The sequence below is a fragment of the Novosphingobium resinovorum genome (assembly GCF_001742225.1).
In the GTDB taxonomy this organism is placed as follows: domain Bacteria; phylum Pseudomonadota; class Alphaproteobacteria; order Sphingomonadales; family Sphingomonadaceae; genus Novosphingobium; species Novosphingobium resinovorum_A.
In genome coordinates this window covers 505,942-621,284 of the sequence record NZ_CP017075.1, presented here as the reverse complement: position 1 = coordinate 621,284, position 115,343 = coordinate 505,942, and the positions used below count along the sequence as shown (strand labels likewise).

The window sequence follows — 115,343 nt, the reverse complement described above, 5'->3', positions numbered from 1 at the left end:
CCCAGCCTTCGCTGGGATGACGGGCTTTGTCTTCAAACGCCTTGCTGTCTTACGATCCAATCACCTTCCTGCGCGCGATATTGCTCAGCTCTACTTTGGCGATCTCGCTCTTGGGGTCATACTGCAGCGACTGGTCGTAGAACTTCTCCGCCTCGTCATACTGCCCCATCGCCGCCTTGGTGAAACCCATCCCCCGCAGGGCGCGCGCCGCTATCCGTGCGTCCTTGCCGGTCGTGGACTTGTCGACCACGGCCCACGCCTTGGCGAACAGATCGTAGCTGCCCTGCCAGTCCCGGCGCGATTTGAAGAGTTCGGCATATTCGTTGGCGAAATGGGCATTGCCCGGCGCCATCTGCGAGGCCTGCCGCAATTCAGCCTCGGCAAGATCGCCGCGACCGAGATCGATGAGCGCGAAGCCCTTGCCGAAATGCGCCTCGCACAGCGCGGAATCGACTTCGACAGTGGCACCGGAAGCCGCTCCGCCATCACGGCAAAGGCGTGGGCGCAAATCGCCGGAAAGCCGCTGGTCGGCATCGGCGATGACCTTGTCGAACAGCTTGACCGCCTGCGCCTGCTTGCCCTGACGGATCAGATCGTAGCCCTGCTGGACATGCGCGGCCGCATCGAAGCGGGTATCCGTCACCCGCGCGGCGGGTGCGAAACTGGCCGCCACAAGATGCGGCTGTTGCTGCACGGGTTCGGCATGAGCCGTTCCCGCGATGAAAATCGAAACAAGAACGGAAGACGCAATTCGAGCGTTCATCGGTGTTTTTCCTCTCCCCAAAACACCGATACCGCGCCGGTCTGTGCCGAGCCCTTCTACGTGGGCCAATCGTCAGACAGTGTTCGTTGAACTGCGAAGAATATCCGACCGGCGCGGTTTGACAAGTCATCTTGCCGAAATCAAACCCTCGTCTCATCGCACATGGCCCGCTGGTGGGCCGACGACGGAGATTTTCGATGGCAAACAGCCCCTGGAGCCATACGCGCAGTTCATCGCTTTCCGACGACGTCGATTTCGAGATCAAGGGCCAGGAACTCCAGTTCGTCGAGATCGAACTCGATCCCGGCGAAAGCGCGGTGGCCGAAGCCGGGGCGATGGTCTGGAAGGACGCCTCCATCGACATGACCACCGTGTTCGGCGACGGCTCGGCGGATCAGGGCGGCGGCTTCATGGGCAAGCTGCTGGGCGCGGGCAAGCGCCTCGTCACCGGCGAGAGCCTGTTCACGACCGTCTTCACGCATCGCGGCTCAGGCAAGGCACGCGTATCCTTCGCGGCGCCGATCCCCGGCTCGATCCTGCCGATCAAGCTGGACGAAGTCGGCGGACGGTTGATCTGCCAGAAAGACGCCTTCCTGTGCGCCGCGCGCGGCGTGTCCATCGGCATCCACTTCCAGCAGCGCATCATGACCGGCCTGTTCGGCGGCGAAGGCTTCATCATGCAGAAGCTGGAAGGCGACGGCTGGGTCTTCGTCCAGATGGGCGGCACCGTGATCGAGCGCGAGCTTCGCGCCGGAGAAGAACTCCACGTCGATACCGGCTGCGTCGCCGCCTTCCAGCCCAGCGTGGAGTTCGACGTGGTGCGAGCAGGCTCCGTCAAGTCCATGATTTTCGGCGGGGAAGGCGTGTTCTTCGCCCGCCTGCGCGGCCCCGGCAAAGTCTGGATCCAGTCGCTGCCGTTCTCGCGGCTCGCCGGGCGGATGCTGGCGGCGGCAGGCTCGACCGGCGGTCAGAACCGCGGCGAGGGATCGCTGCTGGGCTCGCTGGGCAACCTCATCGACGGAGATTGATGACGCGAATGTAATGTGCAGGACAGCGCCCGGTCATCGGCGATCCGGCACTGTCCTGCCATGGCTCACGATACATCCGCCTTGCCGATGATATCACGATATGATATCGCGATATCATGACGCGTATTCTCGCAGACCTGCCCGACGAGGACATCCGCTGGCTCGACGCCCGCGCGGCCGAACTCGGCCAGTCGCGCGCTTCGGTCCTGCGCGAGGCGGTATCGACCTACAAGGCCCAGGCGCAGCCGGCGAGTGGCAAGGACTGGCTGGATCAGGCTTTCGGCATCTGGAAGAACCGCCAGGACATCGGCGATTCAATAGATTGGCAACGCCGCGAGCGCGCTTCGTGGACCCGGCCGTGGGATGACGACTACGAAGAGGTGAAGGCCGAATTTCCGGACCTTTTCGACGAGCAGGATGACCGCGAACGCGCGCATTATCTCGCCCAATCCGGCCGGAAGCCGTCTGCAAAATGAGCGGTTATTCGTTCGACAGCAATATCCTGATCGATGCGCTGAACGGTTTTCCGCCCGCCCACGCCGAGATCGCACGTGTTGATCGGCCCTGCATAAGCAGGCTGGTCTGGACTGAGGTACTTTCCAAGGAAGGCGGCGCGACTCTAAGAAACATAGAGATATTCCTGTCGGGCTTCCTGATCGAGGAAGTGGACGCGGAGATCGCCCGCCATGCCGCAGCGCTACGACGGGAGCGACCGAAACTGAAATTGCCCGACGCGATCATCCTGGCCTCCGCGCAAGTGCGCCAGCGCATTCTGGTTACACGAAATACCAAGGATTTTCCGGCAAGCATGCCGGGCATCCGCGTCCCCTACTCTCTCTAGACCAAGGCACTTAATCTCATGTGTGGCATCATCGGCATCGTCGGCAAGGAAGACGTGGCGGACCGGCTGGTCGACGGCCTGCGCCGGATGGAATATCGCGGCTACGACAGCGCTGGCGTCTGTACGCTGTTTGACGGCCAGCTCGTGCGCCGCCGCGCCGAGGGCAAGTTGATGAACCTCGTCAAGGAACTGGCGCGTGATCCGGCGCCGGGCCTGACCGGCATCGCCCATACCCGCTGGGCCACCCACGGCGCGCCGACTGCCGCCAACGCACACCCCCACGCGACGGCGGAACTCGCGCTCGTCCACAACGGCATCATCGAGAACTTCAAGCCTTTGCGCGAAGCCCTCGAATCGCGCGGGCGCACCTTCGAGAGCCAGACCGACACCGAAGTCGTCGCGCATCTGGTGTCCGAGCAGGTCGAAGCGGGCGCGTCGCCGGAAGACGCCGTCAAGGCGGTGCTGCCCCAACTGCGCGGTGCCTTCGCCCTCGCCATTGCCTTCCGCCGCTTCCCGGACATGCTGATCGGCGCCCGCCTCGGCTCGCCGCTGGTCGTCGGCTACGGGGATGGCGAGACCTACCTCGGATCGGACGCGCTGGCCCTCGCCCCGCTGACCCAGAAGATCACCTACCTCGAGGAAGGTGACTGGGTCGTCATCACCCGTGAGGGCGCGACGATCTACGACGCCGACAACAATCCGGTGACGCGCGAAGTCGTCACCTCCGGCGCGTCGGCCGTGGCGATCGAGAAGGGCAATTTCCGCCACTTCATGCAGAAGGAAATCTTCGAGCAGCCCACCGTGGTCGCCCAGACGCTGCGCAGCTATCTGCGCCAGGTCGACCAGTCGGTAGCGCTGCCGCAGATCGATTTCGACCTCGGTTCGGTCAAGCGCATCACCATCGTCGCCTGCGGCACCAGCTTCTACGCCGGCATGGTCGCAAAGTACTGGATCGAGACTTTCGCCCGAGTACCTGTCGATATCGACGTGGCCAGCGAGTTCCGTTACCGCGACCCGGTTCTGGAAGACGGCGGCCTCGCCCTCTTCATCTCGCAGTCGGGCGAGACGGCCGACACCCTCGCCGCGCTCAAGCACTGCAAGGCGGCCGGGCAGACCATTGCCGTCGTCGTCAACGTGCCCACCAGCACGATGGCGCGCGAGGCGGACCTGCTGCTGCCGACCCACGCCGGTCCGGAGATCGGCGTCGCCTCGACCAAGGCCTTCACCTGCCAGCTTGCCGTTCTCGCCGCCCTTGCCGCGCATCTGGCGGTCAAGCGCGGGCGGATGGACCGCGCTGAGGAAGCGGAAGTCGTCCAGCACCTGCTCGCCACACCCGCCAGCCTCAACGCCGCGCTCGATCATGACGAGGAAATCGCGGCCATGGCGCACCTCATCGCGCCGGCGCGCGATGTGCTTTACCTCGGGCGTGGCCCGGACTACCCGCTGGCTCTCGAAGGCGCGCTGAAACTCAAGGAAATCAGCTATATCCACGCCGAAGGTTATGCTTCGGGTGAAATGAAGCACGGCCCCATCGCGCTTATCGACGAAGCGGTGCCGGTGATCGTCCTCGCCCCTTCCGGCCCGCTGTTCGAGAAGACCGTCAGCAACATGCAGGAGGTGCGCGCACGCGGCGGCAAGGTCGTGCTGATCTCAGACGCGGAAGGCATTGCCGAGGCGGGCGAAGGCTGCATCGCGACCATCGAGATGCCGCGCGTGCACCCGCTGATCGCGCCGCTGGTCTACGCGGTGCCGGTGCAACTCCTCGCCTATCACGTCGCCTGCGTGAAGGGCACCGACGTCGACCAGCCGCGCAACCTCGCCAAGAGTGTCACGGTCGAGTGAACGCGAAGGCGCGCGGTTGACGAACCGCGCGCCCTTGCCTCACATCGAAGGCGCGTAACCGCCGTTGAGCGGATAGGTCTGCCCCGTGATCCACTCCGCCGCGTCGGAGCACAGGAACGTCACGAGCGCGGCGACATCGTCGGACTTGCCGTAGCGGCGGATCGTGTAGCGGGCCATCTGCGCCTTGGCGTGATCGCCCTGCATGACTTCGGCGAGCTTCTCCGCAGGCATGTCCGGCATCAGCGAGGACAGCGAGACGGCGTTGCTGGTCACGTTGTAGCGCCCGAGTTCCTTGGCGATCGAGCGCACGAAACCCTGCGCCCCCGCCTTGGCCGAGGCATAGACCGCGAGCTTGGGCTCACCCACGCGGCCTGAATCCGAAACTATGGTGACGATGCGGCCCTTCTTCGCCGCCACCATGTTCGGAATGAACGCAAAGCAGGCATTGTAGACGCCGTAGAGGTTGGTGCGCAGATAGCGGTCCCAGGCCGAGGGCTCCTCCTCCCAGAAGTTGAGGGTCGGACGCAGCGAGCCTCCCGGCCCGGCCATCCCGGCATTGTTGACCAGGATCGTCGCGGCGCCGAGCTTGTCCCTGATCGCGGCATCCGCGCCGCGGATCGCATCGAGATCGCCGACATCGAACGGCACCGCCAACGCAGGCACGCCCATCGCGCGGATTTCCTCGGCCACGGCTTCTGCGCGTTCGGGCACGAAATCGTTCACTGCGATGCCGCCCGCATTGTGGCGCGCCAGTTCCAGCGCGATCCCGCGTCCCGCGTTCTGCCCGGCGCCGGTGACCACCGCCACTTGTCCACCAAGGTCGAGTAGATCGTGTTCGCTCATTTCATCCCGCTCCCATGTTGCATGCGCATTAGATAGTATTTACTATCTTTATCTGCGAGTCCCTTGGCACTGCCCGTATCCGCCGATCATCCCGGCGATGCCCGCATGCCATCCGACCCGAGTGAATAAGGTGCGGCGGTGCTTGCCAAGAGCCGGAAGGCCGAAGCGTCCCGAATATCGCGGCGACGCTGGCGATACCGCCCGAGGGAGAGGAGAAGAGATGTTCGAGGAATTCGACCTGACCGGCCGCGTGGCGCTGGTGACCGGCGGCGGCACCGGCATCGGCCGGGCCATCGCGCTGCTGCTGGCCCGGCGCGGCGCGGACATTGCAGTGGCGGGTCGCAAGCGCGCGCCGCTCGACACGGTGGTGGCGGAGATCGAAGCGCTCGGCCGCAGGGGTCTGGCGGTAGAGGCCGACGTGCGCGAACTGGCGCCCGTACAGGCCATGGTCGAGACGGCAGCAGTGCATTTCGGGCGGCTCGACATCCTCGTCAACAATGCGGGCGGAGCCCATGGGCACGTCGGCATTGCGAAGATGGACCCGGCCAAATGGGACCGCGACATCGCGCTCAATCTCAATTCGGCGATGTATGCCTCGCAGGCGGCGTTTGCGCATTTGCGCAAGGTGAAGGGCTGCATCGTCAACGTGTCCTCAGTCGCCGGGATGCACGGAACGCAGGGCGTGGCGGCCTATTCGGCGGCCAAGGCGGGCGTCCAAATGTTCACCCGCGTCGCGGCTGCCGAGTGGGGGCCAACAGGTGTGCGCGTCAACGCCGTCGCCCCCGGCATGACCGCGACCGAGAAGGCCCGCGCCGGGTGGGAGAAGGCCGGCTTCGACGCGGACAGCGCCGCGCATGTATTTCCGCTGCGCCGCTACGGCCAGCCCGAGGACGTGGCGCAACTGGTCGGCTTCCTGGTCAGTGATGCGGCGAGCTACATCACCGGCGAAGCCATCGCCGTCGCGGGCGGACCGGTTCTGGGCGGAATGGTCAGGATCGACGATTGAGAAGTCCGGGCACTGACCATTAGCACCCGCTCATAATTCGTCATTGCGAGCGAAGCGAAGCAATCCAGAGCAGTCTGACACCGCCCTGGATTGCTTCGCTTCGCTCGCAATGACGAGATGAGAGTGGAATATTCCTACAGCTTCGCTTCCATCTCGGCGAGTTCGGAGCGCAGCCACATCGTTTCCGACAGATTGCGTCCGCCGCTCTCGGCCAGCAGGACTTCATGCGCGGCCTTGCGGACGGCGATGGCCTCGGCGTTGGTCGGTTCCGCGCCGAGGGCTATGTCGGTGAGGTGCACGGCCTCCAGCGCCGCGCCGCCGTCCAGCTTTTCCTGCGCGCGCCGGGCAAGGTTTCCCGCCCCGCCCGCCAGTTCGACAAGGTCCGCATCGATGCTGCTGCGCGGCACGCCGTAGAGCGCGGTGGTGCCGTCCTCATAGTGCAGCCAGCCCGAATACTCGCGCCAGATCGACTTGACCGCCCAGCTCGCCTTGCCGTGAAATTCGCCAATCTCCAGCCCCTCGGGCCAGGCGAATTCACGCATCAGAGTGTGGACGTCCTTGCCCGCCTTCATGCCCTCCAGCGTATAGTCGCGTACATAGGAAACCGCAGCGTGCAACTTGTCGAGGTCGGCGCGGATGCGATCCTTGCCGACGATCGCCTCGCCGTGGCCGGTGATCACGATTTCCGCGCCGAGATCGCGGATGGTTTCCAGCGACTTGAGGTAATTGCGCACCAGCCGCGGCTTGTCGCCGCGCAGGGTATTGAGGAACGGCATCGACAGCCACACCGGCCCGAAGACATTGCCGGTAAAGGCGATTTTCTCCTTCGGCAGCCAGACGGTGAGGCTGTCCACCGTCTCGCCCTCAGGCGTGGAGATCAGCTCGAAGGTGCGCCCGCCGAGTTCCAGCGTCAGGCGGCGATCGACGAGAATGTCCGGCACGACGTTCGGCGGCGGCTTCGGTGTCGAACCGCGCTTGAGCGTCGAGCCCCAGAGCTTGCGGCTTCTCGGCCCGAAGAAGGCCTGCAGGCCGTTCATGTCGGCCAAAGCCTCGTTGAAGCCGGGGCCGCCAATCACTTGCGTGCCGTCTTCGAGGAATTCCGGCAAGCCGCCGTAGTGGTCCGCATGGCTCTGCGTGAGGATCACGAAGGCGAGCGGCCCGGTCCGATGCGGCGCCAGCAGGCGCTTCGTGCGCTCGGCATTGTCCATGAAGCCGGTGTTGACCATCACGTCGCCCTCGGCGGTGGTGACGAGGTAGGCGTTTGAGATGTCGTTCGCCTGGAAGATGAAGTCGGTCACCCGGATCGCCTCGGCCTGCTCGTCGCCTGCGCGCACCAGTCCGGCCAGCTTGGGTCCTGCATCCTTTACGTCGCTCATTTCAGACCTCCTCGAAGCTGATCATGACTTTGGCGGACTGCGGGCTCGCGGCGATCTCAAGGCCCTTCATGACGTCGCGGAACGGCAGCTTGTGGCTGATCATCGCGGCGATCTTGTCCTTGAGGCGCGGCATGGCCGCGATCACCTCGGGCATTTCGGTGGGGTAGCCGACGGCGGTGGTAATGGTCATCTCGCTGGTCAGCATGCGACCGGCCGGGAACTCCAAAGGCTTCATGTAGGCGGCGGTGATGACGAGGCGCGCGTGGAACTTCGCCATCATGATCACTTGCGTCAGGATGTTCGGCGCCCCTGCCGCGTCTATGTACGCATCGGTGCCGACGCCCACGCGCCCATAGCTCGGTACTTCGCCATGAAGGCGCGCCAGTTCCGCGCGCAAGTCCACCTCGGCCGGGTTGAGCGCGGCCCGCACGCCGAGCGCCCGGGCGCGTTCCAGGCGCTCCTCGGAAAGGTCGAGCGCCACCACGTCGGTCACCCCGCGATCGATCAGCCACAGCAGCATGCCGAGCCCTATCGGCCCGCAGCCGAACACCACGACCTTGTCGCCGGGCTTCACCTCGGCCCGATTGACCCCGTGCATGGCAACCGCAAGCGGCTCGCACATGGCGGCGACGTCGTAGTCGATGCCGTCGGGGATCGGCAGGATCGATTCTCCCAGCCGCGCCTCGCGCACCAGCAATTCCTGTGTGAAGGCCCCTTCCGGGCCGCCGGAGCCGATGTTGCCCGGCGTCATCATCGGATTGACGACCACCGGATCACCGACCGCGATGCCCTCGACCCCCGCGCCGACCTCGATCACCTCGCCCGCGCCTTCGTGGCCCAGCGCCGTCAGCGTGCCCGGCGTCGGAATGCCGCCGATCTTGATGTACGAAAGGTCGGAGCCGCAGATGCCCACCGACTTCATCTTCACCACCACGTCGAGCGGCCCCGTCGCGGGACGTTCATAGGGGTCGAGCCTGACATCGCCCGTGCCGTGGATCCTGAGCAGTTCCATACGCCTCTCTCCTTGCCGATCCGCCGCGTTTACGGCCGGACCATGTATCCGCCGTCGATGGTGATCGTCTCACCGGTCATGAAGCTGCTGGCGTCCGAGCACAGGTAGGCACCGATGCCCTCGAAGTCGGCTGGAAAGCCGGTGCGCTTCATCGGTATCGTCGGGGCGAAGTGCTGTGCCACCGCGTCGGCGCGGGCGCCCTCACCCATCATCGGCGTGATGACGAGGCCCGGCGCGACCACGTTGGCGCGAATGCCGAGCGGGGCCAGTTCGATGGCAAGGCAGCGGATCGCCGCCGCCACCGCCGCCTTGGAAGACGCATACTCCATCTTCCCCGCAAGGCCCTGGAACAGCGAGAGCGAGCCGCAGGCGACAAGGCTGCCGCCCGATTCGTCCCCCGCCTCGACCCGCTCCTTCATCAGCCTCGCGCCTTCGCGCAGAGTGAAGAAGGCGCCGTGCAGCGCGGTCTTCTGGAAGTCGTACCAGTGATCGGTCGGCATCTCGAAGACCGAGTTGTAGCGCGGCGAAGCCCCGGAATTCGCGAAGACGCAGTCCACGCGCCCGAAGTCGGCCATGACCGCCTCATAACCCTGGGCGATGTTCGCCTCTTCCGAAACATCGACCTGATAGGCGACGACTTTCCCCGCACCGGCCGCTTCGAGTTCGGCCTTGGCCTTCGCGCTCTTCTCGGCGTTGCGCGCCCAGATCGCGAGGTCGCCACCCATCTTCGCTACGCCCATCGCGAAGCCGAAGCCGATGCCGCCGTTGCCGCCGGTCACCACCGTCACCTTGCCCGCGCAGTCGAACAGGCTTTTCGCCATCCTTGTCTTCCTCTGTCCCAAACCGTGCCGTCATCGCGGCGTGTTCACCGGCGCGATGTTCCTCGCGAGAGGATTGCCCGGCAAGCGCGGCAGGCATAGAATTCCGGCCCTAACGTGGCGTCCGGGACACATTGCGGCCGACCTGTCGAAGATGACGCTGATGGAGATGAGCATGCCCGAGGCGCATCGTTCGAAGATGAGCATCGACGCGCAACTGGAAACGCGCGGCGTGACCGCGCAGATCGTGCGCTTCGACATTCCCGACCCGACCGACACCGTCCATGCGGTCGGCCGGGACTACCACGTCAACATGTGCCTCACCCCCCGTCCGCTGCAATCGCGCGGCGGCTATCGCAAGCGATGGGGACCGCACCGACTGGAACGGCTGGGCGACATCTTCGTGCTGCCGCCGGGCGAGGAACTCCACATCAAGGGCGGCACGGGGCGGCAGGCATCGCTGACCTGCACCATCGACTCGGGACTGGTGCACGACCTCGTCGGCCATCGCCTGACCTGGGACGATCCGCACCTTGCCGCCGCGCTGGACATCGGCAGTGCGCAGATCCGCGCGCTGCTGTTCCGCATCACCGCCGAAGTGCGGCACCCCGGCCTCGCTGCGCAGCGGATGCTGGGCTTCCTCGGTAGCGAACTGGCGATCGAACTGGGACGCCATTGCCTTGAGGTGACCGAGCGGCCCGTCACCGGCGGTCTCTCCGGCTGGCGGCTGCGGCTGATCGACGAGCGCCTTGCCGACGACCTTGCCGCGCCGTCGCTGGAGGACCTGGCGAAGCTGTGTGTGCTGTCGGTGCGCCAACTCACGCGGGGGTTTCGTGTCAGCCGCGCCTGCTCGATCGGCGACTACATCGAGCAGCGCCGCATGGAGGCCGCCAAGCGCCTGCTGATGGAGGGCGAGAGCGTGAAGACCATCGCTTTCACCATGGGGTTCTCCTCTCCCTCCAGCTTCACCTTCGCCTTCCGCCGCGCCGTGGGAGCCAGCCCCAGCACCTTCCGCCAGAGGCAGGGGCGCGTCCTCACCGAGCCTGTCGGGTCTTGACCCGAATTCGACAGAAGGTCTGGTTTTGACGGGTCATCCGCGTTGCCACGGCGGGGCATCGACAGGTTATCTCGTGCCCATGAAAGGCCGACCGATCGGCCGCCGGGAAGAGGACAACCACACCATGGCCACCACCGCCACCACCACTGAGCACCATCTGGGCTATGCCCTCGTCGAGCAGGCGATGAAGGAAACCGGGATCGACAGCTTCGACAACGACAGCTGGCGCGAGGGCTTCGACGTCTTCACCCGGTCGTTCAACGAAGGCATCGCCAAGGGCTGGATGAGCGAAGGCGGCATCGCCCGCGCCCGGAACGACACGCTGCATTACCTACGCGGCCGCCTCAAGGTCTCGCAATACCTGCGCGAGAATCCGGAACTGCTGCAGCGCCCTGTAGAGCGCCCGGTCTTCGTCATGGGCGTGCCGCGCACCGGCACCACGCTGATGTCGAACCTGCTGGCCGCCGACCCGGCGCGCCGTTCGCCGCTGACCTGGGAGATCGACGATCCGGTGCCGCCGGTCACCTCGAACGCCCTGCTGACGACCGACCCGCGCGCGACCACCCGGCTCGCGCAGGAGAAGGCCGCGCTCGAAGCCAACCCCGCCATGGGCAAGTACTATCGCGGCTCGGCGGTCTACCCCAACGAATGCGTGTTCTTCATGGCGCACGATTTCAAGACGCTGATGATCGAGTCCAAGGGCAAGCTGCCGCTCTACAAGGACTTCATCTTCTCGTGCAACATGACCAGCGCCTACGAGTACCACAAGAAGTTCCTGCAGGTGCTCCAGCAGCACACCACCGGCGTCTGGAACGTCAAGAAGCCCAGCCACTCGCTGTGGCTGGAGACGATCTTCAAGGTCTATCCCGACGCCCGCGTGATCTGGACCCACCGCGATCCCTTCACCGCGACGGGGTCGCTGTGCTCGGTGATCTCGCTCAGCCATCAGGCGCACATGGGCCGGATCGATGCGGAGTGGCTGGCCGAGGACTACCCCTGGCAGGCGGCCGAACACGCCAACCGCATCATGGATTTCCGCGACAAGTACGGCGAGGACAGGATCATCGACGTCCACTACGCCGACATCGTCGAGGACCCGGTCGCCGCAACGAAGAAGGTCTACGCGGCGCTGGGCGACGAATGGACCGCCGAGGCCGAGGCCGGAGTCCAGAAGTGGGTGGACGACAACCCACAGGACAAGTTCGGCCGCCACGAATACAAGCTGGCGCAATACGGGCTGAGCAAGGAGGCGCTCGAGCCGCTGTTCGAGCGCTACCTCTCCCGCTACGACGTCGCGCGGGAGGGCTGATCGTGCTGGAAGGACTGCACTACCAGAACGCCTATGTCTGTGACGACATCGAAGCAGGGATCGACCTTTTCAGGGGCCGCGGGATGGCGAAGGAACCGACTATCATCCCGGTCGACCAGATCGTGCTGACGCCATCGGGGCCGAAGCGCCAGAAAAGCCGCATCTGCTTCATCTGGATCGGCGACCTGCAATATGAACTGATCGAGAGCGAGATCGACGAGGTCGGCATCTTTGCCAACTGCCTGTCGAATGGCGGCCCCTTGCGCTTCCATCACATCTGCTTCCGGGTGCCCGACTGGGCCGACTTCCGCTCCCGGGTGGACGCGCAGGAATTCCCGATCGCGATGGAGCGCGACTTGTCGGGCGAGCCGGAGGGAGGACTGAAATTCCTGTACCTTGATGCGCGCAAGGTCTTCGGGCACTACATCGAATATACCTGGATGCCCGAGCCGATGTGGCAGCATATCCGGGCGATGTGAGAACCGGGCTGGCGTTGTAACGCCGGGGCTTCGACAAGCTCAGCCTGAGCGGGATCGGAGTTCATGATCGCCTTCACCTCTCTCGTCGTCATTCCCGCGAAGGCGGGAACCCATCTCCTGACGGTGCCTGCTGCATGAACATCAGATGGGTCCCCGCCTTCGCGGGGATGACGAACGATGGTTCGGTCAAACACGATCCCGCTATGAACCCCGCTCACCCTGAGCTTGTCGAAGGGTCAGGCCATCACTCCCACATCTCCATAAAGCGTCGACCTCTGCCGCAGCTTGCGTCCGACGCTCTCCGCCGCCGCGCGCATGTCGGAAACCTCAGCCAGTTGCCCGTGCGAGGCTCCGGCCGCGCGGCTGATACTCTCGTCCATCAGCACGCCGCCAAGGTCGTTGGCGCCTGCCGCCAGCACCGCCGCCGCCCCGTCCATGCCCAGCTTGACCCATGAGACCTGTATCGAATCGATCGCCCCGTGCAGCGCCAACCGGGCGACCGCATGCATCATCACCGCCTCACGCCAGGTCGGCCCCTTGCGGCATTGGCCCTTGCGGTAGAACGGCGCCTCCATGTGGACGAGCGGCAGCGGCACGAACTCGGTGATACCGCCGGTGTCGAGTTGCAGCTCGCGCAAGGCCAGCAAATGACGCGCCCAGTGCAGCGGACTTTCGAGGTGTCCGAACATTATCGTCGAAGTCGTCGGCAGCCCCACCCTATGCGCCGAACCGACCACATCGAGCCATTCGGCGGTCGTCAGCTTGTCCGGGCAGATCTTCTCGCGAATATCGTCGCACAGGATTTCCGCCGCCGTACCGGGGAGCGAACCCAGCCCCGCATCGCGCAGCATGGACAGGTAATCCGAGACCGGCATCCCCAGCGTCCGGGCACCCTGGCTCACCTCCAGCGGCGAGAAGGCATGGACGTGCAGGTCCGGGCACGCATCCTTCACCGCGCGCAGGATCGAGAGGTAGGTCTCGCCAGTGTAGCGCGGGTGGATGCCGCCCTGCAGGCAAACTTCGGTCGCCCCGCGCGCCACCGCCTCACGGGCGCGGCCGGCGATCTCCTCGAGGTCGAGGTCGTAGGGCTTGTCACGATAGCCCGCCTTGCTGCTGGTCTTCGAAAAGGCGCAGAACGAACAGGCATGCGTGCAGATGTTGGTGTAGTTGATGTTGCGGTTGACGACGTACGTGACGACGTCGCCGCGCACCTCGGCCCGCAAGGCGTCCGCCGCCTCCACCACCGCCTGCGCAGCACTGCCCCGAGCCGCGAACAGCGCGGCGATCTCTTCCTCGCCGAGCGCAAAGCCGCCTGCCGCGCGATCGAGTATCCGGTGCAGCCGCGCCGCCACCGGGCCGTCGTACCGCATGCCAAGCGGCGCGTGCACCGTCCCCGGCGCGCGGTCCGTAATGCCGGGACTCCAGCGACTGTCGCGCCCCAGTCCATCGGCATCGGCAAGCCGCAGCACGGCGGGCCGGATCGCCGGATCGAGCCAGCCCTCCGCCTCGACGAAGCGCGGATAGATCGTCAACCGCTCTACCAGCGGCAGCCCGGCCCGGGCGCAGACCGCCTCAAGCCGCGCGATTTCGGGCCAGGGCGCCTCGGGGTTCACGTGATCGAGCGTCACCGGGGAGATGCCCCCCCAGTCGTCGATGCCTGCGTCGATCAGTTCGACGAGGCGCTCATCATTGAGGTTCGGCGGTGCCTGCACCGAGACTTCGTCCGGCAGCACGATCCGCGCGGCGGCGATGGTGCGCAGGAAGTCCGCCTCGCTCGCCTCGATAGCGCCGGACATCTTCGTGCCGGGCTTCGGGCAGAAATTCTGGACGATGACTTCCTGCAGGTGCCCATGCGCTTCGTGCAGGTCGCGCAGGGCGATCAGCGCCTCGATCCGCTCGCGCGGGGTCTCGCCGATGCCGATGAGGACGCCGCTCGTGGTCGGCACCCGCGCCCGCCCTGCCGCCGCCAGCGACGCGAGACGAACCGCGGGGACCTTGTCCGGCGATCCATGATGGCACATGCCCTTGTCGAGCAGGCGCTCGGACGTACTCTCCAGCATCAGCCCGACCGATGCCGCGACCGGGCGCAACATCCGCCAGTCGGCTTCCTCCAGAACCCCGGCATTGATATGCGGAAGCAGGCCCGTCTCTTCCAGAACCCGCTGCGCACAGTGGCGCACGTAGTCGATGGTGCGCGTGAAGCCGCGCTCCTCCAGCCACTCGCGCGCGGCTGCATAACGCCGCTCCGGCGCATCGCCGAGCGTGAACAGCGCTTCCTTGCAGCCCGCCGCGAGCCCAGCCCGCGCGATCTCCAGCACCTCTTCCTCGGTCAGATAAGGGGCATGCAGCCGGGAGGGCGTCGTCGCGAAGGTGCAGTAGTGGCATACGTCGGCGCAAAGCCGGGTCAGCGGGATGAAGACCTTGCGCGAATAGGTCATCCGTGCCGGTGTCAGCGCTCCGAAGCGGGTGTCGCGCCGCATCCGTGCCTCGGCGAGAACATCGTCCAGCGGCGCGGTGAGGAGTCGGGTTATCAGTGCGTCGTCGTCGCGTGCCATGGTCATCCTGTTTCGATACCGGCTGCGATCAGTGCTTCGCGCGCAAGCCTCTCCCGGTCACCGGCGTGGCACATGACTGTTGGGCAAACGGTGACCGAAAGGCCCCTCTCCCGCAAGCCCCCTGCATCGGCGGCATCGGCCTCGTCGATCACCAGATGGTCGAGAAGATCGCCCCGGTGATTGGAGTAGTGATCGGCGATCGAGGCGTTGGAAACGGGCCTGCCCAGTTCTCCCAACAACTTGCCGAGCGGTCCCTTGATCGACGCGCCGCCGACCAGCGGCGATACCGCCACCACAGGAACTCGCCGCCGCACTAGTGCCTCGCGCACACCGTCGAGACTGAGGATCGGATCGACGCTGAGGTACGGATTCGAGGGGCAAATGACGATGGCGGCAAGGTCGTCGCGGGCCAGTGCCTCGGCGAATGCGGGCGATGGCGCAGCACCGGGAACGCCGTCGAACCGCACCCCGGTGGCCACCGGCCGGCACTGCTCGGCGACGAAATAGCGCTGGAAGTCCAGCCACCCCTGCGCGGTGCCGACCTGGGTGCGCACGGGGGCATCGCTCATGGGAACTATCGCGTGCGCGATACCGAGTTCGCGCGTCAGCCGCGTGGTCACCTGCGACAAGGTATCGCCCGCGCGCAGCCGCCAGGACCGGGCAATGTGCATCCCCATGTCGCGATCGCCGAGGTTGAACCAGTCCGCCTCGCCCAGCGCGCGCAGCATGGCCATGGCCTGCCATGTCTCGTCCTTCACGCCCCAGCCGCGCACCGTGTCGTTGAGCCCCGCGAGTGCGTAAGTCACCGAATCGATGTCCGGGCAGATCGTCAGGCCAAGGTGCTCGAAGTCGTCCCCGGTATTGACCACGATGGTGAGGTCTTCCGGCGCGAGCACTGCCGCCAGCCCCGCCGCCAGCTTAGCCCCGCCGACACCGCCGCTGAGAGCGAGTACGTGCTTGCCCGTCATCGAAACATGTCCTGTTCCACTGGACGCAGGCCGCTCACCGCACCCGGTCCGTCATCCTCGCAGGTCCAGCGGCCTGCGCCCCGCACGACGGCGACCGGCGTGCCTTCGTCCCCCTCGCCCATGACCAACGTCGCCATAGCTGCGATCGAGTCCGCCACCGCAATCACCGTCGCCTGCAGCGTGCGGCCGTAGAGATCGACGCCGCGCCCTCGGCGGTCCTCCAGCACGGCAAGCCCCGCGCAGCCGATCGCGGTGCCCACCGTGCCGATGCGCCATGCGCGGCCCATGGAGTCGGCGATCACCACCGCCACCCGCACGCCGCTGGCCTCGGCCAGTTCCGCGCGCAAGCGCCGCGCAGACGCATCGGGCTCGCACGGCCAGAGCAGCACCGTGCCCGCATCTCCGCCGGAGACATTGCTGGCGTCGATCCCGGCATTGGCAAGCACATGGCCGGTGCGATGCCGGGCGATGATCGCGGCGGGGTGCGGGCGCATGATCTCGGCGCTCTCGTCCAGGATCGCCTGCGCCATGGCAGGATCGCGCCCGGTCCGCTCCGCTAGAGCCCGCGCCTCCTCTCCCGGCGTCAGCGCCGCAAGGTCGATTGAACGCCCTTCGATCTTGGAGACGATCTTCTGCGCAACCACGCAGATATCGCCATCGCGTAAGCCGTCACCCTCGGCCGCGAGCGCGGTGCAAATCGCTTGCGCAATAGACTGCCCCGCGGCGAACATGGGCAATCCGGCAAGCGGTCGTACTGTAAGTTCTCGAAGAGCGTTCATCCTGTTCTCCCGAACGACACCTTAGGTCCGCCCCCGACAACGACAATCCAAAGACGCGAAACTTCGCGGGAGAGATAACAGGCATGGCAAGTATCGCGATCATCGGCGGCACCGGGGCACTCGGAAAAGGCATCGCACGCAGGCTCGTCGCGGCGGGGCACGCGGTGACGATCGGCTCGCGCTCCGCCGAGAAGGCCCAGGCGACCGCCGGGGAACTCGGCGCTGCGGGCTATGCCGCCAACGCCGATGCGGCGGAAGGCAAGGACGTGGTGATCGTAACCGTGCCCCACGCCTCGCAGGGCGATACGCTGGCGCAGATCCGCGACCGGATCGGCGATGCGGTGGTCGTGGATACGACCGTACCCCTCGTCCCGCCCAAGGTCATGCGCGTCCAGCTTCCCGTCGAAGGCAGCGCCGCCGCGCAGGCGCGCGCGCATCTCGGCCCCGAGGCACGGCTGGTCACCGCCTTCCACAACGTCTCGGCCCATCACCTCGATTCCGACCATGCGATCGACTGCGACGTGCTGGTCTTCTCTGACGATGTCGCGGCCCGACAGACGGTGGTGGACTTGTGCCCCGGCATGGGCCTGCGCGGTCTGTCGGGTGGAGCGCTCGCCAACTCGGCGGCGGCGGAAGCGCTGACCTCGATCCTCATCTACATGAACAAGACCTACAAGGCCGACGGCGCGGGTATCCGCTTCACCAATCTGGCCGAAGCGCCCGCGATCCCATGACCGTCTGGGCGCTCATCCCGGTCAAGGCACGAGGACGCGGCAAGACCCGCCTCGCCCCCGCGCTGCCCCCTCATGAGCGTGACAGGCTGGTCGAAGCGATGCTGTCGCGCGTGATCGAGGCGGCAGCGGGCGCGGTGGACCGTACGATCCTCCTGGGACCACCACGCGGCGCGTTGCCCTTCATCTTCGACGATGGTGACGGACTCAACGCGGCGCTGGAAAACGCGCTGGCAATCCTGTCGCGAGGTGCTCCGCCCGATCGACTGATCGTCGTCGCGGGAGACCTGCCGCGCCTTGATGCACAGGACCTGCGCCAGCTTGCCGCCCTGCCCGCCTGCACCCTCGGCATCGCCACCGATCGCCACGGCACCGGCACCAATGCGCTCTCGCTGCCCTTGCCCAAAGCGGCAGGCTTTCGCTTCCAGTACGGCACCGGCAGTGCCGAACTTCACCGCGCGGCTGCGGAAACGCTGGGCCTGAACGCCGTGACGATCACGACGTCGGGTCTCGCGAAAGATATAGACGAGCCCGCCGACCTGGCCGATGCTGAACACCTGTTCGCTTTGGCGAACTGACCAGAGGCCGCACACGGCCCCGTAAAGCGGAGAGGCGAGTGCAGGCAAGCGACATCGACCTGACCGGGCAAGTGGCCTTCGTGACTGGCGGCGGCGGCGGCATCGGCCGCTCCATCGCGCTGTGCATGGCCGACATGGGCGCCGACGTGGCGATCATAGAGGCGATCCCGGAACGCTGCGCGCAAGTCACCGCGATGATCGAGGCGCGTGGCCGCAAGGCGCTGTGCATCCCCGGCAACGTCATGGACGTCGAGGCCCTGCAAGGCGCGATCGCGCGCACGGCGGACACTTTCGGACGGCTCGACGTGCTGGTGAACAACGCGGGCGGCGTGACCCGGCGCGGATTCCTCGACCTCACTGAGAAGAACTGGCGGCGGCACATCGACCTCAACCTGGTCAGCAATCTCGCCGCGACACAGGCGGCAGTGCCGGTGATGATCGCAGGCGGGCGCGGCGGCGCGATCGTCAACGTCACCAGTATCGAAGCTAGCCGCGCAGCACCGGGCTATGCCGTCTATGCCGCGTGCAAGGCTGGGATCAACAACCTCACCCGCACCCTCGCGCTCGAATTCGCCGAGCACGGCATCCGCGTGAACACCATCGCGCCCGACTACACGGTGACGCCCGGCACGCGCGGCCAGTTCACCGGCCCGGTGGACGAGGCGGCGTGGTTCCAGCCCAGCCCCGCGCAAGTCGAAAGCGCCCGCAAGCGCATTCCTGCGGGCCGCCCCGGGATCGACGAGGAATGCGGCCGCGTGGCGGTGTTCCTCGCCTCCCCGATGGCCAGCTACGTGACCGGCACCGTGATCCCGGTAGACGGAGGCTCGTGGGCCTCGGGCGGATGGGCGCGCGACCGTAACGAGGTCTGGATCCTGCCGCCTGAAGTCACCGAATAGCCAGAAACGAGAGAGCGATGACCTTCACCCTCAGCACCAGCCTGCCCTTCGACCACATCGACAAGCCGCAGGAATGGGGCACCATGGAAGCGCTGCACCAGATCGCGAAGGCGGTCGAGGCTGCGGGCTTTTACGCGGGCACCGTCACTGACCATCCGGTGCCCTCTTCGCGCTGGCTCGACAATGGCGGGCATTATGCGCAGGACCCCTTCGTCATGCTTTCGATGCTGGGCGCCGCCACGACCACGCTGCGGCTGCAGACCAACATCCTGGTCCTGCCCTATCGCAACCCGTTCATCACCGCGCGCGCCGTATCGAGCCTAGACCATTTCACCGGCGGGCGCGTGATCTTCGGCCTGGGCGCGGGGTACATGAAGGCGGAGTACAAGGCACTCGGCGTCGATTTCGACAGCCGCAACGACATCATGGACGAATATATGAAGGCTATGAAGCTCGCCTGGACCGGCGAGGACTTCACCTTCGAGGGCAATGGCTTCACCGCGCTCGGCAACCGTGTGCTGCCGACCCCGGCGCAAACCCCGCATCCGCCGCTGCTGGTCGGCGGCAACTCGAAGCGCGCCCTTCGCCGCGCAGTGGAGCTGGGCGATGCCTGGCACCCGTTCTTCGTACCCAAGGCGATCACCGATACCGCCCGCACCGCCAATCTCGAAGGCGACGAGGACATCCTGGAAGCCATCGCCTACATGGCGGCGCATTGCGAGAAAGTCGGCCGCGAGACTCCGCCCAAGGTCATCGCATCCTCGACTTATTCGGTGAAAGCGGGCTGGAACGCGCAGGAGGCGCTGGACCATTTCGCCAACCTCAAGTCGCTCGGCGTCGATGGTTCCGGCGCGACGATCTACACTGAGACCCGCGCGGAATATCTCGAACAGGCGCAGAAGTTCGGGGAAGAGGTGATCGCGAAGATCGATTTCTGACGCTCTGGCCGCACCAAGGCCCACCCCGCTGCGACTAGCTTCGCCTAAGGCTCAGCAAGTCTCGCTCCCCTCCCGCTTGCGGGAGGGGTTGGGGGTGGGTTCATGCGCTCAGCCCTGCACCGCCGCCAGTGCTTCGTGAAACGCGCGGACCGCCGCTTCCTCGTCGCCGTTCCAGACTGCGCCCGAAAACGCAAGAAAGTCCGCGCCCGCCCGCACGAGGTCACCGCAGTTTTCCGGAGTAATCCCACCGATGGCGACGCACGGAATCTCGAAGATCGACTGCCACCATTCCAACACGTCGAGACCAGCGATATGCTTGGTCACCTTCGTCGTGGTGGGGAAGAACGCACCGAACGCCACGTAGTCGGCGCCGTTCTCGCCCGCTTCCATGGCGAGGTGACGGCTGGCATTACAGGTCACGCCAATCTGCGCATCGCGGCCGAGCGCCTGACGTGCCTCCTCGACGCTGCCGTCCTCCTGCCCGAGATGCACGCCGTCCGCGCCGAGGCGCTTGGCGAGGCCGATCGAATCGTTGACGATGAACGCCACGTCGCGATCCCCGCAAATCTTCTGCAGCGGCTCGGCCAGACGCGCGGCCTCATGCTGGTCCACGTCCTTGACGCGGAACTGGAAGGCCGCGACTTCGCCTGCGTCCAGAGCGCGGGCCAGACGGTCGGGGAAGGCCCCGCCGACGTCGAGCGGCGAGATCAGATAGAGCTGCGTGGGTGCGCGCGGAATGTCGGCTTCGTCTTTCATGCGGGTGCTCTAGCCGCGCCGCGCCTCAACGCCAAGCGTTCCGAACACGCGGCGTTCGGGAACCGTTCAGGCGCCCGGGTGTTGCATGGCGCGCCATGAGGATACCGATAGCGCTCGCCCTGACCGGAGCCGCCCTTGCCGGCTGCACCGTCATACCCCCGGCCGATCCGGCCCGGATGCAACCATATCCACCGGCCTATCCGCAGGCGAGCGCTCCTCCGCCTCCCGCAGCGCCGCCGCCGTCAGCCCCTCCGGCCGCGAGCTATCCCGGCCCGGCAGTTACGCCGCCCTATACTCCCGCCCAGAGCTATCCCCCGCCGTCGGAACTGCCGGTCGCGACTCCCGAGCCCTCGCTGACTTACGCCGCGCTCGGCCAGACGGTAACCGTAGGCGGCCCGCGCATCACCCCGCTGGCGGTGCTGGAGGACAGCCGGTGCCCGATGAATGCGCGCTGCGTCTGGGGCGGGCAGGTCCGCCTGCGCGTACGCATCGACAGCGGGCGCGGTGGCGAAGTCGAGGTGACCTCGGGCAAGCCGGTGACGGTCGCCGACGGCACGCTCGAACTGGTCGAGGTCCAGCCCGACAAGGTCGCGGGCGGTGACAACCACGGCACCGTCGCACAGTCGGCGTATCGCTTCGGCTTCCGCTTCATGGGCGGCTACTGAGCCCACGAAAAAGGCGGCGCCCTTTCGAGCGCCGCCTCTTCCTGTCCGGTCCCGAAGGATCAGGCCGCCGCGGCAGCCTCGGCCTTCTGCGTCGAACCGAGGTAGATCGCGTCGATCGCCTCGCCCAGCGCCGCGTCGAATTCCGCGTCGCTCATCTGCGAACGCAGGTCCGAAAGCAGCGCGCGGCTGAAGCTGGCGATGATGCCCTTGTTCTTCGCCAGTTCGACGCAGGCGTCGGCGCGCGAGTAACCGCCCGACAGGGCCACCACGCGCAGCACCTTGGGGTGATCGATCAGCGGATCAAACGTGCCCGGCACGATCGGCAGCGAGAGCTTGAGCATGACCTGCTGGCCCTCGGGCAGCGCGTCGAGATTCTTGAGGATTTCGGCGAGCAGGATCGCATCACACTCGGCGCGGGTCTCGCTCTTGATGTTCACTTCGGGCTCGATGATCGGCATCATGCCGTGCGAGAGCACCTGTGCACCGATCTCGAACTGCTGCTTGACGACGGCGGCGATGCCCTCGGCATTGGCCGAGTTGATGACCGAGCGCTCCTTGGTGCCGTAGACGCCCAGCGCCTTCGAGCGCGCAAGCAGTTCGTCCAGCGTCGGCATCGGCTTCATCAGCTGGACGCCGTTGGCTTCATCCTCAAGGCCCTTGTCGATCTTGATGAAGGGGACCACGCCCTTGGCGATCAGCGCCTGCGCGGTGGGCACGCCATCGACGGTGCCGTCCATGGTGCGTTCGAACAGGATCGCGCCGATGACCTTCTCCCCCGAGAACACCGACGACGAAATGATGCGCGCGCGCATCTCGTGGATGAGACCGAACATCTCCTCCTCGGTCGACCAGGCATCCTCCTCGATACCGTAGCCCTTGAGAGCCTTGGGCGTCGAACCGCCGCTCTGGTCGAGTGCGGCGATAAAGCCGTCACCGTCGGCCATCTTGGCCGTCATTTCCGAATACTGCATGGTTTCTCCTCCTGAGTTGTTCGGCAACTTGAAATAAAGCCTACGCTGCGCTCCCTCTGTTCGCAACTGCGGCATCTGTCATTAGGGGGTCAATTCGGTATAGCGCGCGGCGGCACGTGCCGCGCCCTCGCGTGCAGCATGACGTTCAGGCGCCGGCGCAGCGGAATGTCCACGAAGCGCACGCAAAGCCAGCCGAGCCCGACGCAGGCGGCAAGGTAGACCGCGCCCATCAGCACCTCGTTCCAGCCGAGATCGTCCTTGAAGTAGCGCAGCGGCTCCATCAGCGCCCAGTGCACGGCGTAGACCGCATAGGACACCTCACCGAGGAACCACGCCACGGGCATCAGCACGCGCGAAGGTTCGCCGCGCGAGCCCAGCCAGACCAGCAGCGGCGAGACGAGCACGGCGCAAGTGACGTCGTACCAGCCCTTGGGAATGAACGCCGGATCGGCGACCAACATCGCGAGAATGGCGATGAGGCAGAAAACGCCGAGCCAGCCGGGATGGCGGACCTCTTTCACGGGTAGCCCGGCGATCAGCACGCCTGCGGTGAACGACATCGTCGTGCGCAGCATCGTCGTGCCCATCTGGCTCCACAACGGGCCAAGATTGCCACCCTCGCGTGCCAGCACTGCGGGCACGAAGAAGCAGGCGGCGGCGATCGCCACGGCAAGCTGGCCGATGCGCGGCAGGCGGAACAGCACCAGCGCGAGGCCGAGGCTGGCGACGAGTTCGAAGAACAGCGACCACGCCGGCACGTTCATCGGGAACAGCGTGTTGGTGAAGGGCGACGGCAGCATCAGCAGGTTGGGCGGCAGCGACTTGGCGATCTTGGCGTAGCTGTAGAGGTCGCCTTTGCCCGTCCAGTGGTTCGAGATCGCCGAGAGCGTGGTCACGACGATCCCCGCCAGGAACAGCGGATAGAGCCGCACCACGCGCTGCTTCATGAACTGCCAGGTCGTCAGCCCGCTGCGCCAGCGCGGCAGGTAGGTGCGGCACAGCACGAAGCCCGACAGCGCGAAGAAGAAGTCCACCGCGACATAGCCGTGCGGGGCCTGCGAGATGTTGTAGTGGAACAGCGCCACGGCAAGCGCCGCGATGCCGCGCATGCCGTCGAGCGTGACGTACCGGCCGTGCCAGGGCGGTGCGGGTCGGTCACTGGCGGTCATGCGCAGGCCATCGTCTCGAAAAATCCCCCGTCGTCCCGGACTTGATCCGGGACCGCTGGCCGAGAACAGCCCACCTCGCGATGCGGCGTGCCCCGGCCAGCAATTACCTAAAGACAACCACCGGTCCCGGAGCGAGTCCGGGACGACGATGAACTCAGGCCTCCAGCGCCGCGACGCCGGGCAGCACCTTGCCTTCCATCCATTCGAGGAAAGCACCGCCCGCCGTCGAGATGTACGAGAAGTCCTTCGCCACGCCCGCATGGTTGAGCGCCGCCACGGTATCGCCGCCGCCCGCCACCGAGACCAGCGAGCCGTCCGCCGTCAGCGCGGCGGCGGTCTTCGCCAGCGCCACGGTGGCGGCGTCGAACGGCTCCATCTCGAACGCGCCGAGCGGGCCGTTCCACACCAGCGTGCGGCAGTTCTTGAGCACGTCGCCCAGCGTTTCCGCCGCGTTCGGACCGGCATCGAGGATCATCTCGTCGGCCGCGACTTCATGGACGTTGCAGATGCGCAGCGACGGCGGGTTGGCCGCGAATTCCTTCGACACGACCACGTCGTACGGCAGGTGGACGGTGCAGCCCGAGGCGTCCGCCGTGGCGAGGATTTCGTTCGCGGTATCGGTCAGGTCATGCTCGCAAAGCGACTTGCCCACGTCCACGCCCTTGGCGGCGAGGAAGGTGTTCGCCATGCCGCCACCGATGATGAGGTGATCGACTTGGCGGACGAGGTGCTTGAGCACGTCGAGCTTGGACGAAACCTTGGCCCCGCCGACGACCGCCGCGACCGGCTTCTCGGGCGTGCCGAGCGCCTTTTCAAGCGCTTCCAGTTCAGCCTGCATCGAGCGACCGGCGTAAGCGGGCAGCACCTTGGCGAGACCTTCGGTGGTGGCATGCGCGCGGTGCGCGGCGGAGAAGGCGTCGTTCACGTAGAAGTCCGCATTCGCGGCGATCGCGGCGGCGAGTTCGGGGTCGTTCTTTTCCTCGCCCTTCCAGAAGCGGGTGTTCTCGAGGATGGCGATGTCGCCGGCGCGCAGGATGCCGACGGCCTGCTTCACGATGTCGCCCGCGATCTCGGGCACGAACATCACTTCCTTGCCCAGCGTCTTCTCGACCGCGCCGACCACCATCGAGAGCGACTGGCTCGGCACGCGCTCGCCCTTGGGGCGACCGAAGTGGGCGAGGAGGAGGACCTTGGCGCCCTTCTCGGCGAGTTCCAGAACCGTCGGGGCGGCGGCGCGGATGCGGGTGTCGTCGGTAACGGCGCCGTCCTGCATCGGCAGGTTGAGGTCCACGCGCACCAGCGCGACCTTGCCGGTCACATCACCAAGGTCATCAAGGGTCTTGAATGCCGTCATCTCTCGATCCTTATCTCGTCGCCCAGGGCGATATCGCCGTCGTCAAGCACCGTGCCCAGCACACCGCCCCGCCAGTCCGGCAGGAGCGCGCCCTTGAGGCCCTGTGCCACTTCCTCCATGCGGCTGCACGGATCGCATTCCATCGTGACTGCTATGCGCAGGGTATTGCCGATCGCCAGGACATAGCCGGTTTCTCTCGGGAAACGCAGTCCTTCGACCAGCAGGTTCGCCCGCCGCGCATGCCATGGCGGCTCTTCGAAACCGAACAGGCCGCCGCAGATTTCAAGTTCGCCCAGCGCCGCCCGCCAGCTTTCGATCTCCATCAGGGAGACCTGCCGGTGCGGCCGCTTGCCCGGACGCACCGCGCCGCGAAAGTCCCCATGGACTCCCGCGGCGGCAGTTACGGCGACGGACCGCAGTTCCTCCATCGGCGCGCGAGGGCGTTGCCTTCGCGCGATACCGATAAGGCGGCCCGTCCGCATCAAGGTCTCAGAGCAGGCCGCCCATCACGCCGGCCGTGTCGACCATGCGGTTGGAGAAGCCCCACTCGTTGTCGTACCACGAAAGAACGCGCACCAGCTTGCCTTCGAGAACCGAGGTTTCGAGGCTGTCGATGGTGGACGAGTGCGAATCGTGGTTGAAGTCGATCGAGACCAGCGGCTCCTCGGTGTAGCCGAGCACGCCCTTGAGTTCGCCTTCCGCAGCGGCCTTGAGCAGCGCGTTGACTTCCTCGGTGGTGGTGTCGCGGCTCGGCACGAAGGTCAGGTCGACGACCGAGACGTTCGGGGTCGGCACGCGGATCGACGAACCGTCGAGCTTGCCCTTGAGGTCCGGGAGCACGAGGCCGACGGCAACGGCGGCGCCGGTGCTGGTCGGGATCATGTTCATCGCGGCGGCACGGGCGCGGCGCGGGTCGGAGTGGATCTGGTCGAGGATCTTCTGGTCGTTGGTGTACGAGTGGATCGTGGTCATCAGACCGCGCTCGATACCGATCTTCTCGTGCAGGACCTTGGCGAAGGGCGCCAGGCAGTTGGTGGTGCACGAAGCGTTCGACACGACGGTGTGCTCGGCGGTGAGCGCGTCATGGTTCACGCCGTAGACGACGGTGAGGTCGACGTTCTTGGCAGGCGCCGAGATCAGCACGCGCTTGGCGCCGGCTTCGATGTGCTTCGAGGCCGAGGCCTTGTCGGTGAAGAAGCCGGTGCATTCCAGCGCGATGTCGACGCCGTTGGCGGCATGCGGCAGGTTCGCGGGATCGCGCTCGGCGGTCACCTTGATGCGCTTGCCGTTGATGATGAGGTCGTCGCCGTCGACTTCGACGGTGCCCGCAAATGCGCCGTGGACGCTGTCGCGCTTGAAGAGGAGGGCATTGGCCTTGGCGCTGGCGAGGTCGTTGATCGACACCAGCTCGAGGTCATGGTCGGTACGCTCGAGAATGGCGCGGGCGACATTGCGCCCGATACGTCCGAAACCGTTGATCGCAACCTTGGTCGCCATAATCCTAATCTCCTCTTAGGTGGTATTCTTAGCTGCTGAGCTTTTCCAGAACCTGCGGCACGATCGCATCGACGGTGAAGCCGAAGCGCTCGAACAGGACCTTGGCCGGGGCCGAGGCGCCGAAGCGGTCGAGGCCGATGTTGAGGCCGCCATTGCGGCTGAATGCGGTGAAGCGCTCCCAGCCGTGTGTCACGCCCGCCTCGATCGAGACGCGCAGGATCGACGGGTCGTTCGGCAAGACTTCGTGCTTGTACGCCGCGTCCTGCGCCTCGAACAGTTCCATGCACGGCATCGAGACGACGTCTGCGCCGATGCCCTGGGCCTGCAGTGCGCCCTGCACCTTCACGGCCAGTTCGACTTCCGAACCGGTGGCGATCAGGATCACCTTGCGGTCACCCTCGGCGCGGCGCAGCGTGTAGGCGCCGCGGGCAGAGAGCATTTCGCCCGAAGTGCGCAGCTGCGGCAGGTTCTGGCGGGTCAGCGCGAGGACCGAAGGCGTCTCGGCGCTTTCCAGTGCGATCTGCCAGCACTCGGCGGTCTCGATCACGTCGGCCGGGCGGAACACGTAGAGGTTCGGGATCAGGCGGAGCGACATGACCGTCTCTACCGGCTGGTGAGTCGGGCCATCTTCGCCAAGGCCGATCGAATCGTGCGTCAGCACGTAGATCACGCGGGTCTGCTGCAGCGCCGACATGCGGATCGCGTTGCGCGCATAGTCGGAGAAGATCAGGAAGGTGCCGCCGTAGGGGATCACGCCGCCATGCAGCGCCATGCCGTTCATCGCCGCCGACATGCCGAATTCACGGATGCCGTAGTAAACGTAGCGGCCGGCGTAGTCCTTGGCCGAGAACGCCGACTGGCACTTCGCCTTGGTGTTGTTCGAACCGGTGAGGTCGGCGGAGCCCCCGACCATCTCGGGCACCAGCGGCGCGAGGACGTTGAGCACGTTCTCCGACGCCTTGCGGGTCGCGACGGTGGTTTCGCTCTCCAGCCAGCCTGCGAAAGTCTTCGCGGCTTCCTCGCCCGAGGGCAGTTCGCCGTTCATGCGGCGGGTCAGCTCGGCGCCCTTGTCCGAAGCGGCAAGGCGGGCGTCCCACTCGGCGCGCAGCTTCGCGCCCTTTTCGCCCAGCGACCGCCAGTCGGCGAGGATCTCGGCCGGGATCTCGAACGGAGCGTGGGCCCAGCCGATGTTCTCGCGGGTTGCGGCGATCTCGGCATCGCCCAGCGGCGAGCCGTGGACGTCGTGGCCGCCCTGCTTGTTGGGCGAACCCTTGCCGATCAGGGTGCGACAGGCGACCAGCGTGGGCTTGTCCGAAGCGGCAGCCTGGCCCAGCGCGCGCTCGATATCGGCGAAGTCGTGGCCGTCGCACTCGAACACGTCCCAGCCCGAAGCGCGGTAGCGTGCCGGAATGTCTTCCGAGGTCGAGAGCGAGGCGTCACCGTCGATGGTGATCTTGTTGTCGTCCCACAGCACCTTGAGACGGCCCAGCTTGAGCGTGCCGGCAAGGCCGATCGCCTCGTGGTTGACGCCTTCCATGAGGCAGCCGTCACCGGCAATGACCCAGGTGTTGTGATCGACGAGGTCGTCGCCGAACGTCGCGGCGAGGTGGCGCTCGGCCATCGCCATGCCCACGGCCATCGCAACGCCCTGGCCCAGCGGCCCGGTGGTGCATTCGATGCCTTCGATCAGAAAGTTCTCGGGGTGACCGGCGCAGACCGAACCGAGCTGGCGGAAGTTCTTGATGTCCTCCAGCGTCGGGCTGGCGTAGCCGGTCAGGTGCAGCAGCGAGTAGACCAGCATCGAGCCATGGCCCGCCGACAGCACGAAGCGGTCGCGGTCGGCCCACTTGGGCGCCGAGGGGTCGAACTTGAGGAACTTGGCGAAAAGCACCGTGGCGACGTCGGCCATGCCCATCGGCATGCCGGGGTGGCCGCTGTTCGCCGCCTGAACCGCATCCATCGAAAGCGCCCGGATGGCGTTGGCCATCGGCGCAAGACGGTCGGAAGCGAGGGTCATGGGATTACTCCGGGTACGCGCAAAAATGCGGGACGATTCGAATTTCGCGACCCCCTTTAGGCAGAGGTCGCCTCCCGTCAAGTTCACCGCCCGATTTCACCCTCTTCACGCGCAGATCGGATATTGTCCTGCAGCCCATCGTATCTTCCGCACTATTCAAGCGCAGACAAGTGACAAGATTGTGAACAACCCGCGCCAACTGCTTGCCCGGCCGCCACAACCGGCGCAGCGCTTGGCCATGGAAAACCCGCTCAAGGGCCGGGCGATCGGCGCGGCCACCGAGGAAAGCGCATCCACGCGCTCCATGTCCCTGCTTGCGCTCGACCGCATCGAGGCCGCATTAACGCGGATAGAGAACGCGGCCCCCACATGCATTGCCAAGGGCGCGGACTTGCGCCGTCGCCATGAGGACCTCAAGGCGAGCATCAGCCAGTCGCTGTCGGGGCTCGACGCACTTCTCGCCCAGCGCGTACAGGCGGAGGACGCCTGATGGGCAACGTGACGCTCGGGATCGGCGGGCGCGAATTCATGCTCGCCTGCGCGGACGGAGAGGAAGCGCATATCCTGCGCCTCGCCCGGCTGATCGATTCGAAGGCCACGGCATCGGGCGCGGTCGGGCAGACCGAGACGCGGATGCTCCTCTTCGCCGCACTGATGATGGCGGACGAATTGCACGAACTGCGCTCTCGTCCCGAACCGCAGGCGGTCCTGCCGATCGAAGTCCCGGCAATCCCCGCGCAATTCGCGGAAAGATTGGCGCGCATCGCCTCTCGCGTCGAAAATCTTGCCGACCTCCTTGAGACTGAAGCCGCAAGCGCCTAGATAGAGAGCGACGGGATCTGCCCGGCACGTGCCGTTCGAACATCCCTGAGGCTATAAGCAATCCATTGGGGGCTGTCCCTGCCCGGATCCTGGTCCGGAACACATGGTCCCCACCTGACGTCGAGGCGTCAGAGGATTTCTAGGAAACGACCCATGGTGGACCCGTCACCCCCCATACATTCTCAGGCCCTTCTTCTCGCGGATGAGAAGGCTGCCTTGCGCAAGCGCTTCCGGCAGGCGCGGGCCGAGCATGTCGAGGCCCTGCCGCAGGGGCTGCGCGCGCTGATTCTCAACCGGCCGCCTGCGCCGATCCTCGCGCTCATCCCTGAAGATGCGACCATCGGGCTCTATCATCCGGCAGGTTCCGAAGCGCCGTCGCTGGGCTGGGCGCGCTGGCTGTCGGAGAACGGCCGCCGGATCGCCCTGCCCTTTTTCCCGGCGCGTGAAGCCGCCATGGAGTTTCGCGTCTGGGACAACCCGTGGGACGACCAAAGCCTCGAAACGGGACCGTGGCGGGCCCTCCAGCCGCCGGCCGAGAGCGAAAACGCAGTGCCGAATGTCGTGATCGTGCCGCTGGTGGCGTTCACTGCCGAAGGGCATCGCCTCGGCCAGGGCGGCGGGCATTACGACCGCTGGCTGGCGGCCCATCCGCAGGCCACTGCGATCGGGCTTGCATGGGACTGCCAGTTGGCCGAGGAACTGCCCGTCGAAGCCCACGACCGGCCGCTCGCCGCCGTGGTCACGCCGACGCGGATATATAGCATATAAAGAGGACCTGACATGCGCGAAACACCGACCTGGCGAATCCCCTTCGGGGTGCTCCTGCTGGTCGTCGCGCTGGGGCTCTATGCCATGCTCATCGCCAGCTACGTGCCCGCGCTGATCGGTGAGTGGAATGCCCTCGCCCAGACGCCGGTGTACATTGTGTTGGGCGTAGTGTGGCTGCTGCCGCTCAAGCGTTTCCTGATCTGGATGGAAACCGGGCGCTGGAGCGCTCCGGTTACGACCAAAGCCAACTGATCCCGCCGCCGTCATTGCGAGCGTAGCGAAGCAATCCAGAGCCGCGCAAACCGCCCTGGATTGCTTCGCTACGCTCGCAATGACGAAGGGTGGGAACGGCCGGAATATATCCAGAAACGAAAAAGGCCGAGCGTGAGCCCGGCCTCTTCATTCGATCGCTGCTGGAACCACTTCATAAGAAGTGGCGCGAGTGACGGGGCTCGAACCCGCGACCTCCGGCGTGACAGGCCGGCACTCTAACCAACTGAGCTACACCCGCGCAGCAATGTATGTGAGGTTTTTAGACTACCTCAAGTCACTGGATTACCAGCATTTTTCCCAAGTGGCGCGAGTGACGGGGCTCGAACCCGCGACCTCCGGCGTGACAGGCCGGCACTCTAACCAACTGAGCTACACCCGCGTTCTTGCGGTTGCGTCCGCTTGGGAGCGCCGCCACTAGGCCAGCCTCGCAGGGCTGTCAACGGCTTTGCGGAAGGCTTTTTCATTTTTTCGGCGACAGTGGAAATTAACCTTATTTTCGCGAGTGGCGACGCAGTCTTGCACCGGGGCCGCGCTGGGCGGCCGGGGGAGAATCGCCCGTGATTACAGCCAAGCGCATCCTCTGCACGCTATCCCTGACGGCCGCCGCCTTCACCGGCAGCACTCTTTCCGCCGAGGCCCGCAGCACCAGCGCAGTCGCCACCGACAGCGCCGTCTTCGTGGAACGTGTCGATGCGCTCAACGGGCGCAGGCTGGAACCTGCCAGCATGCTCACACGCGGGGACCGGGTCGTGACCGTAGTGACGTGGCGGCGCATGCGCGGCACCGGCGGCTTCGTCCTGACCAACCCCCTGCCCGCCCGTCTCGCCTACCAGCGCAGCGCCAGCGACATGCAGGAAGTGTCGGTCGATGGCGGCCGCTCGTGGGGCCGTCTGGAGGCGATGCGCGTCGACGGACGCCAGGCGACGCCCGAGGACGTCACGCATGTGCGCTGGCGCATCCCCGCCAGCTACGCGGCGCTCGGTCAGGGACGCATCGCTTATGCGGGCGTGGTGCGGTAAAGGCGACGATCGAACCGTCGTCCCGGACTTGATCCGGGACGACGTCAGCACTTTTCGTATTTCCAGTTCCGCTTCTTACCCTCGGCGATCCACTCAACCGCCTGAGCCATGCGCTTCTCGCGCGTCGCGGCGGTCTTCGCCTCGGTGATCCATTCGAGATAGTCGCGCCGCGCCGCAGGCGAGAACGCATCGTAATGCGTCCTTGCCGCAGGAACCCCGTCCAGCGCCGCCGCGAAGTCATCCGGCATGGCGATTTCGGGCTTGGGCTTGCGGGCCTGATTTACCGCCGTGCCTTTAGCTTGCACCCGCCCACGCGCAGCCTGCAGCTTCCGTACAAGCTCGGCTTCGTCCGGCAGGTCGGCAATCGCGGTGATGCGCCCGAGTTGGCCCATCGCATCGCCCTGCCGACCATCCCCGTGAATGACGAAAGTACAGTGCGCCTTGAACGCCGCCATGCCGGCAACGTTCTTTGCGTTCACGAGGAAGTGCGGCATCCCCCACTTGATCGCCTCTTCGGCATCGTGGAGCGCGCGGTGAGCCAGTTCACGCAGATGTTCGAGGATCGGGCGGGCGAAATCCGCAGCTTTGGCGATATACTCGTCTACGCGCGGATCCCTGCCCATCTGCCCTCTCCTACCCTGCGAGGATCAGCGCCGGGGCCTCGATCAGTTTCCTGAGGTCCTGCGCGAAGCTCGCCGCATCCCAGCCATCTACCACACGGTGATCGCAGCTCATCGAGATATTCATGAGCTTGCGCTTCTCGATGCGCTCGATGCCGTCGGCGCCCTTCACGAACATCGGACGCTCGACGATGCGGTTGGGGCCGATGATGGCGACTTCGGGGCGGTTGATGACAGGCGTGGTCGCCACCCCGCCCATCGGACCAAGCGACGTCAGGGTGATCGTCGAGCCCGAAAGCTCCGACGACTTCGCCGAGCCATCGCGCGCCGCGTTGGCAAGGCGGGTGATCTCCGCCGCCAGCTGCCACAGATTGTGGTCCTGCGCATCGCGGATCACCGGGACCATCAGGCCGCCGGGCGTCTGCGCCGCCATGCCCAGATGCACCGAGCCGTAGCGCGTCACCACACCCGCCTCGTCGTCGTAGTGCGCATTGAGCATCGGGTACGTGGGCAGCAGCTTGCAGATCGCCGTGATCAGGAACGGCAGCATCGTCAGCTTTGGCCTGTCCCCGCGCCCGGCATTGAGCTGCGCGCGCGTCTCCTCCAGCGCGGTGACATCGTACTCCTCGACATAGGCGAAGTGCGGGATGTTGCGCTTGGAGGCGGCCATGTTCTCCGCGATGCGGCGGCGCAGGCCGATGACGCGGACCTGCTCGTCCTTGCCCTTCACGCCTGCGGGCTGGAAGCCGCCGCTGGCGTTGTAGGAGAGGAAGGCGTCGAGGTCGCTATGGCGCACGCGGCCATCTTCGGCGGGGCGCACTTCGCCAAGGTCGATGCCGAGATCACGGGCACGCTGGCGCACGGCGGGGCTGGCGAGAACCTTGGCGTGAGGGGCGGGCTTTGCGGCGGGCGTGGGCGCGCGGGCTTCGACAGGCTCAGCCTGAGCGGGGGTAGGGTTCGGAAGCGGTTCTGCAACCACCTCCGCTCGTGCTGAGCTTGTCGAAGCACCGGCCACTGCCCGCTCGACATCGCCCGCATCCGGCGTCTCGACCTCGATCCGCTCCTCGACCACCTCGGCTTTCGGAGCAGGCGCGCTCTGTTTACGATCGCCCTCCTCGTTCCCCGCGCCTTCGATCTCGATCACCACCAGCGGCGAGCCGATGGCGATCACGTCGCCCGCCTCGCCCGCCACTTCGACGACCTTGCCCGAAACCGGGCTTTCCATCTCGACGGTGGCCTTGTCGGTCATCATGTCGGCAAGGCGGCCGTCTTCCTCGACGGTGTCGCCGACCTTGACGTGCCAGGCGACGATCTCGGCCTCGGCGATGCCTTCCCCGATGTCGGGCAGGCGGAAAATATAGCGTCCCATCCCAGTTATTCCTTCATGAGCCGATCGACCGCCTCGCCGATGCGGACGGGACCGGGGAAATAGGCCCACTCGAGGCTGTGCGGATACGGCGTGTCGAAGCCGGTCACGCGCTCGACGGGGGCTTCGAGGTGATAGAAGCAGCGCTCCTGCACCAGCGTCACCAGTTCGGCGCCGAAGCCGGAGGTGCGGGTCGCCTCGTGTATCACCAGGCATTTCCCGGTCTTCTCCACCGACTTTTCCACAGTCGCCATGTCGAGCGGGACGAGCGTGCGCAAGTCGATGATCTCGGCATCGATGCCCTTCTCGGCCAGCACCGCCTCGGCGACGTGAACCATGGTGCCGTAGGACAACACCGTCAGCGCTGCCCCTTCGCGCACGATGCGCGCTTTGCCGAGCGGGATCTTGTAGTAGCCCTCCGGCACCAGACTGCCGGGATGGCCCTTCCACGTCCGCGATGGCTTGTCGTAATAGCCGTCGAACGGGCCGTTGTAGATGCGCTTGGGCTCGAAGAAGATGACCGGGTCATTGTCCTCGATCGCCGCGATCAGCAGGCCCTTGGCATCGTGCGGGGTCGCCGGGATCACCGTCTTGAGGCCCGCGACGTGCGTGAACATCGCCTCCGGGCTCTGGCTGTGCGTCTGGCCACCGAAAATACCACCACCGAAGGGCGAGCGGATGGTGATCGGCGAAGTGAACTCGCCCGCCGAACGATAGCGCATGCGCGCCGCCTCGGAGACCAACTGATCGAGGCCGGGATAGATGTAGTCCGCGAACTGGATTTCCGGCACCGGGCGCAGGCCGTAAGCTGCCATGCCGACCGCCGCGCCGACGATCCCGCATTCGTTGATCGGCGAATCGAACACGCGGTTGCGGCCGTACCTCTTCTGCAGACCGGCGGTAGCGCGGAACACGCCGCCGAAATAGCCGACGTCCTCGCCCAGAATGACGATGTCGGGATCGCGGGCCATCATGATGTCGAGCGCGTCGTTGATCGCCTCGATCATGTTCATCGAGCGGGTCGGCGCGTCGTGGAGGCTCAACGCATTCTCTTCGGTCATGCGCCTTCTCCCTTCCATTCGGGCCATTTGATCTCACGCTCGCGGATGGCCTGCGCGGCCTGCTCCTCGAGGTGCCAGGGCAGTTCCTCGAAGACGTCCTCGAACATGGTGTGGAACGGATGGTGCAGCCCGTGGCCGAGGACGCCGTTCTTCTCGGCCTCCTTGGTCGCCACCTTCACCTGCTCGACCAGTTCGCGATCCATCGCCTCCTGCTGCGCCTCCGACCACTCGCCAAGGGCGATGAGGTGCTTCTTGAGGCGCATGATCGGATCGCCGAGCGGCCATTCCTCGCGCTCCTGCGCGGAGCGATAGGCGCTGGGATCGTCGGAGGTGGAGTGCCCCTCGGCGCGGTACGTGAAGTGCTCGATCAGGGTCGGCCCCTGATTGGCGCGGGCACGGTCAGCGGCCCAGCGCGAGGCGGCATAGACCGCCAGCGCATCGTTGCCGTCCACCCGCAGCCCGGCAATGCCGTAGCCGGCCGCGCGCGCCGCGAAAGTCGTGCGCTCGGCCCCGGCAAACCCCGAGAAGCTGGAGATCGCCCACTGGTTGTTGACGACGTTCAACACCACCGGCGCGTTGTAGACCGCCGCGAACGTCATCGCCGCGTGGAAGTCGCCCTCGGCGCTCGATCCCTCGCCGACGAAGGCGGTGGCGATGCGGGTATCGCCCTTGATCGCGCTGGCCATCGCCCAGCCCACCGCCTGCGGGTACTGCGTGGCGAGGTTGCCCGAGATGGAGAAGAACCCGTAATCCTTGGCCGAGTACATGACCGGCAACTGGCGGCCCTTCAGCTTGTCCGCGCGGTTGGAGTAGATCTGGTTGACCATCTCCACCAGCGGATACCCGCGCGAGATCAGGATGCCCTGCTGGCGATAGGTCGGGAACACCATGTCGTCATGCGCGAGCGCATGGGCATGGGCGACCGAGATCGCCTCCTCGCCGGTGCACTTCATGTAGAAGCTGGTCTTGCCCTGCCGCTGCCCGCGATACATGCGGTCGTCGAAGGCGCGGGTCAGTGCCATCGTGCGCAGCATCCGCCGCAGCGTCTCGGCATCGAGGCCCGGGTTCCAGGGGCCGACCGCGCGATCCTCTTCATCGAGGACGCGAATCATGTCGGTGGTCATCGGCCAGGTTTCGCTGGCCGGGCAATTCTCGTCCGGGCGCCCCAGTTGTCCTGCAGGCGGCACCGGGAGGTGCGAATAGTCGACGACGTCGCCGGGCCGGTAGCGTGGCTCGGGTACGTAGAGTTCCAGCGGCGGGAGATTCCCGCGCACCCTTCCCGTATCTGGTGCCGTTTTTTCGGCCATTTCAATGCTCTCCCGCCAAGGTCGGGCCGTCGGAACCCGCCGCGCAACAGGCGAAGCAAAATTCCACGGTTAAGTCATATTATTTCAAACCTTGGTAATGTCAATTACACCGCAACCGGCGCGGCGATATGCGCCTGCGGGGCATATCCGGCGACTTCGAAGTCCTCGATCCGGTAGTCGAAGATCGAATCGGGACGCCGGAGAATCGCCATCGTCGCCTCGCCTTCCGGCTCGCGCGAGAGCTGTTCTTCGACCAGCGCCGCATGGTTGAGGTACAAGTGGACATCACCACCGGTCCAAACGGCCTCACCCGGTTCAAGGTTGCATTGCTGCGCCATCATCCGCGTCAGCAGTGCCAGCGACCACATGTTGAAGGCGAAGCCGAGGCCGAGGTCGCAGCTGCGCTGATAGAGCAGGCACGAGAGCCGCCCGTCCGCGACATGGAACTGATAGGTCTTGTGGCAAGGCGGCAGCGCCATCGAATCGAGTTCGGCGACGTTCCATCCCTCGATGATATGGCGGCGGCTGCCAGGGTTGCCCCGCAGGCTCTCGACCACCTGCGCCACCTGGTTGATGCCGGGACCGCGCCGGAACAGACCCTCGCCGACCGGCTCGTACGTGTCCCAGTCCACCCACTGCTTGCCATAGACCGGACCGAGATCGCCCCAGGCCTCGGCAAACACCTCGTCCGCCACGATTCGCGCGGAGAAGTCCTTGCGGCTGATCTCCTCGCCCGTTTCGCGGCGGTAGCGGTCGAGCGGCCAGTCGGTCCAGATTTCCACCCCCTGCGCGCAGAGCGGACGGATATTGGTGTTGCCCGTCAGGAACCACAGCATCTCGCGCGTGGCGGTCTTCCAGTAGACGCGCTTGGTGGTGAGCAGCGGCATCGCCCCGCCCGAAAGGTCGAACCGGATCGTCGCACCGAAAACCGAGCGCGTGCCCACTCCCGTGCGATCGAGCCGCTCGTCGCCCTGCTCCCAAATGCGGCGCATGAGGTCGAGGTATTGCCATTCCCAGTGCGGGGTTGCGGTGGCGGCGGTGCGGAGCGCGGTCGTGGTCATGGCATCAGACTATCCGCCCGCGCGCGCCGACGAAAGCACCCGCGCGCGATGCTCCCCAGCGCAATCAGCCACCATTTTCACAAGGTTGAAGTTTTTGCCGAAAAGCCCCTTGCCACCCCCGGAAGTGCCCTATATAGGCGCCCTCCTGCCCGGGGCGGTCTTCGGATTGCCCCTCCGGTCGGGGAATAGCTCAGCCTGGTAGAGCACTGTCTTCGGGAGGCAGGGGCCGGAGGTTCGAATCCTCTTTCCCCGACCACTTTATACGAGAACGGCGTGTCGCAAGACGCGCCGTTCGTCGTTTCAGGCCTTTTTTTGTTCAGCGCGAAAAGTATCGGGATCGCATTTCCGCTACCCGCGCCCGGGCTTCGGCGACAGCGCGCTCCTCGATCGCCATAAGCAGGTGTTCGATCGAGCCTTCCAGATGCATCCGCACCGCCGCCCGCGCCCGCACCGGGTCGCGCGCCTCGAGTGCGGCGGCAATCTCCACATGCTGCTCGAGGCTGTAGCGATAGTTGCGGGCGCGCGCCTCCTCCAGCATGCGTCGGCACTCGGGCGAGCGCGAGCGCATTTCCCACAAGTCGCGCACGCCGCGCTCGACCGCGACGTTGTGGGTTGCACGGGCCACGGTCATGTGAAAGTCCGTCAATGCCGCCTGCCAGTCCTCGAAGGAGCCATCGTGACGGCCCATCTCGACGATTGCGCGTCGAAGCACGGCAATGTCCTCGTCGGTAATGTTGGCCGCGGCGAGCGAAGCCGCCTCGCCCTCGAAGATGAGGCGCGCCTGCGCCAGTTCCATCGGCGTGACGTCGGCTGCAGGTGAGGATGGCGCTTCATCCGGCTGCCGCAGCACATAGGCGCCCGAGCCGATTCGCACTTCGACCACGCCCATGACTTCAAGCGCCAGCAAGGCCTCGCGCACGACCGGGCGACTGACACCCATGGTGACGGCCAGCTCACGTTCGGCGGGCATTCGCGCACCGACTGGATAGCGGCCTTCGCGTACCTCTTGCATCAGCCGCGCCGCGACCTTGCGATAGAGACGAGGTGGCTGCATCTCCACGTGTTCGACGTCTGCCTGTTGTCCCTTCAATTGCCCCTCCCCCGGTTTGACCGATTTTTCGGCTTTTCAGGGCTGGTCTTACCAGTCCAGTGACGCGGCGAACAGTCTGAGTTCCTGCAAGGTCAACCGCGTTTGCTGACGCAAATTCAGCCCGAGCGCAGCAGTTGCACGCCCCAGTCACGCTCGAACAGATAGAGCAGCAGCCGCGCCGCCTCGCCGCGCGGACCGGCAAGGCCGCCGTCGCGCTCGATCAGCAGCCGCGCGTCGTCGTGGGCGAGCGGCAGCAGCTTGGTGATCTGTCCGAGGCTGGCGATGCGGAACGGCGTGTCGCCAGACTGGCGCGTGCCGAGCAGTTCGCCGCCGCCGCGCAGTTGCAGATCCTCCTCGGCAAGCCGGAAGCCGTCCTGCGTCTCGCGCATCAGGGCGAGGCGCTGGCGGCCGGTTTCGGACAACTGGTTGCCGCGCAGCAGCAGGCAGGTGGACTTTCCCGAACCGCGCCCGACGCGCCCGCGCAGTTGGTGCAGCTGGGCAAGGCCGAAGCGCTCGGCCTGCTCGATCACCATCAGCGTGGAATTGGGCACGTCGACTCCGACCTCGATCACCGTGGTCGCGACCAGCAGCTTGGCCTCGCCCCGGGCGAAGCGCTCCATCGCCGCGTCCTTGACCTCGGGCCGCAGCTGGCCGTGGACCAGTGCCACGGTATCGCCGAAGCGCTCCTTGAGCGCTGCATAACGCGCCTCGGCGGCGGCAAGGTCGTCGGTCTCGCTCTCGTTGACCATCGGGCAGACCCAGTAGGCCTGCTGACCTGATTCGATGTGGCGCGTCAGGGCGCCGACGACGTCGTCCATGCGCTCCACCGCGACGACGCGGGTGTCGATCGCCTGACGGCCCGGCGGCAGTTCGTCGAGTTTGGAGACTTCCATCTCGCCGTACTGCGCCAGAGTCAGCGTGCGCGGGATCGGGGTCGCGGTCATCGCCAGGGTATGCGGCGCGCGGCGGCCCTTGCGCGCCAGCATCAGCCGCTGGCCGACGCCGAAGCGGTGCTGCTCGTCGATCACCACCAGCGCGAGGTTCTTGTACGCGACGCTGTCCTGGAAGATCGCGTGCGTGCCGACGACGATCTGGATCGCGCCGCCCAAAAGGCCCATCAAGATCGCCTCGCGGGCCTTGCCCTTGTCTCGCCCCGTCAGCAGCGCGATCTCGACGCCTGTGCCCTGCAGCATACGCGACAGCGTCTCGTAATGCTGGCGAGCGAGGATTTCGGTCGGCGCCAGTAGCGCGGCCTGCGCGCCTGCCTCCACCGCGATCAGCATCGAGGACAGCGCCACCACGGTCTTGCCCGATCCCACGTCGCCCTGCAGCAGCCGCAGCATCGGCGAAGGCTGCGCCAGATCGCCCTCGATCTCGCCGATCGAGCGGGCCTGTGCCCCGGTCAGCGCGAACGGCAACTTCAGCTTAGCCCGCAGCGAGCCATCGCCGACCAGCGGCGTGCCGCGCTGCGAGCGGTTGCTTTCGCGCACCAGCATCAGCGCCAGCGCGTTGGCGAAGAGTTCGTCGTAAGCCAGCCGGTCGCGCGCGGGGCCGTTGACGCCGCGATGCGCCTCGGTCAGCGCCTCGCGCCAGAGCGGCCAGCCGGTCTTGGCGGTGAGGCTGGGCTCGATCCATTCGGGAAGCTCGGGGAGCGCCTTCAGCGCCTGCGCCACCAGCGAGGCGGCGCGGCCCTGCGTCAGACCTTCGGACAGAGGATAGACCGCCTCGCACAATTGCCTGATCGGCGCGGACGAATCCTCCGACACATGCTCGGGATGCACGATCTGCAGCATCTGGCCGTACTGGTCGATCCGCCCGGCCACCCAGCGCGTCTCGCCGATGGGCAGCTGCTTCTTGCCCGTATAGGACGCGCGGCCGAAGTATGTGACGGTGCAAATGTTGCCCGCCGCGTCCTCGGCGATCACCCGGAACGGGCCGCGCCCGCTGGGCGAGCGGTATTCACGCACGGTGAGCGCGACGATGACGTTCTCGCCCACGCCCGCCTCGTCGAGGTTGGTGATCGCGCGCCGTTCCACGAAGCGGTCGGGCAAGTGATACGCAAGATCCCTGATCCGGGTAAGCCCCAGCTTTTCCAGCGGCTTGCGCAGCTTGGGACCGACGCCTTCGAGCGCCTCGACTTCGACGAACAGGGAATTGAGAGCTTCAGGCCGCATGACGAGCGCCTCTTAAGGCTTGCTTGGAAAATGCGCAAAAGCGCATTTTCACCGCGGCACCGGCCCACGCCCCCACCCGACCTCCCACGGAAGTATACTTAATGGGAGGTCGGGTGGGGGCGTGGGCCGGTGCCGCAAAATCCGCAATTCGCGGATTTTCATAAATCTCGACGCGAGTGGGGACCGTTTCGCCAGAGCGGGCGGAACCTTGTCCGTCATCGTGCGGTTGGCTCCCCTGTAACAATGAAGGAGAAGCCCATGCTCTTGCCGAACGGAACCGTGTTCGCGATCGTCGACGGAGAGAACTTCGAACTCTATCGCAACACGGGGGCGGAAGCCGAACCCCGACTGGCGGCGATGGACGTACCCGAACTCGAGGCCACCAACTTCAGCGCTGGCGCCCGCCGTCTCGACGGCCCCACACGTCATCAGGCCCGCACCGGCGACGGCAGCAACGACGCGCTCGATGAAAGCGCCCACGTCGCGGCGGTAACGGGATGGCTGAACAGCCAGGTGCTTTCGCGTGAAATCGACCAGCTGGTGGTCGTTGCCGACCCGCGCTCGCTGGGCGAGATGCGCAGGCATTATCACAAGCAGCTCAAGGACGTGCTGGTGGCCGAAGTGCCCAAGAACCTCGCCGGACGTCCCGCGCAGGAGATCACCCGCATCCTGCATGGCTGATCTTTGATCGAGGGGCTTCGACAGGCCGTGCCTGACCCTTCGACAAGCTCAGGGTGAGCGGAGGTGAGTATAAACTTCCCTATTCCGCTCAGGCTGAGCCTGTCGAAGCCCCCTCCGCTTCGCACTACAGGAGTTGCCGAGCCTGACACCGCATTGTAACGGCGCGGGCATGAGCGAACTTTCACCCCGCCTCGCCCGCCTCAAGTTCCGCGCCTGGCATCGCGGCACCCGCGAGGCCGACTACATGATCGGCTGCTTCTTCGACCGCTTCCATGCCGAATGGTCGGACGAGGACATCACCCTGTTCGAGACCATCATCGAAGAGGAAGATGTCGATATCATGGGCTGGGCGCTCGGCACGATGTCCGTGCCCGAGGAATATCGCGGGCCGATGATCGATAGGATGATGAAGCTCGATTACGTCGAGATTCCGAGAGACTGAACGGGCGCGACTAGAGACCGCCCAGCAGGTGCCCGCCATCGACCGGGATCACCACCCCGGTCATGTAGCGCGAGGCATCCGAGCACAGCAGCATGAGCGGCCCCTCGAGATCCTCGAAATTACCGAAGCGCCGCTGCGGAATGCGCTTGGACATCGCCTCGCCCAACTTGCTGGAGAGGAAATCTCGGTTCATGTCCGTGGCGAAATAGCCCGGCGCCAGTGCATTCACGCGGATACCATATCGCGCCAGTTCCAGCGCCATCTGTTTGGTCATCTGCACCACGCCTGCCTTGCTCATCGCATAGACCGCTAGTTGCCCGCCTTGCGCGAGCCCGAGGATCGAGGCGATGTTGACGATTGCCCCTCCTTCTCCCCGATCGCGCATGCGCCTCGCGACTTCGGTGGCGACGAGGAAGGCGCCGCGCAGGTTCGCGCTCATGATGTGGTCGTAGTCCTCCACCGTCGCATCGAGCACCGGCTGGGCGCTGGACACGCCCGCGTTATTGACCAGCACGTCGATGGGGCCAGCCTGAAGGACGGCTTCGCGGATGCTGGCTGGGTCGGTGACGTCGAGGGATACGCAGGTGGCATCGCCGATTTCGGCGGCCAGTTCCTCCAGCGCATCCATGCGCCGGGCCGCGAGCACGACATGCGCACCGGCGGCGCTCAGGACTTGCGCGAAGTGGCGGCCGAGGCCGCTCGAAGCGCCGGTTATCAGTACGCGCTTGCCTTGCATTGCTTTCTCCTCTCGTCGTCCCGGACTTGATCCGGGACCGCTGGCGGTGAACCGCCCACCTCATCGGCGCGCGCAGCAAGCTCCTACCTAAAGACCGCCGGCGGTCCCGGATCAAGTCCGGGACGACGCGGGAAGACGATTGTATTTCCGCGCGGCGCCGCATATCCCGCCAATCACCCCTGTCATGACTGATTTCTCCCGCATCATCACGGCCTCGGCGCCGTTGACCCTCGCCTCGGTCACTCGCGGTTCGCAGCCGCTGGTCATGGCCGACCTTGCCCGCGCCATTGCTCCGAAAGGCCGCGCCGTCTTCGTCGCGGACAACGACCAGGCGATGAGCGCCGTCGCCAGCGCCGCGCAGTTCTTCGCGCCCGAACTGGAGGTCATCGAGTTTCCCGCGTGGGACTGCCTGCCCTACGACCGCGCCAGCCCCGCGCTGTCGGTCAGCGCCCGCCGCCTCGCCGCGCTCCATGCGTTGCAGTTGAAGCGACAGGGGCCGCAGCTTCTTGTGACCACCACCAATGCCCTGCTCCAGCGCGTGCTCACCCCGTTCCGCATCCGCGAATCGGTGCGCTTGCTCAAGCCCGGCATGGAGATCGGCCACGAAAGCCTGATCGGCCTGCTGCGCCGCCAGGGCTACCAGCGCACCGACACCGCGATCGACGCGGGCGAGTTCGCGGTGCGCGGCTCGATCTTCGACATCGTGCCGAGCGGCCTCGAAGGCGGCCTGCGCCTCGACTTCTTCGGGGACGAGCTGGAAACGCTGCGCCTGTTCGACACCGGCACCCAGCGCTCCAGCGGCACCGTACCCGACCACCTGCTGCTGCCCGCCAGCGAAGCTCTGATGGACGAGGACACCGTCAAGCGCTTCCGCACCCGCTACCGCGAGATGTTCGGCACCAACGCCACGGCCGACCCGCTCTACCAGGCGGTCAGCGACGGGCGCCGCCTTGCCGGCATGGAGCACTGGCTACCGCTGTTCGAGGACCGGCTGGTCACCCTGTTCGACCACCTCGGCCCCGATGACCTGATCGTGATGGACACCGCCGCGATCGGCGCCGTGGACGAGCGCGTCACCGACATCGCGGACTACCACAAGGCCCGCCTCGAAACCTCGGGCCAGAAGGCCGGCTCCTACCGCCCGCTGGCGACCGATTCGCTCTATCTCGGCAAGGACGAGCTGGACGAACTGATCGCCGCCCACCCCGTCCACCGCGCCGATCCCTTCGCCCAGCCGGAAAGCGGCAAGGTGATCGACTTCGGCTTCGGCAACGCACGCGATTTCGCCCCCGAGCGCGCGCGAGGAGACAATGCCTACGAGGCCGCCGCCAAGCACCTCCACGCCATCGCCAAGTCGGGCCGCAAGGCGATCCTCGCCGCCTACTCGCCCGGCAGCCGCGCCCGCCTCGTCTCGATCCTCGGCGAAGCGAAAGGCCCGGAGCCGCGCGTCGCGGAGACCTGGCAGGAAGCGCTGGGCCTTGCCGTGCAGGGTCGCTCCGCCGCGCTGGTGCTGCCGCTGGAGACCGGTTTCTCCAACGATTCCGTCGAAGTCATCACCGAGCAGGACATCCTTGGCGACCGCCTCGTCCGCCGGAAGAAAAAGAAGAAGGATTCCGACGCCTTCCTCGCCGAACTCGCGGCGCTGACGCCGGGCGATCTCGTCGTCCACATGGATCATGGCATCGGCCGGTACGAAGGCCTGCAGTCGATCCCAGTCGGCAAGAGCCCGCACGACTGCGTAATGCTGACCTACTCCGGCGGCGACAAGCTCTATATCCCGGTCGAGAACCTCGACGTCCTCTCGCGCTACGGCAGCGAGGCGGAAGGCGCCCTGCTCGACAAGCTGGGCGGCGAGGCTTGGCAGAAGCGCCGCGCCCGCCTGAAGGAGCGCATCCGCGAGATCGCGGGTGAACTGATGAAGACCGCCGCCGAACGCGCACTGCGCGAGGCGCCCGCGCTCGTCGCCGAGGAATCGAGCTTCAACCAGTTCGTCGACCGCTTCCCCTGGCAGGAAACCGAGGACCAGGAAGCAGCGATCGCCGATACGCTGGAAGACCTCTCCAGCGGCCGCCCGATGGATCGCCTCGTCTGCGGCGACGTTGGCTTCGGCAAGACCGAAGTGGCCCTGCGCGCCGCCTTCGTCGCGGCGATGGCGGGCCAGCAAGTCGCCGTCGTCGCGCCCACCACGCTGCTGGCGCGCCAGCACTTCTCCGGCTTCGCGGACCGGTTCGCGGGCTTCCCGCTCAACGTCGGCCGCCTCTCGCGCCTCGTGCCCGAAAAGGAAGCCAAGGCCACCCGCGACGGGCTGGCGGACGGCACCATGGACGTGGTCTGCGGCACGCACGCGATCCTCTCCAAGACGGTCAGCTTCAAGCGCCTTGGCCTCGTCATCGTCGACGAGGAACAGCGCTTCGGCGTGAACCACAAGGAGAAGCTCAAGCAGCTTCGCGCCGACGTGCACGTCCTGACGCTCACCGCCACGCCGATCCCGCGCACGCTGCAGATGGCCATGTCGGGCCTGCGCGAACTCTCCACCATCCAGACCCCACCGGTCGACCGCCTCGCGGTGCGCACGTACGTGATGGAATGGGACGAGATGGTGATGCGCGAGGCCCTGCTGCGCGAACACCACCGCGGCGGCCAGAGCTTCATCGTCGTCCCCCGCATCTCCGACATGCCCGAGATCGAGGACTGGCTGCACAAGAACGTGCCCGAGGTGAAGTACATCTCCGCCCACGGCCAGATGAGCGCGGGCGACGTGGAAGAGCGCATGAGCGCCTTCTACGAGGGCAAGTACGAGGTGCTGCTCTCCACCACGATCGTGGAAAGCGGCATCGACATTCCGCGCGCCAACACGATCATCATCCACCGCGCCGACCGCTTCGGCCTCGCCCAGCTCTACCAGCTGCGCGGCCGCGTGGGCCGATCCAAGCTGCGCGCCTATGCCTATCTGACGACCCCGCCCGACCGCGCCTTGTCCGAAGTGGCCGAAAAGCGCCTCAAGGTGCTGGGCGATCTCGATTCGCTCGGCGCAGGCTTCCAGCTCGCCAGCCACGACCTCGACATTCGCGGCGCGGGCAATCTCCTTGGTGACGAGCAATCCGGCCACATTCGCGAAGTCGGCTTCGAACTCTACCAGTCGATGCTGGAGGACGCGATCCTCGCCGCGCGCGCGGGCGGCGTCGGGCTGGAGAAGGACACCTCGGGCCTGTCCCCGCAGATCACAGTCGAAGCGCCGATCATGATCCCGGAAGAGTACGTACCGGACCTCGCCGTCCGCATGGCGCTCTACCGCCGCCTGAACGATGCGGATTCGCGCGCGGAGATAGAATCGCTCTCCGCCGAGATGATCGACCGCTTCGGCCCCCTGCCCCAACCGACCGCGAACCTCGTGCAGCTGATCCAGATCAAGCGGCAGGCGATCGAGGCGCACATCGCCAAGATCGACGTGGGCCCGCGCGGGACTTTGGTGAGCTTCCACAACGACAGCTTCCCGAACCCGGTTGGGTTGATCGCCTATGCCGAGCGGCTGAACGGCGCGGTAAAGCTGCGGCCGGACAACAAGCTGGTCCTGCAACGGGCGTGGGGCGATCCGAAGAGCCGGCTCAACGGGTTGCTGCAGCTGACCAAGGGCTTGAGTGCAGTGGCGCGGAAGGGGTGATTATGCAGGAGTTTACCACCCCTGCACCCCGTGAAATGTCAAGGTAGCGCGCGCAGCTTCGGCGTTCTGAAATTGCAAAATCGGCATTACGGCCTGTGGCACTTTTTCCACTTCGTCATTGCGAGCGTAGCGAAGCAATCCAGGGCAGTTTCAAGCCGCTCTGGATTGCTTCGCTACGCTCGCAATGACGAGATAAGGCGCCGCAGGCTATGAATCAGCCCGCAATGCGCACCCCACGCCGCTGGACGCGCCACACCGACAGGTATCGGGGGTGCAGGGGGGCTATGCTCCCCTGCTCTTATCCTTCTTCCCTTCAGCCCGGGCCAGCTTCGCAAACATCGCCGCACTCATAGGCTGCGCCCGCAGGAACCCCTGAAAATACGCGCACCCCTCGCGCGCTGCGACCTCACGCTGGCCTTCTTCCTCGATCCCTTCGGCGATCACTTCGAGATCCAGCGCCTTCGCCATCGCCACGATCGCGCGCAGTACCGCCACGTCGCGGCGGTCGGTGGTCACGCCGTCGATCATCGAACGGTCGAGCTTCAGGTAGTGGATCGGCAGCACCTTCAGGTAGCGGAAGTTGCAGAACCCCGCCCCGAAGTCGTCCAACGCGATGCGGATGCCCTGCGCCGAAAATTCCGCCATCGTCTGCGCAACCATCTCGATGTCGGCGATGAGGGCCTGCTCGGTGATCTCCAGCGTCAGCTGCCGCAGCGGGAAGCCGGTCTCGCGGATCAGCTCGAACATCTGCCGGGTATAGCTGGCGAAGGCGAGGTCGGCGGGCGTCACGTTGATCGAGAGCCGCAGCTGGCCCGGCCATGCCCGGGCGGCGAACATCGCCTTGCGGGCGATGTGGCGGGACAATGGCCCGATGTGGTCGGCGCGCTCGGCGATGGCGAACAGCGCGCCGGCGCCGATACGGCCGAGTTCCGGGTGGTTCCAGCGGGCGAGCGCCTCGGCGCCGGTCAGGCGGTCGTCGGCAAGGTTGAACTGGGGCTGGAACAGTACTTCGATCTCGTCGCGGTCGATGGCGACGAGGAGATCGGCCTCCAGCTGCTGCGCCGAGCGGCCGGGCGGGGTCACCTCGCCATCGGCCCAGGCGAGGCGGGTGCCGGCCTGCTCGTAGGCCTCGCCCAGCGCGTGGCCGAGACGGTCGAGCATCGATTCGACGCTCTCGCCGGTCAGCGCGCGGATCAGCGCGACACGGGGGGAAAGGCGCAGCATGCCGGTGCTGACCGGGATCGGCCGCGCGATCATGTCGGCCAGCTGGTCCGCCACAAGCTGCCAGCGCTCGCGGCTGCAGGCCTCGTTAGCGACGAGAAGGAAGCTGCCGCCCCCTGCCCGCGCCAGCAACCAGGGGCCGTCGAGTTCCTGTTCCGCGAAGTGGCCGATGCGCGCGGCGACTTCCTCCAGCGCGCCGTCGCCCGCGGCCTCGCCATAAGCCATGTTGATCGCATCGAGGCGGCGCAGGCTGAGCAGCATGGCGTGGACATGCGCCATGTGCGGCATCAGCGCCGGGTCTTCGCGCCACGCAGCGATGCGATCGTGGACTGCGTCGAGCCCGGGAATGCCGGACAGACGATCCTCGATCCGCTTCGCAGGATTGCGGACCCGATCTTTCATGCCTGCATCGTTCAGTTTAACGCCCATCACGCCGCCATAACCCAAACCCCTTGCAAAACCCTTCAAAATTCGCGAGCCCCGGTCCCGGAATGGGACCTTCGGAAAACATGATGGGGAAAGACGTGAAGCTGGCGCTCATCGTCTCGGACAGCGCCAAGGCCCAGGCCGGGGCCATGCTCCTGCGCGATTCGCATCCATGGGTGTCCTCGCAGGAGGCCGACGTGCTGGTCGTGCTGGGCGGAGACGGCTTCCTGCTGCACGTGCTGCACGAATTGCTGGACCATGATTCGATCAAGCCGGTCTACGGGATGAACCTGGGCACGCTGGGATTCCTGATGAACGGCCCGCTCGAGGATGGCGAGACCATTGCCCGGCGCGTGGCCGAAGCGCATCCGGTCCCCGTGCGCCCTCTGTGCATGGATGCCGTGACGCAGAACGGCAGCAAGTTCAGCTACTATGCCTTCAACGAAGTCTCCCTGCTGCGCGAGACGCGCCAGACCGCGAAGATCGAAGTCCGCATCAACGGCCGGGTTCGCATGGAGGAACTGGCGGGCGATGGCATCCTGCTGGCGACGCCGGTGGGCTCCACCGCATACAACCTCTCGGCCCATGGCCCGATTCTCCCGCTGGGTTCGCGCATGGTGGCGATGACGCCGCTCAACCCGTTCCGGCCCCGCCGCTGGAAGGGCGCGATCCTGCCGGAAAGCGCGAGCGTGGAGCTGCGTATTCTCGAGCCCGGCAAGCGCCCCGTCGCCGCCGTCGCCGACCACAAGGAAGTGCGCGACGTCGCCATCGTGCGGATCAGCGCGACGGCGGAAAAGGAGCTGACCCTGCTGTTCGACCCCGGCTTCACGCTGGAGGAGCGGATCTTCGCCGAGCAGTTCCAGGTCTGAGGGAAGAAATTTCGAAAATAGATCAGATTTTCTGCATCACGGGGTTGCCAAGGCCGATGAAGCTGTTATTGGCGCACCCCTGCCCGGCGGTGGTAACACTGACAGGCTGCTCCCCGATAGCTCAGCGGTAGAGCATTCGACTGTTAATCGAATGGCCGTAGGTTCGAATCCTACTCGGGGAGCCACACTTTTCCAGCCCCAGAAATCTGATTGTTTTCAATTAGATGGGGTTCGAGAGTGATTTATAATCCGAATTCCGCACATTGCACATTTTTGCAACAGATTGGTATATCAGGGTTTTTTGTTCAAATCCTGCTTGGTGCCTCCTTCATTTCGGCGGACCGGATACCAAAAATCCAGCTCCATGAACTCGTGGGGAAAATGATCGCCTGCAAGGCCATCGCCCTTCATCCAAAGATTTGCAGGATCGCGCCTGGCCTTCAATGGCGAGGGCACTGAAGTGCCGAACCGACAGAAATGCGCCCCTGAACGCAGGAATTGGCCCAAAGCGGCATTTGCCAGCGCCGATTAGTGCAAATTGTCTGGGCTGCCCCTCATGCTCAGGCAGGACAGAATTTATGCGTAGTGTCTGTTCGCCCGCGCCACTGATCCACGGATGCAACCTCGGTTAGAGTTTTCAGTGTCCAAGAGACTGGCACCGACCCATTCCGGCCGCTCAGCGGCCAATTTTTCGCTACTAGGTTCGGAAAGTCCGGTTTCTTATCATGGTGCCCATGGCTCGCCGTAGATGGGGCCAAGTCGCGGGCAGCAAAGTGCATTAGCAATCTGCTTCCCCTTATCGGCGCTGGATATCTCAGTGATTGGAAATATGCTCTCCCAAATTACGTCCAGCGATGTAACCGAAGGTCATGCCTGGCCCTAATGTGCCGCCCGCTCCGCCGTAGACGTCGCCCAGCACCGCCGCCATCGCGTTGCCCGTAGCGTAAAACCGGGGATCGGGTTGCCGCTCCAGTCGATAACCTGAGCTTCGGCGTTGGTCTTGCGACCGCCTGCAGTGCCCAGCCCGCCAGCTTCCATCTTGACCGCGAAGTACGGCCCCTGATCGATCTTGCCCAAAGTGCGGAACGGCGCTTCGAATGCGGTATCGCCCCACATATAAAAGTTACTTCAGCTTGAACTCGAGTTTGCGAAGCGTCCCCGAGAACCGGCTGCTCGCGATCGTGTAGTCGCCGTTTACCGGGGTGATGGTGTCCATGCCGACGTCGAACCCCTCGGTATGAGACATCCAGCCCCGGATCGTGCGCCCGATCCGCCCGCTGCTAACCGGCTTACCATCGATGCTGATCGTCAGCGTGCCGCCCGAACCCAGCTCCTGCTTGTCCGCTTGGAAAGCCGCAGTCAGGGTATGGTGACCTGCCGTAACCGGTTCCGCCGCGCGGATGGCGAACTGGTCAGTCCCCACCGCATTGTAGTGGAACACTGGCACCCCGTCCTTCAGGTAGAAGGCATAGCCGCCGAAGCGCCCGCCCTGCGTCACCAGCACGCCCTGCGCCCCTGCGGGCAGATCCACGTCGGCGTCGATCGTGAAGGATTTGCCGATGGTGTGCGGCGCGGCGTCCTCGTTCAGATGGCTGAGCGGGGCGAGATAGGTGAACTCGGTGCGGTTGCCGCCAAGCGTCGGACGGCCCTCGGCACCCTGGCTGTAGTCGTGGATCGGCAGGATGTTGTTGGCCGCCGCCTCCTTCCAGAACAGATCCTGCAGTTCCTTGAGCTTCGCCGGATTCTTCGCTGCAAGGTCGTTGGCGGTGGTAAAGTCCCTGTCGAGGTTGAACAGGGTCCACTTGCGGTTCTCCGGGCCGACGCCGAGCTTGCGGTCCTCGCCCACGCCCACTTCCCAGGCCATGCGCTTGGGCAGCGTGCCCGCCATCCAGCCATCGTGGTAGATGCCGAAGTTCTCCATCATCTCGTAGATTTGCGTGCGCCTTGCGGATGGGGCCTTGGGTGCCGCGAAGCTGTAGGCGAGGCTGATGCCGTCGATCGGCTGCTGCTTCACGCCCTGCACGGTTTCGGGAGCCTTGACGCCTGCGGCTTCCAGGATCGTCGGCGCGACGTCGCTGACGTGGGCGTACTGGCCGCGGAAGGTGCCGCCGTCGCGGATGCGCGCGGGCCATGACACGACCATGCCGTTGCGCGTGCCGCCCGCCTGCGAGGCGATCTGCTTCCACCACGGATAGGGGCTGTTCATCGCCCAGGCCCATGCAGCGTTGAAGTGGTTGTAGACGTAAGGCCCGCCAATCTCGTCGTAGTGCGAGGCGAGTTCGGCGAAGGTCTCCTTGTGCCCGGTGATCGCGGACTGTTCGAAGGCAAGGCCGTCGAGGCCGCCTTCGGCGCTCGATCCGTTGTCGCCCTCGATATAGACGATCATCGTGTTGTCGTACTGGCCGCTGTCCTTCAGCGACTGGATCAGGCGGCCGGTCTCATGATCGGCATAAGCGACGGTGGCGGCATAGGCCTCCATCAGCCGGGCGTAGACCTTTCGATGCTCGGCATCGAGCGAATTCCAAGCAGGCAGCGATGCCGGGCGCGGGGAGAGCACGGAATCCTTCGGGATCAAGCCCATCGCCTTCTGGCGCCGGAAGGTTGCCTCGCGGACCTTGTCCCAGCCCTGGTCGAACTTGCCCTTGTACTTGTCGAGCCATTCCTGCGGCGCCTGATGCGGCGTGTGCGCGGCGCCCGAGGCGTAATACATGAAGAACGGCTTGTCCGGCGCGCTGGCCTTGTGCCGCTGGAGCCAGCCGATCGCGTGGTCGGCGATGTCGCGCTCGAAGTGGTAACCCGGCTGGTCGGGCTGCTCAACCGGCTTCTCGTTCTCGACGAGGTTGGGGTTCCACAGCGAGGTATCCGCCGAAAGGAAGCCGTAGAAATACTCGAAGCCGAGGCCGGTAGGCCAGCGATCGAAGGGCCCGGCGGGGCTCATTTCCCATTCGGGGGTGATGTGGCCCTTGCCGAACATCGCGGTGTTGTAGCCCGCTTCCTTGAGCGTCTCGGCGACCGTCGCCGCGCTTTTGGGGATGACGGTGGTGTAGCCGTCGTAACCGGTGGGCAGGTTGGTGACGTTGCCCATGTTGACGTTCTGTGGCAGGCGCCCGGTCAGCAGCGAGGCGCGCGTGGGCGAGCACAGCGCGGTCGTATTGAAGCGGGTATAGCGCAGGCCCTGCTTCGCCAGTGCCTCGAAATTGGGGGTATCGACCGGGCCGCCGTAGGCGCTGGTGACGCCGTAGCCGACATCGTCGGTCATGATGAGCAGGACGTTCGGCGCCCCCCTGGGCGCGGCCGGCTCGCTCGGCCAGCGCGGTGCGTGCGTGGTCTCGACGGTGCGGCCCACAGTGTCGGCAGCGACCTGCGCGAAGCCTGCGGACGAGCAGACGAGCGTGGAAGTCGCGAGGAGCGCGGCGAGGATCTGCGACGGCCTGTTCATGATTGCATCCTTCTCGGTGCCCTCCCCACGGAAAAAGGGCGGGCTTCGGACATGCCGAAGCCCGAGGGGGAGGATTTGGGGGGATCAGTAGCGGAAGGTGACTTGCGCCTGGACGGTGCGGGGCACGCTGGCGTAGCCGATCTGGTCGGCGACGACGCCCGCAAGGGTGCCGGTGCCCGATCCGGTGTTCGGCGCATCGGTGCCGCCGATGGCGTACCAGCGATTGGTCAGGTTCTTGCCGATGAGCTGCAGCTGCCAGTGCTCGTCCGCCGTAGTGAACGATATCGACCCGTCGAGCGACACGTAGCGGTGCTGCTTCGTATAGGGATTGCCGAAGGCCGAAGCGAGGTAGCTGCCGCTGTATCGGGCATCAAGACCGAAGGCGAACTTCGCCCCGCTCTCCATCAGCGCTTCGTACGAGGCGCCGAGGTTACCGGTCCATTCCGGCGCGTTGGCGGTGACTTGCCCGCGCAGGTTCTGGCGGTTGGCGGCCGTGTCGGTCGCCGGATCGAACGGACGCGAGCTGTCGGTGGCCGCGACATAGACCAGATTGCAGCCCTCGCCCCGCGTCTGCCCGGCCCAGCACGGCGCGCCGGGCGCATCGCCGTAGCGCGCGCGGTTGTAGTTGACGCTGCCGTGCAGGTTGAAGCCGTCAAGCGCGCGCGGGGCCACTTCGAACTCCAGCTCCACGCCCTTGGTCCGCGCCGACCCGGCATTGATGGTGGTGAAGGCGAAGATGTCCGACCGGAAGAAGTCCAGCTGCAGGTTGTTGTACCTGAAGTTGTAGGCGGTCAGGTTCAGGCGCAGCTGGCGGTCGAGCAGCGTGGTCTTGATGCCTGCCTCGAAGCCTTTGGCCTTCTCCGGATCAAACTCGAAGTCGGCGAGGCCGGCGCTGGGGCTGTAGATACCCGAGTTTGAGAAGCCGCCGGACTTGTAGGCGGTCTTGTAGGCGCCGTAGACGGTGATGTCCGCGCTCGGCTTCCACGTCACCGTGGCTTCGGGCGACCAGTCCTCGAAATCCTGGTTCGAGTTCAGCGTCACGCCCGGCAGGAAGATGCCCTGCGCCACGCGGATCGGGTGCGAATAGGGCTGGAGGAAGTAGCTGTCCTTGCTCTCCGAGGTATAGCGCACGCCGCCCGCGACCTCGACGTTCTGGATCGGCCGCAGGATCAACTGGCCGAACATCGCGTATGTCTCGCCCCTGGTCTGCGAGTCCTTGGAATTGGCGAGATAGCGACGATAGCCCGGCGTCGCGGCGCTGTTCTCAAGCCCGCCCGAGGCCGTCCATGCATCGTAATCGCGCATGGTGGACTGGTAGTAGCCGCCGATCATCGCATCCCAGAAGCTGCCGGTGCTGGTCTGCGCGCGCACTTCCTGCGAGAAGGCATGGAAGCTGGAATCCTCGGTCGCGAATACGCCCGGTGCACCCGATCGTGAAAGGCTGTCGCCGTCGAACTGAAAGGTGTTGCGGTTCCAGTTGTAGTTGGTGACCGACGAGATCGTCAGGTCGTCGAGCGCCCATGTCAGCCCGAGGTTGACCGCCCACGACTTGTACTGGTTGCCCTGCGCGCCGTCCTTGTTGGCATAAGGCTGGGTCGCGGCGATATCGAGCGGTGTGCGGTTGGCCGAGGATTCGAAGCGGCGTCCGCAACGGATGGCCGGATTGCCCGCCGAGGCGCCCGTGGGGCAGTAGTACAGCACCGAACCGGCGCTGGGGTTGTTGCTGTCGTTCACGCCGTAATTGGCCTTGAGCACGGCGGTCAGCGTGTCGGTCGGCTCCCACTTCAGTGTGGCGCGCACATAGGCTTCCTTGGAGCGCCCGTCTCCGGCGGCATCCGAGGTGTGCAGTGTCGGCGTGACCACTTGCGAGGTCGAAGTGCGATCCAGCGTGGGGTAGGTCTGCGTCGTGCCGACCTGCTTGTAGTAGCCGTCGAACTGCTTGCTGGCGCGTGCCGCCACGCGGATGCCCAGCGTGTCGCTCAGCGGGGTGGAGACGATCGCCTCGCCGTAGACCTGCTTCGCCGCGAATTCGTAGCCGCCGCGCGCGATCACTTCCAGCTTGTCGCCGGGGTCCGCCGTGGTGATCGAGACGACGCCCGCCGTCGCGTTCTTGCCGAAGAACAGCGCCTGCGGGCCTTTCAGGATTTCCAGTCGGCCAAGGTCGAAGAAGCCTTCGTTGATCGTGCGGCCCTGCCCGTAATAGGCCCCGTCGACGATCACCGCGACCGACTGCTCCAGCCCGATCGAGGTGGTGTTGGAGCCGATCCCGCGCAGCACCAGCGTCGCACCCGAACCCGAAGGCGTGCGCCCGATCGAGAACGAAGGCGTCATCGCGGCGACGCGCTCTAGGTTCGACAGGTCGTATTGCTGCATCTTCTCGGCACTGATCGCGACGACGGCGACCGGCACGTCCTGCGTGGTTTCCTGCCGCTTGCGCGCTGTGACGATGATGTCGCCGATGCCGCCTTCCTGAGAGGTGGTCTGCTGCGAATCCTGCGCGAAGGCGGCCGGAGCGCAGCCAAGCGCAAGGCCCGCCGAAGCGGTCAGCAGCAGCGCACGGCGCAATTCGCGAAGGCGAGCGGGCACGGCCCGATCCTGTCGAGGCATGAGGTTCTTCTCCCGATTTTTCTTCTAGGCCGCCACCCAGTTCGCGACCAGTGTTTAAAACATATGCGTTAATCAATATAACGCACCTGTTTTAATTGTCAGGCGTCCATTGGCGGCACATCGGGTATCGCGGATGGACGGGCGCGAAGGAGGATTGCCGGAAATGCTGCGCGAACTGGAATTCGCACCCGGCTCGTGTACGGATCGCAAGGTGACCGACCCGCCGCTTCATTTCGCCGACGATGCAAAGATCCGCATCATCGCCGCCGCCGAATCGCTCTATGCCACGCGCTCGATCGAGAGCGTGTCGTTCCGCGAGATCGCCCAGCTTGCGGGCAACCGGAACACCAATGCGGTGCAGTACCACTTCGGTAACCGGGACACGCTGGTGCAGGCGATCTTCGCCTGGCGTGTGTGGCAGATGGAACCGGCGCGCGGCGCGGCGCTGGCCGAAGTCGAGCGCAGCGGCGGCAGTTTCGACCTGAGAACCCTGCTTCGCATCCTGTGTGAGCCGATCCTCGACCTGACCGACGATCAGGGCCGCCACACGTATGCGGCGTTCATGAGCAAGTATCTGCAGCAGCAGCGCCCCGCCGGGATCATGCACGCCGCTGACAATCGCCCCGATCTCAGCCGGAACCTGCGCACGACCATCAATCACATAAATGCGATCGTCGATGCGGAAGACCCGTACCTGGGCGATTACCGCATCGCGCTAGCCTATCTGGTGGTCATCAACATGATGGTACTCTCGGACAACGAGAACCTGCCGAAGCGCGACCCCGAACGCTTCCGCCAGCGCTTCGACATCGCGCTGGACATGGCCACGGTCGCGCTGGAGGCCAGTTGCAAAACATGAAGCCCTAGCCCTGTTGTCAGGCGACATGCGTGGCGGCGCTTCCGATGAAAGCAGTAACAGGCCGGACCGATCCGGCCGACCGGGAAGAGGACGAAGATCATGACCGACAACGCGCGCAATCGGCTGGACGGCAAAGTGGCGATCGTCACGGGTGCCGGAATGGGTATGGGCGCGGCGACTGCCCGGGTCTTCGCAGGGTACGGCGCAAGGGTGATCGTCTCCGACATCAATGCCGGAGCGGGCGAGGAGACCGTCGCCGCGATCCTCTCCGCCGGCGGCGAGGCCCGGTTCATCCACTGCGACGTCGGTGAGGAGGCGCAAGTGCGCGACCTTGTCGCGGGCGCGGTATCGGCTTTCGGGCGCCTGGACTGCGCGGTGAACAACGCTGCGGTCACGCCGGACACGCTGCCCATCGCCGAGGCCGACATGGACGTGTGGGACCGCGTCATCCGCATCGATCTGCGCGCGGTGATGCTCTGCATGAAATACCAGATCCGCCAGTTCATCGGGCAGGGCGGAGGCGGCGCTATCGTCAATGTCGGCTCGGTCAGTTCGGTGCGGCCGCAGCCGGGTAACTCGGCCTACGTGGCGGCCAAGCACGGGGTCATCGGCCTGACCAAGACCGGCAGCCTCGAATACGCACCGCAGGGAATCCGCGTGAACGCCGTGCTTCCCGGCGCGATCGACACGCCGATGCTGCGCGGCGCGCTGGATGCCAGCGGCCACACCGAAGCCGACTTCGCTCCGGCGCTCAGCCTGCTGGGCCGCTTCGGCAAGCCCGAGGAAGTGGCCGAAGCCAGCGCCTGGCTGTGTTCCGATGCGTCCAGCTACGTCACCGGCCACAGCCTTGCGGTGGAGGCCGGCTATCTGACCCGATGACGGGCATGGAGGGCGGATTCAAGCTTGCCGGGACCGAAATCTGACATGACCACCGCCTATCAGGATGCCGAAGACGGAATGCAGGTGCGGCCCGGTATGGCCTGGGTCGCGGGCGGCAGTTTCACGATGGGGTCGGAGCGATTCTATCCCGAGGAAGCGCCGCTGCGCCGTGTCTCGGTCGACGGTTTCTGGATCGACACCACGCCCGTCACCAATCGCCAGTTCGCGGCATTCGTCGAGGCGACGGGATACACCACCGTCGCCGAGATCGCGCCCGATCCGAAGGACTATCCCGGCATGCTGCCCGGCATGGACCGGGCCGGGTCGCTGGTTTTTCACAAGACGGCGACGCCGGTGGACACCTCCAATCCGGGCAATTGGTGGCGGTTCGAATTTGGTGCCGACTGGCGCCATCCGCTGGGGCCGGACAGCGACATCGACAGCCTTGGCCTATGGGATCATCCGGTTGTCCAGATCGCCTATGCCGATGCCGAGGCTTACGCGAAATGGGCGGGTAAGGCCCTGCCGACCGAAGCGGAGTTCGAATTCGCCGCACGCGGCGGACTGGAGGGCGCCGCCTATGCCTGGGGCGACGAACTCGCGCCCGGAGGTGCGATGATGGCGAATTACTGGCAGGGCCTGTTCCCCTTCGCCAACCAGATGCTCGACGGGTGGGAGCGGACTTCTCCGGTCGGGACTTATGCCGCCAACGGCTACGGCCTGTTCGACATGATCGGCAACACGTGGGAATGGACCTGCGACTGGTGGAGCGACCGGCCCGAGGCGCCCGCGAAAAAGAAGAGCGGGCAATCGTGCTGCACCCTCAGCAACCCGCGCGGTGCCAGGCTAAGGGACAGCTTCGATCCGGCCCGGCCCGATCTGCGGATCGGCCGCAAGGTGTTGAAAGGCGGGTCGCACTTGTGCGCGGCCAACTACTGCCAGCGCTACCGTCCCGCCGCGCGCCAAACCCCGAAATGATCGACACATCGACCTCGCATATCGGTTTTCGCTGCGTCATTCGTAGCCATTCAGCGTACTGAAAAGTCGAGCTGAATTTGGGTTTTGCTAATACCGGCTTTGTCGACGGACGACCCGTTCCTGTCATTCGGGCGTCAATTTCCGAACCCCGGGTTCGGACGTTCTGCTTAGCCATCATGAAGGTCCATGATGGCCGTAAGCAATCTGACCGTTTAAGGGCTGGCCCGGGACATTCGTACACACGCCTCAGTTAAACCCATTTCACTGCAAAGCTCTTCAGGAAGCCCGACATGACTTGATGGAGACTTTCGAGCGCTCATCAGCACGGCGAGCAAGCCGACGCCCGACGCTGCCGCTCCAGCGATCGCGACAATGGGCAGGCTGAAGCCTGCAGCAATTACTCCTCCGCCCAGCCCGGCGCCGATCGCGTTGCCGAGATTGAAGGCGCCGATGTTCATCGAAGAAGCGAGGTTCGGTGCATCGGCGGCGGCACTCATCACGCGGACCTGCAGCGGCGGGACCAGTGCGAAGCTGGCGATGCCCCACAGGAAGATGAGCACGGCCGTCAGCCCCGCATACGGCATGGCAAAGGCGAAGGCGACGAGGATCGCCGTGAGCGCCGCCAGCGTCACGAGCAAGGTCCTGTCGACTGATCGGTCCGCAAAGCGCCCGCCCAGCCAGTTGCCGATGGTCAGCCCCACGCCGTAGACCACCAGCATCGCCGTCACGAAACCGATCGAGCCATGGGTCTGCTCGCGCAGGATCGGGGTGATATAGGTGAACACGGTGAACATCGCGCTCGCACCAACCACCGTCAGGCCCAGCGCCGCCAGCACTGGACCACGCATCAGCACCCGCAGTTCGGAGCGTGCATCCCCGTCCATTGGCGCAGGCATATCCGGCAAGGTCAGCCGCAGCGCCGCGATAGTCAGCAGACCGAGCACGGAAATGCCCCAGAACGCCGAGCGCCACCCCATGACTTCGCCCGCCCAAGTCGCCAGCGGCACGCCGACGACATTGGCGATCGTCAGTCCCATGAACATGGCGGCCACCGCGCCGGCTTGCCGCTGGGGCGGGACCAGGCTGGCAGCGACGATCGATCCTACGCCGAAGAAGGCGCCGTGGTTGAGCGACGTGACGATCCGCGCGAACAGCAGCATCCCATAACTGCCGGAAAGCGCTGCCATCAGGTTGCCCGCCGTAAAGATCGCGGCCAGCACAATCAGCAAGGTGCGGCGTGGCAATCGCCCGGTGGTCAGCGTCATCAGCGGCGCGCCCAGCATCACGCCGATCGCATAAGCACTGATCAGCAGACCGGCTGAAGGGATCGAGACATCAAGGTCGGCGGCGATGACGGGCAGCAGGCCCATCGGCGCGAATTCGGTGACGCCGATGCCGAACGCCCCAGCCGCCAGCGCGAGAAGTGGTGGATTGATCTTCATGATGCTCCTCCCGTCAGACAAGCGGCGGGTTCAGGCGGGCGAAACCATCCTGTTGATGATAGGGTGCATGGGGGTAGGCGGGCATCCGATAGCTGGCCTGATCGAGCTGGGCGACCTGTTCTGCCGTGAGTGACCACCCCACCGCGCAAAGGTTCTGGCGCAACTGCTCCTCGTTACGTGCCCCGATGATGACCGACGACACCGTGGGCCGCTGCAGCAGCCAGTTGAGCGCGATCTGTGGAACCGTCTTGCCGGTTTCCACAGATATCTCGTCGAGCGCATCGACGACCCGGTAGAGATGTTCGTCCTCCACCGGCGGCGCGAAGATGGCGGTCTGGTGTAGGCGGCTGCCTTCGGGGATCGGGCTGCTGCGCCGGATCTTGCCGGTGAGGCGTCCCCAGCCGAGCGGGCTCCACACCAGTGCGCCCACGCCTTGATCTGCCGCGAGCGGCATCAGGTCCGCCTCGTAGGCGCGGCCGATCAGCGAATAGTAGACTTGATGGGCCACGAAGCGCGGCCAGCCATGGCGATCCGCCGCGCCCAGCGCCTTCATCAACTGCCAGCCGGGATAGTTGGAAACGCCGACATGGCGCAGCTTGCCTGCGCGGATGAGTTCGTCCAGCGTCGCCAGCAATTCCTCCACCGGGGTCGAAGCGTCGAAGGCATGGAGTTGCAACAGATCGATATAGTCGGTCCCGAGACGGTCCAGCGCCGCCTCCACGCCGCGGATCAGCCGGCCGCGCGATACGCCCCAATCGCCCGGGCCGTCCCCGGTCGGCAGACCGAGCTTGGTGGAGATCAGCACTGCGTCGCGTCGTCCCTTGATCGCCGCGCCCAGCACTTCTTCCGACGCGCCGCCCGAATAGACATCGGCGGTGTCGAACAGGGTTATGCCGGCATCGAGGCAGATATCGACCAGACGGCGCGCTTCCTGCGCGTCGCTATTGCCCCAGGCCCCGAACAGGGGGCCGGAGCCGCCGAACGTACCGGTGCCGAAGCTCAGCGCCGGTACCCGCAGGCCCGATGCGCCCAGTTGCCGATATTCCATCGTGATCCCTTTTCATTCCGTGATGCACGCATAAATGGAATAGCCAATGGCCGCCGTTTAGGGGGCCGAAAGGCGAAAGATCTTTGCATTGGATGAAAAGATGCCCTTCCACGCCGATCGGGCACGGGCGCTGGAAACCTTCGCGGCGGTGATCTCCGAAGGCAGTTTCTCGGCTGCGGGCCGGCTGCTGGGCCTCACGCCCTCGGCGGTCAGCCGCGCGGTGGACCGGATCGAGGATCGGCTGGGAGTTCGCCTGTTGCTGCGCTCCACCCGCGCCCTGACGCCGACGGCCGAGGGACAGGCCTATCTCGGCAGCGCCCGGCGCATCCTCGCCGATCTCGACGAAGCCGAACAGTCGATCGCCGATCGCGGCGCCCCGCGCGGGCGGCTGAGGGTAAGCGCGGCCCATTCTCATGGCCGGCTGTGCATCGTGCCGTTGCTCGGCGAGTTTGCGCAGATTTATCCGCATATCATCGTCGATATCAGCCTCAGCGACCGGCTGGTCGACATCGCCGCAGGACAGGCAGATGTGGCGATCCGCTTTGGCCCCCTGACCGACAGTCCGCTGACCGCCCGCAAGCTGGGCGAAAACGGCCGGGTCATCGTCGCTTCGCCGGCTTATCTGCACCGCCACGGCACACCGGCGATACCAGAGGATCTGCATGGCCATAATTGCCTTAACTTCAATTTCCGCCGGGCCGAACCCGTCTGGCCGTTTCGCAAGGATGGGCGGGATTATGCGCTGAGCGTTCGCGGCACGATCGAAGCTAACAATGGTGAGACGCTGGGCCAGCTCGCGGCCGACGGTGTCGGCATTACCCGCGTGGGGCGGTTCAGTGTCCAACCCGAGCTGGCATCAGGCCAGTTGGTGGCGATATTGGAAGACTATAATCCGGGCGACATCGAAACAATCCATGCTGTTTTTATGGGCGGGGCGAATGTACCGGCCCGGGTCAGGGTTTTCGTGGATTTTCTCGCAGAGCGCCTGATCTAACATGGTTCGGTGCTCCAGGGTTTGGGCTGCCGACTGAATAGATGTTCAGCACAACCGGCCCCTCGGTCAATCGACGACGTCATCCATGCAAGGATGATGCGCTTGCTCCTGTCAAATGCCGTCATCAGCATAGCGCGGTGGCGAAGGATGCGCCGGGCTTTCGCTAAGAGCTTCTCGCCACTCCGAACAAGCAAAAGCCGCACTTGAGCCAAAGTCATATAGACTTCAGACTATGTCTATTGATTAAGTAGACATATATCCGTCACACCGCTCCGCATTCATCGAATGAGGGGGTTGGTTTGAAAGCGTTGTTCGGTAGGACTTTTTCTGGAAGAAGACACAGATTGCTCGCCAGCGCGGCGTCCGCGATTGCAGTCTCTGCGGTAATTTTTCCTCAAGTGGCTTCGGCCGAAGAAGCCGCCGGCCCGGCGGATGCAGCGCCCGATGGCGCAGACATCGGTGAAATCACCGTGACGGCGCGCTACCGCACGGAAAGCGCGCAGGACGTTCCCATCGCGATTTCCGCCATTTCCAGCCGCCAGCTGGAGGCGCAGGGCGTCAGTTCGCTCAAGCAGGTGGTCCAACAGCTCCCCAGCCTCAATATCCAGGGCTTCAGCGGCCGCAACCAGACGATCACGATCCGCGGCATCGGCACCAATGCCGGCGGCACCAACGACGGGCTTGAACAGGGCGTCGGGCTCTATGTGGACGGCGTCTACCGGCCGCGTACCGGATCGGTCATCACCGACCTGATCGACATCGAAAGTATTCAGGTCCTTCGCGGGCCGCAGGGAACCCTGTTCGGCAAGAACACCGTTGCGGGCGCGATCGACATCACCACGCGCGAGCCGCAGTTCCAGCAGGAAGCGCGGGCGGAGCTGAGCTACGGCAACTACAACCAGGTGCGCGGCTACTTCGCGTACAACGGGGTGGTCAGCGACGACTTGGCGTTCCGCATCTCATACTTGCGCAATCGGCGCGACGGGTTGATCTACAACACCACCCAGCGCGAGCATTGGGACAACCTCGACAACCATGCCGCGCGGTTCGACCTGCTCTACAAGCCGAGTGCGGACTTCAAGCTGCGCCTGATCGCGGACTACAGCATCCAGAAGGGCGACGTCGGCTTTACCAGCATCGCCGGCGTCCTGCCTACGACACTGGCGAACGGCGCGCAGGTCCGGGGGTTCTACCGCCGTGCCGCCGATGTCGGATACACGCCGGGCACCGTCAACGCTTTCGATCGCAAGACCGACATCGACTCCTCGCAGTACGACGAGATGCCCAGCTGGGGTGTCCAGGCCCGCGCGGACTGGGACGTCGGCCCGCTGACGCTGACCTCGATCACCGCATACCGCAACTGGAAATGGGTGCCCAATTACGACGGCGACCAGTTCGGCGCCAACGTCATCACCAACAGCGTGGTGGCCACCAAGCAGCAGCAGTTCAGCCAGGAACTGCGCGCCGCATCCAAGGGCGGCGAAACCATCGACTATACTGCGGGGCTCTACTTCTTCTGGCAGGAGGCCGACGACGACGTCATCAACCGCTATGGCCGCGACGCGACAACGTGGCTGACCACCGCGAACACGCCGACGGCATCGGTATCGACATTACCCTCTGCCGTGTTCGACGGCCTGACATCGTACAATCACGTCCTTCCCGCGACCCACAGCTATGCGGCCTATGGGCAGGCGACATGGAACATCTCCCCCTCGCTGCGCCTGACGGGCGGTCTTCGCTACACTTACGAGCACAAGACCGGCATTTATGAAGCCTACGCCACGGGCGATTACGCGCTCCTTTCCAGCTTCGATCCGGCGATCCGGTCCACCGTCGCCGCGCTGCGCGCCGCTTATGCGCCTGCGGGCGCCTACACCGCGTCGGACAACACCAGCAACGTGTCCGGCACCGCCATCGCCGCCTACGACGTTTCGAGCGACGTCCATACTTATGCGTCTTATTCGCGCGGGTACAAGTCGCCCGGCATCAACCTTGTGCGCCAGTCACTGGGCGTGGACATCTTCGTGCGGCCAGAGAAGGTCGACAACTACGAACTGGGTATCAAGACGCGCCTGCTGGGCGGTAAGGCGGAATTCAACCTCGCGCTGTTCTGGGCCGACGTCAGCAATTACCAGGCGAACTTCGTCAACTACGCAGTGACGCCTGCCGTCGGCTACATCAGCAACGTCGGCAAGCTGCGATCGCGCGGTGTCGAGGTCGATGCCCGCGCCCAGCCGTTCGACGGGCTGAACATCGGCGTCGCGGGAACCTACAACGACGCGGAATACCGCTCGTACCGCAACGCGCCCTCGCAGTTCCTCTATTCCTACCTGTCCTCGATGGATCTGTCGGGCCGCCGCGCTTCGGGCGCACCGCGCCTCGCCCTGACCGGCAACGCCGAATATCTGTATTCGGTGGGCAACGTCGATGCCTTCGCGGGCGGCGACATCAGCTATCGTTCGGGCTTCTACGCGGCGGTGAACCTCGATCCCTTCACCTGGGTGCGCGGCTACACGCTGGTCGGCCTGCACGGCGGCGTGCGCGATCCCGATGACCGCTGGGAAGCCTCCCTGTGGGTACGCAACCTGTTCAACAAGAACTACTTCAACACGCTCTCCGTCAGCGCTTCCAACGGCATCGTCCAGGGCGCTCTGGGCGAGCCGCGCATGTACGGGCTGACGCTCAAGGGGCGCCTGTGAGCCAGATTGTGAGCCAGCTGCAATCACCGAACGACCATCCGGCAAAGGAGTTACGGCAATGACCAGAAGAACCTTGAAGCTCGGCCTCGTCACGATGGGCGCGGGCGGTCCCGGCCAGCACAACCGCTGGCTCGATCCCGACATTCCGGCGGACGCCAGCGTCAACATCCGGTGGTACATCGAACAGGTGCGCAAGGCCGAAGCCGCAAAGTTCGACTTCGTGTTCATCGTCGACAGCCAGTTCATCACCAAGGATTCGCCGCCGCACTACCTGAACCGGCTGGAGCCGCTGACCCTGCTTTCCGCGCTGGCGACGGCGACGAGCCATATCGGCCTTGTCGGCACGCTCACCACCTCGTTCAACTCGCCGTTCAACCTCGCTCGCCGCCTCGCCTCGCTGGATCTCATCAGCGGTGGACGTGCCGGCTGGAACGTCGTCACCAGCGGCGATCCCGGTGCTGCGGGCAATTTCGGTCTGGACGAGCATTACGACTATGAAACCCGCTATGGCCGTGCGTTCGAATATATCGACGTGGTGCAGGGCCTATGGCGCTCGTACGAGGATGACGCCTTCCCGCGCGACCGCGAGACCGGGGTTTTCCTCGATCCCGCCAAGCTGCATGCGCTCAATCACAAGGGCAAGTATTTCTCGGTCACCGGGCCGCTCAACCTGCAGCGATCGCCGCAGGGTCAGCCGGTGATCTTCCAGGCCGGCGATTCCGATCACGGCCGCAACCTCGGCGCGCAGACCGCCGATGCCATCTTCACGCACTCAGCCTCGATCGAGGATGGCCGCGCCTTCAAGCAGGACATCACCCGCCGGGCCGTCGCGGCAGGACGCGGCGCGGACGACGTGCTGATCCTTCCCGGCGTCAGCATATACGTGGGCGACACCGACGAGGATGCCCGCCGCATCGAGACCGAATATCGCCGCGCGGACCACAGCTTCGAGCAGGCTCTCGGCGAACTCGGACGTTCGTTCGGATGGCATGATTTCCGACAGTACGACCTTGACGCCCCGTTCCCGGCCGAGACGCTCGAACACGCACGGCGCAGCTTCTTCACGCAGGCGCAGCGCATCGTCGAACTTGCCCGCAAGGACGACCTGACCCTGCGCCAGACCGTGGAAGTTCTCAGCGCCTCGCGCGGAAGCCCGTTCGTCGGCAGTGCCGAAACCGTTGCCAACGAGATCATCCGCTGGTTCGAGGGCGGCGCACTCGACGGCCTCAACGTGATGCTCGGCCACCCGGACCAGTTCGACCGGTTCCTGAACGAAGTCGTGCCGATCCTTCAGGCGCGCGGCGTCTATCGCAGCGAATACGAGGACACCACGTTGCGCGGCAACCTGGGATTGCCCAAACCCGCCAACATCCGCGCAGAAGCCCCCGCATCCCCGACTGCCCGGCGCGAAGAGCCGGCGCTGGCGGTCTCGTGAAAGCACGCTCCCTCGCAGGCTGGGCGGTGCTCCTGGCTGCCGCCCTGGCCACGGCCGGGTGCGGCGGCTCGGGCGACAAAGCCGCCGAAAAGGCGCGCGTCCGCTGGGCCTTCATGCTGCCCACGTCGTGGGACCCGGTGACGAGCCGCACCGGGGCCGACATCAACACCGTCAGCCTCGCCTATGCCTCGCTCACCCGGCTCGACAAGGATGGCAACGTCCAGCCCGCACTGGCGCAGAGCTGGACATACTCGCCGGACGGCAGGACACTGACCTTCCAGCTGCGCGACAAGCTGAAATTCACTGACGGCACCCCGCTCGATGCCGCCGCCGTGAAGGCCTTCTTCGAGCGCGGCAAGACGCAGAAGGATTCCTTCCTGCGCCCCGAGATCGAAAGCATCGCCAGCTTCGATACCGACGGGCCGCTGCGCGTGGTGTTTCACCTTTCGCGGCTCGATTACCAGCTGCCCTACGTGATGGCGGGCCGTGTCGGCGCTATCGCCAGCCCCACCGCCGCGGCGAAGGACAAAGCTAAGCTGGCGCTGTGGCCGATCGGCGCAGGGCCGTTCAAGATGGTCGAATTCGTACCGGAATCGCACGCCTATTTCGTCAAGAATCCGGATTACTGGGACGCTGCGAACATCCACGTCGAGCGTCTGGAACTGACCACGCTGTCTGAGCCGACAACGACGATCGCTTCGCTTGTCTCGGGCGCGATCGACGTGGCCTCGATCGGACCCAAGCGCGTGGAGGAAGCCCGTGCGCGCAAGCTGACGGTCACCACCGCCCCGTCGCTCAATGCCAGCGATCTCATGATAAACCGCAACAAGCCGCCCTTCGACGACCCGCGCGTGGCCGAGGCGGTGCGCTACGCCATCGATCGCGGCGAACTGGTGAAGACGCTCACGGCTGGTCTCGGCACGCCCACCAACCAGCCTTTCCCGCCGCACTACTTCGCCTTCGATCCGCAGACGAGGGACAAGTGGGCCTATGATCCCGCACGGGCCAAAGCGCTGCTGGCGCAGGCCGGCCACGCGCCGGGTTCCCTCACGGTCGAGATCGTCATCAATCCGCTGATCAACGAGGGTCTGCCGGAGCTGCTGCAGGCCCAACTGGGGCGCGTCGGCATCAAGTCGCGCCTGCGCATCGTGCCGCCGGGTTCATCCAGTTGGCAGAGCGAGGTCTATATCGCCAAGCGCCCGGCCACCGCAGTTGACGGCACGGTCGGACGGGAATCGCCGGTCCAGAACCTTCTGGCGGTCTACGGGCCGCAGGGCATCATGAACCTCAGCGGTCCTTATGCGCCGCCCGCGTTCCTCAAGGCCATCGACGAGGTGCGGGCCACCCCGATCGACGCGCCTCAGTACAAGGAGCGCCTGCAACGCGCCACCCGTCTGGGCGCCGAGCAGTCGCCCAGCGTCTGGCTGTTCAGCACGCCGTTCATCGTCGCCACCCGTTCGAGGGTGAAGCACCTCAACATCGTGCCCTCGCAAATCCGCTGGGAAGGAGTGACGGTCGAATGAGCACCGTTTTCGAACCAGCGCCGCCGCAGGCAGGGCCTATCGTAACCGGGGGGACCATCCGCCTGCGTCATGGCAAGGCGCTGCTGCGCCATGTCGGCGGGACGCTGGGGATCACCTTGCCGGTCTTCTTCATCGCCACGCTCATCACCTTCCTGCTGGGCGTGGTGTCCGGGCTGGATCCGGCAGCGGGGATCGCGGGCGACGCCGCATCGCCCGAGACCGTCGCGCGCATCCGCGCCGATCTCGGCCTCGATCAACCGGTGGTGTTCCAGTATCTGCACTGGATAAGCGGCGTCCTGCACGGCGACCTCGGCACTTCCTGGTTCAACGGCGTGCCGGCTTTTGAACTGATCCTGCAGCGCCTGCCGATCAGCCTTTCGATCGCGGGTGTGGCGCTGCTGGTGGGCGTGGTATTCGGGCTGGGCCTCGGCCTCGTGGCGGGCGTGCGCCACGGCGGGCGGCTGGACCGCGCGATCACGCTGTTCGCCGCCCTGGTCTCGTCCCTGCCGGCTTTCGTCGTGGCCTTCGTCCTGATCCTGATCTTCAGCCTCTGGCTCGGCTGGCTCCCGTCTTCGGGTTACGTGCCTTTCGCGGACGATCCGATCGGCTGGCTGGCCGCCGTGAGCATCCCGGCCGTGGCTCTCAGCGTCGATGTCATCGCAGACCTCGCCCGGCAACTGCGCACCGGCCTCGTTGTCGCGCTCTCGGAAAATTACGTGACCGGCGCGGTCGTGCGCGGCCTTTCGCACCGCCGCATCCTGTTCGTTCACGTCCTGCGCAACGCCTCAGGCCCGGCGCTGACCGTGCTGGCGCTCAAAGTGCCGATGCTGATCGGCGGCGCCGTCGTGACCGAGGCGATCTTCAACATGCCCGGAATGGGCAAGCTCGCCGCCGACTCCGCCCTGCGCGGGGACGTGCCGGTCGTACAGGGCACGCTCGTCTTGTCGATCCTGCTGATCCTGGCCTGCAACTTGTGTGTCAACGTCCTGCTGGGCGTCCTTCAGCCAGCCGCGCGGCGACGGAGTTGAAACCATGATACGCCAGCTCCTGCGCTATCCCAGCGCCCGCGCCGCCTTCGCAATTCTCGCTGTCGTGGCCGTACTCGCCGTCTTCGGGCCTTTCCTCGCACCGCATGATCCGCTGGCGCAGGACGGCTCGGCACTGCTGCAACCACCCGGCACGAGATACTGGCTGGGCACCGACGCGCTGGGCCGCGACGTCTTCAGCCGGTTGCTCGCCGGATCGACCGTCTCCGTCCTTGCAAGCCTGCTCTCGGTGTCGATCGGGTTGGTTCTGGGCGTCGTTCCCGGCCTGCTGTCGGTCTTTCTCGGACGCCGGTTCGAATGGATCAATCTGCGTGTGATCGACGCGCTCATGATGCTGCCGTTCCTGGTCTTCGCCATCGCCATGACCGCGATGCTGGGCAACGGGCTGGTCCAGGCGATGTTCGCCGTGGGCATCCTCATCACCCCGGCCTTCTTCCGGGTGACCCGCGCGGAGGCCCTGTCCATCGCCAATGCCGAATACATCGAGGCAGCGCGCCTGATGGGTGCCTCGACCTCCGCCATCCTGCGCCGCCACGTCGTCGCCAAAGTGCTGCCCCCGGTGGCGGTGGCCGCTGCATCGATGACCGGCGCGTGCCTTTCGATCGTCGCCTCGCTGACATTCCTCGGCATCGGCGTCGTGCCGCCCGACCCGACCTGGGGCGGCCTGCTCGCGACCGACCTCGCCAACCTCTACGACCGCCCGTTCGGCCCGGTCGCCCCTGCCCTGCTGATCGTCGCGACGGTCTGGGCGCTCAATGCACTTGCCGACGCGCTCAGGGATTCCGGACGCAAGGAGACCGCCGCATGACGCAAGCCCAATCCGGCCTTCCCGCCGACAACGTCGTTACTCTCGACATCCGCCACCGCCGCCCGGAACCGCCTGCCGAGCCATTGCTTTCGGTCCGCAACCTCCATGTCGTGACGGCGCAGGGGCGAGAACTCGTGCGCGATGTGAGCTTCGAACTGGCAGCAGGAGGGACGCTGGGCATCGTTGGCGAATCTGGCAGCGGCAAGTCGCTCACCTGCCGGGCGATCCTGGATGTCCTGCCGCCGGGCCTGAACATCGCCTCCGGTTCCATACGCTTCGGGGACGTGGACCTTTCCCGGCTCGATACGGCGTCGTGGAAGGATTTGCGGGGGAAGGCGCTTTCGGCCGTGTTCCAGGACCCGGGCTCCTACCTCAATCCTTCGATCCCGGTGGGCCGCCAACTGGTGGAAGCGATCCGGGCGACGCTGCGCCTCGGCCGCACTGCCGCCCGTGACCGCGCGCTGGAACTGCTTCGCCAGGTCGGCTTCGAGGATGCGAGCGTCGTCTATCGGCAGTACCCCTTCGAGCTTTCGGGCGGCATGGCCCAGCGCGTGCTCATCGCGATTGCGATCTGCGCCGGACCGCGCCTCCTGATCGCCGACGAGGCCACCACCGCGCTCGACGTGACGGTGCAGGCCGAAGTGCTGGACCTGATCGACAGGCTGCGCCGGGACCAGGCCCTGACCCTGATCCTGGTGTCGCACGATCTCGCCGTGGTGTCGCAGATCTGCGAGCACGTCATCGTCATGCGCGACGGCGCGATCGTGGACGCCGGGCCCACGCGCAGCGTACTCGGCAATCCGCAAAGCGCCTATACCCGCAGCCTGATCGAAGACCATGCGGTCCACACGATCGAAAGCGCCTGCCCGACATCGGTGAGCGGCAAGCGAACGCCACTGCTCGCAGTGAAGGGGCTGCATGCGGGCTACGGAATCCGCACGGTGATCGAGGACGTCGATCTGGAACTGGCTCCCGGAGAAATTCTCGGCCTGATCGGCGAGACCGGCTCGGGAAAAACCACGCTCCTGCGTACGATCCTGGGCCTGATCCCGACGGCGAGCGGCACTATCGAACTCGATGGCGCGCGGATCGACGGATTGAAAGCCGGACCGCTGCGCGAACTGCGACGGTCCGGCGCGTTGCAATACGTGTTCCAGGATCCGCTGCGCAGCCTCGATCCCGACCTGACGATCGCGGCCTCTGTCACCGAGGGTCTCCATCTGCGCGGTGAAACCGATGGCGCCTCCATCGCGCAGGCACTCGGCGAAGCCCTGCAGGCCGTCGGCCTCGATGCCGCGCTGGCCTCGCGCCTGCCCCGGCACCTTTCCGGTGGGCAGCGGCAAAGGGCGGTGATCGCCCGCGCGCTGGCGCTCGATCCAAGGGTGCTGCTGCTCGATGAGCCCGTCAGCGCGCTGGATGCGGTCAATCGCCTCCATGTCCTGAAACTTCTGCGTGGTCTGGCGCAGGAAAAGGGTATCGCGCAGGTCTTCATTTCTCACGACCTCGGCTCCGTCGCGGGGATCGCGGACCGGGTGGCGGTGCTCTATCGCGGCCGCATCGTCGAGACCGGGCCGGCCGACCTGGTGCTTGCCAACCCGTCCCATCCCTACACCCGTCGTTTGCTGGCCGCTGCGCCGCGCCTGTCCGCGCAGCGCAGCGAAGCCCCCGCCGTATTCACCGCTCACTGAAAGGTCCGATCATGGCACGCGATACACTGAAACTGGGAGCCGTCCTGATCGGCGTGGGCGATGCATCCGGGACCGAACTCTGGCGCGATCCCCAAGTGCCGCTGGACGCCAGCGTCAACATCGACTGGTATGTGAAGCAGGCGAGGGAGGCAGAGGACGCCCATTTCGACTTCGTCTTCATCGTCGACAGCCAGTACATCACGCCCGACTTTCCCAACCATCACCTGAACCGGCTGGAGCCGCTGACGCTGCTCTCCGCTGTTGCTTATGCCACCAACCGCATCGGCCTGGTGGCGACCGTCAGCACAACGTACAGCGAGCCTTTCGATATTGCCCGGCGACTGGCTTCGCTCGACCTCATAAGCGGCGGCCGCGCCGGGTGGAACATCGTGACCAGTCAGGATCCCGGGACGGCGGGCAACTTCAGTCGCTCCGGCCATGGTGATTACGACACGCGATACCGGCGCGCGGACGAAGCGGTCGAGGCGGTACAGGGCTTATGGCATTCCTACGAAGAAGGTGCCTTCTCCCGCGACAGGACCGCGCCGCGATTCCTGGATCCTGCAAGACAGCATCGGCTCGATCATCGCGGGGAGTTCTTTTCGGTCACGGGACCGCTCAATATCCAGCGTTCGCCGCAGGGGCAGCCGCCGCTGGTTCAGGCAGGAACCTCCGATCAGGGCCGCGACCTCAGCGCGAGACGCGCCGATATCGTCTTCAGCTTCGCGCGCAGCACCGATGAAGCCATCGAACTGGCACAGGACATTCGCGCCCGCGCACAGGCGATCGGGCGCGATCCGGACGAACTGCTGTTCATACCCGCGCTCGGCGTCACCATCGCCGATACCGACGAGGAAGCGTTGCAAATCGAGCGCCAGAGAACGACGGCGGGCGACATACGCCGCCGCCTAGCCGCGCTTTCACGCCAGTTCGATGGGCACGATTTCAGCGGCTACGATCTCGACGCGCCGTTTCCCGAGCTTCCCCGTAGCGAAGACGCCGGGATCAGGCGGTTCCACGAGGATATCGAGAACGCCCGGCGTGCCGGCGTCACCCTTCGCGGGGTATTGGAAGCGCAAGCGCTCGGCTGGCTGCGGCTCGTCGGCTCACCCGAGACCATCGCCGATCAGTTGCAGCACTGGTACGAAAGCGGCGCCGCCGACGGGTTCAATCTCTTCGTCCAGCATCCCGCCGACTGGGATCGCTTCCGCGCGAAGGTCGTTCCCATCCTGGTGGAACGCGGCCTGTTTCGCGGACAATATGAGGCCGAGACCCTGCGTGGTCATCTGGGCCTGCCGTTCATCGACAACCGCCATGCGGCCGCGGGTCAGTCAAACCCGCCGGTCCGGCATTTAGAGCCGATCCAGAACTGAAAGCGCATACGGGGCACCAGCACAAGGAAGGAGCAGGATGAACGAGCTGCGCTCGGCCGAACTCGGGTCGGATCATGGCAGGGACGCCGGTGTGGAGACGCTCGATCTCTGGGACGTCGGCGATGTGGTGCACGAGCTTGCCCAGATCCGCCGCCACTGGCGCAGCACCAACGCACGCCACGTCGAACATGGCGCCAAAGGGTTCCCCTCCCGCGTCCGGCTTGCAAAGATCGCGGAAGAATTGAGCAGTGCTCTCTTTCCCTTGAGGCTGGGGCCGGATTTCGTCCGGCAGGCCAACGAGGATACGTTCATCACCCAGACGCTGCAGATCGCCGCCAGCCGGCTGCATGCGCAGTTGCGGCTGGAACTGGCCTATGCCGACGAGATCGAAAGCCCTCTGGCAGACCAGCGTGCGACGGAGATAGTCGTGGCTTTTCTGCAAGCGCTGCCCAACCTGCGGCGCCTTCTGGATCTCGACATCCAGGCCGCCTTTCGGGGGGATCCGGCCGCCCGCAGCATCGACGAGGTGCTGATCTGTTATCCCGGACTTCTGGCCATCATCCACCATCGTCTCGCGCACACGCTATACCTGATGGGAGCGCCGCTGGTCGCGCGGATCATATCGGAGATCTCGCATGGCGGCACCGGGATCGACATCCACCCCGGAGCACAGATCGGCAAGGGCTTCTTCATCGACCACGGCACCGGCGTGGTGATCGGCGAGACGGCCGTGATCGGTGACAACGTCCGCATTTATCAAGGCGTCACGCTGGGTGCGAAGAATTTTCCAACCGAGGCCGACGGCGCTCTGATCAAGTCCCTCCCACGTCACCCGATCATCGAGAACGATGTAGTCATCTATGCCGGGGCTACGATCCTTGGCCGGGTGACCATTGGCGCTGGCTCCGAGATCGGCGGCAACGTCTGGATTACGCATGATATTCCCCCGCTCAGTCAGGTCATGCAGGCGCGGGAACAGAACCATCTGATCCGGCAAGCCCGGCAACAAGGGATTACCAGGTCCGAATTCAACTGACAGCCCGGGGAACCGCTTTCGCGAAGAGATAAATCTCTATAAATATGATAGAGAATATTGTTTGCGCTTCATTCCCTGATGGTTAGTCAAAATCGGATGACCGCTTCTTCCTTTATCGTCCGTCGCCTGCGATTTCCTGGTTTTGGCATGCAAGTGCTGCTCGGCATGACCGTAGGGATAATGGCCGGGCTGATCGTACGCGGGCTTGACCCGCAGAGCGGGTTCGCCATGAGCACTACTGCCGCCTTCCATACGGTAGCGCTGATATTCATCCAACTGCTGCGGACACTCGTTCCACCGCTCGTCTTCACGGCCATTGTCGCATCGGTGGCCGCGCTGCGCGGTCTCGACAATGCAGCGCGGCTGGTCGTGCACACTCTCGTCTGGTTCGCGATCACTGCGCTCATCGCGGTGGTGATCGGCATCGCGCTGGGCGTGTCGATCCAACCCGGCCTGCACGCCGGAATCAGCCGGAGCGCCGCGCAGACTCCCGCCTCGGTAGGCAGCTGGCTGGATTTCCTGACCGGGCTCGTTCCCTCCAATTATCTGGGCATTTCGGCCTCCACCAGCGTCGAGAACGGCAAGGCGAGCACGTCGGTCAGCTTCAATGTCCTGCAAATCATCATCGCGGCAGCGGCAGTCGGCGCCGCAGCCGTTCGTGTCGGCGATCGAGCAAATCCCTTCCTGAACTTCATGACTTCGGCCAACCAGGTTCTGCGCCAGGTTCTGCGTTGGATCATCGCATTGACCCCGATCGGTTCAGCCGCGCTGCTCGCAAACGCTGTCGTGAGCTACGGCTGGGACGCGATGTCCGCGCTGGGCAGCTTCGTTGCTGCTGTTTACGCCGGGCTGGCGATCGTGCTGCTGGGTGTCTATCCATCCCTGCTTGCGCTGCACAAGATCGACCCGCGCAGGTTCTTTGCGGTGTCCTGGCCCGCCATCCAGATCGGTTTCCTGTCTCGCTCCTCGGTCGGCACGATGCCGGTCACCGAGGAAGTGACCGAGAAGTTGGGCGTCCCCCGGGCTTACGCCGCTTTTGCCGTGCCGCTCGGATCGACGACGAAGATGGACGGCTGCGCGGCGATCTATCCCGCAATCTCGGCCATATTCGTGGCGCAATTCTACGGAATCGCGCTGCAGCCTTCGGACTACGTGCTGATCGCTTTCGTCAGCGTCATCGGATCGGCAGCGACGGCAGGCCTTACCGGCGCTGTCGTGATGTTGACGCTAACGCTATCGACGCTCGGCCTTCCGCTGGAAGGGGCGGGGTTGCTGCTGGCTATCGACCCGATCCTCGACATGGGCCGTACGGCGGTCAACGTGGCGGGACAAGTGCTTGTCCCGGTGATCGTCTCGAAGCGCCTCGGACTGCCGGAAACCGCGTCCGTCACCATCTCGAATGAGCAAATATCGGAACATATTGAATAAAATCGACTGACAGACATCACCGGGCATGTAATGCGGCTCTGGCTCAACAAGGGCCCCAGAAGAATCAGATGTGTTCAGGTCCCGTCGCGCCCGACCGCAAAGCGGTTTCGCGGCATGAGGAGAAAATCATGAAATTCACGAATGCTCTGGCGCTCACCGCCGTATCGACCGTCGCCATTGCTCAGGCTCAGGTGGCCGGCGCACAGGAAACGGCTGCGGCTGCAGACACCGACAGCGAGATCGTCGTCACCGGCAGCCGCGCCCAGGGGCGCTCGAAGCTCGACACCGCATCTCCGGTGGACGTCGTGACGATCCAGGATCTGAAGCAGCAGGGCACGACCGAGCTTGGCACCGCGCTTGCCAACTCGGTTCCTTCGATCAGCTTCCCGCGCCCGTCCGCCACGGATGGCACCGACGCGATCCGTCCCGCCACCCTGCGCGGTATGAGTCCGGATCAGACGCTCGTCCTCATCAACGGCGTGCGCGCGCATACGTCGGCCTCGCTCAACGTCAACGGTGTGGTGGGGCGCGGCTCGGCAGCGGTCGATCTTAACACGATCCCATCCACCGCGCTCCAGTCGATCGAAGTGCTGCGTGACGGCGCTTCGGCGCAGTATGGTTCGGACGCCATCGCCGGTGTCGTCAACCTGCGCCTGCGCGAAGCGGACCACGGCGGCGGCGCCACCGTTACTTACGGGATCTACGACACGCAGATCGACACCGCGCGCGACAGCCGCCACGTCACCGGTGAAAGCACCGTGACCGCTGCCGGCTGGCAGGGCATCAAGCTGGGACAGGACGGCTTCCTGACCGTTTCGGGCGAATACACCAAGCGCAACCCCACCAGCCGCGGCGACGTGGACCCGCGCCTTGCCACTCCCGTAGTCGACAACCGCTTCGGCGATCCGGAAGTCGAAAGCTACTCGGTCTACGTCAACTCGGCCAAGCCGCTGAACGAAACCTGGGAAGTCTACGCCTTCGGCGGCTACCAGTACCGCGATTCCAGCTCGGCAGCTTTCCCGCGGCTGGATTTGGCCGCGGCGGCTTATGGCCTCGACGGCTTCCTGCCGAAGATCAATACTCACTCCAAGGACCTGACGGTAACCGGCGGCCTGCGCGGCGAGATCGCGGGATGGAAGACCGACCTCAACGTCAGCTATGGCCGCAATCGGATCGACTACCGGACCCGCGATTCCGCCAATTACACGTACGGGGCGGCCAGCCAGACGGAGTTCTACGATGGCGCTTCGATTTACGACCAGTGGGTCGCAGGCATCGATTTTTCCAAGCAGTTCGACGTATTCCAGTCGCTGAACGTAGCATGGGGCGTCGAAGGCCGCCGCGAAAGCTACGAGATCAAGGCGGGCGAGGCCGCGTCCTACGGCTACGGCACCGCCTATCCGAACGCGACGCCAGGCGCGCAGGGCTTCCCAGGTTTCTCGACGCTCAACGAAGTAAACGAGCACCGCCAGAACGGCTCCATCTACCTCGACCTCGAAGCGCAGGTGACGGACAAGCTGCTGGTCGCTCTGGCAGGACGGGGCGAGAAATATTCGGACTTCGGCAGCACCGGCACCGGCAAGCTGTCGCTGCGCTATGACTTCAGCCCCGCCTTCGCGATCCGTGGCACCGCCTCGACGGGCTTCCGTGCCCCCAGCCTGATCCAGCAGTATTACACCTCGATCACCTCGGTCATCCAGAACGGAAATCAGATCGTTACGGGCACCTATCCGTCCACTTCGGCGGAAGCGACCTCGCTCGGCGGCAAGGCGCTGGAGGCTGAAAAGTCCACCAACCTGTCGGCTGGTTTCGTGCTGCGCACCGGCGGCTTCTCGCTTACGGTGGACGGCTATCGCATCCACGTGCGCAACCAGATCGGCCTGTCGGAGAACATCGCCGTCACGACGATCCCGAACGTCTCTGCCGCGCGCTTCTTCCTGAACGGGCTGGCCACCACCACCAAGGGCATCGACGCGGTCGCCAACTACAAGATCGTCACCGAAGGCGCAGGCACTTTCGACCTCACCGTTGCAGGCAACGTCAACGACATCAAGGTGACGAAGGTGCCCGCCAACACGGCCTTGTTCGCCCGCAGCCGCATCTTGACAATCGAGGACGGAACTCCCGGTGAGAAAGTCTCCGGTACCGTGGTGTGGACCGGCGATACGCTGGGCGCCACCGCACGCGTCACCTATTATGGCGACGTTCTTCAGCCCGGCACCGTCGCCACCAGCGACCTTCACACCGGCAAGCGCGCGATCACGGACCTCGAACTGCGCTATCAGCCCAAGGATGCGTCGTTCAACCTGGCGCTGGGCGCGAGCAACCTGCTCGACGTCTATCCCAAAAAGGTGCCCGCAGCGCTCAACACCACTGGTGTGACTGCGTTTCCCTACTACTCGCCGTTCGGCTTCAACGGCCGTTATCTGTATGTCCGTGCCGGACTGAGTTGGTAACAGTCCGTGAACATCTGGCCGCCGTGCGTGAAGCTGACGGCCAGATTATCGGTCGATGGTGTAGGCAGGTCGCCACACCATGGCTTAAAGATCAGAATTTCGTCCTGAGCGTGACACCGTACGTGCGCGGATCGCCCAGCGTGCCGGTGACTGCGCCGGTAGTTCCCGCGGACAGGCTCAGATAATAGAGCTTGTTTGTCAGGTTGCGCGCCCAAAGCTGAACGTCGAGCACTCCGTCGAGCGCCCGAAAGCCGATGCGTGCGTTGACCAGCGAATAGCCTGGGATCAGCGAGTAGCGCGAAAGGCTTGCAGTGGTGTTGAAGTCGGACCGGTAGCTGTAGTCAGCGCCGAGATAGACCTCGCTGTCGCGGCCGAGCACCGATCCTACGCCCTGACGCGCCTCGCCGCCGGTGGAGGCCGCCCACTTCGATACGCCCGGCAGACGCCGTCCGCTCAGATCGCAGGTGGTCTGCCCGGTGACCTCGATCGGGCACGGCGCATTGGGATAGTCCACGTATTTCGCATCGGTGAACGCGCCCGAGGCGTAGAGTGAGAGCCACGGCGCCGGATTTGCGCGCAGGTCCGCCTCGAAACCGCGCGTGCGCACTTTGCCGACGTTGGTGAAGTAGGACTGGTTGTTGCGCTCCACATCGACCACGGTAGTCTGGTAATCGCTGTCGTCGGTCCAGAACGCGGCGAGGTTGGCGGTCAGCCTGTTGCCGAACCACGCGGTCTTCACGCCCAGTTCGTAGCTGTCGATCGTCTCGGGCTTGATGACCGGATCGGCGGCGAAGGCGCCCGTTGTCACGATGTTGGCAAGGTTCAGGCCGCCGAACTTATGGCCGCGCCCATAGGTCGCATAGACCAGCGCGTCGGGCGTGACCTTCCACGACAGCGTCGCCGAGCCGGACAGGCGGCCTTCCTTCGTGCTGGCGGAATAGGAATTGACGACGCCGTAACGCGACCGGATCGTGTTGGCTGCGGCAAGCTGCGCGGTGGTCAGCCCGTCGAGGCTGGCGCCGGTGGCGGTCTGCTCGAACCAGCCGGTCTTCGTCTCGTAGGTGTAGCGCAGGCCCGTGGTCAGATCGAGCGTGGGCGTCACGTGCCAGATCGTCTGGCCGAAGGCGGCGTAGCTGTTGGTCACCGGGCGCGAGTGGCCGAGGATGGTGTAGCCGTTGAGCGCGGCGGCAGCGGCGGTGCGGTCCACGCTGGGCGCCACGAACCATGCGGCGGCATCGCTGCCATAGGCATTCAGCGCCTCGGCATCGATCGCCTGCCACAGGTAGTAGAGGCCCGCGACGTAATCGACCTTGCGCGTGCCTTCCGAGGCGATGCGCAGTTCCTGGCTGAACTGGCGCTGCTCGTTGCTCTGGTGGAAGTCGGTGCCGGCATCGAGGCTGGTGGAATCGCCGTCATTGTGCGGATACCAGTTCCACGCGCGGTAGGCGGTGACCGAGGTGATCGTATTGCCCGGGATGGTAAGGTCGGCGATCGAGGTCACGCCCCACTGGTTCATCTTGTAGCGCGGATTGGCGTCCACATCGACCTGCCGCGCCGAAGGGTCGATCGGCAGCGGCGTATAGCCGGTGCGCGCGGCGCGGGCGTAATAGTTGTTCGCGAACGCGGTGCCGTTGTCGTACTGGGTCAGCACGCCGGTCAGCACTGCCGCCGCCGTCTTGGAATGCTGGCGGCCATAGTCGCCGATCAGGCGCAGCTTGAAGTTGCTGGCAGGCGTGAACAGCAACTGTCCGCGCAGGCCGAAATCGTGATAATCCTGCGTGTCCGAACCGTCATAGCGGTTGGTCATGTAGCCGTCGCGGTCGGTCTTCGAGACGTAGAGGCGCGCGGCCAGCAGGTCATCCACTAAGGCGCCGCTGGCATAGGCATGGATCTGCCGGAAATCGTAATTCCCGAAGGTCACGTCGCCGCCCGCCTCGGGCTCGAACGTTGGCGACTTGGTGGTGACGACGACCGCGCCCGCCGACGTGTTCTTGCCGAACAGCGTGCCCTGCGGCCCGCGCAGCACTTCGATGCGCTCCACATCCGAGAGGTCGAACACTGCCTGTCCGGGCCGCGCGAGGTAGACCTGATCGACATAGACGCCGACCGCCGGCTCCAGACCGTCGTTGTAGACCGAGACGTTGTTGCCCAGCCCGCGGATGTTGATGCTGGTGTTGCGCGGGTTGGTGTTGGTGACGACGAGACTGGGAGTCAGTTGCTGCAGGTCGCGCAAGTTGTAGGTGCGCGTCGCGGCCAGCTGCTCGCCGCCGAAGGCATTCGCGGCCACCGGCACGTCCTGGATGCGCTCGTTGCGGCGACGGGCGGTGACCATGATATCGAGGCCTCCACCAACTTCTGCGTCGGCAGCGGCTTCGGCGGCTGGTGCCTCTTCGGCGTATGCGGGGACGGCAGCCAGCGCGCTCGACCCGAGCAGGGCGAGCGTGGTGGCACGCAGGAACGTGTTCATGGAAAGACCCTCATTGCATGGCGCGACCGGCGACCGGGCGGCCGCCTGAAACTCAACTATTTGAGTAGAGAACTCATGGTGCGCGGCAACAAAGATTCTCTACATAACTGGTAGAGTAAAACTTTGTGGGCCGCCGGAAATGCTCCCGTTAGGTCTTGCGCTCCCACGCATCGCCACGAACGGAACCGACGTGACCCGCAAGGCCGCCCTGATTGCCGCCGCTCTCATGAGCACTCTGATGACCCGTCCCGCCGCTGCGCAGGCGCTTCCCGCCGCGCCAGTGCCCGCATCGGCTGCCGCACCGGGCACTACGCAGAGTGCTGCGCGTCCGAACTTCCTCGTCATCGTCGCCGACGATCTCGGCTGGTCGGACCTCGGCGCCTTCGGGGGCGAAATCGCGACGCCCAACCTCGACGCGCTGGCCAACAGCGGCGTGCGCTTCACCGGCTTTCACACCGCGCCGACATGTTCGCCGACCCGCTCGATGCTACTGAGCGGCGTGGACAACCACGAAGCCGGGATCGGGACCATGGTGGAATCGCGCCCCGCCACCCTTGCCGATCGGCCCGGCTACGAAGGCTATCTCAACGACCGCGTCGCCTCGATCGCGGAGCTGCTGCAACAGGGCGGCTACCGCACGCTGATGTCCGGCAAGTGGCACCTCGGCCTCACCGAGGATCGCGGCCCGGCGGCACGCGGGTTCGACCATTCCTATGCGCTGCTGCAGGGGCTGGGCAATCACTTCGGCGCCGACCAGAATGCGGCGTGGACCAAGGCTAAGGCCAATTCGCTCTACCGGCAGGACGGCAAGCTGGTGAAGTTCCCGGTCGGTCACTACTCGGCGGACGAGTTCGCCGACAAGCTGATCGGCTTCCTTGATGAAGGGGCCGCCGACAAGCGCCCGTTCTTTGCCTACCTCACCTTCACGACACCGCACTGGCCGATGCAGGCCCCTTCCGAGACGATCGCGAAGTACAAGGGCCGCTACGACGCGGGCTACGAAGTGCTGCGCGCACAGCGGCTCGAACGGCAGAAGAAGCTCGGCCTCGTCGCGCTCGACCAGCAGCCCCATGCGCTCGACGGCGTGAAGCCGTGGGACAGCCTGACGGCCGAGCAGAAGGCGTTCGAGGCGCGCAAGATGGAAGTCTACGCCGCGATGGTGGACCGCATGGACCAGAACGTGGGCCGCGTGGTCGCCGAACTGAAACGCACCGGCCAGTACGACAATACGGTCATCGTATTCCTGTCCGACAACGGCCCCGAGGGCAGCGAGATCGACGCTCCGTTCCAGGTCCGCGGCGTGCCGGGCGGCGCGAAGAAACTGGGCATCGACAACCGGCTGGAGAACATCGGCAATGCCACCTCCTACGTCGGCTACGGCGCGGGCTGGGCGCAGGCCAACAGTACCCCGTCGTGGCTGGTGAAGGGCTATCCCACCGAAGGCGGCACGCGGGTCTCGGCTTTCGCCTCGGGCAAGGACGTCGTCGGCAATCGCATCGCACGCGGCTATCTGAGCGTCACCGACATCGCGCCGACCCTGCTCGACCTTGCCGGGCTGACCCAGCCGACCACTTATAAGGGCCGCACGATCCTGCCGTTCGAGGGGCACAGTCTGGTCCCCGTCCTGGCCGAGAAGGCCAGCGAAGTGCGCTCGCCGGACGAGCCGGTCGGCACCGAGCTGTTCTATCGCCGCGCGCTGCGCAAGGGCGACTGGAAGGCGGTCTACCTGCCGAAATCCGGCTCAACCTACCCGCGCGACGGGGTTGGCGAGGGCAAGTGGCAGCTCTTCAACCTTGCGACCGACCCGGCCGAAAGCACCGACCTTGCCGCCAGCCATGCGGACAAGCTGGCCGAACTAACAGCGGACTGGGATCGCTACGCCGCGCAGAAGGGCGTGGCACTTCCCGAGGATGCCGCAACCCCTGCGGCAAAGCCCTGAAGCGGGCGGCTTGAGCGGGCGGGGGCGTGCCGGGTGCGTTGCCCGGTGCGCCGCCAGCCGCTAGGTCCAGGTCGAGGATAAGGACGGGTGATCTTTTTGCAGGACGGCATCGCAATGACGGATGCGCAACGTGAGGCGCCGGCCGGGATGGTCCGTATTCCCGGCGGCACTTTCGCGATGGGATCGGAAACCTTCTATCCCGAGGAAGCGCCCGTGCGCCGCGTTTCGGTCGATGGGTTCTGGATCGATGCCACGCCCGTCACCAACCGCCAGTACGCACGGTTCGTCGCGGCGACCGGCTATCGCACCGTCGCCGAAGTCGCGCCCGATCCTGCGCAGTACCCCGGCATGCCGCCCGAGATGGCGCAGCCCGGCTCGCTGGTCTTCCACAAAACCGCCGCCCCGGTCGATACCGGCAATCCCGCCAACTGGTGGCGGTTCGACTTCGGCGCCGACTGGTGCCATCCACTGGGACCGGATCGCGACGTCGAGGCGCTCGGCTTGTGGGACCATCCGGTCGTCCAGATCGCCTATGCCGACGCGCAGGCCTATGCGGACTGGGCAGGCAAGGACCTGCCGACCGAAGCCGAATTCGAGTTCGCCGCACGCGGCGGGCTGGACGGCGCGGACTATGCCTGGGGCGACGAATTGGCGCCGGACGGCGCGATGCTGGCGAACTACTGGCAGGGCCTGTTCCCCTTCGCCAACCAGATCCTGGACGGCTGGGAACGGACCTCGCCCGTCGGGACCTATCCTGCCAACGGCTACGGCGTGTTCGACATGATCGGCAACACCTGGGAATGGACCAGCGACTGGTGGAGCGAGACGCCCGAAGTGGCCCGCAAGAAGGTAGGCCGATCGTGCTGCACGCTAAGCAACCCGCGCGGCGGCAAGCTCAAGGACAGTTTCGATCCCGCCCAGCCGGGCGTGCGGATTGGCCGCAAGGTGCTCAAGGGCGGTTCTCACTTGTGCGCAGCGAACTATTGCCAGCGCTACCGCCCCGCCGCGCGCCATCCCGAGATGATCGACACTTCCACCTCGCACATCGGCTTCCGCTGCGTTCGACGTTGAATCGTTTGCTGGCATTTCGTTTCAGTCACGCAGGTGCGCGACATCAATGCCTTTAGTCAGAGCAGAGACCGAGAGCGCCCCAAGCGGACTGAATGTCGGCTTTCCAATGGCCGCCTCTCCGAAGGCGACTGACCGGAATGTCCCAATTGCCGAACGCCCGACAATGGGTGGTGGATCAGCCTCATATTATACGAGTGGGCGATTTTCCCATTCTCGCAAATCGCTTATAAGCACCAAACAATTATGGATTGCCCCGAACGTTGATCTAGCATCCGATGAGGAAGACGATATCGGCGACAGACGCAAAGTCCAAACTGCCCACCATCTTCCAAGACGTGGCTGACGGGCACTGCTATCTTGTCACCATCCATGGACGAGCAATCGCGCAAATCGGTCCAGTCGCACCGTCTGGTAGGCTTGCGCTCGCCGCACGCGCGGCCCTGCTTGCACGCCTTGAGCGCCAGACGATCATCCGTACCAGCGCCTGGACACGCGATGATTTGTACAATGGCGATCGGTAAAATACGCCGCGGTCACCTTGGCAGCGTCGATGACGGAACTGGCAGGCGACACGATCAATCGGCATCAATCAAGCCACTCGATCCCGACCTGCGCCTCCAGGATGCGTGCCGCATGAGCGATATGCTTCAGCGAAGGGCGACGGCATGATTTCTGGAAGAAACGCCCCGTCCCTGCCCGCTTGTCCAGTTCAACAAAGGAGATTTGCATCTCTTTTGACCGGCGACGGATCGCATCGAGCGTGGGGTCTTCGAACGTTACCAAACTCGGTTGTCTTCGGACGGCGCCGATATGGGATGCCTTGCTCTTGATTTGACACAAGCGCAGTCCGGGGAAGAGCTTGATGAGTTCATTGTCGGACACGCTGTCACGATAAGCAGCATGAAGGCGTAGCACTTCCTTGTTGGTCCAGACATGGCGCCGGACCACGATCCCGATTCTCCGCACACGATGCTTGATAGCTGCAACGGTCCGACCAGGCAGCAGGCGCCGCAATGCGCGATAGTCTGGGTAGATTTCCCGCAGCACCTGGTCCTCCACCTCAGACCAAAACGGCTCAGATATGCCCTTTGCCTGATCGCTTCCGGAGCTAGGCATGGGCCCAGAATATCGTGGGTCGCCCGCCCAGAAGGATCATCGCCCGCTGGAGAGCGCGCCAATCCATGTAGCTGGGCGATACGAAATATCGCCGCCTGCCAACAAAGGCGTCGAGGTCCGTCATCGAAAGGCGGCATTCGAACGCGCGTTTGCGAATGCTGTCGACAAGCGGCATTCCAGTTGGCGTGGGCGCACGCCGGGGGCGACGATATCCCTTATCGCGGGCCTTCCTCCATATTTGCGAGCGGGTCTTGCCTGGAAACATCTCGAGTAATTCCGACATGGGAATGCCTGCCACATAGGGCTTCCGCAGGCGAATAGCCTCATCGCTGGTCCATATCCGGCGAGAAGGTACGAGCCCCAATTGCCGCGCCTTGTGCATAAAAGCTGCAAGGGTTCTGCGCGGCAGAGCCACGCAGGCAGCTTTCCTGTCGGGAAAGGCAGCGCACAAACGGGCGATCTCGTCATCAGTCCAGACCGGATCGCCGGCGATGGTGCATCCGGTTCGCTCGATATGACGGAGCAAAGCCATGCGCCCGCGTTCGCCGCGACTCTGACCATCAAAAGGAATCATGCTGCGCCCCGAGCGTTTCGGTCGTCGCTCAGAATTGGGGACAATCTATACGCCCATATGACATCGGCCCCAGAATATGACGCAGTTTGGAAGAAATCAGCTAACCCAACCGGCGGCACAGGATCTGTAGCCAGGAGCGCAGAATCCGGCCCAAAGGGCAAGCGTCGGCACAATCGGCACTTCAGTGCCCTACCCCCTTACGTCGCGAAGCGCCTTGCTGCATCATGATCGTGGTCCAACAGATGGCTGGATGTGCCACAGGCCCTGCGGGGTTCTGAACTGCCAGCCCGATCGGAAGGCCACGGTTGCAAGCATACAGGCTTGCAACCTGCTCATTGAACATGTGGATAGGGTCAACAAGCGAGGTGCGATCCCTGGCCCATCAGCAGCGGAGGCGCCACAGTTTCCGACAGGGATTCTAAGCTGCCGTTTTTCTGTCGATGGAGAATCAGCCTGCAATCCGATAACGGCCGTATCCGGTCTTCTGGAGCAGCCCTTCGTGACACATGCGGGAGAGATAACAGCGAGGGATACCAATGCCTGTGAGGTCCTTGGTTCTCACTTCGCCCCGCTCGCGCACGAAAGCCACGGCACGTTCTCTCAAGGATTCTTTAGGACTTCCTGCTGATTTGATACGTTCCTTACGATCGCGATCACGCTTGCGAACCCCATGCGTGGGTTCTCGTGGCAATGACAAAGGCGCATCCTTCGCAAATTCGCAAGACTGGACCGCCACCTTTAGCAATGAATTTCTTGCCATAGCGCGATATCGTGATATGGTTTTTCTTGCTTCATCGGATACGAATATTGAATTTTTTTAGACGTATACTGAAATGGGAGCCAACTTCTTCCGCTCCAGATCATGATCACAGGATGATGACCGCCCGACCCCAAGCGGGCGCGCGACAGCGGATAATACTTCCAAAGATCAGCTTCTTACCGTCTCCGATCGAATCCGGTTCGGCAGCGCGCGGCCGGCTGCGAAGTCGCTTACGCTCTGCAGTGTGGTCCGCGCGATCGCGTCCAGTGCTTCCTCGGTGAGGAATGCCTGGTGCCCGGTCATCAGCACGTTGGGGAACGTCAGAAGCCGCTGCAGCAGGTCGTCGTCGATGATCTCGCTGGACAGGTCGTCGAAGAAGACCCCCGCCTCCTGCTCATAGACATCGAGGGCGACGCCGCCGACGCGGCGCTGCTTGAGCGCCTCGATCAGCGCGGCGGTGTCGATCAGGGCGCCGCGACTGGTGTTGACCACAACAAGACCCGGCCGCGCCGCCACGAGGACGGCGGCATCGATCAGGTGATACGTATCCGGCGTCAGGGGACAGTGCAGCGTGACGATTTCCGATTCGCGGAGCAAAGCCTCTCGCTCGACGTAGCGCACGCCGATTTCGACCAGCCCCTCATCGACCACCGGATCGCTCGCCAGCACGTCGCAGCCGAACCCGGCGCGCAGCGTGCGGGCGACGAGAGCGCCGATCTGGCCGGTGCCGACGACGCCCGCCACCCGGCCATGGAGATTGCGGCCGACAAGCCCGTCCAGCGCGAAGTTGTTCTCCCGCACCCGCGACCACGCGCGGTGGATCTTGCGGTCAAGCGAGAGCAGCAGCCCGACGGTGAATTCCGCCACAGCATGGGGCGAATAGGCGGGCACCCGCACCACCGCGATCCCGAGCCGGTCGGCGGCGGCAAGATCGACGTTGTTGTACCCCGCGCACCGCAGCGCCAGCAGCCGCACGCCTGCACTCGCGAGCGCTTCGAGCACGGCCCGGTCGGCCTTGTCGTTGACGAAGACGCAGACCGCCTCGTGCCCTTCGGCGAGCCGGGCGGTCGAGAGCGTCAGGGGAGCATCGAGGAATTGCAGGTCGAAACCATGATCCGCATTGGCAGCTGACAGAAACGTGCGGTCATAGCTACGGGTGCCATAGACGGCGATGCGCATCGTTCGACCTCGTTCGAATGGACCGGCGCGACGATGCCCGCCCCGGCAGGTCCTGTCCACCGCGGCCTTGCGCCGGACCGCATCGGGGCTATCGTAGGGCCATGTCTCGCATCCGCATCGCCGCCCTCTCCGCCCTGCTTCCCCTGACCTTCGGCGCGGCGCCGGCCCTCGCAGCGCTATCGCCTGCCGAACGCCAGATCGTGAGCACCGCCGATGCGGGCACGGAAAGCGATATCGCCCTGCTCGAAAAGCTCGTCGCGCAGAACAGCGGCACCCGTAATCTTGACGGCGTGCGCAAGGTGAACGCCATGGTCGCGCCCGAATTCGCGGCGCTGGGCTTCGAGACGCGCTGGGTGCCGATGGATGCGGTGGGCCGCGCCGGGCACCTCATCGCCACGCACAAGGGCAAGCGCGGGACGACCCGGATGCTGCTGATCGGCCATCTCGATACCGTGTTCGAGCCAGGCTCCCCCTTCCAGACCGCCCGGCGCGAGGGCACCATGCTGCACGGCCCCGGCGCGGCGGACGACAAGGGCGGCGTCGTGGTGATGCTCGCCGCTCTCAAGGCGATGAAGGCGGCGGGCACGCTGGCGGGCGCCAACATCGAGGTCGTCCTCACCGGCGACGAGGAGGCTGCGGGCGAGCCCGTCAGCCTCGCCCGCGCCGACCTGGTCGCGGCGGGCAAGCGGGCCGACGTCGCGCTCGATTTCGAGGGGCTGGTGATCGTCGACGGACAGGACTACGGCTCGGTCGCGCGGCGCTCGGCGGGGGATTACACGATCACCGCCAGCGGGATCACCGCGCATTCCAGCGGCACCTTCTCGCCGGAGGTAGGCGACGGCGCCGTCTTCGAACTCGCGCGCATCATCACCGCCTTCCGCGAGGAATTGCCCGAGCCCAACCTGACCTTCAACATCGGCCTCGTCGGCGGCGGCGCCACGGCAGCGCTCAGCGGGGACGAGGCGCAAGTCACCGCCACCGGCAAGACCAACATCATCCCGCCCGTCGCGATCGCCAAGGGCGACTACCGCGCTCTGACGCCCGAGCAGGTCGAGCGGGTCAAGGCCAGGATGCAGGCCATCGTCGCCCGTCACCTGCCGCGTACCGACGCGGCCATCCGTTTCAAGGACGGCTATCCGCCGATGGCGCCCACGCCCGGCAACCAGGCGCTGCTCGACCGGCTCAACACGATCAACACCGACCTCGGTTTGAAGGCCATGCCCGCGCTCGACCCGCTGAAGCGCGGTGCGGGCGACATCAGCTTCGTCGCACAGTACGTCGATGGACTGGCAGGGCTCGGCCCGTCGAGCAGCGGCGATCATACACCCGAGGAGCGCGTCGACCTTTCCAGCTTCCCACGCCAGATCAAGCGCGCCGCCCTGCTCATGACCCGCCTGAGCCGTGAGCCTGCCGGGCGCTGACAGCCTTTTCCGTCATGGTGCATGCCCTGATCCGCGCCATCGTAAATTAACCATTTGCTGCCAGACGGCCCCGGCCATAAGGGGCCGCAAATGAGCTTTCCGGACGTCGATACGCTGCGCCTGTGCAGCATCCTCGCCTCGATGGCGTTCGGCATCGTCTTCACGGTGCTGTTCTTGCGCGCCCGCAGCGAGCGGCACTTCCTGTGCTGGGGCATGTCCTCGCTGCTCTACAGCGGCGCGATCCTCGCCTTTTCGTTCGCGCCGCTGCGCACGCCTGTCATCGTCACCCTGCTCTATGCAGTGCTCGGAATGACCAACGTGCTGCCGGTGGCCGGCGCTCGCCTGCTGGAGGGACACAGCGCCTTCGTGCGCTGGATGATCATTCCCATCGCCAGCGCCGCCCTGGGCCATGGCCTGCCGCTTGTGCTGGGCGCCGCGGGGCTCGTTCAGCCCTACGGCATCTGGCAGACGATAGGCGATGCGCTGGGCCTGTCGATCTCGATGGGGCTTTCCGGGTACATCCTGGCCTTCACCGGCAACGCGGCGCAATCTTCCGGGCGGCGCATGGCGGGACTGTCGATGCTGGCCTACCTGCCGGGCTACATGCTGTCGATCGTCGCGACGATCTGGGCGATGCCCGGAGACGAGTGGGTGGCGCTGCTGGCCATGCTGTCCGACCAGATCCTGCTCGGCGTGCTCAACCTCGGCCTACTGGCGATCCCGGTGGAACTAGTACAGAGCCGCCTGCGCGACGCTGCCTTGCGTGACATGCTGACGGGCACGTGGAACCGGGCCGGGCTGGAACACGTGGCGCCCCGCTTCCTCGTCGCGGGGGCCGGAGTGATTGCCCTCGACGTCGATCACTTCAAGTCGATCAACGACCGTTTCGGCCATGCCGCCGGAGACGAGGTGCTGGCGACCATCGGGCAGGAAGCGCGGCAACTGGCGGCGAAGTCGTCCGGGCAGGTGATCCGCCATGGCGGCGACGAGTTCCTCGTGCTGCTGCCGCCCGCGCAGGATGCACAAGCCTTCGCGCGGACGCTGAAGACCTACCTTGCCGACCATGGCGCCGGATCGGGCTGGGGCGTCAGCATCGGCATCGCGCATGTCGCTGCCGGGGACGCGACGCTGGGCGAAGCGGTGAAGCGGGCCGACGCCGCGCTCTATCAGGCCAAGGCGGCGCGCGCGCCCTTCGTGCCGGTCATCTGACGGCTCAGGCCAGAGCCAGTCCCCCTGCTCCCACGCACGAGACGACCAGCCCGATCTGGAGCGCACGGCGGAAACGCGGCGGCGCGAAAGGCGCAAAGGCCGCCGCCAGCACCAGCGCCGACCCGATCCAGAAGATCGCCGCGAACGGTGCTGCGTTGCCGATGACGAAACGCGCCACCAACGTCAGGGCAAGCGCCATGGGGCTCCCCCATACCACCGCGTCCCATGCCTTGAGCAGACGCGGTTCGTCGTGGCCGCGCCGCCGCCGCTTGCCAAGCCAGATGTAGGTTCCGGTCGCGCAGATCGCCGTCAGCGCCGTGCCGAACAGAACGTAAGCCAGCTTGACCGGCAATCCGCCGAAATTCCCGAAGTGCAGCCGGTAGTTGGAGGCCGCCGCCTGCTGCCCCAGTTCGCCGTCCGCGAGGCCCGCAACGCCGAGGAAGCGTCCGCCCGCATCGAAACGGTAACTCTCACCGAAGATCAGGCGCCTTGCGTGGAGCGCGGAGACCTGAATCTCCTGCCCGCGCGTCAGCGGATCGTGGAGCGTCACGTAAGTGATCGTCACTTGCGGATAATGCCGCGCCATGTAGTCGAGCGCCGCCGCCACGTTGGGCGCCGGAGCAACGCGCTTGTCGGGCTTGCCCTCCTCGCCGAACAGGGGCTGGTACACCGCCTCTATATCGCCGCCATGGTCGAGCGAGGCGATGGCGTAAGCCGTGATCGACCCGAGCCCGATCACCGCGCCGGTCAGCGCCACGGCCACCGTGAAGGGCAGCGACCATACGCTCATCCGGTTGTGCCAGTCCGCCAACCCGAGCCCGGTCTGGTTGCGCGCGCGCAGCAGGAAGGCATCGCGGAAGATACGCGGATGCGCGATGACGCCGGTGAGCGACAGCGCCAGCATCATCACCCCGAGGATGCCGACGATCGACATGCCCACGAGCGCCGGCAGGTTCAGCGTGTAGTGAAGCTCCACCAGGAAGTCCGACCAGCCGATCTCCTCGGCATTGGCGAGCCGGCCATCCGCCGCGACATGGGTGGCGCGGGTGTCGGTGGTGATGGTCGTGCGCGGCAGTTCCTCGACCGGCATGTGGACGTAGAGGTGCGTGGTGACCGGCCCGCCCTGCTCGGCCTTCAGCGCCGCTTCCACGCCGCGCTGGACGGCGACGGGCGCGATGGTGGCCATCTCGGGCGCCTTGTCCTGCTCGGCGCGCTGGAGTTCTGCGTAGAACACCGCGATCGTCCCCGTCAGGCTGACGATGTAGAGCAAGGCGCCAGCGATCAGCCCGATCGCGGCATGGGCCGACAGCGCGCGCTTGACGGTGGAAGGTTCGGGAGCGGTCGTCATGAAAGCAGTCCTGCGGCCAGCGCGGGCCATGTCGGCAAAGAGGAAATGGCCAGCACCTTGATCTGCCCGCGCCGCGCAGGCTGCATCAGCACCGCATAGGCGATGAGCATCCACGCCAGCGGCATGGCGAAGAACGCCAGCGCCAGAGCATTGGCGAGGCTCCATCCCAGCATCCGCCCCAGCGCCGCAATCGCCAGCGCCGCGCCCACCGAGGGCAATGCCGAGACGATGCCGACCAGCACGAACGTCAGCACGCGCCCGCCGAGGCGCAATGGTTCACCGCTCTCGGGCAGCATTCCGGCGCGGCGGTTGGAAGCGGCAACCTTCGCAGGCTCCGAGACAAGCGCCGCATGGACCAGCAGCACGAAGGCCGCGCCCATCGACCAGAGCGCAGCAATGGAGGTGCCCCACGCCCCGGCGCCCATCCAGCCGACCACTGAGGAAACGAGCAGAAGCGCCCAGCCGAGGGCATTCAAAGGCATCGAGCGCCGGGCTTGCCGCCACGCAAGGCGCAAGGCCGCGACACCGGCAATGCCCGCCGCGGAGGCGAGCGCCAGAAGCATGTCGCCGGACGTCACTGCTTGCTGCTCGGGCCGAAGAATCGAAATGCGCGCATCATTGTCCCTTGCCTCTCTCAAAGGTCAACTAATGCGATCAATTTTCAATAGCAAGGTAAGGGCTGGTTTGCTCTGGACCCGCTCCGGAGACCACCATTGCTTCGTTTACAAAGATGGGGCTGCGATGGGCTTGGAGTGGACCGAGGGTGAGTGTTTGTCTGAAAACATCATCCGTCATCCCCGCGAAGGCGGGGATCCATCTGACGCCGGTGCAACCGGCACCGTCAGGAAGGAGATGGGCTCCCGACTTCTCGGGAATGACAATGATACAGGTGACGGCGATCACGCTGTAGAATCGAGAACTAGAAAGAAGGACGCGGCCTTCACCGCGCCCCTCCCCTCCGCCAATCAGAACTTGATCGAAACGCCTGCTGTCGCGCGGTCGGTGTGGTAATCACCCTGCCGCACGATCGCATATTCGACGCGCATCTTGATGCCGTTGGTCAGCTTGAGCCCCAGTTGGCCGCCCGCCTCGAACGAGTCCTTGTCGGCATCGACGCTCGACACCAGCCAATCCGCCGCGCCCAGTTCGGCGGTGCGCACGGCCGTCGCGTCCTTGAGTTCGTGGCGCCAGTTGCCGAACAGACCGGCCTCGACCGGATTGCCGACGCCGATCGCCAGTTCCGCGCCCAGCTTGGTCCGTGCGCTGGTCCACTTCTCGCTCGGCATGGTTAGGCCGATGACGGTGGAACCCGTTTCGGCCACCGAACCCGCTTTGCTGCGCGCGATCTCGATCCCGGCGACGGGCCGGATCACCGAACGATCGCCGAGCTTGAGGTCTACCTTGGCTTCCAGTGCGGCCGTCAGCGTCTTGATCTTGTAGCTGTCGGTGGCGCGCTGGTTGCCGGTCATCAGGCCGACGTTGCGGATCGTATCGAGGCTCGCCTCGTTGTAGCCCACCACGAGGCCCAGCGAGAGTGCACCGAAACGATGCGCGCCGTAACCGAAGGCGGACCAAGTCTTGATGGCCGCCGAACTGCCGACATCGCTGTACATGTCGCCGTCTGTATAGCTGCCGCCGATACCGATCCGGGTGCCGTCGATGTTCACCGCGTTGATGCCTGCGATCACGCCGTGCGCCTTGCGGTCGTAGCCATAAGCGATGCCGTCCTCGCCCACTTCGGTGGACTGGCCGATGTAGCGACCCCATGCGGTCGCACCCTTGCGGGTCGATTCCACGCCGCAGCCATCGTCGGTGCCTTGCGGCGCCGGGTCGGTGAACTGGCCGGGCGTCTGCACCGCAGGCGAGCAGCCCCAGGGTTCCTGCGCGGCGCTCAGCGCGGTCTGGCTGATGTCGCGCGCAGAACTCAGCGCCATCTGCAGCGTGTCGGCATGGATCTCGCCGCTGATCTGCGAGAAGGCATAGCCCAGTTCCCCTGCGTCGTAGCCGTAGAGGCCGCTGAACAGCGGATAGTAGGCTCCGCTGCGCGCGCCGGCCGCCGGACGGACGCCGTCGAGCCCGGCCGCTGCCCATACCGCGTTGCGCTTCCATCCCGCGCCCGCGCCGAACGTGGCGAAGCTGGTCGGGGTCACCGCCGCGAGCACCTGCGTCGAGCGATAGATCACGTCGAAGCGCGTGTTGGCCGCAAGTCCCGAACTCGGCTGCACCACCGAATCGAACGCCCCCGAGCCGACCGCGCCGCCATCGACGATCACGAAGGTATCGCCCACCACCGGGGTGAAGGTGTTGTTGCCGCCAGTGATCCCGCGCAAGGTCGGCGCGAGGATGCCGTTGGGCTGGAACGTCGCGCCGGTGGTCAAAGCCAGGCGATCGTAAGTGCCCGCACCGCCCGCCGCGTTGTAGGTGCGGCCGTCGATCTCGACTTCGAAGGTCGCGTCGTCGGCAAGGGTCACGTCACCCGCCGCGACGACCAGCGTGCCGGGGCTGTTGCCCGGGGCGAGCGTGCCGCCGGAATTGACCGTGACGTCGGCCACGATCGTGCCGCTGCCGCCCAGCCGCGCGCCGTCGTTGACGGTGACACTCGCGGCCGAGAGCGCCGAATTGACCAGCAGCGCACCGCCATCGACCACGAAGCCTTCGTTGAGCGTGCTGATCGCGCTCGACAACGTCAGGGCGCCCGCGCCGGTCTTGGTCATGCCGCCAACGCCGGTCAGGCCGCCGGTCAGCCCGACGTCGAAGCCGTTGCTGTCGATCGTGCCGCCCTGGCTCTGGACCGTGAACGCGGTGGCCACGTCACCGCCCGAGGCGAACTGCAGGGTGCCGCCGACGAAGTTCGGATTGACGTCGCCATCGTTTACTTCCTGCGTCGTGTAGAACGCCTTGGCGAGATCGATGTCTGGAATGTCGCCGCCGATCGGGATCAGCACGTCGGAGCCGCGCGTAAGGTCGGTCGCGGGGTCGAAGTCGACGTTCGCGTTGGCGCTGGGAATGGCATTGCCGAAGCCGTCGACGTAGACATAGCCCGAGTGCGCGCCGTATGGGCAGTCGAGCGCTACGAAAAGCAGATCGTAGTCATGGCCCGCGACCATGTCGATGTCCTCGACCTTCCAGTCGCTCGTCACGTAACGCCCGGCCTGGCGGAAGATCGTCGTGTTCTGCGCGGTATAGGCGCTGTAGGCGATGTTGTTGATGACCTTGCCGGTCGTCTTGTCCACCACCTTGATGATGAACGAGGGACTGTCGGTCGCTCCGTGCGACGGCTCGAGTATCGCATTCCAGGCGTAGTAGAGCTTGTTGCCGGTGTAATTGGCGACCGACTGAGAGAGCGCGGTGACGCCATAGTTGGGGCTCATGTCGTTGAGCCGGATCGCGTGGTTGCCCGCGAACACGGTCGGCGTGCCGGTGAACGGATCGAGGTCGCCCGCATTGGTGATGGTGTAGGAATTGGGCGCCCCTGCCCAGGTCGAGTCCGCAGGCGGCCATTGCGCCGTGCTGGTCCAGGTGCCCCCGGTGAGCACCCAGCCGGTGGTGTCGCCGCTTTCGAACCCCGGATTGATGACGGTTTGCCCCAGGACCGGCGCCGCCAGAGCCAGAGAAGCCGCAAGCGCCATGGCGCTGACCGCCCCCCGCGCGTTGATCAGGCGCGCGTTGATCAGGCACGGGGCCGCGTTCACGGCAAGCGTGTTGGGTGTCGCACTACCAAACATGATGTCCCCCTCATGACGAAGCAAAGATGCCTCGAGCGCAGGGACTAACTCACGCAAAGACGGGCGAATAGTAATCAACCCTGTCAGGAAAATTACAAGGCCGGTTATCTTGTTAACAGAGAGACTTTTACTAGTGTATACTTAGATACACTCGAAATCCCAAGTTTCTGGAAGACATACGAAAAAGGCGTCGCCGGTGTACGGCGACGCCTTTTCGAACATATGCGGTGCGATCAGGCCAGCACGCCGTGGCAGTGCTTGTACTTGTTGCCGGAACCGCAGGGGCACGGCGCATTGCGGCTAATCTGGAGATCGGCCCAGGGGTTGCCCTCGCCGCTTGCACCTGCCGGAGCACCTTGCACGACACCCTCGGGGCTGCCCGCGAGGTTGCCGAACAGTTGCGCCATCTGCGCCGAACCATCGCCGTCCGCCGAATCGTCGAGGCCGGTGAACGGGTCGATGTGGCCGGTCAGGAAGTCCGGCAGTTCAGGCAGCTGCGTCTGCTCGGGCATGCGCAGTTCGCTGACCGAGATGATGCGCGTCACGTCTTCGCGGATACCGTCGAGCATGCGCTCGAACAGGCCGAAGGCTTCCTGCTTGTACTCGTTGATCGGCTGCTTCTGGGCATAGGCGCGCAGGAACACCACCTGGCGCAGCGCGTCGAGCGTGGCGAGGTGTTCCTTCCAGTAGTGGTCGAGCCGGTCGAGCAGGATCGACTTTTCCACCTGGCGCCAGATTGCCGGGTCGTCTTGGCTCATCTTCGCGGCCATGTGGGCATCAGCCAGCTCGGTGATGCGCTGCTCGATGTCCTCGGGTTCGAGGCCGTCCTCCTCGATCCACGCCTCGATCGGGGCGTCGATGGCGAGGATGTCCTGCACCTTCTCCTTGAGGACCGCGATGTTCCAGTGCTCGGGGTAGGAACCGGCCGGGCAGGCATCGGCCACCAGCGAGTTGATGGTGTCATGGCGCATGTCCACCACGACATCGTCCACCGCTTCGGCATCCATGATGTCGGAGCGCTGCTCGTAGATCACCTTGCGCTGGTCGTTCATCACGTCGTCGTATTCGACGACTTGCTTGCGCACTTCGTAGTTGCGGGCCTCGACCTTCTTCTGCGCGGTCTCGATGGCCTTCGACAGCCACTTGGAACCGATCGCCTCGCCGTCGGCCAGATTGCTGTTCATCATCTTGGAGAACAGCGTGTCGGGGCCGAAGATGCGCAGCAGGTCGTCTTCGAGGCAGAGGTAGAACTTCGACAGGCCCGGATCGCCCTGACGGCCCGAACGGCCGCGCAGCTGGTTATCGATGCGGCGGCTTTCGTGGCGCTCGGTGCCGATGACGCACAGGCCGCCAGCTTCGAGGACGAGGCGCTTCTGCTCGCCTACCTCGGCCTTGATCTTCGCGATCGCGGCGTCGCGCTCAGGCCCCTCAGGCATGTCGCGCAGTTCGTCCTCGACGCGGAATTCCACGTTGCCGCCCAGCTGGATGTCGGTGCCGCGGCCCGCCATGTTGGTGGCGATCGTCACGGCACCGAGCGAACCTGCCTGCGCGACGATATGCGCTTCCATCTCGTGGAAACGCGCGTTCAGGACCGAGTGCTTCACGCCTTCCTTGTTGAGGAAGTCCGACAGCAGTTCCGACTTCTCGATCGACACGGTGCCGACGAGGACCGGCTGGCCGGTCTCGTACTTCTCGCGGATCAGCTTGGCGATGGCGGCGAACTTGTCGAGCGTGTTCTTGTAGAACTCGTCCTCCTCGTCCACGCGCTGCACCGGCACGTTGGTCGGGATGGTGACAACGTTCATCTTGTAGATGTCGTAGAATTCCGGCGCCTCGGTCGCGGCGGTGCCGGTCATGCCCGAGAGCTTGGGATACATGCGGAAGTAGTTCTGGAAGGTGATCGAGGCGAGCGTCTGGTTCTCCGGCTCGATCTTGACGCCTTCCTTGGCCTCGACCGCCTGATGCAGGCCGTTCGACCAGCGGCGGCCGTCCATCATGCGGCCGGTGAACTCGTCGATGATGACGACCTTCTCGTCCTTGACGATGTAGTCGGTGTCGCGCTTGAACATCATCACGGCCTTGAGGGCCTGGTCGAGATGGTGGACGACCTGCGTGTTCTCGACATCGTAGAGGTTCGAGCCTTCGAGCAGCCCGGCGGCCTCGAGCATGCGCTCGGCCTTCTCGACGCCGTCCTCGGTCAGCGAGATGTTCTTGGTCTTCTCGTCCGCCTCGTAGTCCTCGGGCAGCAGCTGCTTCACGATCGCGTCGACCTGGACGTAAAGCTCGCTCTTGTCGTCAGTCGGGCCGGAGATGATCAGCGGCGTGCGCGCCTCGTCGATCAGGATCGAGTCGACTTCGTCGACGATCGCAAAGTTGAAGGGGCGCTGCACCATCTGGCTGCGCTCGTGCTTCATGTTGTCGCGCAAATAGTCGAAGCCGAATTCGTTGTTGGTGCCGTAGGTGATGTCGGCGCCGTAGGCCTCGCGGCGTTCCCACTCGTTGAGGTTCGGCACGATCACGCCGACCGTCAGGCCGAGGAACCCGTGCAGCTTCTCCATCTGCTCGGCGTCGCGGCGGGCAAGGTAGTCGTTGACGGTGACGACGTGAACGCCCTTGCCTTCCAGCGCGTTCAGGTAGGTCGGCGCGGTCGCCACGAGGGTCTTGCCCTCGCCCGTGCGCATTTCCGCGATCTCGCCGCGGTGGAGCACCATGCCGCCGATCATCTGCACGTCGAAGTGGCGCATGCCGTACACGCGCTTCGAGGCTTCGCGCACCGTGGCGTAGGCTTCGGGCAGGATGTCGTCGAGCGTGGAGCCGCTGGCCAGCATCTCGCGGAACTTGGGGGTCTGGGCGGCGAGTTCCTCGTCGCTCATGGCCTCCATGGCGGGCTCGAAGGCGTTGATCTGGGCGACGATCTTGTCGAGCGACTTGACGTAACGCTCGTTGGACGAGCCGAAGATGGACTTGACGAGTGCGCCGAGCATGGCGGTGAACCCCTGTTTTTCGTGAATTACATATGGTCGGTGTACGCGGCCCAAGCTCACAAGGAGGCGGCCGAACGACCGGGCGCGTGAATAAGCTCGCGAGGATGCGAAAGTTGCCGGGCGGCGCGCTTATTGGCGCGCGCGGTCTATCCCGGTGAACACCGCTGGCACGGCGACCGGCGCGAAGGCGACCGGCTGCTGCGGCGCATGAAGCCGCGTGTTGCGCAGTCCCGGTTCGGGCAGCCGCGCAAGGGCGACCGGCGCACGCGGCGCCTTGGCGGCGACTTCATGGGCGGCCAGGACCTGCACCGCCGACACCCGCGACACAAACGCCTCGGCCGGGCCGACTTGTGCGGCGAGCCCGGTAAGCAGGGCAAGCAGGGTCAGGATCAGGCGATGGGCCATAGGGAACGTCAGATAGGGTCGATGACGGGATGTGTCCACATGCGTTTGCGGCAAAGCGCACGTGGGCCTGCTTGCCCCGACTATCGACACGCAGGCGCTCAAGGCTTGCGGGCGAACAGGATCACGTGCTCCAGATCATCGCCGCCGACGGTATCGCCGGTCATCGCCTCGACCGGCACGACCTCGACCGTGAAGCCCGCTTCCGCCAGCAACGCGGCGAACGCCGCATCGGGCGTCGCAGACCAGATTGCAAGCATGCCACCGGGACGCAGTGCCCGCATCGCCGCGTCCAGTCCTTCGCGGGAATAGAGCCAGTCGTTGATGCGCCGGGTCAGCCCTTCCGGGCCGTTGTCGACGTCGAGCAGCACCGCATCGTAGGCACCGCGCGCCGAATCGATGAGGATCGCCACATCGTCCTGCACCAGCTGGACGCGCGGATCGTCGAGGCATTCGCCGGTGTAGACCCGCATCGGGCCGAGCGCCCAGTCGATGATCTGCGGGACGATCTCGGCCACGGTCACTTCGGCGGCGTCGTCCAGAACGGCCAACGCCGCACGCAAGGTGAAGCCCATGCCATAGCCGCCGATCAGCCACTGCGGATCGGGACGCAGGCCAAGCCGATCGCATGTCATCGTGGCGAGCGCTTCTTCCGACGCGTAGAGGTCGGTGCTCATGAGTTCGTGGCGATCGAGGAGAATGACGAACTCGCCTTCGCTGCGCACCAGGCGCAGGCGATCGCCGTTCGGCACATAGGCGACGTCGATCAGTTCGTCGCCTTCTTCAAGCTGGAGGCCGGGGCCTGGAGCGGATTCGAGGACCGGATGGTCGTCCGCAGGCGCGGCGGCCTCGGCCGGGATCACTTACGGCGGGCTTTGCGCGCGGCGTAGCGGGCATCTCGCGCGGCCTTGCGCTCTTCCTCGGTCAGTTCGGGCTTGGGCGCGTTCGCAGCGGCAGCTGCGGCCTTTTCCTCGGCTTCGCGCTCGCGGCGTTCCTTGGCGGCCTGGCGCTTTTCGGCCTGGGCCTGCTCGCGCGCCTGCGCCTTGGCGATACGCTCGGCCTGAACGGCGGGATCGATGGGGGTCTTCGCCTTGAGCTTTGCGAGCGCCTTTGCACGCGCTTCGGCTGCGGCGTTACGGCGGGCGTCGAAGCCCGGTTCCTTGTATGCTGCCATTACCTGCTACTTGATCTCTTTTTCATGCGTACCGTGCTGCAGGCAAGCGGGCCGACGATGCCGGAACCCGCCTGCCGCAAGGTTCAGGCGACCTGGAGGTTCACCGCGGAAGTCTTGCCACGGCGATCGGTTTCCAGCTCGTACGACACGCGCTGGTCGCGGTCGAGCGTACGCAGACCGGCGCGCTCCACAGCCGAAATGTGCACGAAGGCATCGCCGCTGCCGTCCTCGGGCGCGATGAAGCCATAGCCCTTGTCGGCATTGAAGAACTTCACAGTTCCGGTGATCATGAACTTATTCCCTTATCCGTATCGTCTACGGCCTCGAACCCGCTTGGCACGAACCGCGCCTCTGGGGCCACTGAGAATAAGGAGTGCGATTGAGACGCCCAACATTCGACCAGGGCGACATCAGCGGCGGCGCTATAGCAGCGTTCGCGAGCCCTGTCACTGTTCACGCGGCGGGCACTGCTTGATACCCTGAAAAGCGCGGTTTCCTACAGGCATATGGCGACGGTAATTTGCGGGCGATGATCCTCCCCGCCCGCCCCCCTGCTCCTCCCGCGCCGTGGCGTCGCAAGGTGACACATTGCGCGTACAAGGTGACAGGTTTACCTCGCAAGGTGACACTTTCAGGGCCGGATGTGTCACCTTGCAGGGCCAAGGTGACACCTTTTCCCTCTGGACCGTGTCAACCGTGTAAACCTGCGTCACCTTGCGCGGCCGCCGAACCGCCCTTGACCTGCAACACCCACACGCTAGGCAACCCGCCATGTCCTACCCCGTCTCCCCGCTCGCCTCGCCCTTCCCCGCCCTGCCCGAGATCGCGGGGGTCGTGCCGCATGTCGTGCGCGCCGGCTACAAGGACTGGGGCCGCTGCGACCTCACGTACGTCACGCTGGAGGAAGGCACCGCGGTCGCGGGCGTTTTCACGAAGAACGTATGCTGCTCGTCCGAGGTCGATCTCGGCCGCGAGAACGCGAAGCTCGGCCGCGCCCGCGCGCTGGTGGTGAATGCGGGCAATTCCAATGCCTTCACCGGCTATCGCGGGCGCGAGGCGGTGGAGCAGATCATGGAGCAGGTCGCCGCGCACATCGGCTGTCCGAAGGAGCAGGTCTTCGTCTCCTCGACCGGCGTGATCGGCGTGCCGCTGCCCAAGGACAAGGCACGCGAGGGTGTGGAAAAGGCCCTCACCGCCGAGCCCTGCAGCTGGGAAGACGCCGCCAATACCATCGCCACCACCGACACTTTCGCGAAGGGCGCCGCCGCCACCGCCATGGTCGGCGATACCAAGGTGAAGATCAGCGCCATCATCAAGGGTTCCGGCATGATCGCGCCCGACATGGCGACGATGCTGGGCTACCTGTTCACCGACGCCGCCGTGGAGCCGGGCTTCCTGCAGGCCTGCCTTTCCGCCGCGAACCTGCGCACGTTCTCGTGCATCACCGTCGATTCGGACACCTCGACCAGCGACACCGTCCTCGCCTTCGCCACCGGCAAGGCGGGCAATGCACCGATCACCGGCTTCGACAGCCCCGGCGCCCACGCCTTCGCCGCCGCGATCCATGACGTCTGCCGCCAGCTCGCCCACCTCGTCGTGCGTGACGGTGAAGGCGCGCAGAAGTTCATCGCCGTCTCCGTATCGGGCGCGGTGTCGGACGAGAGTGCCCGCAAGGTCGGCATGGCGATCGCCAACTCCCCGTTGGTCAAGACCGCCATCGCCGGCGAGGACGCCAACTGGGGCCGCGTCGTCATGGCCGTCGGCAAGGCCGGCGAGCCAGCCGACCGCGACAAGCTCTCGATCGGCTTCGGCGGCACCTGGGCCGCGCAGCAGGGCCTGCCGCTGGCAGACTACGACGAGGCGCCCGTCGCCGCGCATCTCAAGGGTCAGGACATCTCGATCGAGGTCGATCTCGGCCTCGGCGAAGGCACCGCAACCGTGTGGACCTGCGACCTGACGCACGGCTACATCTCGATCAACGCGGACTACCGGAGCTGATATGACTGCACCGTTCTTCACGATCTGGGGCCGCCTGAACTCGCACAACGTCAAGAAGGTGGCCTGGTTCGCCGAGGAACTGGGCCTCAAGTACCAGCGCCATGACATAGGCGGAAGGTTCGGCTTCACCGATGAATACCTCGCCAAGAACCCCAACCGCCTGATCCCCACGATCGAGGACGGCAAGGTGGTGCTGTGGGAATCGAACGCGATCCTGCGCTACATGGCGGCCGAATACGGCGGCGCTGCATGGTTTGCCGCCGATCCCATCGACCGTGCCCTCGCCGACCGCTGGATGGACTGGCAGTTCACCTATGCCGACGCGCAGCGCGCGCCGTTCCTCGCCACGGCGCGCCAGTCGCCGGATCAGTGGGACCATGCCGCCATCGCCAAGGGCATCGCCGACTGCGCGAAGCAGTTGGCGATCATGGACACGTACCTCACCGGCAAGCCCTGGCTCTCGGGCGCGCAGTTCGGCATCGGCGACATTCCCATGGGGGTCTACGCCTACACCTGGTTCAACCTGAAGTTCGACGCCTTCGGGATCGAGCAGCCGGAGTTCCCTGCCATTGCCGACTGGTACGCGCGCATCGTCAAGCGCCCCGGCTTCGCCGCGCAGGTGATGATCCCCCTGACATGATGACGCCCGCCCTTCACGCCGCCGTCGAGACGATCATGCGCGAGGCGAGCGAGCACGCGATCCTCCCGCACTACCAGAAGCTCGCCGCCAGCCAGATCGACGCCAAGGCCCCGGACGACGTCGTCACCGTGGCCGACAAGCAGGCCGAAGCGCTGCTGACCGAGCGCCTGTCCACGCTCCTGCCCGAAGCCGACGTGGTGGGCGAGGAAGCCGCCTTCGCCGATACCTCGGTGATGGAGCGCCTGAAGGACCGCCTGTGCTGGATCGTCGATCCGCTCGACGGCACCAACAACTTCGCCGCCGGCAAGCCGCCCTTCGGCGTTCTCGTCGCGCTGGCGGAAAAGGGCGAGACGATCGGCGGCTGGATCCTCGACTGCCTGACCGGCCGCTTCTGCCGCACCGACCTCGGCGGCGGCGCCTGGATCGACGGGGAACGGATCACCGCGCGCACCACCGGGGCCGAGCCGCCGGTCGCCGCGATCTCGACGATCTTCCTCGATGACGGCGCGCGCGAGAAGGTGCTCACGCACATCGCCCCGCACTACACCCTGGTCGATATCCCGCGCTGCGCGGCCGAGCAATATCCCCGCCTCGTGAATGGCGCCAATGACATCTCGGTGTTCAACCGCACCCTGCCGTGGGACCACGCGGCGGGCGTCCTGTTCCTCAACGAGGCAGGCGGCAAGGCGGCAAGGCCGGACGGCAGCGCCTACCGCGTGGACGAGTACGAACGCCGCGACCTGATCGGTGCGTCGAGCCCGGCGCTGTGGGATGCGTTTGCGGACGTGGTGGCAAGGCTAGGCTGACGGCCGGGGCTCTTTGCCCACCCCGTCCGGCTAGTTCGCTTCGCTCTCAAGCCTACCGGGCCTCCCGCAAGCGGGAGGGCTGTCCTTTCTCCCCTCCCGCTTGCGGGAGGGGTCTGGGGTGGGCCTTCTCGCAAAAAGAAAACCCCCGCCGTTCCCACGGCAGGGGCCTCTTCAACCTCAGACCTAAGCGATCAAAGTTCGCTTTCGATCCAGCCCTTCAGCGCGCTCTTGGGAGCGGCGCCGAGCTTCTTGGCCACCGGCTGGCCGTCCTTGAACAACACCAGCAGCGGGATCGACTGCACACCGATCGCCGAGGGCGTCTCGGTGTTGGCCATGATGTCCATCTTGGCGATAGTGACCTGCTCGCCCAGTTCCTCGGCGATTTCCTCAAGGGCGGGAGCGATCATCTTGCACGGACCGCACCAGTCGGCCCAGAAATCGACGAGGACGGGCTTGTCGGACTTGAGGACGTCGGCCTCGAAGCTGGCATCGGTGACGGCAATAGTGGACATCGATTGACTCCTGAACTTTAGAATTGGGCGACAACTTAGGGATGAAACCCGGCGACGCAACGCCGGAGCGGAGAAAGCATTACTCGCGCGGCTCCAAGACGGGCTTGTGCGCCGCCAGCACCTCGGCGGAAACCGCGATCAGGCGCGGGACAGCCGTGTAAAGCAGCGCGACTTCCACCGTCCGCCCCGGGAAGGTCGCTTCCAGCGCGGCGGCATAAGCGCCCATCTGGCGCAGCACGCCGCGCGGCACCGCCTGCAAGCTATCGGGCGGCCGCCGCGCGCTCTTGTAATCGACCAGACGCACGCGGCCCGGCTCGATCACCAGCCGGTCGATCGTGCCCGCAACCACCTGCCCGCCGACCACCGCCGCGACCGGCACTTCGGCAAGGCTGTCGGGACCGAACAGGTCCGCCCACTCCGGATTGCCGAGCACCGTGAGGGCGCTGGCCAGCAGGGCTTCACGGTCCGCCGGTGCAAGATCGACGGCGTGGCGGGCCAGCCACCCTCGCCCGGCATCCTCACGCACCGCTGCAGCCACGTCCGGCAGGCGTTCGAGCAACTTGTGGACCAGCGTACCGCGCCGCGCTGCATCGCGGCCGGCACCGGGCGGGAACGGCGGATCGGGCGCGTCCTCCTCACCCAGCGAAGATGGTGCGAGCGGGCGCGGCGGACGCGGTTCGGCGGGCGGCCCGCGCTCCAGCCAGCGCGGCAGCGGCTCACGCAGGTCGAGCATCGGTCCACCACCTTGCTTTCCAGCCTTGACCGGAACCGGAGCGGCGGGCTGACCATGCTCGCAGCGTGCACCCCATATTGGATCGCCGACTTCTGCCTCGGCCGGAAAAAGCGCCCGCAACCTCGCGTACCAGCTCTTCGGACTAGGCTCCCCCTTGTCGCGGCTGGTGAGAGCCCCGCCGACGAACAGAGCCTCCTCCGCCCGCGTCATCGCTACGTAGAGCAGGCGCCAGTGCTCCTGCTCGTCCGCCCGCTTGCCCTCGTCCAGCCGCGCGGCGATGCGGCCCTGCTTCTCGTCCTTCGAGAGTGGCGGCAGCGGGATCGCGCGCGCCTCGTTGGCGGGATCGGGCAAGTCGATGCCCCGTTCGCGCGCATTGTCCGGGTTGCTCGTCGCGTCGGCGAGAATTACGATCGGCGCCTGCAGGCCCTTCGAACCATGCACCGTCATCACCCGGACGAGGCCCGCAGCATTGTCCGCCTCTCGTTTCAACTCGCCATCGCCCGCGTCGAACCACGCGAGGAAGCCCGCAAGGCTCGGCGTATCAGTGACGGCATAAGCCTTGGCGGCATTGACCAGTTCGTCGATCGGATCGTTCGCTTCCGAGCCCAGCCGGGCCACCAGCCGCCGCCGCCCCTGCCACGGGCCGACCAGCAGCCACTGCAGCAAGTCCTGCGGCGGCGCATAGTCGGCGCGCTTCAGCACCTCGCCCAACTGGTCCATGACCGCCGCAACCTCAGGCTCGCGCGAACGGCGCAAGTGCTCCCACAGCCGCGTGTGCCTCTCGCGGTAGCCATGGGCCAGAAGCTGCTCCTGGCTCCACCCGACCAGCGGCGAGACCAGCAGCGCCGCAAGGTTGAGGTCGTCCAGCGGCTGCACCGCGAAGCGCAGCGCCGCGACGAGATCCTTCACCGCCAGCGGCGCGCCGAGGCGCAGGCGATCGACGCCCGCCACCGGCACCCCGGCGGCATGGAGCCGCGCGACGATCAGCCCGGCCAGTTCCTTCCTCTGGCGCACCAGCACCATGATATCGCCCGCCTGCGCGCGGCGCGGGTTGCCCTTGACCAGAGTGAAGCCAGGTCCTTGCACGTCCAGCCAGTCACGCACCTGCAGCGCGATACGCTCCGCCATCTGGCGGTCGGGGCGCGAGAGCCAGTCGGGCGTAGCGCCTTCCTCGTCCGGCAGTTCGTCGTCCTCGGCATCGGCCGCATCGCTGACCGGATGCCAGAGCGCCACGTAGCCCGGTCGTTCCTGCCCCTGGTGCGGATCGGCGGGACGGTCGAGCCCGAAGTTTGCGTGGCCGATCCCGGCGATGGCCCGGTCCACGAAGTCGAGCACCGTCTGCGCCGTGCGGAACGAGCGGTCGAGGCCGTACTCCCGGAACTCGGGCGGCGCGAAGCTGTCGCGCAGCATTTCGGCGTTCTGTGCCGCCTGCCCCATCTCGCGCCGCACGCGCTCGGCGGCGCGGCGGAAGTTCTCCGGGCTGGTGCCCTGGAAGCGGAAGATCGCCTGCTTGTAGTCGCCCACGACGAACAGCGTGCGCATGAGGTCTTCGTGCTGGCCCAGCCCTGCCCAGAACTCCCCCGCCATCGCGAAGATGATGTCCCACTGCGCCGCGTTGGTATCCTGCGCCTCGTCGACGAGGATATGGTCGAACCGGCGATCGAGCTTGTAGCGGATCCAGTCCGCCTGCGCTTGGTTGGCCAGCAGATCGGCGGCGCGGCGGATCTGGTCGTCGAAGTCGATCAGCCCCTCGCGCTGCTTGGCCGCATCCCAGGCCATCGCGAAGGCACGGCCGAGCCGCAGCGCCGGGACCAGCCGATCCGCCAGCGCCAGTAGCGCACGCATCGCTCTGATCTCAAGGATGCACTCAATCACCCGTGCGGCGGAATCCGCATAGCCCGGGTCAAGCTTATCCTGCGACTTGCTGGCCTTGGGCTCGTTCTTCTGAGTCAGGAACTCCTTCGCCAGCGCGTCGAGGCTGTCCAGCCGCTGCGCCCCGTTGCCGAGCAGCCATTCGCTGATCGCATCGACCGCGCCAAGCCCGGTCTTGGTGCCCCACTCGGCGTTGACCGCCATGCAGTGCCGCAGCGATCGCACGTCGAACGCCGCATCCTCGCACCGCGCCGCCAGCGAGGCTTGATCCGCATCGGACGGCAGGCCCAGCAGCCGCAGCACGTTGCCGCGCATGTCGCCCGTTTGCCAGCTGCCAGGTCCGAACCACGCCTCGCGCGCCGAAGCGCAGCGCAGCAGGAACGCCATCACCGCATCGGGGCCATGGCGCAGCGAAAGCTGTTCGACCGCCTGCAGCAAGGCGGGATTTCCACCCTCCGCATCGACCAGCAGGTCGGCCAGTACCTGCCGCGCCAGAAGGTCGCGCTCGCGATCCTCCATCGGGCGGCTGCCGGGAATGAGATCGGCCTCCAGCGGAAACGTCGCCAGCAGCCATTGCGAGAAGGCATGGATCGTGTCGATCCGCAGCCCGCCGCCCGGACTGTCGAGCACCGAGGCGAACAGCGTGCGGGCCCGCGCGAGGTTCTCGTCGCTCGCCAGCGCCCCGATCGCGGCAAGGCGCGCGCGCAGATCGAACTCGCCGAGCCGCACCCATTCGGCCAGCGTACCGTTGATGCGCGCGGCCATTTCGGTCGCGCCAGCCTTGGTGAAAGTCAGGCACAGGATCTGCGAGGGATCGACGTCCGGCTGCAGCAAAAGCCGCAGCACGCGCGAGGACAACACCTGCGTCTTGCCCGTCCCGGCAGAGGCGGAAAGCCACACGGTCTCCTGCGGATCGACCGCCAGCATCTGGTTGCCGTGAAGCGGATGGACGGTAGCCGGGCCGCTCATGCTGCGCCCTCCGGCCTGTTGCCGAGCGAGGTGATCCATTCGTCCAGCCGCATGAGCTGGTCGTAGTCGGCATAGCTGCCCAGTTCCGGGTTCAGCCGCGCGGTGAAGGCTTCCTCGCCGAGAATCCAGCGGTCGAGCGCGTCATTGAGGTAGCGCAGCGTCTCGGGCAGGAAGTCCTCGCGCGGGATGCCGGATTTCTTGCGGCCTTCCAGCACCGGCTCGAACATGTAGCCCATCGTGCCGTCCTTGCCCTTGGCCATCGACCAGTATTCGAACGAATCCGCCACGCCCTCGACACCCTCGAAGCCGCCGTCCCTCGCGATCAGCGCGATCAGGCCCAACTGCAGCGCAAAGCCCTCCTGCACGCGGCTGCCCGTCGGCGGCTGGCCGGTCTTGTAATCGACCACGGCAAGGCTGCCGTCCTCGCGCAGGTCGATGCGGTCGGCGCGGCCGTGGATGCGCACGTCGCGGTGGCGCATGTCGCCCCACTTCTCGACCGCAACGACCTCGCGGCCCGTGGCCTTGGCATCGAGGATCATCGTCTCGAACGTCTCCAGCGCAGCGGAGAGGCGCGGCCACCACAGCACGCGCATCAGCGGGTGGGCGTTCTGCTCGGTCAGCACGCCTTGCGCGATGGCATGGAGGCCGCCAGCCGGCTCACCTGCCTTGTGCCAGCGCTCCATGATCAGGTGCGCGACCTCGCCCTTCCACGCCGCGCTCGGCTCGGCATCCAGACCGTCGAGGCTGCGCAGGCCGAGGATGGCGCTGGCGTAGAACTGGTACGGATCGCCGCGCAGCCGGTCGAGCCCGGTGACCGAGACGTCCACCTTGCGCTGCTCGGCCGAGGGCATCGGCTGCGGGCGCGGATGCGCCGCGACCGGCGCCGCATCGTCGAGCAGGCGGGCGAGGCGCACGGCCTCGCCCTCGATGTGGCGTTCCAGCTGGTCGCCCAGCATCGCGCGCACGCGCAGCACGAAGCGTGAGGGGATCACCGGACCGCCCTCGTCCCGCTGCGCCCAGCTCAGCACCACCTCGGGCGCGCCGAGCGCGGCAGCAAGGTCGTGCGCGGAAAGGCCGATGCGAAAGTCCGCGCCGGGCACGCCCAGAGCACGCAGCACGGCGGGCGGCAGCAGCGCATCCTGCGCCGCCGTCCCCGGCCAGACGCCCTCGACCAGACCGCCGCAGATGACCAGATCGGCACGGCTCATGCGCGCTTCGAGCAGGCCGTAGACCGAGACGCGCGGATGCCCGCCCCAGGGCGGACGCACCGAGACGCGGTCCATCGCATCGCGCAGCACCGCATTGATCTCGCGCGGGTCCAGCAGCGTGCCTGCCGCGCCCGCTGCGCCGCGCAGTTCCTCCACGAAGGCGCTGAGCGCGCGGCCGTCCGCCCCGCCCCACAGCGCCTCGCCGCAAAGCGCCTCGGCGGCGGCGGCGATGAGGCCCAGCAGACGGTCCAGCGGCTCCGTCTCGCCGAGCGCGAACAGCGGCGTCAGGATCGCCTCGATCCCGGCCCACCATTCACCCAGCTTCGCGCCTTCTGCCCTGGCCGCCAGCGGAGCGAGCCCGGCCCCGGGGCGCGGCCCTCGCAATTCGAGGTCCAGCTTGCGGGCATTCTCCAACCAGCGCGGGCGGCCCGGCCCGGCTCCAGTCAGCGGATGGACGAGCAGCGCGATCAGCGGCACCGGCGCGGCCTGCTCGGCGACGACTTCGGCCAGAAGCAGCAGCAGGCGGCCAGCGGCGGTCTGCGGCAGCGGGCGACCGGCGGTGTCATCCGCCTCGATCCCCCAGCGCTCCAGATGGCTGACGACTCGCGCCGCCAGCCCCCGGTCGGGCGAAACGAGCGCGACGCGGCGCTCGGGTGTCTCCAGCGCCTCACGGATGAGCACGGCGATCGCCTGCGCCTGCTCGCCGGGATGCGTGCATTCCATCAGACGCACACCGCTCAGGCGGCGCTGCTCGGGCGGCAGATCGACCCATGCGGCGGAAGCGCGCGGCGGCAGGAACAGGTTGGAGATCGCGCGGCTGCGCTCGGGCGGCGCGGCGGCAAGGCCGGAGCGGTGCCACGGCTGCACTTCACCGCGCGCAATGCCCATCCGGTTCAGCAGCAGCTTGAGATGGTATTGCGGATGGGTCACCGCATCGCCGCGCGCGAAAGGCGGCTCACCGACCTCGGCCGGAGCGCCGGCGACGCCCAGTTCCTCCCACACCTCGTCGGCGAGCGACAAATCGAGATCGGGCAGGACGACGAGGCCCTGCGGCATCTCGCTGACCACGCGCAGCAATCGCGCCAGCGCGGGCGAGGCGCCGGTGACACCGGCGGCGATGACTGGATATGGCGGAGGCTCTTCCCGCCAGCGCGCGGCGGCATGGTCGAACAGGCGATTGCGACGGTCCGGTGCGTCGATCTCCCCGCGCGCGGCCAACTCGGCGATCCAGTGCTGCTGCACCATCAGGAAGCTGCGGGTATTGTCGCTCCAGTGCCCGGCAAGATCGCCGACGATGCCGATGACGCGCTCCGACATCAGGTCGATCGGCGCGATCTCCTCGGCCAGCAGGCGGTCCATGGTGCGGCCGATCTCGAAGGCGCGGCGCAGCAATGCCGCCCCGGTTCCCGCAGCATCGCCCTCCACCTCACGCAAATGATGCGCAAGGCGCAGCCAGCGGCGCGTCGGGTCGGCGGCGGGCGGGATGTCCGCCGCGCCCAGCGGATCGAGCAATGGCCCAAGCGCTTCGTCGAGATCGAGATCACCCACCGCGACCATGCGCGGCAGCAACATGCCGCTCCCCGAATGACGCACGAAAGCCTCGGTCATCGTGCGGATCGTGCGGCGGCTCGGCAGCAGCAGCGTCAGCCGCGCGAGGGCGATCTCATCCTTCGCATAGCGCGGGATGAGCCCGGCGACGAGAGCGTCGGCGAAACCACGATGCGCAGCAATGGAGTAGACTTTCGGACCCGTCCGGTCAGGCACGGGTCAGCCATTCCTCGGTCGGCCTGATGGCGGCGGGCTCGCCCACTTCGAACCACAGGCCCTGATGCGAGATGCCGTAGAGGCGACCTTCCTCGATCGCGCGGCTCCACAGGATGTTGGTGGAGAACGCGCCCTCGGGCGCATCGCGCAGCAGGCGCTTCGACACGAGCTGGATGCCGGTGTAGATGAACGGCGCCACCCGCCCCTGACGGCGGCGCGAGACGCGACCATTGGGATCGAGGTGGAAGTCGCCCTCGCCGCGATAATTGAGCGCGCGGGTGTGCGGCACCATCAGCAGCAGCGCGTCCATCCGCTCCGCATCCCAGGCCTGCGAGAGTTCGGCAAAGACGTCCTGCGGGCCGTCGAGCCAGATGTTGTCGCTGTTCAGGCAGAAGAACGGATCGGGCAGCAGATCGGCCGCCCTGACCATGCCGCCGCCGGTTTCCAGCAACAGTTCGCGTTCGTCGGACAGGGTGACGGCAGGCGCGATCTTGCGGACCTTGAGATGGCCTTCGAGCGCGTCGGCCATGTAGTGCGCATTGACCACCGCCTTCGTCACGCCCGCATTGCCGAGCTTGTCGAGCGCATGGTCGATCAGCGACTTGCCCGCCACGCGCACCAGTGGCTTGGGCTGGGTGGCGGTGAGCGGGCGCATGCGCTTGCCCAGCCCTGCGGCGAGCACCATCGCGGTGTCGCTGGCGAGAGGCTTCATCGGGCGAACTCCCCGCCGTTCGCCTCGCGCAAGGCGGCGGGGATGTTGGCGTCGAACCATGCCGCGACCGGCGCCATCGCGGGATGGGCAAGGTCGCGCTCCATCGCCGCCCAGACGCGCGGGATCAGGTCGAGGTAGCGCGGCTTGCCGTCACGGCGCCACAGCCGCACGAAGATGCCGACGATCTTGGCGTTCCGCTGCGCGCCGAGCCGCGCGTAATCGGCGAGGAAAGTGTCGACGTCCGTGCCCGTCTTCTGCACGTAGCGATCGAACATCTGCGCCTCCAGCTCGGGCGCAACTTCGCGCCGGGCATCCTGCAGCAGCGAGACGAGGTCGTAGGCCGGATGACCGACCAGCGCGTCCTGGAAGTCGAGCAAGCCCTGCTTCTCGAGGCTGCCGAGCAGCATGATGTTCTCGGCATGATAGTCGCGCAGCACCGTGACGCCCGGGCGCTGGCGCGGCAGCAGCGGCGAGAGCGCCTGCTCCCACGCGCTCACGAAGCCTGCGGCATCGACGTAGAGGCTCTGCGCGGTGCAGTACCAGTCGATGAACAGCTTCACCTCGCGGATATATTCCGCCAGCGAGTAATCGAGGAACGGCCCGGCGGGCAGCTGGTGCAGCTTCGCCAGCGCGTCGATCGCGGCGGAGTAGACCGCCGCTTCGTCCGCTGGCCACTGGTCGAGATAATCGCGCATGCGCGCCTCGCCGAAGTCCTCCATCAGGATGAGGCCCTTGTCGGGCTTCTCCGCGAGGATGCGCGGCGGGCGCAGGCCGTTGTCGTCGAGCCAGTGCGCGGCGCGCAGGAACGGGCCGATGTCCTCCTGCGGCGGCGGCGCATCCATCAGCATCGCAGTGGCGCCATCGACACTGCGGATACGGAAATAGCGGCGGAACGAGGCATCGCCCGGCAGCGGCTCGACAGCCGCGCCTCCCCAACCGGCGGCGGCGAGAAAGGCATCAAGGCCCTCGGGAAAGTTCGCGTGTTCGAGCGTCATACAGGTATACGCCCTAGCCAATCCGCCCCGCCTTCGACAATGGCGATCCGACCGTCCTCGACAACTTCCAGCGTGATCGAGAGGCAGCCCGGCTCATGTGCGAAGCCGCCCGCGTGATCGGGCCACTCGGCGATGAGCACCGCGCCCTCGCGGTAATCGTCGAGGCCGATCTCCTGCGCCTCGTCGGGATGGTTCAGGCGGTAGAAGTCGGCGTGAACCAGCGGCAGGCGGACGGCAGGCGGGTCGTAAGGCTCGATGATCGCGAAGCTGGGTGACGGCACTTCGCCCTCATGACCAAGCCCGGCGATGATCGCGCGCGCCAGCGTGGTCTTGCCCGCGCCGAGACCGCCGGTCAGTGCGATCACGTCGCCGGGGAGCAGCGCATCGGCGAGCTTGCGGCCCCATGCGTCCATCGCCGCGAGGTCTGGCAGCGGCAATCTCATGCCAATGTTCCTCTCATGGCAGTTCGATCAGCGCGCTGGTGCCCTTGCCCGGCTCCGATTCGAGCCGCAGGCTGCCACCGTGCGCCTCCACCAACTGGCGGGCGAGCGGCAGGCCGAGGCCGTCGCGGCTCTCCACCTTGCCGTCGGCGCTGACCTTCATCCCGTCGAGCGCGCGGGCGAGCGTGCGACTGTCCATTCCGGCTCCCTTGTCCTGCACGAGGATCTGGATCGCATCCCCCTCTCCGGCTTTGCGCCGCGAAAGCTGGACGAGAATGCGCCCGCCGCGCGTCGAGGCGGCGATGGCGTTGTCGACGATGTGCCCCAGCGCCCGCGCCAGCCTTCGCCGGTCGGCCACCAGTGGACGCAGCAGGCCCTTGGCCTGCAGGTCGAGCGTGAGGCCCGCCTTCTGCAACCGCCCTGCCCGTTCCTCGACCACCGAGCGCACGAAGGGCATCGGGTCGATTTCCTCGAACTTGAGCGGCAGCAGGCCCGCCTCGCTCTGCGACAGGTCGAGCAGGCTGTCGATGTGATCACCCAGTTGCTGCGACGCCTCGATGATCGAGCCGACATAGTCGCGCCCGGAATCGTTGAGGTCGCCGCCGATGCCGAGGTCCAGCATCTCGGCAAAACCGCCGATCGAGGTCAGCGGCGTGCGCAGTTCCTTGCTCATGTTGGCGAGGAAACGGGTCTTGATCGCATCCGCCTCGATCAGCGCGGCATTGCTTTCGCGCAGGGCCTGCTCCGCCTTCATCGAATCGGTGATGTCGAGCACCGCGAGCAGGCCATTGCCGTCCGGCAGCGGCACGCCCGCATATTCCAGCACGCGCCCGTCGGCGAGGCCGATGCGCCCGCCCGTCTGCGCGCGGTCGAGCGTCGCGGCGCGCACGACGTTGCCCACGGTTTCCGCCTCGACCGGGCGCTTGAGGCGCGAGGCGATCTTCTTGAGCAGCGCTTCCACATGCGGATGGGTGTCAAGGAATTCGCTCTCCAGCCCCCAGTCGGCGGCGAAACGGCGGTTCCATATCTGCATGCGGCCATCGGGCGCGAAGACCGCGACCGATTCGAACAGGCTGTCGAACGTGGCGGTGCGGGTGCGCAGCAGGGTGTCGCGCACGGCGGAAAGGCGCAGCTGTTCGGTGCGATCCTCGACGATCAGCAGCAGCCCGCCATCAGGGACCGGCTGGGCGACGATGCGCAAGTGCGTGCCGTCCGCGAGCGTCCAGCTTTCCTCCTGCGTCGAGCCTGCCGAAAACCAGCCCGCCTTCTCGCGCCGCCATGCTGGGAAGTCGCGCACCTCGGGCACGCGGCCCGCATCGCGCGCAGCATCGAGTAGGCGCTCGAAGGCGGGCGGATCGACGAGGATACGCCCGTCGAGCTTGAACAGGCGCTGGAACGGCTGGTTGGCGAAAGCGAGCCGCCGCTTGGCGTCGAACTGCGCCACGCCCGCGGAAAGCTGGTCGAGCAAGGCCCGCTGCGCCTCGCGGAAGGCGCGGAAGGAGCGCGACATCTCCTCCAGATCCTCGATGTCCACCGCGTAGCCCGCGACGCCGTCGTCCCCCAGCGGCAAATCGCTGACGCGCAGGGCGCGGCGCTGGCCATCAATGGTGGTCGAGACGATGCGCTCGATCGGGATGCCCTTTTCAGCCGCCTTCCGGGCGACTTGTCCCGGGGCGAGGCCATCGACCGATTCGATCAGTTCGATGCCCTTGACGACCACGTCGTCTGCGTTCTTGGCGCCCACGGCGGCGACGTAGGCATGGTTGACCAGTTGCAGTTCGCCATCCGGGCGGCGGAACCACATCGGCATCGGCGCGGCCTCGATCAGCGAGACGAGCGCGTGGAAGTCACCGCGCGCGCGGGCGGCTTCGTCACGCAGGCGGACGAGTTCGGTCTCGCTGTCGGAAAAGTCGAAGACCCAGACCAGTGCGGCGCCGCCGGGCGAGACTTGCGGGTCGGCGAGGTGCCCGCGCAGCGCAAGGCTGCGGCTGGAGCCATGCGGCGTCACCGCCATGCGGAACGGCGCGGCGGTCTTCTGGCAGCGGCGAACGGCCTCGGTCAGTTCGGCGAGTTTCTCGGCGGGCAGGCCGCGATCATTTCCATCCAGTTCGGAGAGGAACTGCGGCACTTCGTCCAGCCCCAGCCACTGCGCGAGGCGCGGAGAAGCCTCGATCCGGCCGTCCGTGCGCACCAGCAACGGGAGCGCGGGCGATTCCTCGACCATGCGGCCGAGGCGGCGGGCGGAGCGCAACTGCGCCTCGGCGCGGTTTTGGCGCGAACGCGCGGACAGCACCGCCCAGGCTGCGGCAATCGTCCAGGCGCCGAGCAGCAGGCCGATCAGGAGAGGCAGGAAACGCGAGAATTCCATCGCCACAGGCTATGATGCGCGCGGATGGCCCTGACAATGGGGGATGGCGCGAAAGCGGTAGATACGCGGGTTGGCCGACGGATCGACGTTCACGCCCTCTTGTTTACGACACCGTCATAAGCCCCTCCCGTCCATCATGCGTGACATTCACGAAAATTATCGGCGACAGGTTAGGGCGGGTGGGAAAGTGGATTCCCACGGATAGCAGGTCAGGAAGACGCCCCCGCCTTTCCTTACCCCTCCGGAGCTATGGCCAATCCGCCGATCGCCACGCACAATATGGAGAAAGCATGGTACGGCGTCGAAGCCTGCGGCTGCCCAAATGAATAGGCAAAATAACTAGGCAATCGAAATAAGACTATATCATCAAAAGAGAATTTTCATTTTGATGGAACAGTTAATAAATCTTCACTGTGTCTCACGGATAAAAATTTCCAATGTTCCCAAAATCATAAGGGAACCCCATGGGTAATGACGAACAACCGCGGCTACAACGGCCTGACACGCCGGCAAAGCCAGTGCCTGGCCCTGGTAAATCAGGGGATGACCTCAAAGGAGATCGCCCGGCAACTCGATCTTTCGCCATCGACGGTGGATAATCACCTGCGAGAAGCCATTGTGCGTATGGGAAAGAACAATCGGCAGGAGGCCGCGCGCGATTTCGCGTTGGCGCACCTCCAGGTGGACCAATCCGAACGTTTGCCGGGAGATTGTTTACCCCGCGCGATGTCACTCGTCCGCCTTGATGACATCGGACCGTTCACCGTATTCATATGTAAGAATTGATCAGCCATTATTTAGGCTTTTGCACCTCGAATGACTGCGGAACGCAAAAAGGGCGCCTCCTTTAAAGAGACCCCCCTTCTGCATCGACATCAAACCGTGATCAGTAGCGGTAGTGGTCCGGCTTGAACGGACCCGCTTCCGGCACGCCGATGTAGTCGGCCTGCTTCTTCGAAAGCTTGGTGAGCTTCACGCCCAGCTTTTCGAGGTGCAGCGCGGCGACCTTCTCGTCGAGGTGCTTGGGCAGCACGTAGACGTCGTTCTTGTAGGCGTCGTTCTTGGTGAACAGTTCGATCTGCGCCAGCGTCTGGTTGGTGAAGCTGGCCGACATCACGAAGCTGGGGTGGCCGGTGGCGCAGCCCAGGTTCACCAGGCGGCCCTTGGCGAGCACGATGATCTGCTTACCGTCCGGGAAGGTCACGAGGTCGGTGCCCGGCTTCACTTCCTTCCACTCGTAGTTGTCGAGCGCCGAGATCTGGATCTCGCTGTCGAAGTGGCCGATGTTCGAGACGATCGCCTTGTCCTTCATCGCGGCCATGTGCTCGCCGGTGATGACGGCTTCGTTGCCAGTGGCGGTCACGAAGATGTCGGCGCGCGAAACCGCGTCCTCCATGGTGACGACCTCGTAGCCCTCCATCGCGGCCTGCAGCGCGCAGATCGGGTCGATCTCGGTGACGAGGACGCGGGCGCCGCCGTTGCGCAGCGAAGCGGCCGAGCCCTTGCCGACGTCGCCGAAACCGGCGACGCAGGCGACCTTGCCGGCCAGCATCACGTCGGTGGCGCGGCGGATCGCGTCGACCAGCGATTCACGGCAACCGTAGAGGTTGTCGAACTTCGACTTGGTGACGCTGTCGTTCACGTTGATCGCGGGGAACGGCAGCTTGCCGTCCTTGGCGAGGTGGTAGAGGCGGTGAACGCCGGTGGTGGTCTCTTCCGAAACGCCCTGGATCGCCTTGACCGAAGCGGTCAGGTAGCCCGGCTTGGCCTTGAGGAAGGCGTTCAGCGCGCGGACGAACTCGATTTCCTCGGCATTGCTCGGCTCGAACAGCGTCTCGCCCGCTTCGACGCGCGCGCCCCACAGGGCGAACATCGTGGCGTCGCCGCCGTCGTCGAGGATCAGGTTGGCGGTGAGGTCGGGATTGCCCTCGCTCGACCAGTCGAAGATCTTGCCGACATAGTCCCAGTAATCGGCCAGCGATTCACCCTTGATCGCGTAGACCGGGATACCGGCGGCGGCGATGGCGGCGGCGGCGTGGTCCTGCGTCGAGAAGATGTTGCAGGTGGCCCAGCGCACTTCCGCACCGAGAGCCACCAGAGTCTCGATCAGCACGGCGGTCTGGATCGTCATGTGCAGCGAACCGGTGATGCGCGCGCCCTTAAGCGGCTGCGACGCGCCGAATTCCTCGCGCAGCGCCATCAGGCCCGGCATTTCGGTCTCGGCGATGGCGATTTCGGTGCGGCCGAAGTCGGCGAGGCCGATGTCGGTGATGGCGTAGTCGGGGGTGGTGGCCACGTGGGACTCCTGAAGATTGCGTCACGCCGGCGCCGCGCGCGGAAAACCACCCGCGAGCGGCGCCGGTACTGCCGCGTCCCTACCCGCTCCGCATCAGCGAGGCAAATATAAAGATAGCTTTATATGTTCTGTTCAACGCATGGCCAGAGCCATGAGGATGGGCGGCTGGCGCTCCAAGAGCTGCCCCGCGACTTCCACCAGCGTTGCGCGGCCCTGCACCGTGGCGAGTCCCTGCGTGATCGAGCGCAACTGGTGGCACGAGAGCCAGGGATGGCCGCCGCCGTACTCGTTGGCCATGACCACGCTCATGCGGTCGAGCGGCCCGCCCGAGGCGTCGGCGGCATCGCCGAGTTCGGCGCGCAGCTGGGCATTCGCCTCGTTGAGTTCGGACATGTGGCTGCTGGTGAACTTGCCGTAGTCCTCCATGAAGTCGTCCGCCGTGGTGCGGCATCGCAGGCCGGTCACCATCAGCATGATGTCCATGCGGCGCAGCTTCTGCGCCTCGCTCGGGCGAGCCGTCGGCGGTGCGACGACGGTATGAGGTGCCTCCGGTACTGCCGATTGCGCGAGTGCCGGTGTTGCCGCACCGAGCCCGCACGCGAGTGTCACGGCCAGCCACGGCCGCTTGATTCCGATCCTGATCATTGCCCTGTTCCCCGCAGGCAAATCGCCTGACCGAACGGGAATGTCATCGATTGCATACCGCGATCTGAAGAACCACGGTTAACGCATTTTCACGATGAAAATCCCCGCAAAATGGCCGGTTGAACGATCACGAATGACCACATCGGACGCCCTTTGAGAGCATGAGTGAACGTATCCCCGGACGCCGCCGCGACACGCCTTGCTCGGCGCCCGGCTCACGGCGCGAATCGAAATTCCCGCAGGTGCGGCGTTGCCCATCCGGGCGCTCGGCCTATATCTGCGCGGCAAAGCCGTTTTGCTGTCATGAAAGGACGAATGCCATGGCCATCTCCGTTGGCGACACGCTGCCCGACGTAAAGCTCATCAAGGTCGGCGAAAGCGGCCCCGAGCCGGTGCAGTCCTCCGAATACTTCGCGGGCAAGAAGGTCGC

General features: G+C 65.7%; 94 protein-coding genes, 4 tRNA genes and 1 pseudogene (1 of these 99 running past the window's edge). 47 read left to right on the top strand and 52 right to left on the bottom strand.

All coding sequences use genetic code 11. The annotated features are described in order from the left end of the window. Window positions 1–49: 49 nt before the first annotated feature. Complete coding sequence (locus BES08_RS02780; RefSeq protein WP_069707662.1) at window positions 50–763, bottom strand: tetratricopeptide repeat protein; 714 nt, start codon at window positions 761–763, stop codon at window positions 50–52. Window positions 764–960: 197 nt separating this feature from the next. On the opposite strand from BES08_RS02780, the gene BES08_RS02775 reads away from it, so the two are divergent. From BES08_RS02775 to glmS, 4 genes are all read left to right on the top strand, one after another. Then, window positions 961–1,791, top strand: a complete 831-nt coding sequence (locus BES08_RS02775) for a TIGR00266 family protein (RefSeq protein WP_008832307.1) — start codon at window positions 961–963, stop codon at window positions 1,789–1,791. Between the two features lie 116 nt (window positions 1,792–1,907). After that, window positions 1,908–2,267: a ribbon-helix-helix protein, CopG family gene (locus tag BES08_RS02770; protein ID WP_069707661.1), complete on the top strand. Its 360-nt coding sequence runs from the start codon at window positions 1,908–1,910 to the stop codon at window positions 2,265–2,267. Continuing rightward, complete coding sequence (locus tag BES08_RS02765; protein ID WP_069707660.1) at window positions 2,264–2,632, top strand: type II toxin-antitoxin system VapC family toxin; 369 nt, start codon at window positions 2,264–2,266, stop codon at window positions 2,630–2,632. The genes BES08_RS02770 and BES08_RS02765 overlap by 4 nt, the downstream gene beginning before the upstream one ends. An 18-nt stretch (window positions 2,633–2,650) precedes the next feature. Continuing rightward, on the top strand, window positions 2,651–4,474 hold the full coding sequence (glmS, locus tag BES08_RS02760) for a glutamine--fructose-6-phosphate transaminase (isomerizing) (protein ID WP_069707659.1): 1,824 nt from the start codon (window positions 2,651–2,653) through the stop codon (window positions 4,472–4,474). A gap of 39 nt (window positions 4,475–4,513) precedes the next feature. Here the strand turns inward: glmS and BES08_RS02755 are convergent, their stop codons facing one another. After that, a complete protein-coding gene (locus BES08_RS02755; RefSeq protein WP_008831677.1) occupies window positions 4,514–5,317 on the bottom strand; it encodes an SDR family NAD(P)-dependent oxidoreductase in 804 nt (267 codons plus the stop codon). Window positions 5,318–5,537: 220 nt separating this feature from the next. Here BES08_RS02755 and BES08_RS02750 point away from each other — a divergent pair, with 220 nt between their 5' ends. Continuing rightward, window positions 5,538–6,323, top strand: coding sequence for an SDR family NAD(P)-dependent oxidoreductase (locus tag BES08_RS02750; protein ID WP_069707658.1), 786 nt, complete (start codon window positions 5,538–5,540; stop codon window positions 6,321–6,323). A 134-nt stretch (window positions 6,324–6,457) separates the two neighbouring features. On the opposite strand, the gene BES08_RS02745 is transcribed toward BES08_RS02750, so the two are convergent. From BES08_RS02745 to BES08_RS02735, 3 genes are read right to left on the bottom strand one after another with little or no spacing between them, the layout of a single operon-like run. Beyond that, complete coding sequence (locus BES08_RS02745) at window positions 6,458–7,699, bottom strand: MBL fold metallo-hydrolase (RefSeq protein WP_069707657.1); 1,242 nt, start codon at window positions 7,697–7,699, stop codon at window positions 6,458–6,460. Window position 7,700: 1 nt separating this feature from the next. Beyond that, window positions 7,701–8,711, bottom strand: coding sequence for a zinc-dependent alcohol dehydrogenase (locus BES08_RS02740; protein WP_069707656.1), 1,011 nt, complete (start codon window positions 8,709–8,711; stop codon window positions 7,701–7,703). A gap of 29 nt (window positions 8,712–8,740) precedes the next feature. Next, window positions 8,741–9,532, bottom strand: coding sequence for an SDR family NAD(P)-dependent oxidoreductase (locus BES08_RS02735; protein WP_069707655.1), 792 nt, complete (start codon window positions 9,530–9,532; stop codon window positions 8,741–8,743). A 172-nt stretch (window positions 9,533–9,704) separates the two neighbouring features. Between BES08_RS02735 and BES08_RS02730 the strand changes: the two genes are divergently transcribed. The 3 genes from BES08_RS02730 (at window position 9,705) to BES08_RS02720 (ending at window position 12,374) form a co-directional block, all read left to right on the top strand. Next, window positions 9,705–10,586: a helix-turn-helix transcriptional regulator gene (locus BES08_RS02730; protein WP_069709134.1), complete on the top strand. Its 882-nt coding sequence runs from the start codon at window positions 9,705–9,707 to the stop codon at window positions 10,584–10,586. 124 nt (window positions 10,587–10,710) lie between these two features. Continuing rightward, window positions 10,711–11,895 carry a sulfotransferase family protein gene (locus tag BES08_RS02725; protein WP_156799906.1) on the top strand — a complete coding sequence of 395 codons (1,185 nt, stop codon included), beginning with the start codon at window positions 10,711–10,713 and terminating at the stop codon, window positions 11,893–11,895. Window positions 11,896–11,897: 2 nt separating this feature from the next. Continuing rightward, window positions 11,898–12,374 (top strand): VOC family protein, encoded by a 477-nt coding sequence (locus tag BES08_RS02720; protein WP_069707654.1) that lies wholly within the window; start codon window positions 11,898–11,900, stop codon window positions 12,372–12,374. A gap of 236 nt (window positions 12,375–12,610) precedes the next feature. On the opposite strand, the gene cofH is transcribed toward BES08_RS02720, so the two are convergent. Genes cofH through cofE form a run of 3 tightly spaced genes read right to left on the bottom strand, consistent with a single transcriptional unit; the run spans window position 12,611 to window position 16,676 of the window. Beyond that, a complete protein-coding gene (gene cofH / locus BES08_RS02715) occupies window positions 12,611–14,929 on the bottom strand; it encodes a 5-amino-6-(D-ribitylamino)uracil--L-tyrosine 4-hydroxyphenyl transferase CofH (RefSeq protein ID WP_069707653.1) in 2,319 nt (772 codons plus the stop codon). 2 nt (window positions 14,930–14,931) lie between these two features. After that, entirely contained in the window at window positions 14,932–15,897 is a 966-nt protein-coding gene (gene cofD / locus BES08_RS02710; protein WP_069707652.1) for a 2-phospho-L-lactate transferase, read from the bottom strand. Then, window positions 15,894–16,676 (bottom strand): coenzyme F420-0:L-glutamate ligase, encoded by a 783-nt coding sequence (gene cofE / locus BES08_RS02705; RefSeq protein WP_069707651.1) that lies wholly within the window; start codon window positions 16,674–16,676, stop codon window positions 15,894–15,896. Before cofE ends, cofD begins: the two co-directional genes overlap by 4 nt. Before the next feature lie 83 nt (window positions 16,677–16,759). Between cofE and npdG the strand changes: the two genes are divergently transcribed. From npdG to BES08_RS02685, 4 genes are read left to right on the top strand one after another with little or no spacing between them, the layout of a single operon-like run. After that, window positions 16,760–17,410, top strand: a complete 651-nt coding sequence (gene npdG, locus BES08_RS02700) for an NADPH-dependent F420 reductase (RefSeq protein WP_069707650.1) — start codon at window positions 16,760–16,762, stop codon at window positions 17,408–17,410. After that, a complete protein-coding gene (gene cofC / locus BES08_RS02695; protein WP_069707649.1) occupies window positions 17,407–17,985 on the top strand; it encodes a 2-phospho-L-lactate guanylyltransferase in 579 nt (192 codons plus the stop codon). The genes npdG and cofC overlap by 4 nt, the downstream gene beginning before the upstream one ends. Window positions 17,986–18,023: 38 nt before the next feature. Further along, the gene (locus BES08_RS02690) at window positions 18,024–18,881 is read left to right on the top strand and encodes an SDR family NAD(P)-dependent oxidoreductase (protein ID WP_069707648.1); all 858 of its coding nucleotides are present in this window, start codon (window positions 18,024–18,026) and stop codon (window positions 18,879–18,881) included. 17 nt (window positions 18,882–18,898) lie between these two features. Further along, a complete protein-coding gene (locus BES08_RS02685) occupies window positions 18,899–19,819 on the top strand; it encodes a TIGR03619 family F420-dependent LLM class oxidoreductase (protein WP_069707647.1) in 921 nt (306 codons plus the stop codon). A 108-nt stretch (window positions 19,820–19,927) separates the two neighbouring features. On the opposite strand, the gene thiE is transcribed toward BES08_RS02685, so the two are convergent. After that, complete coding sequence (thiE, locus tag BES08_RS02680; RefSeq protein WP_069707646.1) at window positions 19,928–20,575, bottom strand: thiamine phosphate synthase; 648 nt, start codon at window positions 20,573–20,575, stop codon at window positions 19,928–19,930. 95 nt (window positions 20,576–20,670) lie between these two features. Between thiE and BES08_RS02675 the strand changes: the two genes are divergently transcribed. Next, window positions 20,671–21,240: a hypothetical protein gene (locus BES08_RS02675; RefSeq protein ID WP_036522773.1), complete on the top strand. Its 570-nt coding sequence runs from the start codon at window positions 20,671–20,673 to the stop codon at window positions 21,238–21,240. A gap of 59 nt (window positions 21,241–21,299) precedes the next feature. On the opposite strand, the gene BES08_RS02670 is transcribed toward BES08_RS02675, so the two are convergent. The 6 genes from BES08_RS02670 to tkt all read right to left on the bottom strand — a co-directional run bounded on the left by BES08_RS02670 (window position 21,300) and on the right by tkt (window position 28,248). Continuing rightward, the gene (locus tag BES08_RS02670; protein ID WP_069707645.1) at window positions 21,300–22,211 is read right to left on the bottom strand and encodes a fructose bisphosphate aldolase; all 912 of its coding nucleotides are present in this window, start codon (window positions 22,209–22,211) and stop codon (window positions 21,300–21,302) included. An 89-nt stretch (window positions 22,212–22,300) separates the two neighbouring features. Next, on the bottom strand, window positions 22,301–23,380 hold the full coding sequence (locus tag BES08_RS02665) for an acyltransferase family protein (protein ID WP_069707644.1): 1,080 nt from the start codon (window positions 23,378–23,380) through the stop codon (window positions 22,301–22,303). Window positions 23,381–23,534: 154 nt separating this feature from the next. Further along, window positions 23,535–24,734, bottom strand: a complete 1,200-nt coding sequence (locus BES08_RS02660) for a phosphoglycerate kinase (protein ID WP_069707643.1) — start codon at window positions 24,732–24,734, stop codon at window positions 23,535–23,537. Continuing rightward, a complete protein-coding gene (locus BES08_RS02655) occupies window positions 24,731–25,162 on the bottom strand; it encodes an MOSC domain-containing protein (protein WP_083274572.1) in 432 nt (143 codons plus the stop codon). Before BES08_RS02655 ends, BES08_RS02660 begins: the two co-directional genes overlap by 4 nt. Before the next feature lie 61 nt (window positions 25,163–25,223). Then, entirely contained in the window at window positions 25,224–26,231 is a 1,008-nt protein-coding gene (gap, locus tag BES08_RS02650) for a type I glyceraldehyde-3-phosphate dehydrogenase (protein WP_008829032.1), read from the bottom strand. A gap of 28 nt (window positions 26,232–26,259) precedes the next feature. Then, the gene (gene tkt / locus BES08_RS02645; RefSeq protein ID WP_008829031.1) at window positions 26,260–28,248 is read right to left on the bottom strand and encodes a transketolase; all 1,989 of its coding nucleotides are present in this window, start codon (window positions 28,246–28,248) and stop codon (window positions 26,260–26,262) included. Between the two features lie 181 nt (window positions 28,249–28,429). Between tkt and BES08_RS32625 the strand changes: the two genes are divergently transcribed. The 4 genes from BES08_RS32625 to BES08_RS02625 all read left to right on the top strand — a co-directional run bounded on the left by BES08_RS32625 (window position 28,430) and on the right by BES08_RS02625 (window position 30,090). Continuing rightward, a complete protein-coding gene (locus BES08_RS32625; protein WP_197524420.1) occupies window positions 28,430–28,738 on the top strand; it encodes a hypothetical protein in 309 nt (102 codons plus the stop codon). Beyond that, complete coding sequence (locus BES08_RS02635; RefSeq protein WP_008829029.1) at window positions 28,738–29,070, top strand: cell division protein ZapA; 333 nt, start codon at window positions 28,738–28,740, stop codon at window positions 29,068–29,070. The genes BES08_RS32625 and BES08_RS02635 overlap by 1 nt, the downstream gene beginning before the upstream one ends. A 216-nt stretch (window positions 29,071–29,286) precedes the next feature. Continuing rightward, entirely contained in the window at window positions 29,287–29,838 is a 552-nt protein-coding gene (locus BES08_RS02630; protein ID WP_231958141.1) for a 5-formyltetrahydrofolate cyclo-ligase, read from the top strand. 12 nt (window positions 29,839–29,850) lie between these two features. Then, complete coding sequence (locus BES08_RS02625; RefSeq protein WP_008829027.1) at window positions 29,851–30,090, top strand: DUF2842 domain-containing protein; 240 nt, start codon at window positions 29,851–29,853, stop codon at window positions 30,088–30,090. A 182-nt stretch (window positions 30,091–30,272) separates the two neighbouring features. Here the strand turns inward: BES08_RS02625 and BES08_RS02620 are convergent. Continuing rightward, a tRNA-Asp gene (locus tag BES08_RS02620) sits at window positions 30,273–30,349 on the bottom strand. Between the two features lie 64 nt (window positions 30,350–30,413). Further along, window positions 30,414–30,490: transfer RNA gene (locus BES08_RS02615), tRNA-Asp, on the bottom strand. A gap of 178 nt (window positions 30,491–30,668) precedes the next feature. Here BES08_RS02615 and BES08_RS02610 point away from each other — a divergent pair. Next, the gene (locus BES08_RS02610) at window positions 30,669–31,130 is read left to right on the top strand and encodes a hypothetical protein (RefSeq protein ID WP_069707639.1); all 462 of its coding nucleotides are present in this window, start codon (window positions 30,669–30,671) and stop codon (window positions 31,128–31,130) included. 44 nt (window positions 31,131–31,174) lie between these two features. Here BES08_RS02610 and BES08_RS02605 read toward each other — a convergent pair whose 3' ends face one another. From BES08_RS02605 to thyA, 5 genes are all read right to left on the bottom strand, one after another. Further along, the gene (locus BES08_RS02605) at window positions 31,175–31,753 is read right to left on the bottom strand and encodes a YdeI/OmpD-associated family protein (protein ID WP_069707638.1); all 579 of its coding nucleotides are present in this window, start codon (window positions 31,751–31,753) and stop codon (window positions 31,175–31,177) included. Between the two features lie 10 nt (window positions 31,754–31,763). Next, window positions 31,764–33,119, bottom strand: a complete 1,356-nt coding sequence (locus BES08_RS02600) for a dihydrolipoamide acetyltransferase family protein (RefSeq protein WP_069707637.1) — start codon at window positions 33,117–33,119, stop codon at window positions 31,764–31,766. A 5-nt stretch (window positions 33,120–33,124) separates the two neighbouring features. After that, the gene (locus tag BES08_RS02595) at window positions 33,125–34,177 is read right to left on the bottom strand and encodes an alpha-ketoacid dehydrogenase subunit beta (RefSeq protein ID WP_197524419.1); all 1,053 of its coding nucleotides are present in this window, start codon (window positions 34,175–34,177) and stop codon (window positions 33,125–33,127) included. Then, complete coding sequence (locus BES08_RS02590; protein ID WP_069707636.1) at window positions 34,174–35,484, bottom strand: 3-methyl-2-oxobutanoate dehydrogenase (2-methylpropanoyl-transferring) subunit alpha; 1,311 nt, start codon at window positions 35,482–35,484, stop codon at window positions 34,174–34,176. Before BES08_RS02590 ends, BES08_RS02595 begins: the two co-directional genes overlap by 4 nt. 104 nt (window positions 35,485–35,588) lie before the next feature. Further along, complete coding sequence (gene thyA / locus BES08_RS02585; RefSeq protein WP_069707635.1) at window positions 35,589–36,545, bottom strand: thymidylate synthase; 957 nt, start codon at window positions 36,543–36,545, stop codon at window positions 35,589–35,591. A gap of 179 nt (window positions 36,546–36,724) precedes the next feature. On the opposite strand from thyA, the gene BES08_RS02580 reads away from it, so the two are divergent. Further along, a tRNA-Pro gene (locus tag BES08_RS02580) sits at window positions 36,725–36,801 on the top strand. A 60-nt stretch (window positions 36,802–36,861) separates the two neighbouring features. Here the strand turns inward: BES08_RS02580 and BES08_RS02575 are convergent. Both BES08_RS02575 and recG read right to left on the bottom strand, forming a co-directional pair. Continuing rightward, window positions 36,862–37,635, bottom strand: coding sequence for a FadR/GntR family transcriptional regulator (locus BES08_RS02575; protein ID WP_008832327.1), 774 nt, complete (start codon window positions 37,633–37,635; stop codon window positions 36,862–36,864). A 116-nt stretch (window positions 37,636–37,751) separates the two neighbouring features. Then, window positions 37,752–39,809: an ATP-dependent DNA helicase RecG gene (recG, locus tag BES08_RS02570; protein WP_069707634.1), complete on the bottom strand. Its 2,058-nt coding sequence runs from the start codon at window positions 39,807–39,809 to the stop codon at window positions 37,752–37,754. A gap of 258 nt (window positions 39,810–40,067) precedes the next feature. Between recG and BES08_RS02565 the strand changes: the two genes are divergently transcribed. Together BES08_RS02565 and BES08_RS02560 are read left to right on the top strand one after the other, a co-directional pair. After that, window positions 40,068–40,490, top strand: coding sequence for a baeRF12 domain-containing protein (locus BES08_RS02565; protein WP_008832325.1), 423 nt, complete (start codon window positions 40,068–40,070; stop codon window positions 40,488–40,490). A gap of 169 nt (window positions 40,491–40,659) precedes the next feature. Continuing rightward, complete coding sequence (locus tag BES08_RS02560) at window positions 40,660–40,932, top strand: FAD assembly factor SdhE (protein ID WP_036522735.1); 273 nt, start codon at window positions 40,660–40,662, stop codon at window positions 40,930–40,932. Window positions 40,933–40,942: 10 nt separating this feature from the next. Here BES08_RS02560 and BES08_RS02555 read toward each other — a convergent pair whose 3' ends face one another. Beyond that, window positions 40,943–41,668, bottom strand: coding sequence for a glucose 1-dehydrogenase (locus BES08_RS02555; protein ID WP_069707633.1), 726 nt, complete (start codon window positions 41,666–41,668; stop codon window positions 40,943–40,945). Between the two features lie 184 nt (window positions 41,669–41,852). On the opposite strand from BES08_RS02555, the gene mfd reads away from it, so the two are divergent. Then, window positions 41,853–45,329 (top strand): transcription-repair coupling factor, encoded by a 3,477-nt coding sequence (mfd, locus tag BES08_RS02550; RefSeq protein WP_069707632.1) that lies wholly within the window; start codon window positions 41,853–41,855, stop codon window positions 45,327–45,329. A 282-nt stretch (window positions 45,330–45,611) separates the two neighbouring features. On the opposite strand, the gene BES08_RS02545 is transcribed toward mfd, so the two are convergent. Further along, entirely contained in the window at window positions 45,612–46,952 is a 1,341-nt protein-coding gene (locus tag BES08_RS02545) for a GGDEF domain-containing phosphodiesterase (protein WP_231958139.1), read from the bottom strand. A gap of 107 nt (window positions 46,953–47,059) precedes the next feature. On the opposite strand from BES08_RS02545, the gene BES08_RS02540 reads away from it, so the two are divergent. Continuing rightward, window positions 47,060–47,845 carry an NAD kinase gene (locus BES08_RS02540; protein WP_231958138.1) on the top strand — a complete coding sequence of 262 codons (786 nt, stop codon included), beginning with the start codon at window positions 47,060–47,062 and terminating at the stop codon, window positions 47,843–47,845. Window positions 47,846–47,955: 110 nt separating this feature from the next. Beyond that, window positions 47,956–48,030: transfer RNA gene (locus BES08_RS02535), tRNA-Asn, on the top strand. A 694-nt stretch (window positions 48,031–48,724) separates the two neighbouring features. Here BES08_RS02535 and BES08_RS02530 read toward each other — a convergent pair. The 3 genes from BES08_RS02530 to BES08_RS02520 form a co-directional block, all read right to left on the bottom strand. After that, complete coding sequence (locus tag BES08_RS02530) at window positions 48,725–48,961, bottom strand: FAD-binding protein (protein WP_008832665.1); 237 nt, start codon at window positions 48,959–48,961, stop codon at window positions 48,725–48,727. Window positions 48,962–48,968: 7 nt separating this feature from the next. Beyond that, complete coding sequence (locus BES08_RS02525; RefSeq protein ID WP_069707629.1) at window positions 48,969–51,284, bottom strand: arylsulfatase; 2,316 nt, start codon at window positions 51,282–51,284, stop codon at window positions 48,969–48,971. Window positions 51,285–51,368: 84 nt separating this feature from the next. After that, a complete protein-coding gene (locus tag BES08_RS02520) occupies window positions 51,369–53,870 on the bottom strand; it encodes a TonB-dependent receptor (protein ID WP_083274571.1) in 2,502 nt (833 codons plus the stop codon). A 154-nt stretch (window positions 53,871–54,024) separates the two neighbouring features. Here BES08_RS02520 and BES08_RS02515 point away from each other — a divergent pair, with 154 nt between their 5' ends. The 3 genes and pseudogenes from BES08_RS02515 to BES08_RS02505 all read left to right on the top strand — a co-directional run bounded on the left by BES08_RS02515 (window position 54,025) and on the right by BES08_RS02505 (window position 56,669). Next, the gene (locus tag BES08_RS02515; RefSeq protein WP_069707627.1) at window positions 54,025–54,750 is read left to right on the top strand and encodes a TetR/AcrR family transcriptional regulator; all 726 of its coding nucleotides are present in this window, start codon (window positions 54,025–54,027) and stop codon (window positions 54,748–54,750) included. Window positions 54,751–54,849: 99 nt separating this feature from the next. After that, window positions 54,850–55,629 (top strand): SDR family NAD(P)-dependent oxidoreductase, encoded by a 780-nt coding sequence (locus BES08_RS02510; RefSeq protein ID WP_069707626.1) that lies wholly within the window; start codon window positions 54,850–54,852, stop codon window positions 55,627–55,629. Between the two features lie 96 nt (window positions 55,630–55,725). After that, window positions 55,726–56,669 (top strand): annotated as a pseudogene (locus BES08_RS02505) (formylglycine-generating enzyme family protein). Window positions 56,670–56,819: 150 nt separating this feature from the next. Here the strand turns inward: BES08_RS02505 and BES08_RS02500 are convergent. Both BES08_RS02500 and BES08_RS02495 read right to left on the bottom strand, forming a co-directional pair. Beyond that, a complete protein-coding gene (locus BES08_RS02500; protein WP_069707625.1) occupies window positions 56,820–58,049 on the bottom strand; it encodes an MFS transporter in 1,230 nt (409 codons plus the stop codon). Between the two features lie 13 nt (window positions 58,050–58,062). Further along, entirely contained in the window at window positions 58,063–59,097 is a 1,035-nt protein-coding gene (locus tag BES08_RS02495) for an aldo/keto reductase (protein ID WP_069707624.1), read from the bottom strand. A gap of 88 nt (window positions 59,098–59,185) precedes the next feature. Between BES08_RS02495 and BES08_RS02490 the strand changes: the two genes are divergently transcribed. The 11 genes from BES08_RS02490 (at window position 59,186) to BES08_RS02440 (ending at window position 75,586) form a co-directional block, all read left to right on the top strand. After that, window positions 59,186–60,091: a LysR family transcriptional regulator gene (locus BES08_RS02490; RefSeq protein ID WP_197524418.1), complete on the top strand. Its 906-nt coding sequence runs from the start codon at window positions 59,186–59,188 to the stop codon at window positions 60,089–60,091. Window positions 60,092–60,489: 398 nt separating this feature from the next. Beyond that, window positions 60,490–62,793, top strand: coding sequence for a TonB-dependent receptor (locus BES08_RS02485; protein WP_156799754.1), 2,304 nt, complete (start codon window positions 60,490–60,492; stop codon window positions 62,791–62,793). Between the two features lie 58 nt (window positions 62,794–62,851). Then, complete coding sequence (locus BES08_RS02480; protein WP_069707622.1) at window positions 62,852–64,228, top strand: LLM class flavin-dependent oxidoreductase; 1,377 nt, start codon at window positions 62,852–62,854, stop codon at window positions 64,226–64,228. Next, a complete protein-coding gene (locus BES08_RS02475) occupies window positions 64,225–65,751 on the top strand; it encodes an ABC transporter substrate-binding protein (RefSeq protein ID WP_069707621.1) in 1,527 nt (508 codons plus the stop codon). Before BES08_RS02480 ends, BES08_RS02475 begins: the two co-directional genes overlap by 4 nt. Then, a complete protein-coding gene (locus tag BES08_RS02470; protein ID WP_083274569.1) occupies window positions 65,748–66,779 on the top strand; it encodes an ABC transporter permease in 1,032 nt (343 codons plus the stop codon). The genes BES08_RS02475 and BES08_RS02470 overlap by 4 nt, the downstream gene beginning before the upstream one ends. A 4-nt stretch (window positions 66,780–66,783) precedes the next feature. Continuing rightward, on the top strand, window positions 66,784–67,605 hold the full coding sequence (locus tag BES08_RS02465; RefSeq protein ID WP_069707620.1) for an ABC transporter permease: 822 nt from the start codon (window positions 66,784–66,786) through the stop codon (window positions 67,603–67,605). Next, a complete protein-coding gene (locus tag BES08_RS02460) occupies window positions 67,602–69,293 on the top strand; it encodes an ATP-binding cassette domain-containing protein (protein WP_083274568.1) in 1,692 nt (563 codons plus the stop codon). The genes BES08_RS02465 and BES08_RS02460 overlap by 4 nt, the downstream gene beginning before the upstream one ends. A gap of 11 nt (window positions 69,294–69,304) precedes the next feature. After that, a complete protein-coding gene (locus tag BES08_RS02455) occupies window positions 69,305–70,666 on the top strand; it encodes an NtaA/DmoA family FMN-dependent monooxygenase (protein ID WP_069707619.1) in 1,362 nt (453 codons plus the stop codon). 37 nt (window positions 70,667–70,703) lie between these two features. Continuing rightward, window positions 70,704–71,702, top strand: coding sequence for a serine O-acetyltransferase EpsC (epsC, locus tag BES08_RS02450; protein WP_069707618.1), 999 nt, complete (start codon window positions 70,704–70,706; stop codon window positions 71,700–71,702). A 96-nt stretch (window positions 71,703–71,798) separates the two neighbouring features. Then, window positions 71,799–73,130 (top strand): dicarboxylate/amino acid:cation symporter, encoded by a 1,332-nt coding sequence (locus BES08_RS02445; protein WP_069707617.1) that lies wholly within the window; start codon window positions 71,799–71,801, stop codon window positions 73,128–73,130. A 128-nt stretch (window positions 73,131–73,258) separates the two neighbouring features. After that, complete coding sequence (locus tag BES08_RS02440; RefSeq protein WP_069707616.1) at window positions 73,259–75,586, top strand: TonB-dependent receptor plug domain-containing protein; 2,328 nt, start codon at window positions 73,259–73,261, stop codon at window positions 75,584–75,586. Between the two features lie 91 nt (window positions 75,587–75,677). Here BES08_RS02440 and BES08_RS02435 read toward each other — a convergent pair whose 3' ends face one another. After that, complete coding sequence (locus tag BES08_RS02435; protein ID WP_069707615.1) at window positions 75,678–78,053, bottom strand: TonB-dependent receptor; 2,376 nt, start codon at window positions 78,051–78,053, stop codon at window positions 75,678–75,680. 238 nt (window positions 78,054–78,291) lie between these two features. On the opposite strand from BES08_RS02435, the gene BES08_RS02430 reads away from it, so the two are divergent. Both BES08_RS02430 and BES08_RS02425 read left to right on the top strand, forming a co-directional pair. Then, the gene (locus BES08_RS02430; protein WP_375154516.1) at window positions 78,292–79,992 is read left to right on the top strand and encodes an arylsulfatase; all 1,701 of its coding nucleotides are present in this window, start codon (window positions 78,292–78,294) and stop codon (window positions 79,990–79,992) included. Between the two features lie 114 nt (window positions 79,993–80,106). Continuing rightward, the gene (locus tag BES08_RS02425) at window positions 80,107–81,063 is read left to right on the top strand and encodes a formylglycine-generating enzyme family protein (RefSeq protein WP_375154515.1); all 957 of its coding nucleotides are present in this window, start codon (window positions 80,107–80,109) and stop codon (window positions 81,061–81,063) included. Between the two features lie 585 nt (window positions 81,064–81,648). Here the strand turns inward: BES08_RS02425 and BES08_RS02415 are convergent. The 3 genes from BES08_RS02415 to BES08_RS02405 form a co-directional block, all read right to left on the bottom strand. After that, on the bottom strand, window positions 81,649–82,110 hold the full coding sequence (locus tag BES08_RS02415; protein ID WP_155986150.1) for a hypothetical protein: 462 nt from the start codon (window positions 82,108–82,110) through the stop codon (window positions 81,649–81,651). A 61-nt stretch (window positions 82,111–82,171) separates the two neighbouring features. Beyond that, entirely contained in the window at window positions 82,172–82,753 is a 582-nt protein-coding gene (locus BES08_RS02410; RefSeq protein ID WP_156799752.1) for a hypothetical protein, read from the bottom strand. Between the two features lie 928 nt (window positions 82,754–83,681). Beyond that, window positions 83,682–84,692 carry a 2-hydroxyacid dehydrogenase gene (locus tag BES08_RS02405; RefSeq protein WP_069707612.1) on the bottom strand — a complete coding sequence of 337 codons (1,011 nt, stop codon included), beginning with the start codon at window positions 84,690–84,692 and terminating at the stop codon, window positions 83,682–83,684. Window positions 84,693–84,793: 101 nt separating this feature from the next. Between BES08_RS02405 and BES08_RS02400 the strand changes: the two genes are divergently transcribed. Together BES08_RS02400 and BES08_RS02395 are read left to right on the top strand one after the other, a co-directional pair. Beyond that, entirely contained in the window at window positions 84,794–86,113 is a 1,320-nt protein-coding gene (locus tag BES08_RS02400) for a M20/M25/M40 family metallo-hydrolase (RefSeq protein WP_069707611.1), read from the top strand. Between the two features lie 90 nt (window positions 86,114–86,203). Next, window positions 86,204–87,322, top strand: coding sequence for a GGDEF domain-containing protein (locus BES08_RS02395; RefSeq protein WP_008828158.1), 1,119 nt, complete (start codon window positions 86,204–86,206; stop codon window positions 87,320–87,322). 4 nt (window positions 87,323–87,326) lie between these two features. On the opposite strand, the gene BES08_RS02390 is transcribed toward BES08_RS02395, so the two are convergent. The 8 genes from BES08_RS02390 to BES08_RS02355 form a co-directional block, all read right to left on the bottom strand. Continuing rightward, complete coding sequence (locus BES08_RS02390; RefSeq protein WP_069707610.1) at window positions 87,327–88,670, bottom strand: PepSY-associated TM helix domain-containing protein; 1,344 nt, start codon at window positions 88,668–88,670, stop codon at window positions 87,327–87,329. Beyond that, window positions 88,667–89,248 (bottom strand): hypothetical protein, encoded by a 582-nt coding sequence (locus BES08_RS02385; RefSeq protein WP_083274567.1) that lies wholly within the window; start codon window positions 89,246–89,248, stop codon window positions 88,667–88,669. Before BES08_RS02385 ends, BES08_RS02390 begins: the two co-directional genes overlap by 4 nt. Window positions 89,249–89,635: 387 nt before the next feature. Further along, the gene (locus tag BES08_RS02380; protein WP_069707609.1) at window positions 89,636–92,395 is read right to left on the bottom strand and encodes an autotransporter family protein; all 2,760 of its coding nucleotides are present in this window, start codon (window positions 92,393–92,395) and stop codon (window positions 89,636–89,638) included. Between the two features lie 233 nt (window positions 92,396–92,628). Continuing rightward, window positions 92,629–95,379, bottom strand: a complete 2,751-nt coding sequence (gene secA, locus BES08_RS02375) for a preprotein translocase subunit SecA (protein WP_036522695.1) — start codon at window positions 95,377–95,379, stop codon at window positions 92,629–92,631. 129 nt (window positions 95,380–95,508) lie between these two features. Beyond that, complete coding sequence (locus tag BES08_RS02370) at window positions 95,509–95,823, bottom strand: hypothetical protein (protein ID WP_231958137.1); 315 nt, start codon at window positions 95,821–95,823, stop codon at window positions 95,509–95,511. 59 nt (window positions 95,824–95,882) lie between these two features. After that, the gene (locus tag BES08_RS02365) at window positions 95,883–96,644 is read right to left on the bottom strand and encodes a spermine/spermidine synthase domain-containing protein (RefSeq protein WP_081798882.1); all 762 of its coding nucleotides are present in this window, start codon (window positions 96,642–96,644) and stop codon (window positions 95,883–95,885) included. Further along, a complete protein-coding gene (locus tag BES08_RS02360) occupies window positions 96,641–96,955 on the bottom strand; it encodes a DUF6481 family protein (protein WP_008830880.1) in 315 nt (104 codons plus the stop codon). Before BES08_RS02360 ends, BES08_RS02365 begins: the two co-directional genes overlap by 4 nt. An 83-nt stretch (window positions 96,956–97,038) precedes the next feature. Continuing rightward, the gene (locus BES08_RS02355) at window positions 97,039–97,245 is read right to left on the bottom strand and encodes a cold-shock protein (RefSeq protein WP_008830881.1); all 207 of its coding nucleotides are present in this window, start codon (window positions 97,243–97,245) and stop codon (window positions 97,039–97,041) included. Window positions 97,246–97,726: 481 nt separating this feature from the next. On the opposite strand from BES08_RS02355, the gene argJ reads away from it, so the two are divergent. Genes argJ through BES08_RS02340 form a run of 3 tightly spaced genes read left to right on the top strand, consistent with a single transcriptional unit; the run spans window position 97,727 to window position 100,399 of the window. Next, entirely contained in the window at window positions 97,727–98,953 is a 1,227-nt protein-coding gene (gene argJ / locus BES08_RS02350; protein ID WP_008829657.1) for a bifunctional glutamate N-acetyltransferase/amino-acid acetyltransferase ArgJ, read from the top strand. 1 nt (window position 98,954) lies between these two features. Continuing rightward, a complete protein-coding gene (locus BES08_RS02345) occupies window positions 98,955–99,593 on the top strand; it encodes a glutathione S-transferase family protein (RefSeq protein ID WP_069707607.1) in 639 nt (212 codons plus the stop codon). Then, complete coding sequence (locus BES08_RS02340) at window positions 99,590–100,399, top strand: inositol monophosphatase family protein (RefSeq protein WP_083274566.1); 810 nt, start codon at window positions 99,590–99,592, stop codon at window positions 100,397–100,399. The genes BES08_RS02345 and BES08_RS02340 overlap by 4 nt, the downstream gene beginning before the upstream one ends. A gap of 191 nt (window positions 100,400–100,590) precedes the next feature. On the opposite strand, the gene trxA is transcribed toward BES08_RS02340, so the two are convergent. The 7 genes from trxA to BES08_RS02305 form a co-directional block, all read right to left on the bottom strand. After that, on the bottom strand, window positions 100,591–100,911 hold the full coding sequence (gene trxA, locus BES08_RS02335) for a thioredoxin (RefSeq protein ID WP_069707606.1): 321 nt from the start codon (window positions 100,909–100,911) through the stop codon (window positions 100,591–100,593). A gap of 79 nt (window positions 100,912–100,990) precedes the next feature. After that, entirely contained in the window at window positions 100,991–104,485 is a 3,495-nt protein-coding gene (gene addA / locus BES08_RS02330) for a double-strand break repair helicase AddA (RefSeq protein WP_069707605.1), read from the bottom strand. Next, entirely contained in the window at window positions 104,482–107,457 is a 2,976-nt protein-coding gene (locus BES08_RS02325) for a PD-(D/E)XK nuclease family protein (RefSeq protein WP_069707604.1), read from the bottom strand. The genes addA and BES08_RS02325 overlap by 4 nt, the downstream gene beginning before the upstream one ends. Beyond that, window positions 107,450–108,169 (bottom strand): nucleotidyltransferase family protein, encoded by a 720-nt coding sequence (locus BES08_RS02320; protein WP_069707603.1) that lies wholly within the window; start codon window positions 108,167–108,169, stop codon window positions 107,450–107,452. Before BES08_RS02320 ends, BES08_RS02325 begins: the two co-directional genes overlap by 8 nt. After that, window positions 108,166–109,164 carry an aminoglycoside phosphotransferase family protein gene (locus BES08_RS02315; protein WP_069707602.1) on the bottom strand — a complete coding sequence of 333 codons (999 nt, stop codon included), beginning with the start codon at window positions 109,162–109,164 and terminating at the stop codon, window positions 108,166–108,168. Before BES08_RS02315 ends, BES08_RS02320 begins: the two co-directional genes overlap by 4 nt. Further along, window positions 109,161–109,607 carry a tRNA (adenosine(37)-N6)-threonylcarbamoyltransferase complex ATPase subunit type 1 TsaE gene (gene tsaE, locus BES08_RS02310; RefSeq protein WP_069707601.1) on the bottom strand — a complete coding sequence of 149 codons (447 nt, stop codon included), beginning with the start codon at window positions 109,605–109,607 and terminating at the stop codon, window positions 109,161–109,163. The genes BES08_RS02315 and tsaE overlap by 4 nt, the downstream gene beginning before the upstream one ends. Before the next feature lie 13 nt (window positions 109,608–109,620). Beyond that, complete coding sequence (locus tag BES08_RS02305) at window positions 109,621–111,972, bottom strand: PAS domain-containing sensor histidine kinase (RefSeq protein ID WP_069707600.1); 2,352 nt, start codon at window positions 111,970–111,972, stop codon at window positions 109,621–109,623. A 471-nt stretch (window positions 111,973–112,443) separates the two neighbouring features. Between BES08_RS02305 and BES08_RS02300 the strand changes: the two genes are divergently transcribed. After that, entirely contained in the window at window positions 112,444–112,758 is a 315-nt protein-coding gene (locus BES08_RS02300) for a helix-turn-helix domain-containing protein (protein ID WP_008829667.1), read from the top strand. 100 nt (window positions 112,759–112,858) lie between these two features. On the opposite strand, the gene ahcY is transcribed toward BES08_RS02300, so the two are convergent. Beyond that, the gene (ahcY, locus tag BES08_RS02295; protein ID WP_008829668.1) at window positions 112,859–114,268 is read right to left on the bottom strand and encodes an adenosylhomocysteinase; all 1,410 of its coding nucleotides are present in this window, start codon (window positions 114,266–114,268) and stop codon (window positions 112,859–112,861) included. Between the two features lie 132 nt (window positions 114,269–114,400). Continuing rightward, a complete protein-coding gene (locus tag BES08_RS02290; RefSeq protein ID WP_008829669.1) occupies window positions 114,401–114,913 on the bottom strand; it encodes a hypothetical protein in 513 nt (170 codons plus the stop codon). Between the two features lie 320 nt (window positions 114,914–115,233). Here BES08_RS02290 and BES08_RS02285 point away from each other — a divergent pair, with 320 nt between their 5' ends. After that, a protein-coding gene (locus BES08_RS02285; protein WP_069707599.1) for a peroxiredoxin crosses the window boundary here: on the top strand, window positions 115,234–115,343 show its 5' portion. 370 nt of this gene lie beyond the right edge of the window; 110 of the gene's 480 nt are visible here — the first part of the coding sequence; its start codon is at window positions 115,234–115,236; its stop codon lies beyond the right edge, outside the window.

Coding starts and splice junctions, on each gene's coding strand:
- BES08_RS02780 (WP_069707662.1), bottom strand. CDS start 763: ATGAACGCTCGAATTGCGTCTTCCGTTCTTGTTTCGATTTTCATCGCG.
- BES08_RS02775 (WP_008832307.1), top strand. CDS start 961: ATGGCAAACAGCCCCTGGAGCCATACGCGCAGTTCATCGCTTTCCGAC.
- BES08_RS02770 (WP_069707661.1), top strand. CDS start 1,908: ATGACGCGTATTCTCGCAGACCTGCCCGACGAGGACATCCGCTGGCTC.
- BES08_RS02765 (WP_069707660.1), top strand. CDS start 2,264: ATGAGCGGTTATTCGTTCGACAGCAATATCCTGATCGATGCGCTGAAC.
- glmS (WP_069707659.1), top strand. CDS start 2,651: ATGTGTGGCATCATCGGCATCGTCGGCAAGGAAGACGTGGCGGACCGG.
- BES08_RS02755 (WP_008831677.1), bottom strand. CDS start 5,317: ATGAGCGAACACGATCTACTCGACCTTGGTGGACAAGTGGCGGTGGTC.
- BES08_RS02750 (WP_069707658.1), top strand. CDS start 5,538: ATGTTCGAGGAATTCGACCTGACCGGCCGCGTGGCGCTGGTGACCGGC.
- BES08_RS02745 (WP_069707657.1), bottom strand. CDS start 7,699: ATGAGCGACGTAAAGGATGCAGGACCCAAGCTGGCCGGACTGGTGCGC.
- BES08_RS02740 (WP_069707656.1), bottom strand. CDS start 8,711: ATGGAACTGCTCAGGATCCACGGCACGGGCGATGTCAGGCTCGACCCC.
- BES08_RS02735 (WP_069707655.1), bottom strand. CDS start 9,532: ATGGCGAAAAGCCTGTTCGACTGCGCGGGCAAGGTGACGGTGGTGACC.
- BES08_RS02730 (WP_069709134.1), top strand. CDS start 9,705: ATGCCCGAGGCGCATCGTTCGAAGATGAGCATCGACGCGCAACTGGAA.
- BES08_RS02725 (WP_156799906.1), top strand. CDS start 10,711: ATGGCCACCACCGCCACCACCACTGAGCACCATCTGGGCTATGCCCTC.
- cofH (WP_069707653.1), bottom strand. CDS start 14,929: ATGGCACGCGACGACGACGCACTGATAACCCGACTCCTCACCGCGCCG.
- cofD (WP_069707652.1), bottom strand. CDS start 15,897: ATGACGGGCAAGCACGTACTCGCTCTCAGCGGCGGTGTCGGCGGGGCT.
- cofE (WP_069707651.1), bottom strand. CDS start 16,676: ATGAACGCTCTTCGAGAACTTACAGTACGACCGCTTGCCGGATTGCCC.
- npdG (WP_069707650.1), top strand. CDS start 16,760: ATGGCAAGTATCGCGATCATCGGCGGCACCGGGGCACTCGGAAAAGGC.
- cofC (WP_069707649.1), top strand. CDS start 17,407: ATGACCGTCTGGGCGCTCATCCCGGTCAAGGCACGAGGACGCGGCAAG.
- BES08_RS02685 (WP_069707647.1), top strand. CDS start 18,899: ATGACCTTCACCCTCAGCACCAGCCTGCCCTTCGACCACATCGACAAG.
- thiE (WP_069707646.1), bottom strand. CDS start 20,575: ATGAAAGACGAAGCCGACATTCCGCGCGCACCCACGCAGCTCTATCTG.
- BES08_RS02675 (WP_036522773.1), top strand. CDS start 20,671: ATGAGGATACCGATAGCGCTCGCCCTGACCGGAGCCGCCCTTGCCGGC.
- BES08_RS02670 (WP_069707645.1), bottom strand. CDS start 22,211: ATGCAGTATTCGGAAATGACGGCCAAGATGGCCGACGGTGACGGCTTT.
- BES08_RS02665 (WP_069707644.1), bottom strand. CDS start 23,380: ATGACCGCCAGTGACCGACCCGCACCGCCCTGGCACGGCCGGTACGTC.
- BES08_RS02660 (WP_069707643.1), bottom strand. CDS start 24,734: ATGACGGCATTCAAGACCCTTGATGACCTTGGTGATGTGACCGGCAAG.
- BES08_RS02655 (WP_083274572.1), bottom strand. CDS start 25,162: ATGGAGGAACTGCGGTCCGTCGCCGTAACTGCCGCCGCGGGAGTCCAT.
- gap (WP_008829032.1), bottom strand. CDS start 26,231: ATGGCGACCAAGGTTGCGATCAACGGTTTCGGACGTATCGGGCGCAAT.
- tkt (WP_008829031.1), bottom strand. CDS start 28,248: ATGACCCTCGCTTCCGACCGTCTTGCGCCGATGGCCAACGCCATCCGG.
- BES08_RS02635 (WP_008829029.1), top strand. CDS start 28,738: ATGGGCAACGTGACGCTCGGGATCGGCGGGCGCGAATTCATGCTCGCC.
- BES08_RS02625 (WP_008829027.1), top strand. CDS start 29,851: ATGCGCGAAACACCGACCTGGCGAATCCCCTTCGGGGTGCTCCTGCTG.
- BES08_RS02605 (WP_069707638.1), bottom strand. CDS start 31,753: ATGGGCAGGGATCCGCGCGTAGACGAGTATATCGCCAAAGCTGCGGAT.
- BES08_RS02600 (WP_069707637.1), bottom strand. CDS start 33,119: ATGGGACGCTATATTTTCCGCCTGCCCGACATCGGGGAAGGCATCGCC.
- BES08_RS02595 (WP_197524419.1), bottom strand. CDS start 34,177: ATGACCGAAGAGAATGCGTTGAGCCTCCACGACGCGCCGACCCGCTCG.
- BES08_RS02590 (WP_069707636.1), bottom strand. CDS start 35,484: ATGGCCGAAAAAACGGCACCAGATACGGGAAGGGTGCGCGGGAATCTC.
- thyA (WP_069707635.1), bottom strand. CDS start 36,545: ATGACCACGACCGCGCTCCGCACCGCCGCCACCGCAACCCCGCACTGG.
- recG (WP_069707634.1), bottom strand. CDS start 39,809: ATGCGGCCTGAAGCTCTCAATTCCCTGTTCGTCGAAGTCGAGGCGCTC.
- BES08_RS02565 (WP_008832325.1), top strand. CDS start 40,068: ATGCTCTTGCCGAACGGAACCGTGTTCGCGATCGTCGACGGAGAGAAC.
- BES08_RS02560 (WP_036522735.1), top strand. CDS start 40,660: ATGAGCGAACTTTCACCCCGCCTCGCCCGCCTCAAGTTCCGCGCCTGG.
- BES08_RS02555 (WP_069707633.1), bottom strand. CDS start 41,668: ATGCAAGGCAAGCGCGTACTGATAACCGGCGCTTCGAGCGGCCTCGGC.
- mfd (WP_069707632.1), top strand. CDS start 41,853: ATGACTGATTTCTCCCGCATCATCACGGCCTCGGCGCCGTTGACCCTC.
- BES08_RS02545 (WP_231958139.1), bottom strand. CDS start 46,952: ATGAAAGATCGGGTCCGCAATCCTGCGAAGCGGATCGAGGATCGTCTG.
- BES08_RS02540 (WP_231958138.1), top strand. CDS start 47,060: ATGATGGGGAAAGACGTGAAGCTGGCGCTCATCGTCTCGGACAGCGCC.
- BES08_RS02530 (WP_008832665.1), bottom strand. CDS start 48,961: ATGTGGGGCGATACCGCATTCGAAGCGCCGTTCCGCACTTTGGGCAAG.
- BES08_RS02525 (WP_069707629.1), bottom strand. CDS start 51,284: ATGAACAGGCCGTCGCAGATCCTCGCCGCGCTCCTCGCGACTTCCACG.
- BES08_RS02515 (WP_069707627.1), top strand. CDS start 54,025: ATGGACGGGCGCGAAGGAGGATTGCCGGAAATGCTGCGCGAACTGGAA.
- BES08_RS02510 (WP_069707626.1), top strand. CDS start 54,850: ATGACCGACAACGCGCGCAATCGGCTGGACGGCAAAGTGGCGATCGTC.
- BES08_RS02500 (WP_069707625.1), bottom strand. CDS start 58,049: ATGAAGATCAATCCACCACTTCTCGCGCTGGCGGCTGGGGCGTTCGGC.
- BES08_RS02495 (WP_069707624.1), bottom strand. CDS start 59,097: ATGGAATATCGGCAACTGGGCGCATCGGGCCTGCGGGTACCGGCGCTG.
- BES08_RS02480 (WP_069707622.1), top strand. CDS start 62,852: ATGACCAGAAGAACCTTGAAGCTCGGCCTCGTCACGATGGGCGCGGGC.
- BES08_RS02470 (WP_083274569.1), top strand. CDS start 65,748: ATGAGCACCGTTTTCGAACCAGCGCCGCCGCAGGCAGGGCCTATCGTA.
- BES08_RS02465 (WP_069707620.1), top strand. CDS start 66,784: ATGATACGCCAGCTCCTGCGCTATCCCAGCGCCCGCGCCGCCTTCGCA.
- BES08_RS02460 (WP_083274568.1), top strand. CDS start 67,602: ATGACGCAAGCCCAATCCGGCCTTCCCGCCGACAACGTCGTTACTCTC.
- BES08_RS02455 (WP_069707619.1), top strand. CDS start 69,305: ATGGCACGCGATACACTGAAACTGGGAGCCGTCCTGATCGGCGTGGGC.
- epsC (WP_069707618.1), top strand. CDS start 70,704: ATGAACGAGCTGCGCTCGGCCGAACTCGGGTCGGATCATGGCAGGGAC.
- BES08_RS02445 (WP_069707617.1), top strand. CDS start 71,799: ATGACCGCTTCTTCCTTTATCGTCCGTCGCCTGCGATTTCCTGGTTTT.
- BES08_RS02440 (WP_069707616.1), top strand. CDS start 73,259: ATGAAATTCACGAATGCTCTGGCGCTCACCGCCGTATCGACCGTCGCC.
- BES08_RS02435 (WP_069707615.1), bottom strand. CDS start 78,053: ATGAACACGTTCCTGCGTGCCACCACGCTCGCCCTGCTCGGGTCGAGC.
- BES08_RS02430 (WP_375154516.1), top strand. CDS start 78,292: ATGACCCGTCCCGCCGCTGCGCAGGCGCTTCCCGCCGCGCCAGTGCCC.
- BES08_RS02425 (WP_375154515.1), top strand. CDS start 80,107: ATGACGGATGCGCAACGTGAGGCGCCGGCCGGGATGGTCCGTATTCCC.
- BES08_RS02410 (WP_156799752.1), bottom strand. CDS start 82,753: ATGATTCCTTTTGATGGTCAGAGTCGCGGCGAACGCGGGCGCATGGCT.
- BES08_RS02405 (WP_069707612.1), bottom strand. CDS start 84,692: ATGCGCATCGCCGTCTATGGCACCCGTAGCTATGACCGCACGTTTCTG.
- BES08_RS02400 (WP_069707611.1), top strand. CDS start 84,794: ATGTCTCGCATCCGCATCGCCGCCCTCTCCGCCCTGCTTCCCCTGACC.
- BES08_RS02395 (WP_008828158.1), top strand. CDS start 86,204: ATGAGCTTTCCGGACGTCGATACGCTGCGCCTGTGCAGCATCCTCGCC.
- BES08_RS02390 (WP_069707610.1), bottom strand. CDS start 88,670: ATGACGACCGCTCCCGAACCTTCCACCGTCAAGCGCGCGCTGTCGGCC.
- BES08_RS02380 (WP_069707609.1), bottom strand. CDS start 92,395: ATGTTTGGTAGTGCGACACCCAACACGCTTGCCGTGAACGCGGCCCCG.
- secA (WP_036522695.1), bottom strand. CDS start 95,379: ATGCTCGGCGCACTCGTCAAGTCCATCTTCGGCTCGTCCAACGAGCGT.
- BES08_RS02360 (WP_008830880.1), bottom strand. CDS start 96,955: ATGGCAGCATACAAGGAACCGGGCTTCGACGCCCGCCGTAACGCCGCA.
- BES08_RS02355 (WP_008830881.1), bottom strand. CDS start 97,245: ATGATCACCGGAACTGTGAAGTTCTTCAATGCCGACAAGGGCTATGGC.
- argJ (WP_008829657.1), top strand. CDS start 97,727: ATGTCCTACCCCGTCTCCCCGCTCGCCTCGCCCTTCCCCGCCCTGCCC.
- BES08_RS02345 (WP_069707607.1), top strand. CDS start 98,955: ATGACTGCACCGTTCTTCACGATCTGGGGCCGCCTGAACTCGCACAAC.
- BES08_RS02340 (WP_083274566.1), top strand. CDS start 99,590: ATGATGACGCCCGCCCTTCACGCCGCCGTCGAGACGATCATGCGCGAG.
- trxA (WP_069707606.1), bottom strand. CDS start 100,911: ATGTCCACTATTGCCGTCACCGATGCCAGCTTCGAGGCCGACGTCCTC.
- addA (WP_069707605.1), bottom strand. CDS start 104,485: ATGAGCGGCCCGGCTACCGTCCATCCGCTTCACGGCAACCAGATGCTG.
- BES08_RS02320 (WP_069707603.1), bottom strand. CDS start 108,169: ATGAAGCCTCTCGCCAGCGACACCGCGATGGTGCTCGCCGCAGGGCTG.
- BES08_RS02315 (WP_069707602.1), bottom strand. CDS start 109,164: ATGACGCTCGAACACGCGAACTTTCCCGAGGGCCTTGATGCCTTTCTC.
- tsaE (WP_069707601.1), bottom strand. CDS start 109,607: ATGAGATTGCCGCTGCCAGACCTCGCGGCGATGGACGCATGGGGCCGC.
- BES08_RS02305 (WP_069707600.1), bottom strand. CDS start 111,972: ATGGAATTCTCGCGTTTCCTGCCTCTCCTGATCGGCCTGCTGCTCGGC.
- BES08_RS02300 (WP_008829667.1), top strand. CDS start 112,444: ATGACGAACAACCGCGGCTACAACGGCCTGACACGCCGGCAAAGCCAG.
- BES08_RS02290 (WP_008829669.1), bottom strand. CDS start 114,913: ATGATCAGGATCGGAATCAAGCGGCCGTGGCTGGCCGTGACACTCGCG.